Raw genomic sequence first — 115,343 nt, forward strand, 5'->3', positions numbered from 1 at the left:
ACAAACGTAGGAGCGAGCAAAGCTCGCGATGCGCCGCGCGGGCGGCGCTCGGTCTCATAGGCGCCGCAACTGCCAAGGCGAACACTCCCGGCTAACTGCCCACCCAGGCCCGACCCTGTATACTTGCCCGCTGTCCCAGTCTTCGAGGTACCACCATGCCATCTGCCATTACCACTGACGTGCTGATCGTCGGCGCCGGGGTCGCAGGCCTGTGGCTCAATGCCCGCCTGCGTCGGCTGGGCTACTCGACAGTGCTGGTGGAGCGCGCCAGCCTTGGTGGCGAGCAGACCATCAAGTCCCAGGGCATCATCCATGGCGGCACCAAGTACGCCCTGCATGGCGCCTTGACCGGCGCTTCCGAAGCCATCGCCGACATGCCCAGGCGCTGGCGCGAGGCGCTGGCCGGCAACGGTGAGCTCAACCTGGCCAACACCCGGCTGCTGTCCGAGGCCCACTACCTGTGGTCTCCCGGTACGCTGGCCGGCAACCTCACCAGCTTCTTCGCCAGCAAGGCGGTGCGCGGCCGCGTCGACCAGGTCAAGGGCGATCAACTGCCCCCGGCCCTGCAGGACCGGGCCTTCAAGGGCAAGGTCTATCGGCTGGCAGAACTGGTCATCGACGTGCCCAGCCTGCTGGCCAACCTGGCAGAACTGGCCGGTGACAGCCTGCTGGCAGGCGAACGCATCACCCCGCTGCGTGAAAGCGACGAACTGGTGGGCCTGCAGGTGGATGGGCGCAGCATCATCGCCCAGCGCATCGTCCTCAGCGCAGGTGCCGGCACCGAAGACCTGCTGCACGCCCTGGGCCTGCAGCAGCCAGCCATGCAGACGCGCCCCCTGCACATGGTGATGGCCAAGGGCGCCAACCTCAAACCCCTGTATGCGCACTGCCTGGGCGGCGGGCCCAAGCCGCGCATGACCGTCACCACCCACCCGGCTGCCGACGGCCAGTGGGTGTGGTACCTGGGTGGCGACCTGGCCGAAGCCGATGGCGTGGCCCGCGACAGCGCTGCGCAGATCGCCGCCGCACAGCAGGAAGTGGCCAACCTGCTGCCTTGGGTCGACCAGGGCCAGGTACGCTGGGCCACCTTGCGCGTCGACCGCGCAGAACCCGCGCAATCGGGCCTGGTGCGCCCCGACAACGCCTTCCTGGCCGAACAGCAGCGCCTGCTGGTGGGCTGGCCGACCAAGCTGGCCCTGGCGCCGGACTTCAGTGACCGGGTCATCAACCAGCTGCAGCGCGACGGCATTCAACCCCAGGCCCACCCTGACCTGTCCGGCCTGCCACGCCCGCCTCTGGGCACGCCAGCCTGGGAGCAACTGCTGCCATGAGCCTGCCCACCCTGCACGATTTCCATCGCCCCTTGGGCAGCACCGGGCTGCAGGTGTCGCCCCTGGGCCTTGGCACCGTAAAGCTCGGCCGCGACCAGGGCGTGAAATACCCCGCCGGTTTCACCATCCCCGGCGATGAAGATGCCCGCCTGCTGCTGGCCCAGGCCCGCCAATTGGGGATCAACCTGATCGACACCGCCCCCGCCTATGGCCGCAGCGAGGAACGCCTCGGCCCGTTGCTGCGTGGGCAACGCGATGAATGGGTGATTGTGAGCAAGGTGGGTGAAGAGTTCGAGGCCGGCCTGTCGCACTTCGACTTCAGTGCCGCCCACACCCGCCGGTCGGTGGAACGTAGCCTGCAGCGGCTGGAAACCGACCGCATCGACCTGGTGCTGGTGCACTCCGACGGCAACGACCTGGCCATCCTGGAGCAGCAAGCGGTATACCACACCCTGGCCGAGCTCAAGCGCGAGGGCAAGATCCTGGGCTTCGGCCTCTCCGGCAAGACGGTTGCTGGCGGCTTGAAGGCCCTGGAGCACGGCGACTGCGCCATGGTCACCTACAACCTGAACGAGCAGGCAGAGCGCCCCGTGCTGGACTACGCTGCGCAACACGGCAAGGCCATCCTGGTAAAAAAGGCCCTGGCCAGCGGCCACGTATGCCTGGCACCCGGTGTGGACCCGGTGCGGGCAAGCTTCGAATTGCTGTTTGCCCACCCGGGCGTCAGCAGTGCTATCGTGGGCACCATCAACCCGTTGCACCTGGGCCACAACGTGGCCACCGTCGCCCGCATCCTGGGCCAGCAGTGAGTTGCCCCTGGCCATGGCCGGGCAACTGAGCCGACGCAAGGAGAAGCCACGTGGCGCGAACGCTGATCCGCAAGAACCCGAGCAACTTCAAGACGCTGCCACTGCATGTAGAAGCCACCGCCGAGGGCCTGGTGTACCAGAGCATCGGCGTGCCCCTCAACTTTGCCCAGACCCAACAACGGCGCAAGCCCATCCAGGTGGATGACCCGCAGCGTTTCGTCGCCGAGCTGGCCAACCTGGGCGTATCGGTGCGGCTCACCCTGCACTGGCAAAACCGCGATTACTGGGTGCTGGTGCGCCAGCGCCGACAAGACCGCGGCGACGTGGTGCTGAAACTGATTTCAGGTTATGTACCGGCGCAGGAGCTGAACCTGCCCTTGCACACGGCGGTGCAGGAAGTGGCCGAAGAATGCCTGCTGGAAACCACCGAAGGGTGGCTGGGTGGGCGCTTCAACGAAACCTGGCTGCCCGTGCCCTACGCAGCCGCCCTGCATTACCGCGAAACCCCGCACTTCCAGCTGGCCCCGCAGTCCGGCGCGGCGCGCCCGGTGCACTGCGGCCAGCAGGTGTTGCTGGAGCGGCCCAGGGCCTATGTGCACCTGCCCACGGCATCGCTGCAACTGATCTACGACATGCGCCTGGACGTGCCTCGGGACGCCAAGAAGCTCAGCCTGTTCCACGTCGATGAGCGGCTGGAAGGCGACCAACTGGTGGCGCGGCTGAACCGCAAGCGGCCAGACCTGTACCTGATGCCTTTGAAGGACGGCCAGCCCTTGGCTGAGCTGTACACCCTGAAGAAGGACGAGCTGGTGCCGGCGAGCACTCGCGGCCTGTACCTGGCCGAGAGCTTTGCCCAGCAGGAAGGCTGGGTGGTGAAGGATGAGCGGGTGCGCTGGCGGGACTGGGTGAAGCAGCAAGGCCTGGTAGAAACCAAGCCCGCGCGGGCCAGCCACCTGCAGCGCTTTGGTGCCAAGGCGCGGGCCCTGCTGCGGCGGGCCAGGACGTCTCTGCGCAACCAGAGCCCATGACCGGGGCCATGATGACCCCGACGCAGCGTCAGTGCTTGCGGATTTTCTCGACGATGGCAGTGGTCGAGCTGTTCTCGACCAGCCCCAGCACTTTCACGGTGCCGCCGTAGCCGTTGACGATATCGGCACCCACCACCTGGTCGATGCCATAGTCGCCACCCTTTACCAGCACATCGGGCTTCACCTGGCTCAGCAGGTTTTCCGGCGTGCCTTCCGAGAAGCTGATCACCCAGTCCACCGCCCCCAGGCCCGCCAGCACCGCCATGCGCCGGTCGACACTGTTGATCGGCCGGCCTGGCCCTTTCAGGCGGCTGACCGAAGCATCGTCATTGACGGCAACGATCAGCCTGTCACCTTGGGCACGGGCCTGTTCGAGATAGGTCACGTGCCCGGCATGCAGAATGTCGAAGCAGCCATTGGTAAAGACGATGCGCTCGTTGTGGGCACGGGCATCATCGATGGCTACCAGCAGTTGCTCAAGCCCCAGCACCCCGCGCTCGGAACCCTCTTCGCGCTGAATGGCCCGGCGCAGCTCTGGTGCACTGATGGCGGCGGTACCCAGCTTGCCGACCACGATGCCTGCCGCCAGGTTGGCCAGGGCCACGGCATGAGGCAGCTCCTCGCCGGCCGCAATGGCGGCAGCCAGGGTAGAGATCACCGTATCACCGGCACCGGTGACGTCGAACACTTCCCGCGCCCGCGCTGGCAGGTGCAGCGGCGGCTGGCCGATGCGCAGCAGGGTCATGCCGTGCTCGCCACGGGTTACCAGCAAGGCACCCATGTCCAGGTCATGCAGTAGCTGCAGGCCCTTGGCTACCAGCTCGGCCTCGTCGGCGCAGCGGCCGACGATGGTTTCGAATTCGCTGAGGTTGGGGGTAATGAGGCTGGCACCGCGGTACACGGAAAAATCCTTGCCCTTGGGATCGGCCAGCACCGGGATACCCTTGGCGCGCGCTGCCTGGATCAGGCTCTGGTGGTTCTTCAAGGCGCCTTTGCCGTAATCCGACAGTACCAGCACCTTGACGCCTTCGAGCAGCTTGTCCACTTCCGCACCCAGTGACAGGGGGTCGGTGGCGAAGGGTTCCTCGAAATCGATACGCAGCAACTGCTGGTGGCGGCTCATGACCCGCAGCTTGACGATGGTCGGCTGATGGGCGATGCGCTGGAACACCGAGCGCACACCCGCCGCGTGCAGGCTGTTGGCCAGGCTGTCGGCGGCCTCGTCCTGCCCGGTGACACCGATCAGCGACGCAGGCGCACCCAGCGCCGCAATGTTCAACGCAACGTTGGCCGCGCCACCCGGGCGATCCTCGATCTGATCGACCTTGACCACCGGCACTGGCGCTTCAGGCGAGATACGCGAGGTACCGCCATGCCAGTAGCGGTCGAGCATGACATCGCCGACCACCAGTACCGGGGCTTGATCGAAACGCGGCATGGACAACTTCATGGGCAACCCATATGAAAATAGTGAACAGGGACGGGATATTAGCACAGGGTGAACGGTGGCTTTACGGCCAGATCACCCTGGGAATATCCGGATACAACCGGGGCCGCCAGGGCCCCGGTGTGGCGGGTTTCAGGTGATATCGGCCTTGGCCGGTTCATCCAGGCCCATGGCATGCAGGCGGGCATAATAGCCATTGGCTGCCAGCAGCTCGGCGTGGGTGCCACGCTCCACCAGGCAACCCTGGTCCATGACCAGAATCTGGTCGGCCTTCTCGATGGTCGACAGACGGTGCGCGATCACCAGGGTGGTGCGGCCTTCCATCACGCGGTCCAGGGCGGCCTGGATGTGCCGTTCCGACTCGGTATCCAGCGCCGAGGTGGCTTCATCCAGGATCAGCAAGGGTGCATTCTTCAGCAACGCACGGGCGATTGCCAGGCGCTGGCGCTGGCCGCCAGACAACAGCACGCCGTTTTCACCGATCTGGGTATCGAAGCCCTTGGGCAACTGGTCGACGAAGTCCTTGGCGAACGCCGCCTCGGCGGCCGCCTCGATATCGGCACGCGGTGCACCGGCCAGGTCACCATAGGCAATGTTGTTGGCGATGGTGTCGCTGAACAGCGTGACGTGCTGGTTGACCTGGGCGATGTGGCGGCGCAGGTTCAGCAGCTTGAAGTCTTCGATTTCCACGCCATCGAGCAGAATCTCGCCGGTGTTGTGGTGGTAGAAGCGCGGAATCAGGCCGGCCAGGGTGGATTTACCACTGCCGGAACGGCCCACCAGCGCCACCATCTGCCCGGGCTCGACGGTGAAGTTGATGTCACGCAGCACCTGGCGCTCGGTACCTGGGTACGTGAAGCTGAGGTTGCGCACTTCAAGGCGACCCTTGACCGAATCGCGCTCGACAGTGCCTTTGTCCAGCTCACGCGGCTCGTCCAGTTGCTCGAAGATGCTTTCAGCACCGGCGACGCCCTTCTGGATGGTCGAACTGACTTCCGACAGCTGGCGAATCGGCTTGGGCAGCAGACCGGCCAAGGTGATGTAGGCAACCATGTCACCCGCCGAGGCGTCGCCGCGAAGGTACAGCACCAGGAACATCAGCACCGCCATGGCCACATAGATCACCAACTGCAGCAGCGGCGTATAGATGGCGCTGGTGCGGGTCATGCGCAGCTGCTTGTCGGTATTGCTCTGGCTGGCCTTGAGGAAGCGCCGTTGCTCGTAGGTTTCGCCGCCGAAGCTGCGCACTACCCGGTAACCCTGGATGGTTTCCGATGCCACGTGGGTGACGTCACCCATGGCCACCTGGATCTTCTTGCTCTGCTTGCGGAATTTCTTGCTGGCGCGCCCCACCATGAAGGCGATCAGCGGCAGGATGGCCAGCATCACCAGGGTCAGGCGCCAGTTCATCAGCAGCAGCGAGGCAAACAGGAAGATCACGGTCATGCCTTCGCGGATCACCACCTTGATGGCGTCGGTGGCAGCGCCGGTGACCATGGTCACGTTGAACGTGATGCGGGAAATGAGGTGCCCGGAGTTGTTCTGGTCGAAGTAGCGGTTGGGCAGGGTCAGCAGGTTATTGAACAGCTGCACCCGCAGGTCGTGTACCAGGCCCAGGGACACCTTGGCCAGGAAGTAGTTGCCCAGAAACGAACCCAGCCCCTGCCAGGCGGCGATCAGAATGATCAGCCCAGGTACCGTGTGCAGCAGGTTGAGGTCGCGCAGGTAAGGGACGTTGGGGAACAGCGAGGCGTCCGGGTTGGACAGGCCGTCGACGAAATACTTGAGGATATAGCCCAGCATGGGCTGAGTCGAAGCGAAGATCAGAAAGCCCAGGATACTAAGCAGAAACACGCCGATGTAGGGGCGGACATAGCCAAGTAGACGGAGGTAGATCTTCATGCTCGATGAACTGCTGGAGCCTTTGGCGTCTGTCATATCACGGAACATGCTGAAAATGGGGTGCTGACTTTAGCACAGGTTGCCTTGCACGTCGGTTAACGACGACCAGGCGCGTACCAGCAGCAATGCGTGCAAAGCTGGGTTAACATTGCCCGTTCTTCACACCCAGGCCCGTTTCGCTCATGTCCCCAAGCAGCCTCCAGAACGTCGGCAACCGCTTCTACGATTTCGTGTGCCTGTGGCTGCTGCCCGCCGGCATGCTCTCGCTGCTGGGTGCGCTATTCTTCCTGCCCGATCGCAGCCTGCATCACAAGCTGTACTACGGCCTGTTCAGCATCCCGACGCTGTTGGCGTTGTGCGTGCGGCCAAGTGCACTCAAGCCTTTGCTGCGCGAGCCGCTGCTGTGGCTGTTCCTGCTGTTTGCCGGCTATGCCGTGCTGAGCCTGGCCTGGTCGCCTTCGCCCACCGAGGCCGACAACCTGATCAAGCGCCCGTTGCACACCCTGATGCTGTTCCTGGGTACTGGCCTGATGCTGCGCTACCGCCCCGAAGCCCTCAAGGCGCTGTTTCTGGGGGCTGCCCTGCTGGCCTTGGTGGCCACACTGCGCGACCTGTCCACCTTCGTGCTGACCTACCAGCCAGGTAGCCGGCTGATCGGCGCGGGGGCTCTGGACAACCCGTTGCTCAGCTCTCACCTGTTCGGCTTCTTCGGTGTGTACTGGCTGTGGATGGCGGTCAACAGCAAGCGTGCACTCACCGTGGCGCTGTGCACGGCGGCGTTCGCGGTGATGTTCGCCGCCGTGGTCGCGACCGGCTCCCGCACACCGCTGGTGGCCATGACCCTGGCCGTCAACTGGATTGCCCTGCTGTGCCTGGACCGCCGCTCCATTCCGTTGTTCCTGGCGGCGCCGGTGTTCATCGTGCTGGTGCTGCTGGTTGACCCGCAACTGATTACGGCGCGGGGCGACTCGTACCGCTTCCAGATCTGGCACACCACCTGGGAGCTGTTCCTGCAGCATCCGCTGATCGGCCATGGCTATGACGCGCCGCTGAGCATCGATGTGGGGGTGGGTTACCCCTTCAGTGAACCCCACAGCTTCGCCATGGGCGTCCTGTATTACGTTGGCATCCTGGGCATGTTGCCCTGGCTTGGCATGCTTGGCTACGCCCTGTATAGCGGCTGGAAATACCGCAGGCACCCGGCCCTGCAGATGGCCACGGCGCTGCTGGTATTCGGCATCGGCGCAGGCCTGACCGAAGGCGGTGGCATCCTCTCGCGGCCAAAGGAGCACTGGTTCCTGCTGTGGATCCCGCTGGCCCTGATCGCCGGGCTGAACATTGCCCGCCGAGGCGGCCGCCTGGTTGCAGCCACTCGCCACACCTTGACCCCTGCACAGGTGCAAGCACTGCACCAGGGCGCCAAGGTCATCGAAGAAGATGGCCTTGGGCCAAAGGTGCTGCTGTTGCAGGATGGCAGCTTCCTCAAGCTGTTCCGTGCCCGCCCCTGGTACACGGCCGGCAGCTTCTACCCCTATGCCCGGCGCTTCATCAGAAACAGCCAGCAACTGGCCCTGGAAGGCATTGCCACCCCACAGGTAGTCGAGCTGCTGAACTACGCCGACGGCTCACAGGGCGTGCGTTACCTGCCACTGGCAGGCCGCACCGTGCGCCAGGCCCTGCAGGCCTGCCCGGCGCTGGCTGAGCGCCAGGCCCTGGTCGGGCGCCTGGGCCAGTTCATCGGCCGCCTGCACCAGCAAGGGGTGTACTTCCGCTCCCTGCACCTGGGCAACGTACTGCTGCTGGACAACGGTGAGTTCGGCCTGATCGACCTGGCCGACATGCGCCTGCTGCCCTCGCCCCTGTCCGCCGAACTGCGCCAGCGCAACCTGCGGCACATGCAGCGCTACGACGAAGACCGCCAGTGGTTGTTCGAAGAGAACGTTCAGGCCCTGCTGGAAGGCTATGACCTGTCGGCCAACCGCAGCATGAGCCGCGCCGTGCGCCAACAAGTGCAGTTGTCCCACGGGGCGCAGCGCTGACATGGCGCTGCTGGCCCCCCTGCTGGGCGCCCTGGTCTTTGCCCTGGCGCTGCTGAGCGCCCGCCTGCTGTTGCGCAGCAACCTGGTCGCTCGCCACCTGGCGCCAGTCGCCGGCCGCTGGGCCACCCTTGATGGCCTGCGCGGCTACTTGGCCCTGGGCGTGTTCATCCACCACGCCGCGATTGCCTGGCATTACCAATACACCGGCCAGATCGGCATGCCACCCGAGCGGTTCTTCGCCCAGGTCGGCCAGGTGGGGGTGGCGCTGTTCTTCATGATTACCGGTTTCCTGTTCTGGAACCGGCTGCTGCAGCAAGGCCGGCAATTTGACTGGCGGGCCTTTGCCATCTCCCGGGTGATGCGCCTGTACCCGCTGTACCTGGGCCTGCTGGCGGTGGTACTGCTGAGCGTGTTCTACCTGCAGGGCTGGGCGTTGCTGGACACGCCGCTGGCCCTGGTCGGCCAGTTGGCCGGGTGGCTGGCGTTTCATCGCCCTGACATCAACCAGCTGGCGGGCACCGGCAACCTGATCTCGAACGTGACCTGGACCCTGAACTACGAAATCTACTTCTACCTCGCATTGCCGCTGCTGGGCATGGCCTTCGTCTACCGAGGCACGCTGCTCAGAACCTTGATCTGCCTGGTTGCCCTGTACGGGCTGGCGCAGCTGGTCGGCTGGGAGCATGCCCTGAAGAAAAAGTACCTGCTCAGCTTCGCAGGCGGTATTGCCGCCGTGTACTGGGTACGCAGGCCGGCGTTGGTGCAGTGGGCGCAGCTCCGCCAGGGCACCTGGGTGGCCGTGGGCTTGCTGGCCGTGGTCATGCTGGGGTTGAACAAGACCTTTGCAGTGTTCCCGCTGCTGCTGCTCAGCATCGTGTTCTGCATCGTGGTGTCCGGCAACGACCTGCTCGGCGCCCTACGCCTGCGCAGCGCACGCTGGCTGGGGGAAATCAGCTACAGCCTGTACCTGCTGCATGGGCTGGTGCTGTGGTGGCTTGCTTACTACCTGTACCCTCGGTACGGGTTCAGCTATGACAACACCGGGGCATTCATGGCACTGGTGGTGGTGGCCTGCATTGCGCTGGTAGCCCTGAGCAGCGCGACCTTCCTGCTGCTGGAGAAACCCGGCATAGCCTTGGGCAAGCGCCTTGCCCGCCGACAGCAGGCACCCGGTGCACAGCTGGAGCCAGGCTCAGCGAACCGCGCCTGAGCCGCGCTGCCGGGCGTAGTCCAGAAACCCCTGGATATCCTCGCTGCACAGCTTGCCCACCACCTGGGCAATTTCGGCCGGCGGCCAGTCCCACCAGGCGCTGGCCAGCAGCTGGGCGCGCACCTCTTCCGGGAAGCGCCAACGCACTATTTGCGCCGGGTTGCCGCCCACCACCGCGTAAGGTGGCACATCCCGGGTCACCAGCGCACCCGCGGCTACCACCGCGCCACTGCCAATGCTCACCCCCGAGAGGAGGGTGCAGTTGGAGCACAGCCACACATCGTTGCCGATACAGACATCACCACGGCTGAAGGCGTAGTTCTCGATCCCGGCTGCTTCCTTGAGCATGGCCGGGAACGGATAGGTGGTTACCCAGTCCGCGCGGTGATGGCCACCGAGGAAAATCTGCACGCCCTCGGCGATGGAGCAATACGCGCCAATGCGCAGGGTTGCACCTTCATTCCAGTCATGCACCTCAGGCACGCCGTAGCTCCCCACCCCAAAGGCGTACTGCGGGTAGCGCGCAGCAAACCGCGCCTGGCCACGCTCAATCGCCGGCAGCTTGCGAATGGCCCGCTTGGCCCGCTTGGCCAGGTAACGCGAAATCCACCCCATGGCCGATCAGGCCTTTTCCAGCGGCGAGAACAACAACCGCCCCAGGCCACGCCAGGTCTTGCGTGTGTAGGCCCGCAGGGGGATCTGCGCCAACAGCTCACGGGCCAGCTTGCGATCACGGTTGGCCACCTTGAGGAACATCGAGTTCAAGGCCTTGAACTTCACCTCTTCATAGGCCGGGTGGTCCTTGAACTTGGCGTAGGTGCGCAGGATGTTGTCGATCATGAAACGGTGATTCTTGTAGGTGTTGCTGGCGTGCTTGCGGTAGCGCGCCATGACCACGCTCAAGCCATCGATGAAGTAACCGGCGTGGGTCACCTTCAGCTCGATCATCAGGTCTTCCAGGCGCACATCCGGGTCAAACCCACCAACCTTCTGCAGCGCCTCACGGCGGATCAGCAGCGTGGGTGCGGGCGGGTACGGTTTGCGCTCGAGGAACATATCCTCGAAATCCAGGCGCCGGAACGGTACGTCACGGCGCTGGCGGGCCTCAGGGAACAGTTCGCCCTGGGCGTCGATCAGCTCGATGTTGCCGGCGCAGATGCCCACTTCGGGCTTGTCGGCCATGTACTGCACCTGGATGGCGATACGGTCCGGCATCATGATGTCGTCCGAGCCGAACGGGGCAATAAGCTCACCCTTGGCACGGGCAATGGCGTCATTCAAGGTTTGCGTGAGGCCTTTGTTGCGCTGCACGCGGAAGTCGAAACCATGCTGGGCCTGGAGGCGTTGTATGCGCTCGACACTGTCATCCGACGAACCGTCATCGATCACCAGCAATTCAATGTGCGGGTAGGTCTGGTTGAGCACGCTGAGGATGCTCTGCTCGATGTAGGGGCCGTGGTTGTACGATGCGATGATCACCGTCACCAGGGTTTGCTCGGCGCTCATTTTGCCTCCTGGGCGGCCAGGCCAGACTCGATCAGCGCCAGGTACTGCTGGCGGAACACCGTGATGTCATGGTTGTGGTTGAGGTAGTCGAACGCCTGCTCGCCCTTGGCCTGCAGCGCGTCGTCATCCAGCGCCAGGTAGCGGTCCAGCGCGGCGGTAAGGCTGGCCACGTCTGCCGGTTTGACCACTTCGCCACCTGCGCCGGTAATCAGCGGCAGCATGGCAGGTACATCGCTGGCGATGACCGGCAAGCGCCCGCTCATGCCCTCGAGCAACGCCAGGCCCAGGCCTTCTGCCAGCGACGGCATGGCCCAGATGTCGAACGCCCGCACATAACGCAAGGCGTTGTCCCTGAAGCCCAGCAGGTGCGCACGGCCTGCCAGCCCAAGGTGTTCGATTTCCGCCTGTAGACGCGCCTGTTCGCGACCGGCGCCAATGATGGCCAACTGCGCGTTGGGGTATTTGCCCTTCAACGCAGCGAACGCCTTGAGCAGGTAGGTGTGCCCCTTCACAGGCACCAGCCGGCCCAGTGCCCCCACCAGCCGCGCATCCTGGGCCAGGCCCAGTTGCGCACGGGCCTCGGCGCGCGTCAGTTGCAAGGCCGTGGCCTGATCGGTGTCGATGGCGTTGGTGATGGCGTGGGTGTTGCTGTCGGTGAAGCCGCAGCGGCAATCGAGCAGGTACTGCTTCACGGCAGGCGATACCCCCACGAACTGCCAGTGCTGGTCGATCAGCCGTTGTGTCTGGCGCCGACGATAAAACCGGTCGTATTCGCCAAAGCCGTGGGAAATACCGATGCACAGGGGAATCTTCAGCCAACGGTTGAGCTGCAACAGCATGTTTACCGGCTTGAAGCGGTTGCAGATCACCACGTCGAAGCGCTCGCGCCGGCAAAACCGGTACAACTGCCACAGAGCCTTGAGGCGCATGCCTTTGAGGGCGCTGTCGGCGAAATCGAAATACACAGAATGGTCAGCGCGGCTCACCGGCTGGCCCGCTTGCGGCCGGCCCTTGAGGAACGCCATGGTGGTTTCGAACCGGTCAGCCGGCAGCGCTTTGAAGATCTGTTCGGCCAGGTCGGCAAAGTCGTGTTGCTTGATGTTGTAGTCCGGTTGCAGTTGCAGGACTTTGTAGCGCTTCATACGGTTTCCCGATCAACACCCTGGTGGCGGCCCTTCAAGACCCAGAACAGCTCGTGACGGCGCACGGCCTTGCGGAAAAATTCATTTTCGCCATACGGCGACAGGCGCCGCCCGGCCAGCCAGCGCTGAATGAAACGGCGCAGCCGCCGCTTGAACGGTGGCCGAGGCTGCAAATCATGCATCATACCCAGCGCCATGGCCTTGTCGCGCTGCAGGCGTGCGTCCAGCATCAGTGTGCAAGGCCGCCCTACAGGCTGGTCGCCGGTAATGGGTGGCAGGGCCACGCCCGCGCCACTGTCGCCCATGGGCCAGCGGTCGTTGTCGTGCAGGTGGTTGGCGTAGCCCAGCAGGGTTTCAGGCTGCCAGTCCAGCCCTTGCAACGCCTCGTGCAGCGCCTGTTGGGCAGCCACATGGTCGGGGTGCGGGTCCAGGACCAGGTGGGGCATCACAATGACCTGCGGGCGTGCCTCGCGCAGCACCGCGCGCAGGTCGGCCAGCAGGTTGTGCCAGGTGGGCGCCCCATCGTCGCCGGGCAGGGCCAGTTGGTTGAGCGTGCGGAACGGCCGTGTGTCGGCCATGTCGGCTTCACGGGAGCCAAAAGGTGAAGCTGGGGCATCGCGCATGGCGGGCAGTTGCAGGCAGAAATAGCCCAGTTGCACACAATTGCGTTCTGGCACCCCGGCCCAGCGCGGCACGGTGATGCTGTCCCAGGCCCGCAGCCTGCCTTTGAGGCGCGCAGCCTCCACAGCCGAGAGGCCCATGGCCTGGTAGTGCTCCGCTTCGATCTCGCCGGCCGTGAGGGTGACCACCCAGGCTTCGTCGGCCTGGCTGTACAGGCCATAGGCGGCAAGCTCGGCGTCATCGGCATGGGGAGCGATGACCATGACGCGCTTGCGCCGCAGGTCCTCCTGGGCAAACGCCCACAGCCGGGGCTGGCCAACCAACCGGCAATGGCGGCCGCGCAGGGTCACCTGGCCGTCCGCCAGCGCCTGGCCAAGGCCGGTAAGGTTCACGAAGCGCACACCGCGTACACCCCGCTCGAACACCTGCAGGTCTTCGCCTTGCGGGCCCTGAATGCGCACGCCTGGGTCGAACAGGCGCCCGAGCACGCCACAGCGCAGCGTTACCTGCAACAGCAACGTGCCGTCGTGGTGCGGCTGCACCCCCTCAGCCATCAGGCGACCGCCCTGCAGGCTCACGCCGGGGATTTCATTGGCCGCCGGAAAACGATAGGTGTAGTCCTCGCCTGCCCCATAGAACAGGTGGTCGGCCAGCCACGCCTCGTGGGCGACCCACAGCAGCGGCAACAGCACCAGCGGCAGCCACCAGATGAAGCCCCCCAGCGCAACCAGCACCACCAGGGCCATCAACAGACCCAGGCGCTTGTTGCGCCGGTGGCGCTTGAGCAACTGCTGCTTGCGGCTCACGCCTGATACACCGGCACAGGGTTGCACCAACGGTCCTTGTACTCGCGGTCGGCCCGGCCGAACGAGAAACGCAGCGGCTTGCCGAGGGCGCGGGCATGTTCCCAGGCGGCCTGGGTATTGAGAAAGCTCAACACGCTGCCGGGGCTGAAGGCCTTGGTTTCGGGGTCGACCCCGCCGTTGATGTACTCGACGCTGATCCACTCTGGCGCCTCGACGCGGTACACCAGCTGGATGGCAATGGGTTTGTCGCCCAGCAGCAGCACCGAACCGATCAACAGGTTGTGCAAGCGCCCCAGCACCTCACCCATCTGCTGGGCGCCTGTGGCCGGGAAGCCCCAGCGACGCAGGAACAGGTCGCAGTACATGTCGGCGATTTGCTGGGCGCTGAAATCGCTGATGGGCCGTACCACACCGCCCGCCTCTTCCAGCAGCCGCAGTTCGCGGCGCTGGTTGTAGCGGAATTTCTTCGACAGGTCTTCTGGCGCCCGGGCCATGGCCAACTGCTCCTTCTGCGCCTTGAGGCCACTGAAACGGCCCTGGTTGAGCTCGGACAGGTAACGCACGGCATGGCGCAACGGGGCACCGGCATCAGGCGCCGCGGGCAGGATGATTTCAGCATTGCCCAGGTCGAACAGGGCTTTCTTGCCGGCTCGCTTGAGCACGTCCTTGGACAGCGCCAGGTGCCGCCCCCACGTAGGGATGGCCGCCTTCAGCTCGCCGGCCTGGTGCCAGCCCAGGTAGCGCACCGGGATACCGGCCAGGTCGGCCAGCTGTTGCACCACCTGTGGGTGGGTCGCGACGCTGCCACCAAAACGCGCCCAGGCCTGGGCGTAGGCTTCGCCGTCGATGGCTTGCCAGCCGCGCTCGCGCAGGGCCTTTACATGATTGAGCATCAGGCCTCCACCAACGCGCGCACCTGGGGCAGCTGCCAGAAGGCCTCGCGCACCGCCTGGTCAGAAAAGCGCTCCGCCAGGCGTTGCAACATGTGTTCGGCGCAAGCCGTGCGTTGCTGTCCATCCAGCAGCGCCATGTGCCTGAGGCCCTCGGCCAGTTGCGCCGCGTCACCCAACGGGAACAGCATGCCCACACCTTCGACCACTTCGCGGGCACCGCCACAGGCGGTTGCCAGCACCGGCACGCCGGCGACCATGGCTTCGAGCAGGACCATGCCGAACGGTTCATGATCGGAGCTGAGGGCGAACACATCGAACGCCTGGAAATACCGGCGCGCATCGGGCACCTGGCCCAGAAAATCGACCTGCCCGGCGATACCCAGCTCGCTGGCCAAGGCCTTGAGCACAGGTTCCAGCCGCCCCTTGCCCAGGATCGCCAGGCGGGCACCTGCCGGCAGCCCGGGCAGTGCCTGGGCAAAACCGCGCAGCAAGGTGGCCTGGTCCTTGTCGGGGTGCAGGCGGCCGACGTTCCCCACCACCCAGGCCTGCGGGCCCAGGCCCAGGGCCTGACGAGCCTCGGCGCGCGGCACCAGGGCGGCCTGCAAGGCCTGGATATCGATGCGGTTGTACAAGGTCTGGATCCGCTCGGCCGGCCACTTCGGCAGGCAGCGGCGCATGTCGTCACGCACCGCATCGGACACACCCAGCAGGCTCAGGCGCTTGGCAAACAGGTTGGCGAACAGCTGCCGCCCCTTGCGCTGATAGTCACCAAAAGCATGGTGAACGCCGATCACCGGCAAACCGGTCGCCAGCAAGGCCACATAGATGGGCTTGAAGCGGTGGGCGATACAGAAGGCGAACTGGCGCTCGACGGCAATGCGCCGCAGCGCGCGGATGGCGCCAAGTTTCAGGCCACGCACGGCCTTGGAGCTGAACCCCAGAAACAGCACTTCATCCGAAGCGCAACCCGCCTCAACCTGTGGGTCGGGCGCACCGGTGAGGAACACGGTAGTGACCTTGTAGCCGCTGCCCTGGAACAGGCTGGCGTACTGACGGGCACAGTCCAGGAACGGCCCGTCATAGCCATGGCAGAACTGCAGGATGCGCGGTTCAGAGCGGCTGGTCATACGCGGCGGCGCCGTCCTTCACGACCAGGATGTCTTCCATGATCAGGTACTGCAGGTCGGAACCGAAGAACATGTTCAGGGCGTCGGTTGGCGAGCAGATCATCGGCTCACCGCGGCGGTTCAGCGAGGTGTTCAGCGATACACCGTTGCCGGTCAGGTCTTCCAGGGCCTTCATCATGTCGTAGTAGCGCGGGTTGTACTCGCGCTTGAGTACCTGGGCACGCGACGTACCGTCCTCGTGAACCACTTCGGGTACACGGGTTTTCCATTCTTCGGCCACTTCGAAGGTGAAGGTCATGAACGGCGCCGGGTGATCGACCTTGATCATCTGCGGGGCCACGGTGTCGAGCATCGACGGGCAGAAGGGTCTCCAGCGCTCGCGGAACTTGATTTGCTCGTTGATGCGGTTGGCCACACCCGGCACGCTCGGGCAACCGATGATCGAACGGCCACCGAGGGCACGCGGGCCGAACTCCATGCGCCCCTGGAACCAGGCCACCGGGTTGCCTTCGACCATGATCTTGGCGATGCGCTGCGGCATGTCGTCCAGCTTGCGCCACTTGGGCGCATTCGGGTGACGGGCGCAGGCGGCGATCACGTCTTCGTTGGAATACGAAGGGCCGAGGTAGACGTGCTCCATCTTCTCTACCGGCACACCGCGGGCGTGGGACACGTAGGCCGCAGCACCCACGGCGGTACCGGCGTCACCGGAGGCCGGCTGCACGAACAGCTCCTTGACGTCGGAGCGGGCGATGATCTTCTGGTTGAGCTTGACGTTCAGCGCGCAGCCGCCGGCAAATGCCAGCTTGCCGGTTTCGCGCAGGGTGTCGCCCAGGTAGTGGTCGATCATCTGCAGGGCGATCTTTTCAAACAAGGCCTGCATGCTGGCGGCATAGTGGATGTACGGCTCGTCGGCGATATCGCCTTCGCGCTTGGGCCCCAGCCATTCGATGAGCTTGGGCGAGAAATAGAAGCCCTTGCCCTTCTCTTTATGGCGGCGCAAGCCGATAACGTTGGCGTACTCGGTGTTGATCACCAACTCGCCGTTCTCGAAACTCGCCAGGCGCGAGAAGTCATATTTGCTGGCGTCGCCGTACGGCGCCATGCCCATGACCTTGAACTCGCCGTCGAGCATCTCGAAGCCCAGGAACTCGGTGATCGCACCGTACAGGCCACCCAGGGAATCGGGGTCGAAGAACTCTTTGATCTTGTGGATCTTGCCGTTTTCGCCGTAGCCGAAGAAGGTCGTGGCGTATTCGCCCTTGCCGTCGATGCCCAGGATCGCGGTTTTTTCCTTGAAACCCGAGCAGTGGTAGGCGCTGGACGCATGGGCCAGGTGGTGTTCGACCGGTTCGATCTTGATTTTTTTCGGGTCGAAGCCCAGCTGCTCCAGGCACCAGACGATCTTCTTGCGGTAGCGCTTGTAGCGGCGGTTGCCCATCAGGATGGCGTCGAGGGCGCGGTCCGGGGCATACCAGTAACGCTTGGCGTAGTGCCAGCGAGCTTTGCCGAACAGGCTGATGGGGGCGAACGGGATGGCGACCACGTCGACGTCCGACGGTTTGATGCCGGCCTGCTCCAGGCAGAACTTCGCCGACTCGTAGGGCATGCGGTTCTTCGCATGCTTGTCACGCACGAAGCGCTCTTCTTCGGCGGCGGCAATCAGCTTGCCGTCGATGTACAGCGCCGCGGAAGGGTCATGGCTAAGGGCGCCCGACAGGCCAAGAATCGTCAATGCCAAGGGATGAGCCTCTTCATTCTGTAGAAATGCGCCAGCGGCCTCAGGGGCGGGTGGCGGCTAAAAGGCGAGATTATAACGCAAAGAATTCCAACTGGCCCTATCGCCGGCAGGCCAGGCACGTTACTCGGCGATCAACCAGTCAATGCGGTAGCTACCCGCCGTCTGCGCCAGCTCGCGGGCCAACCAGGGCAGCAGCTCCCTGAGCTCTTCCTCCAGGCCCCACGGCGGGTTGGCGATGGCAAGGCCAGAGCCATTGAGCCCCTGCGGGCTGTCCTGATGGTGCACATATAGCTCCACCCGCAGCAGCTTGGGCGCGCCAGTGCTGGTCAGGTCCTGGTAGAAACGGGTGAGGGAGCGCTGGTCCTTGATCGGGTACCAGATGGCTGCGACCGTCTGGCGCATGCGGCCAATTGCCTCCTTCATGGCGCTGGTGCAGCGCTTGAGCTCATCGGCCTGCTCGAACGGCGGGTCGATCAGCATGATCGCGCGCTTTTCCTGCACCGGCAGCAGGGCCCGGGGCACGTGCCAGCCCTCCCCCAGGTGCACGACCACGCGCGGGTCCTTCTTCATGTTTTCCTTGAGCAGCGGCCCGTCTTCGGGGTGCTTCTCGTTGAGCAGGGCACGGTCCTGCTGGCGCATCAGGCGGCGGGCCAGTTCGGGGGAACCAGGGTAATAGCGCAGCTCGCCATCCGCGTTCAGGCGCTTGATGATGCGGATGTAATCGGCAGCCATCGCCGGCAGGTCGTCACGGCCCCACAGGCGCGCGACACCTTCGAGGTATTCACCGGTACGGCTCGCCTGGTCGCCCTGAAGGTCATACAACCCCAGGCCGGCGTGGGTGTCGATGTAGGCGAACGGCTGTTCCTTGCGCGACATCAGGGCGATGAGGCGGGTCAGCACGATGTGCTTGAGGACGTCGGCATGGTTGCCGGCGTGGAAGGCGTGACGATAGTTCATGGCAACTCCTGCGCGGGCGGCAAGTTTACCTTGCCTTGCCGGCCGCGTCAGGCCTGGCTGCTGGTTGGCGCCGACGGCAAGGCCGGCACCGCTGCGCCAGCCTTACTTCTCGGCGTGATAGGCAGCATCAGCCGTTTCGAAGCGCTGCACCATCGCCTGGCTCGGACGGCCCAGCTTGCTGAACAGCACGATGGCGAGGGTACCCAGCAGGAAGCCTGGGATGATTTCGTACAGGCCCCACGGGTCAATCTGCTTCCACAGGATGACAGTCAAAGCGCCAACCACGATGCCGGCCAGCGCACCGTTGCGGGTCATGCCCTTCCACAGCACCGACATCAGCACCACCGGGCCGAACGCTGCACCGAAGCCTGCCCAGGCGTAGGCCACCAGGCCCAGTACGCGGTTTTCCGGGTTGGCAGCCAGGGCGATGGCCACCAACGCCACGGCCAGCACCATCAACCGGCCAACCCACACCAGCTCCACCTGCGAAGCATTCTTGCGCAGGAAGGCCTTGTAGAAGTCCTCGGTCAAGGCGCTGGAGCACACCAGCAGCTGGCAGCTCAGGGTACTCATGACCGCCGCCAGGATGGCCGACAGCAGCACACCGGCAATCCAGGGGTTGAACAGGATCTTGGCCAGTTCGATGAACACCCGCTCGTGGTTTTCGTTAACCGGCCCGGCAAGCTCCGGGTTGGCGGAGAAGTAGGCGATGCCGAAGAAACCGACGGCGCAGGTGCCGACCAGGCACAGGATCATCCAGGTCATGGAGATGCGGCGGGCGTTGGCGATCGATTTCACCGAATCGGCCGCCATGAAGCGCGCCAGGATGTGCGGCTGGCCGAAGTAGCCCAGCCCCCAGCCCATCAGCGAAATGATACCGATGAAGCTGGCCCCCTTGAGCATGTCGAAGTTGGCCGGGTTGACCGCCTCGATCGCCGCGAAGGTCTGGTCGAAACCACCGGTTGAGATCAGCACGATCACCGGGGTGAGGATGAGCGCGAAGATCATCAGCGTTGCCTGCACCGTATCTGTCCAGCTCACCGCCAGAAAACCACCGACGAAGGTGTAGGCAATGGTGGCTGCTGCACCGGCCCACAGCGCCGTTTCGTAGGACATCCCGAAGGTGCTCTCGAACAGGCGGGCGCCGGCCACGATGCCGGAGGCGCAATAGATGGTGAAGAACACCAGGATGACCACGGCCGAGATGATGCGCAGCAGGCCGCTTTTGTCTTCGAAGCGGCTGGTGAAATAGTCCGGCAGGGTCAGTGCATCGCCATTGTGTTCGGTTTGCACGCGCAGGCGGCCAGCCACGAACAGCCAGTTCAGGTAGGCACCCACGGTGAGGCCGATGGCGATCCAGGCTTCGGAGAGGCCCGCGAAGTAGATGGCGCCCGGCAGGCCCATCAGCAGCCAGCCGCTCATGTCGGAGGCCCCCGCAGACAGCGCGGTGACCACGCTGCCCAGGCTGCGACCGCCCAGGATGTAGTCAGAAAGATTTTTAGTGGCGCGGTAGGCCGCAAAGCCGATCAGCACCATTGCGGCGATGTAGATCACAAACGTGATCGTGATTGGGTTACCCATGCGTGTGCCCTGGTGTTTGTTGTTATTTCATGTGCAACCGGTCGAGGCGGTTGCACCCAGGCGGGGAATGCTATGCAACAACGCAAATGGGGTGCAACCATTTTTCATTTTTCATTTGCAAGTTGCACCTGCCCATGCATTTTCAGATAAAGCCTGTTTTTTGCTCCTGTTTAGTGCATGGGAAGCGCATTTTTAGAACGAAACGACCATTCATGTCGCTTTCAGAAACTTCGGAAACGACCGTCAGACGAGTTGCACCCAGCTGTCGTGAAATTCGGGTTGCACCTGGTTGCACCCGGTTCTCGCTGCGGATAATCTTGGCGCCAGCTGACGCCACATTCGTGGCAATAACGAGGATAAGAAATGGCGACGACCACCCTTGGGGTCAAACTCGATGACCCTACCCGCGAACGACTCAAAGCCGCAGCGCAGTCCATCGACCGCACGCCGCATTGGTTGATCAAGCAGGCGATCTTCAACTACCTGGAGAAGCTCGAGGGTGGCGCGACCCTGAATGAAATCAACGGCCAGGCCGGTGGCCTAGCAGAGGATGCCGGGGACGCCCCGGTCGACCATGGCCACCAGTGCTTCCTGGAGTTCGCCGAGAGCATCCTGCCCCAGTCGGTACTGCGCTCGGCCATCACTGCAGCCTACCGCCGCCCCGAGCAGGAAGTGGTGCCCATGCTGCTGGAACAGGCCCGCCTGAGCGCACCGCTCGCCGAGGCCACCAACAAGATGGCCGCCGGTATCGCAGAAAAACTGCGTAACCAGAAAAGCGCCGGCGGGCGCGCCGGTATCGTTCAGGGGCTGCTGCAGGAATTTTCGCTGTCGTCCCAGGAAGGCGTGGCACTCATGTGCCTGGCCGAAGCCCTGCTGCGCATCCCCGACAAGGGCACCCGCGATGCGCTGATCCGCGACAAGATCAGCAACGGCAACTGGCAGCCCCACCTGGGCAACAGCCCATCGCTGTTCGTCAACGCCGCCACCTGGGGCCTGCTGCTTACCGGCAGGCTGGTCAGCACCCATAACGAGGCAGGCCTCACGTCGTCGCTCACCCGCATCATCGGCAAGAGCGGCGAGCCGATGATCCGCAAGGGTGTGGACATGGCCATGCGCCTGATGGGCGAGCAGTTCGTCACTGGCGAAACCATTGCCGAGGCACTGGCCAACGCCACCCGCTTCGAGTCCAAAGGGTTCCGCTACTCGTACGACATGCTGGGTGAGGCCGCCCTTACCGAGCACGACGCGCAGAAGTACCTGGCCTCCTACGAGCAGGCCATCCACTCCATCGGCAAGGCCTCCAATGGCCGCGGCATCTATGAAGGGCCCGGCATCTCGATCAAGTTGTCGGCGCTGCACCCGCGCTACAGCCGCGCCCAGTACGAGCGGGTGATGGATGAGCTGTACCCGCGCCTGCTGGCGCTGACCCTGCTGGCCAAGCAATACGATATTGGCCTGAACATCGACGCCGAAGAGGCCGACCGCCTGGAGCTGTCGCTCGACCTGCTCGAGCGCCTGTGCTTCGAGCCTGCGCTGGCGGGCTGGAACGGCATCGGCTTTGTCATCCAGGCTTACCAGAAGCGTTGCCCGTACGTGATCGACTACGTCATCGACCTGGCCAAGCGCAGCCGCCACCGCCTGATGATCCGCCTGGTCAAGGGCGCCTACTGGGACAGCGAAATCAAGCGTGCCCAAGTCGAAGGCCTGGAAGGCTACCCGGTCTACACGCGCAAGGTGTACACCGACGTGTCCTACGTGGCCTGTGCCCGCAAGCTGCTGGCCGTGCCGGAGGCCATCTACCCGCAGTTCGCCACCCACAATGCCCACACCTTGTCGGCCATCTACCATATTGCTGGCCAGAACTATTACCCAGGCCAGTACGAATTCCAGTGCCTGCATGGCATGGGCGAGCCCCTGTACGAGCAGGTGGTGGGCAAGATTGCCGACGGCAAGCTGAACCGGCCATGCCGGGTGTATGCCCCGGTGGGTACGCACGAAACCCTGCTGGCCTACCTGGTCCGCCGGCTGCTGGAAAACGGCGCCAACACCTCGTTCGTCAACCGTATCGCCGACCACTCCATCTCCATTCAGGAACTGGTGGCCGACCCGGTGCAGAGCATCGAGCGCATGGGGGCCCAGGAAGGCAGCATCGGCCTGCCGCACCCGCGCATCCCACTACCGCGCGAACTGTACGGCAGCGAGCGTGACAACTCGGCGGGCATCGACATGGCCAACGAACACCGCCTGGCGTCGCTGTCCTGCGCCATGCTGGCGACCGCCAACAATGACTGGAAGGCCGTGCCGCTGCTGGCCTGCGCTGCCAGCGAGGGCACGGTAGCTGAAGTGCTGAACCCGGCCGACCACCGCGATGTGGTGGGCCATGTGCAGGAAGCCACCACCGCCGACGTGGACAACGCCATCCAGTGCGCCCTGAATGCAGCGCCTATCTGGCAGGCCACCCCGCCCGCCGAGCGTGCGGCCATCCTGGAACGCACTGCCGACCTGATGGAAGCCGAAATCCAGCCGCTGATGGGCCTGCTCATTCGCGAGGCGGGCAAAACCTTCGCCAACGCCATTGCCGAAGTGCGCGAAGCGGTGGACTTCCTGCGTTACTACGCTGTACAGGCGCGCAACGCGTTCAGTAACGACGCCCACCGCCCGCTGGGCCCGGTGGTATGCATCAGCCCATGGAACTTCCCGCTGGCGATCTTCACCGGGCAAGTGGCGGCAGCCCTGGCAGCAGGCAACCCGGTGCTGGCCAAGCCAGCCGAGCAAACCCCGCTGATCGCCGCCCAGGCCGTTCGCCTGCTGCTGGAGGCAGGCATCCCGGAAGGTGTGCTGCAGCTGCTGCCAGGTCGCGGCGAAACCGTGGGCGCCGGCTTGGTGGGCGACGAGCGGGTCAAAGGTGTGATGTTCACCGGTTCCACCGAGGTCGCCCGCCTGCTGCAGCGCAATGTGGCCGGGCGCCTGGACAACCAGGGCCGGCCGATTCCGCTGATTGCCGAAACCGGCGGCCAGAACGCGATGATCGTGGATTCATCAGCACTGACCGAGCAGGTGGTGATCGACGTCGTGTCCTCGGCCTTCGACAGCGCCGGCCAGCGCTGCTCTGCCCTGCGGGTGCTGTGCCTGCAGGAAGACTGCGCCGACCGCGTGATTGAAATGCTCAAGGGCGCCATGGCTGAAAGCCGCCTCGGCTGCCCGGACCGCCTGGCCGTGGATATCGGCCCGGTGATCGACGGCGAAGCCAAGGCGGGTATTGAGAAGCACATCCAGGGCATGCGCGAGAAAGGCCGCCCGGTGTACCAGGTCGCCATCGCCGATGCCACCGAGCTCAAGCGCGGCACCTTCGTGATGCCAACCCTGATCGAGCTGGACAGCTTCGACGAGCTCAAGCGCGAGATTTTCGGCCCGGTGCTGCACGTGGTGCGCTACAACCGGCGCAACCTGGACCAGTTGATCGAGCAGATCAACAACTCCGGCTACGGCCTGACACTGGGCGTGCACACCCGTATCGACGAAACCATCGCCAAGGTGGTGGAAAGCGCCAACGCCGGCAACATGTACGTCAACCGCAACATTGTCGGTGCCGTGGTCGGGGTACAGCCATTCGGTGGTGAAGGCTTGTCGGGCACCGGCCCGAAAGCGGGTGGCCCGCTGTACCTCTATCGCCTGCTGTCGACTCGCCCGGCAGATGCCATCGGCCAGCACTTCGAGCAGCAGGACGGCGACGGCAAGCCTGACCGTGCGCTGCATGAGCAACTGGTCAAGCCGTTGCATGCATTGAAGGCCTGGGCACAAGGCAACCAGCTGAGCGAGCTGGCCACGCTGTGCAGCCAGTTCGCCACCCAGTCGCAAAGCGGCATCGCGCGCCTGCTGCCTGGCCCGACCGGCGAACGCAACACCTACACCATCCTGCCCCGCGAGCATGTGCTGTGCCTGGCCGACAACGAGGCCGACCTGCTCGCGCAGCTTGCTGCGGTGCTGGCGGTGGGCAGTTCGGCGGTGTGGGCCGACAACGAACCCGGCAAGGCCCTGCGCAATCGCCTGCCGCGCGAGCTGCAGGACAAGGTCCGATTGACGGCGGACTGGAGCAAGGATGACGTGGCGTTCGACGCCGTGATCCACCATGGTGACTCGGACCAGCTGCGCGGGGTATGCCAGCAGGTCGCCAAGCGCGCCGGGGCCATCGTGGGGGTACATGGGCTGTCCAGCGGGGATCACCAGATTGCGCTGGAGCGGCTGGTGATTGAGCGGGCGGTGAGTGTGAACACTGCGGCGGCGGGCGGGAATGCCAGTTTGATGACTATTGGTTGATCGCTGTTGGTAAGAAAGGAGAGCTTCGGCTCTCCTTGTTTATGGGCGCATGGTTTGAGATGTTCAGCGCCTGTGAGATCGAGCGCCGCCCGCGCGGCGCATCGCGAGCTTCGCTCGCTCCTACGTTTGTTTCGGGCCAGTCATGCCTGCGTCAGAGGCGCGCGACCGCTTGGTTTGTACGACGCGATATCGTGTCGTGCACCAGAGCATTAGCGCGCAAATCCCGCAGGAATAATTGGCCCGAAACAAACGTAGGAGATTCTACGGCTGCAGGCAACTTTCCAGCAGGGAAGCCTTCTGCCTGCCTAACCAGCACTGCAGGCACACGGCTGCGCGCTTGAAAATCCTCCCAGTCGTTGGGGCAGCGTGATCATTCCGAGCGGGCTGCCTAGCAGCCCTGGGCTTATGAGGCCAGTTTGGCGCCTCCGGTGTATATCTCAGGCTTCCAATCGGCTTGATGCTTCATCAGGCCGAGGGCCAGGCGTACCAAGCGACGAGCAATAATCACCAAGGCCTCAGTGGTTTTCTTTCCACGTGCTTGAAGTGCGATGAATCAGTTTGCGATTCTGTACGGAGATAGGTTCATCAGGCCGACCTGGTGAAAATCAGGGCCTGCCTAACGGCAGGCTGTTACCGGCCCGAACATAAAAACTGACAGTCCCGCTTCAAAGCAAGCACATTAATGCCCTACGTCCTTTAGGTGCGCCGTCGCCAAAGCCACCAAAGACTCCAGGCTTTAGCTCCCTCAGAAGCAACGATAATGGTTAACCAAATCCACGTACTGGTATCAGGCAATAGCAAAATCAAGGAAAACGATGGAATTATAAAGAAAATGCGAAAAGGAATTTGTACACCAGCCAAGTAGAGCCCGGAGACTCTTCCCAAGCAAAGCAATAGACTACTGGCGATAAGAGAGATCTGGATCATTAGTCCCATCCAAATCAGAAATTCAAGCCCTCCCCCCCACTGCTCCATGTTTGCGAGGGCAGAATTGAGGTCGCTCACAAAGGGTGTCACACCTCTGTTCAAACTACTGAACACCACGAACGAAACGTAAAAAGCATCCATACCACCCCAAAGCAAACCGACCAACCGCGTTGGCTTTGTCAAGTCCATGTTCCAGGTCATTTTTATTTCAACTCATACTCTTCGTTTGCGATGACTGGCCGCCAATGCCATGATGACCCGGATACATCCCATGCATCATCAGCCTCAACATAAACTTGCGTGGTTTTCCGCTCCATACCATATCTATGAATTATTGAAGACAATGCAACGTTGCGTTCTTCAGCGTTAAGCGGTACCCACTCCTGTGTTACGGTCCGCGTCGTATTGGCAAAATCTTTCCCTGACGACAAAAAAACTCGACCTTCATCGCCCCTCGACACCAGGAAATTTGCAAAAAAGGCAGCACTCGAAGCAAATTTAGCAACCTGCATAGATGTTATCTTCCACTTGCCCGGGCCACTCATCCCAGAGACAGTATTAATCAAATGATCGCCGTCATTTTGCCTACTACAAATCCTTGCATACCAATTCTCTTCGATATTTATCGGCTTGAATGGTTCATCTTTTATCAGCATCCACTCGCCTGACGCAACCGGTCCGAGCGCTCTATCAATTTGATCGCCCACAAGGCTAACCGAGCTATAATACAGACCACACTCCTTCAGGAGCTCAGTTACACCATATATCTCTCGAACGCAACCTCTACTGTTCAAGTTATCTCTAATTATCGAGACCGCAAAGAATGGATCTTCGACTTTGCGCAGATCTTCTTTACTGACAGCCGTCCAGCGAGTGAGCTTTTCCATTGCCAATCCTCAATTCCAAAGACTGACATTTATATTATTTAACTCAAGAACGCCGCATGGAAACGTTCGAAAATATTGTGGGAAATTTCCCTGGTTTGCGTGGGAAATAAGATGTGAACAGATGCCAGACCGCTAGATGTCATTGAGTTTTCTAAACCCATATCACCCACACCTATTAACCTGTCCCTCCCACAACCACCCCCCCTACACTCGCCGCATTCCGCCTCAGGACCGCGACCATGCCCGAGACCCTGCTCAGCTCCCGCAACCTCACCTTCGAACTCTACGAAGTCCTCGACGCCGAAGCCCTCACCCAACGCCCGCGTTTCGCCGAGCACAGCCGCGAAACCTTCGACGCAGCGCTGACCACGGCGCGCACCATTGCCGAGAAATATTTCGCACCGCACAACCGCAAAGCCGATGAAAACGAACCGCGCTATGTGAACGGCTGCGCCGAGTTGATTCCCGAGGTCAAACCCGCCGTCGACGCCTTTCTCCAGGCAGGCTTTCTCAACGCCAACAGGGATTTCGAAGCCGGCGGCATGCAACTGCCCAGCCTGGTGTCACAGGCCTGCTTTGCCCACTTCCAGGCGGCTAACGCCGGCACCACCGCCTACCCCTTCCTGACCATGGGCGCCGCCAACCTGATCGAGAGCTTTGGCAACGAGGAACAAAAGCGGCTGTTTCTACAACCCATGATCGAGGGCCGCTACTTCGGCACCATGGCCCTGACCGAACCCCACGCCGGCTCGTCGCTGGCCGATATCCGCACCCGCGCCGAGCCGGTAGGCGATGGCAGCTACCGGCTCAAGGGCAACAAGATCTTCATCTCCGGCGGTGATCACGCGCTGTCGGAAAACATCGTGCACATGGTGCTGGCCAAGCTGCCGGACGCCCCACCCGGGGTGAAAGGTATCTCCCTGTTCATCGTGCCCAAGTTCCGCGTCAACCCAGACGGTAGCCTGGGCCCACGTAACGACGTGCTGCTGGCCGGGCTGTTCCACAAGATGGGCTGGCGCGGCACCACCTCCACTGCGCTCAACTTCGGCGACAACGGCCAGTGCATCGGCTACCTGGTCGGCCAGCCGCACCAAGGCCTGGCCTGCATGTTCCAGATGATGAACGAGGCCCGCATCGGCGTAGGCATGGGCGCCGTGATGCTAGGCTACGCGGGCTACCTGTATTCACTGGAATATGCCCGCCAGCGCCCCCAGGGCCGATCACTGGAAGACAGGAACCCGCACACCCCACCCGTGCCCATCATCGCCCACAGCGATGTGAGGCGGATGTTGCTGGCACAGAAGGCCTACGTTGAAGGCGCTTTCGACCTGGGGCTGTATGCGGCGCGCCTGTTTGACGATACCCACACAGCCCGCGACCAGGCTACACGCGAGCAGGCCCAGCAGTTGCTCGACCTGCTCACCCCTGTGGTCAAGTCGTGGCCTTCGGCCTTCTGCCTCAAGGGCAACGAGCTGGCGGTGCAGATACTGGGCGGCCACGGCTACACCCGTGAGTACCCCGTGGAGCAGTACTACCGCGACAACCGCCTGAACCCGATTCACGAAGGCACCGAAGGCATACAGGCACTCGACCTGCTCGGCCGCAAGCTGGCGCAGCACAACGGCGCCGGCCTCAAGCAACTGATGCGCCTGGTGGCAGCCACCGGCGAACGCGCCAGCCACCACCCCAACCTGGACCCGCTGCGCGAGCCGCTCGAACACCTGGTCAGCCGCCTGCAGGCGGTCACCCTGGCCCTGCTTGGCGACCTCGCGCAGGGCCACGCTGCACAGGCCCTGGCCAACTCGGCCCTGTACCAGAGAGTGTTCGGCCATTGCGTGATCGGCTGGCGCTGGCTGGAGCAAGCCATCCACGCCGAACTCGGGTTATTGAAGGGTAATGACGGTGACCGCGACTTCTACCGGGGCAAGTTGCAGGCGGCGCGTTATTTCCTGACCTGGGAGGTGCCTGGCTGCCATAATGTCCTGGCACTGCTCGAGGCCCGCGATGCGACCTGCCTCGGCATGCAGGATGAGTGGTTCTAAGGGGGAGCCACCGCGCAAACGGAGGCCTGCCCATGTTCGATTCCAGCGCCTTGCTGCGCCAGCGCTTCGCCGCGCTGCGCAGTTCGGCCGAGGTGTTTTCCCTGCGTCATGTCAAACAGTCGCACCAGGCGCTGTCGGTGCGGCGCAACGTAGCCGAACCACCGTTTTTCAGCCAGGACGAAGGCGCCATGCTGACCGCACGGGTGGCTGGGGTAGAGGCTTACGCCGCCACTGCCGACCTCAGCCAGGCAGGCCTGCAGCGTGCACTGGAACAGGCCGAGGCGCTGGCGCGGCAAATCGCCCGGCACAGCCTGCTCGACCTGCGTGGGCAGGCCGTTCCCACTGGGCAGTATGACGTTGTCTCGCCCCATTTCGATGAGGCCATACCCTCCCTTGCCAACTGCCTGGCCCTGCTCGCGGCGGAGTCAGCCAGCGTGCCCGCCGACGAGCGCCTGGTGGACTGGCAAGCCAGCCTGGGCGTGAGTGTGGTGGAGCAAACCTACCTGAACTCTGCTGGCGCCGAGCTGCGCCATGCTCAACGCTTTCTGTTTCCCGGCCTGAGCGTCACCGCCAGCGATGGCCAGGACAGCCAGAGCCGCAGCCTGGGCCGGGAAAACTTCGGCCAGCAGGGTGGCTTCGAGGTCGTCGAGCGTTGCGGCCTGGTAGGCGCAGCCCAGCGGGTAGCCGACCAGGCCCTGCAACTGCTGCTGGCGCCCAATACCCCTGAAGGCCAGCGTGACCTGTTGCTGATGCCCGACCAGATGATGCTGCAGATCCACGAATCCATCGGCCACCCCCTGGAAATGGACCGCATCTTGGGCGATGAGCGCAACTACGCGGGCACCAGCTTCATAAAAGCCAGTGATTTTGGCCACCTGCAATACGGGTCGGCATTGCTGAACGTGACCTTCGATCCGACCATAAGCGAAGAACTGGCCAGCTATGGTTTCGATGACGACGGCACCCCGGCAACCAAGCAGTTCTTGATCCGTGACGGCGTGTTGCTGCGCCCGCTGGGAGGCGCGCTGTCGCAGTACCGCTCTGGCCTGGAGGGCGTTGCCAACAGCCGTGCCTGTAGCTGGAACAGGGCGCCCATCGACCGCATGGCCAACCTGAACATCGAGCCGGGTGATCGGTCACTGGAACAACTGGTGCAGGGTATCGAGCACGGCATCCTGATGCGCACCAACCGCTCCTGGTCAATCGATGACGCCCGCAACAAATTCCAGTTCGGCTGCGAATGGGGGCAACTGATCGAGAACGGCGAGCTCAAGGGCATCGTCAAGAACCCCAATTACCGCGGTATCTCGGCGCAATTCTGGCGCAACCTGGCCGCCGTCGGCGACCGCAGCACGTTCCAGGTGCTGGGCACGCCCAATTGCGGCAAGGGCGAGCCTAACCAGGTGGTAAGGGTGGGCCATGCGGCGCCAGCCTGCGTATTCCGCCAAATCGACGTGTTCGGAGGGCAGGCCTGATGCAACATGCTTTCGAAGCCCTGGTGGGGGTGGCGCACAACGCCCTGCACGCCGGCGAGCAATTCACCCTCGGCTACAGCGCCGAGCAGTCTCGGTTTGTGCGTTTCAACCACGCCAAGGTGCGCCAGGCGGGGGATGTAAGCCAGGCCAGCGCGCACCTGCGGCTGATCCGCGACGGCCGCCAGGCCGAGCAGTTGGTCACCTTGAGCGGTGAGGCACAGGTAGACGGCCAACGGCTGGAGGCTGCCATGCAGTTGCTACGCCAGACGCTACCCCTGCTGCCAATAGACCCGTATCTGCAACTGAACACCGCCCCCTGGAATAGCCTGAGCTGCCAGGCAGCACCGCTGCCGGCGCTCGATGAAGTACTAGCGCTGATCGAACGCGAGGCAGGTGACCTGGACCTGGTCGGTATCTATGCCGCCGGCCCTGTGTGCCGTGGCTTTGCCAGCTCGTTCGGCGCCTTCGGCTGGCACCAGGCCAACAGCTTCAACATGGACTGGAGCCTGTTCCACGAGAATGGCCAGGCCGTCAAAGCCAACTATGCCGGGCAAACCTGGAACGCGGGTGATTTCACCCAGCGCCTGCGCCAGGCCCGTGACCAGCTGGGTTTTTTGGGCCAACCGGCCATTACCCTCAAGCCTGGCAGCTATCGTGCGTACCTCGCGCCTGCAGCCATGGACGAAATTGCCGGGATGCTGTGCTGGGGAGGCTTCTCGGCCCAGGCCCTGGCCACCGGTAACAGTGCCCTACAGCGCCTGTACAACGGCGATGGGCAATTGAGCCCGCTGGTGAGTTTCAGCGAGCAGGTCAGCGGCTCGCTGAGCCCGGCGTTTTCCGATGAAGGCTCGCCGCGCATGGACGTGCCGCTGATTCAGCACGGCAAGGCCCGCCAGCAGTTGACCAGTGCACGCAGCGCCGCAGAGTTCCAGCGGGTGGCCAATGGCGCCGACAGCTACGAATCGCCCTGTGCACTGAGCATGGCCGGCGGGAACCTGCCCAGCGAAGCGGTACTGCAGCGCCTCGGCACCGGCCTGTATATCAGCAACCTGTGGTACCTGAACTACTCCGACCTGCCCGCAGCGCGCATGACCGGGCTGACCCGCTTTGCCACGTTCTGGGTCGAGAACGGGGCGATACAGGGGCCGGTGAATACCATGCGCTTCGACGACAGCCTGTACAGTTTGCTGGGCAGCCAGCTGGAGGACCTGACCCAGGAGCGGGAGATGATCCTGTCGACCAGTACCTATGGGCAGCGCAGTACCGGATCGAGTCATTTGCCGGGGGCACTGGTCAAAGGGCTTAACCTGACATTGTGACTGGCATTACCGGCCTCATCGCGGGCAAGCCCACCGCCACACGGGCGTGCGCCACAGCCCCGCGACGAGGCCGGTAACGACAAACGAGGACGTCATGCCCGAACGCACCCCGCTGGACCCTGTCACCGCCCGCTGGATCCCGTGGGTGGTGGCCATTGCCTTCTTCATGCAGTCGCTGGACGGCACCATCCTCAACACCGCGCTGCCAGCCATGGCCCGGTCCCTGGCCGAAGACCCCCTGCGCATGCAGGGGGTGATCATCTCGTACATGCTCACCGTCGCCCTGCTGATCCCGGCTTCGGGCTGGATCGCCGACCGCTTCGGCACCAAGCGCATCTTCTTCAGTGCCATCTTGCTGTTCAGCTTCGGTTCGCTGCTGTGCGCAGTCGCCAACAGCCTGGGCTTCCTGATTTTCGCGCGCATCGTGCAGGGGCTGGGCGGGGCGCTGATGCTGCCGGTTGGCCGGCTGGTGGTGCTGCGCGCATACCCGCGCACCGAGCTGGTGCGGATCATGAGCTTCATCACCATCCCCGGCCTGCTCGGCCCGTTGCTTGGCCCCACGGTGGGCGGCTGGCTGGTGGAAATCCTGAGCTGGCACTGGATCTTCTTGCTCAACCTGCCGGTGGGCCTGATTGGCTGCTATGCGGTATGGAAATTCATCCCCGACCTGCGCGGCGCTGAGCGCACCACCTTCGACGGCCCGGGCTTTGTGCTGTTTGGCGCAGCGATGGTGCTGATCACCATCGCCATGGAAGGCCTGGGCGAGCTGCACCTGCCCCACCTGCGGGTGATGCTGCTGCTGTTCGCCGGCATGGCCTGCCTGGCGGCGTACTGGCTGCGCGCCGGGCGCGACCCGGAGCCGTTGTTCTCACCCAGCCTGTTCCGCGTACGCACCTTCGCCATCGGCATCCTCGGCAACCTGTTCGCCCGCCTGGGCAGCGGTGCCCTGCCGTTTCTGGTGCCGTTGCTGCTGCAGGTGGCGCTTGGCTACTCGCCGGCCCAGGCCGGCATGAGCATGATCCCGCTGGCCGCCGCCGCCATGCTCGCCAAGTCCATCGCGCGGCCGCTGATCGAGCGCCTGGGCTACCGCATCATCCTCACCGGCAACACGTTGCTGCTGGGGCTGCTGCTGGCCGGCCTGGGCCTGGTAGACGAGCAGACGCCGTACTGGCTGCTGCTGGTGCAATTGGGCCTGCTGGGGGCGGTGAACTCCCTGCAGTTCACCGCCATGAACACGGTAACGCTGATCGACCTCGACGACGCCAGCGCCAGCAGCGGCAACAGCCTGCTGTCGGTGGTGGCACAGTTGTCGCTGAGCCTGGGCGTTGCCTGTGCTGGCGCGTTGCTGGGCGGGTTCACGGCGGCGGGCAGCGCCGAAGGCGTTGAAACCACCCTTGGCGCCTTCCAGCTGACGTTCTTCACCATCGGCGTCATGGCCATGCTGGCTGCGGCGATTTTCCTGCAGCTGGCACCCACGGACGGAAGGCGTGCCCGTCGTCCGGAACAGCACATGGAGTCTTAGGGGGAATGGCATCGAGGCTGGTAGACTGTGCGGCATTTTTCGCTTCGCACCGCAGGCCCGCCTCGTGACCACCGACTCCACCGCCTTTGCCACATTGCCGCTGTCTTCCGCCATGCTGGCCAACCTGGACGCCCTTGGCTATGCCTCGATGACGCCCATCCAGGCCCAGAGCCTGCCGGTCATTCTCAAAGGCAAGGACCTGATCGCCCAGGCCAAGACTGGCAGCGGCAAGACCGCCGCCTTCGGCATCGGCCTGCTCAACCCCATCAACCCGCGCTATTTTGGCTGCCAGGCCTTGGTGCTGTGCCCCACCCGCGAGCTGGCTGACCAAGTGGCCAAAGAGCTGCGCCGCCTGGCGCGGGCCGAGGACAACATCAAGATCCTCACCCTGTGCGGCGGGGTGTCCCTGGGCCCGCAGATCGCTTCGCTGGAGCATGGCGCGCACATCATCGTCGGCACGCCGGGGCGTATCCAGCAACACCTCGACAAAGGCACCCTGGTGCTCAGCGGGCTCAACACACTGGTGCTGGACGAAGCCGACCGCATGCTGGACATGGGCTTCTTCGATGCCATCGCCAGCATCATCGGCAAGACCCCGGCACGTCGCCAGACCCTGCTGTTCTCGGCCACCTACCCGGCCGGCATCAAGCAACTGGCGGCAGAGTTCATGCGTGACCCGCAGCAGGTGAAGGTCGAGAGCCTGCACACCGACAACCAGATCGAACAGCGCTTCATCGAGATCGACCCCCAGCAGCGCCTGGAGGCGGTGACCCGCGTGCTGGGCCACTATCGCCCGCAGTCCTGCGTGGCCTTCTGCTTCACCAAGCAGCAATGCGAGGATGTGGTCGCCCACCTCACCGCCAAGGGCATCGTCGCCCAGGCGCTGCACGGCGACCTGGAGCAACGTGACCGCGACCAGGTGCTGACCATGTTCGCCAACCGCAGCAGCTCGGTCCTGGTGGCCACCGACGTGGCAGCCCGCGGCCTGGACATCGACGGCCTGGACATGGTCATCAACGTGGAACTGGCCCGCGACGCCGAGATCCACGTGCACCGGGTGGGCCGCACCGGCCGTGCCGGCGAGAAGGGCATTGCCGTCAGCCTGGTAGCGCCGGCCGAGGGCCACCGGGCCCAGGCCATCGAAGCCTTGCAGAACAGCCCGTTGCGCTGGGACCCGTTGGACAGCCTGAAGAACAAGGGCGGCGAGCCGCTGCTGCCAGTCATGAGCACCCTGTGCATCGCCGCGGGACGCAAGGACAAGCTGCGCCCGGGCGACATTCTGGGCGCCCTGACGGGGGATGCGGGCATCCCGGGCAAGCAGGTGGGCAAAATCGCCATTTTCGACTTCCAGGCATTCGTTGCCGTGGAACGGGCACTGGCCAAGCAGGCCATGCAGCGGCTCAACAGCGGCAAGATCAAGGGGCGGTCCCTGAAAGTCCGTATTTTGTAAGGCCCCACAGGGCTCAGCATTTCAAATCTGAAGGTTCAGAACGTGCACTCCACCGATGTAATCATTCTCGGCGCCGGCGCCGCCGGCTTGATGTGTGCCCAGCTCAGCGCCCGCCGTGGCCGCAAGGTGCTGGTCCTCGACCACGCCAACAAGCCCGGCAAAAAGATCCTCATGTCCGGCGGCGGGCGCTGCAACTTCACCAACCTGTACACCGAGCCGGGCAACTTCCTTTCGCACAACGCGCACTTCTGCAAATCAGCCTTGGCCCGCTACACCCAGTGGGACTTCATCGAGCTGGTCTGCAAGCATGGCGTGGCGTACCACGAGAAAAAGCTCGGCCAGCTGTTCTGCGACAACAAGGCCAGCGACATCCTCGACATGCTGCTGGCCGAGTGCGATGAAGCCGGTGCTGAAATCCGCATGCACACCAGCATCGAGCAGGTCGAGAAAACCGACAGCGGCTACCGGCTGCAAACCAGCGGCGGCACTTTCGCCTGCCAGTCGCTGGTGATCGCCACGGGTGGCCTGTCCATCCCCACGCTGGGTGCCACCGGGTTTGGCTACCAGGTGGCGCGCCAGTTCGGCCACACGCTGCTGCCCACCCGCGCCGGCCTGGTGCCGTTCACCATCACCGAGCCGCAACTTAAGGCCATGTGCACGGAACTGTCCGGCACCTCGCTGGATTGCACAGCCAGCTGCAACGGCAGCAGCTTCCGCGAGAACCTGCTGTTCACCCACCGTGGCCTGAGTGGCCCCGCCATCCTGCAGGTTTCATCGTTCTGGGAAGCCGGCGACACCGTCGAGATCAACCTGCTGCCCGACCGCGATGCACTGGGCTGGCTGCAACAGATGCAGGCCGAACGCGCCAACGCCGAACTCAAGACGGTGCTGGGCGAGGTGTTCACCCGCAAGCTGGCCACCCTGCTGGCCGAGCAGTGGTTCAGCTCAAGGCCCATGAAGCAGTACACCCCGGCCGAGCTGCAGCACATCGCCGACACGCTGGCCCACTGGCAGGTGGTGCCGGCCGGTACCGAGGGTTACCGCACCGCCGAAGTAACCCTGGGCGGGGTGGACACCCGCGAGGTGTCGTCCAAGACCATGGAATCGCTCAAGAGCCCGGGGCTGTACTTCATTGGCGAAGTGCTGGATGTGACCGGCCACTTGGGCGGTTTCAATTTCCAGTGGGCCTGGGCCTCGGCCAATGCCGCAGCGCAGTTCGTGTAGAGTAGAATTCATTGCGCAGCACGGAACGCTTCTTGCTGGTCCGTGCTCAATGCATTCATTCGATCACTGCCTAGCAGGCCATCATGTCATCGAGCTCGTTGCGTCAGTCACTGCGTCGCCTGTGGGGCCAGGATAAGTTCAGCTACAGCATCCGGGTAACCATCGCCCTCACCGGCAGCCTGGCCTTGTGCTGGCACCAGAACGAAATGGGCCTGCTGATCCCGCTGTTCCTCGGCATCATCGCCAGCGCCCTGGCCGAGACCGACGACAGCTGGCAGGGCCGCCTGAGCGCCCTGGCCGTCACCCTGGTGTGCTTTGCCATTGCCGCCCTGGCCGTAGAACTGTTGTTCCCCTACCCCTTGCTGTTCGTTACCGCACTCGCCCTGGCCGCGTTCGCGCTGACCATGCTGGGCGCGCTGGGCGAGCGTTATGGCGCTATTGCCTCTGCCACCTTGATTACCGCCGTCTACACCATGATCGGGGTGGACCAGCGCGGTGGCATGGTGACGGACTTCTGGCACGAGCCCATGCTGCTGGTGGCCGGCGCCGCCTGGTATGGGCTGCTGTCCGTGCTGTGGCAGGCGTTGTTTTCCAACCAGCCGGTGCAGCAAAGCCTGGCCAAGCTGTATTTCGAGCTAGGCACCTACCTCAAGCTCAAGGCCAGCCTGTTCGAGCCCATCCGCACCCTGGATGTAGAGGCCCGCCGCCTGGAACTGGCCCAGCAGAACGGCAAGGTAGTGGCGGCGCTGAACGCCGCCAAGGAAATCATCCTGCACCGGGTGGGCAACAGCCAGCCCAACTCCAAGGTCAGCCGCTACCTCAAGCTGTATTTCCTGGCGCAGGACATCCACGAAAGGGTCAGCGCCTCGCACTACCCTTACAACGCCCTGACCGAGGCGTTTTTCCACAGCGACGTGATGTTCCGCTGCCAGCGGCTGCTGCGCAAACAAGGCTCGTCCTGCCAGGAGCTGGCCCGCTCGATACGCCTGCGCCAGCCGTTCGTGCTGGCCAGCGGCTTTGCCGAGGCACTCGAAGACCTCAATGCGTCGCTGGAGTACCTGCGCAACCAGAACAACCCGGCCTGGCGCGGGCTGCTGCGCTCACTGCGGGCGCTGGCGGCTAACCTGGCCACGCTGGACCGCCTGCTCAGTGCGGCCAGCAACCCGGACAGCCTGGCGGACGCCAGCGACAGCAGCCTGCTGGACCGCTCGCCGCGCACCCTCAAGGACGTGTGGAAGCGGCTGCGCACGCAACTGACGCCCACGTCCCTGGTGTTCCGCCATGCGCTGCGCCTGCCGCTGGCGCTGTCGATCGGCTACGGCATGGTGCACCTCATTCACCCTACCCAGGGCTACTGGATCATCCTCACCACCCTGTTCGTGTGCCAGCCCAGCTACGGTGCAACACGGCGCAAGCTGGTGCAGCGGATCATCGGGACTGCCGTTGGCCTGACCGTCGGCTGGGCGCTGTTCGACCTGTTCCCCAACCCGGTCATCCAGTCGTTGTTCGCCGTGGTGGCCGGGGTGGTGTTCTTCGTCAACCGTACCACCCGCTATACCCTGGCCACTGCCGCGATCACCCTGATGGTGCTGTTCTGCTTCAACCAGATCGGCGACGGTTATGGTTTGTTCCTGCCGCGCCTGTTCGACACCCTGGTGGGCAGCCTGATCGCCATCATGGCGGTATTCCTGTTCCTGCCCGACTGGCAGGGGCGGCGGCTGAACAAAGCGCTGGCCAACACCCTGGCCTGCGCCAGCGTGTACCTGCGCCAGATCATGCAGCAGTACGCCTACGGTAAGCGCGATGACCTGGCGTATCGCCTGGCACGGCGCAACGCCCACAACGCCGATGCAGCGCTGTCCACCACCCTGGCCAACATGCTGATGGAGCCTGGGCACTTCCGCAAGGAAGCGGACGTGGGCTTCCGCTTCCTGGTGCTGTCCCACACGTTGCTCAGCTACCTCTCCGGGCTGGGCGCCCACCGCGACACAGCCCTGCCGGCCGAAGTGCAGGAGCAACTGATCGAAGGCGCAGGTGGCAGCCTGGCCAACAGCCTCGACGAAATCGCCAATGGCCTGTCGGCGGGGTTGCCGGTAGACATTCACAGCGATGCCGAAGAGGCCCTGGCCAATGCCCTGGAGCAGATGCCCGATGACGTGGATGAGCACCAAAGGCTGGTGCAAACCCAACTGGCGTTGATCTGCCGCCAGTTGGGGCCGTTGCGCACCCTGGCTGCACACTTGATGAAGAAAGATGCACCGGCCCTTTGACGGGGGTCATAACCCGTATCGGTGAAGCAGTTGCTCGTAACTGCCGTCCGCTTTCATCGCCGCGATCGCCCGCTCGAACCGGGCGACAATGCGCGTGTGCTCGGGGTGCTTGAGGCTGACCAGGATGTGCAAGGTGTTTTCGGCAAGCGGCGGCTCCACCAGGGTAACGGTGTCGCGCACCTGTTCGGGTTCGCGCTGCAGGTGATACCGGGCCACGTACTCGTCCTCTATCGCCAGGCTCACCCGCCCTGCCGCTAGCATGCGCACAGCTGACGAAAAGGTGCTTACAGGGACCTTGTGCAGGCGTGGATCGCTGTCGAACTCGGCCGAATAGGCGTAGTCGCGAACCACGGCGATGCTATAGGGGTACAGGTCGGCCATGCGCTGATAGCGAAAACTGCTGCCCTTGCGTTCCAGCAGTCGAATGCGGTTGGTGAGGTAGGCTTTTGAAAACAGCCCGCTTTGGGTGCGCGCGTCGTTGTACCAGGCATTGATCAGCACGTCGTAACGCCCCTCGCTCACGCCCAGCAGCGCCCGCGACCAGGGCACTTCTTCGAAGCCGCTGCTATAGCCGGCCCGGGCCAGCGCAGTGGTGACGATACTGGTTGCCAGCCCCCCACCGGGCAAGCTGGCATCGGTGAACGGCGGCCAGCGGTCCGCCACCAGACGCAGTTTGCCGTGTGCGGTGGCGGGCAGCGCCACTGTCATTGCCAACAACCCGAGCACACAAAGCAATGGCCGCATGTTCAAGTCCTTTCGCCGTGGAGGGGCACACTGCGGCTGAGCTTACACAAAGCGCCTGGCGAGGGCAGCGGCCAATAGTGTCATTTAGCCTCTATTCTGGCCGACGCCTGGATTTTTCATGTGCCAAGTGCTGTGCGGCGCATGCCGTTCAGGGGTAACCCAGCACCTCGCGCAACTGCTGTAAATGGCGGCCAATCCACTGCCGGTCAATCGCTCCCCAGTCCTGTATACGGTAGTGCCCGGCATGGTTACGCGCCCCTGCCTGCTGTTCAAAAACGCAGGCGATGTCCAGGTCGGCCAGTGCGGCAATGGTGTCCTGGGCGGTGCGCCGCGGCATGCCGGTCGCCTCCATCAGGGCGGGCACGCTGGTCGCGGTCTGGCTGTCGATCAGCCAGGCCACGTACAGGCGGCGGTAGAAGCTGCTCTTGGTCTTGCTCACTTCCATGCTGCGTGGTCCTTAACAGTTGCCTGGCAGTTCCCGGTACGTCAGGTAGATGCGCAGGTCGAGTTCCAGTTGGTGGTAGTCCGGCTCCATGTGCTGGCACAGCTGGTAGAAGGCCTTGTTATGGTCGCGCTCGCGCAGGTGCGCCAGCTCGTGCACCACGATCATGCGCAGAAACTGCGGCGCGGCTTCCTTGAACAGCGACGCGATGCGGATTTCCTTCTTGGCCTTGAGCTTGCCCCCCTGCACCCGCGACACCGCAGTGTTAAGGCCCAGCGCCCGGTGGGTGAGGTCCAGGCGGTTGTCGAACAGCACCTTGTCCAGGGGTGGGGCGGTGCGCAGGTAGCGTTGGCGCAACTCCTGGGCATAGCCGTACAACGCCTTGTCATTTTGCACATCGTGGCGGTCGGGGTAGCGCCGCTGCAGGTACTCGCCCAGGCGGTCAGTATCGATCATCTGCCGCACCTGCTGCTGCAGGTGCGGGGGGTAAGCTTGCAAGTAACGTAAGGCGTTCATGGCAACACAGTTGGCGAAACGAATGGCGATTCTAGCCAATCACATCGCTGGCCAGGGGAAAATCGCCGGGAAGCTGCCGGCGTCGGTGGCGGTCATCGGGTGCGCCACCAGAAAACCCTGCACATAGGCGCAGCCACTGGCCTTCAACCAATCAGCCTGGGCCTGGGTTTCCACGCCTTCGGCGATCACCGTTATGCCGTAGTCGGCGCACAGGCCCAGCACACTGCGCGCCAGCGACGCATCCACCGCCGAATCCGGCAGGCGCGCCACCAGGTGCCGATCGAGCTTGAGGGTATCGATGGGCAAGTCACGCAGCATGCGCAGCGAGCAGTCGCCTGCGCCAAAGTCATCCAGGGCCACCCGCACACCCAGCGTGCGCAGCCGGTCGATCTGTTTAACAGCAGCGTCAATGTTGTACATCAGGGACGTTTCTGCCACTTCCACTTCCAAGTGTGCCGGTTGCAGCTGGTAACGCTGGATCACCCGCTCCAGCTCGTCCACCAACCCAGGCGCGGCAAACTGAGCGCGGCTCAGGCTGATGCCAAGTACCAGCTCCTCGGGAAAATGCGCGTACCAGGCCTTGCGCTGGGCCGCGCTCTGCCCGTAGATCCAGCTGGCCAGCCGATTGATCAGACGGGCTTCTTCCAGCAGGGGTATGAACAGGCCCGGGGGTACGTCACCGACACTGGGGTGCTGCCAGCGCAACAAGGCTTCGAAGCCACGCAGGCGGCCGTCGGCGAACGCCACTTGCGGCTGGTAGACCAGGGTGAAGTCCTGCTGCTCGATGGCCGAGCGCACGCCGTCCTCCAGCATCAGCCGCGACCGCGCCCGCCCATTGAGTTCCTCATCGTAGAAGCGGTATTGCTGGCGCCCCTGCTGCTTGGCCGCGTACATGGCCGCATCGCCTGCACGCAGCAGGCCTTCTACATTCGCTCCGCAGTCCGGGTACGTGGCGATGCCGATACTGACCCCAAGGCAAACATCCAGCCCATCCACCTGATGGCTGATGGAAATGCGTTCGAGCAAACGTTCAGCATAGCGCCCAGCCTGCTCCGGGTAGGGCAGGCCGTCGAACAAGGCAGTGAACTCGTCTCCACCCATGCGCGCCAGCAGCGCCTCATTGCCCAGGCAGTCCTTGAGCTGGTCGGCCACCCAGCGCAGCACGCGGTCACCGGCATCGTGGCCGAGCGAGTCGTTGATGCGCTTGAAGCCGTCCAGGTCCATGTACATCAGTGCCTTGGCCCGGTCCGAACGTTCGTTGCGCAGCAGCGCGCTTTCGGCAGCCTGGTAGAACCCGCGCCGGTTCAGCAGCCCGGTGAGCGGGTCGGTGATGGCCTGGTACTCAAGTTGCTGGTGCAGGTTGTGCACCGCCGACATGTCCAGCACGGTCACCACCATGGCCTGCTGGTCAGCTGGCAGTGGCGCGCACGACAAGGCGACCGGCAGCAGCTCACCGCCCAACCGGCGCAGCTGGGCATCGTGCACGCGGAAGATGCGCCGGGCCAGGTAGGCCTGGTAGAACTCCGACTCCTGCCACAACGTGGCGCTGGCCAGTTGCACCAGCCCCAACAGGTAGGCCCCCTGCAGTTGCTGCACCGGCGCCGAGAGCAGGCGGCAGATGGCGGGGTTGGCAAAGCGGATGATGCCTTGCTCGTCCACCACCAGAATGCCTTCGGCAGCGTTATCCAGAATGGACGCATTGAATGCCCGCGCCGCCTCCAGCTCACGGGTCAGCCCCTGCAACATACGCCGGTTGCGTTGCTGGTCGAGCAGGGCCTGCACCTTGGGTTTGAGGATCTTGGGGTCGAACGGCTTGAACATGTAGTCCACAGCGCCGCTGGCGTACCCCTTCAGCACCGCCTCCTCGGACTGCTCATTGGCGGTGAGGAATATGATCGGGGTGAAGCGCGTGCGATGGTTGCTGCGCATGAGGCGTGCGACTTCAAAGCCGTCCATCTCCGGCATGTGTACATCCAGCAAAACCAGGTCTACGTCGTTTGCCAACAGTGCATTCAAGGCCTCCAGCCCGGAAGCGGCGGTCAGCACTTGCCAATCGTGACGGGCCAGCAGGGCCCGCATACTGATGAGGTTCTCGGGGTAATCATCGACGACCAGAAGAACCGAGCTGCCATCCTGTGACAGGTGTTGGAGTTGAGCGCCATCCATGCTGCTTCTCTATTTTGTGACCGACTTCAAAAATACTGCCTGATCCAGTTGTACTCCAGACGCACGCCGATAGCACGCACTGCAATCAGAAAGCTATCACCCGTTGAGATCAAGGTAGACGAACGGCAGTCATCTCGCCGACATAATCGGCGCCCTAAAGCGCGGCATGCCTTTTCTGAGGGCAAAAAAAACCCGCATCGCTGCGGGTTTTTCAATCGTCAATGGCTTAGTTGACCTTGGCCACCAGTTCACCTTTGGCGTAGCGCTGGAACATGCCTTCCAGGGAGATCGGCTTGATCTTGGAGGCATGGCCGGCAGTGCCGAAGGCTTCGTAACGGGCGATGCACACGTCGCGCATGGCCTTCACGGTTTCGGCAAAGAACTTGCGAGGGTCGAATTCGCTTGGGTTGACCGCCATGTGGCGACGAATCGCACCGGTGGATGCCAAACGCAGGTCGGTGTCGATGTTCACCTTGCGCACACCGTACTTGATGCCTTCGACGATCTCTTCGACCGGCACGCCGTAGGTTTCCTTGATGTCGCCGCCGTACTGGTTGATGATCGCCAGCCACTCCTGCGGTACCGAGGAAGAACCGTGCATCACCAGGTGGGTATTGGGGATGCGCTTGTGGATTTCCTTGATGCGGTCGATGGCCAGCACGTCACCGGTGGGCGGCTTGGTGAACTTGTAGGCGCCGTGGCTGGTGCCGATGGCGATGGCCAGGGCGTCTACCTGGGTTTTCTTGACGAAGTCGGCCGCTTCTTCCGGGTCGGTCAGCATCTGGCTGTGATCCAGCACGCCTTCGGCACCGATGCCGTCTTCTTCACCGGCCATGCCGGTTTCCAGCGAGCCCAGGCAGCCCAGTTCGCCTTCAACCGATACGCCGCAGGCGTGGGCCATGGCAACGGTCTGCTGGGTGACGCGAACGTTGTACTCGTAGTCAGTCGGGGTTTTACCGTCTTCGCCCAGCGAGCCGTCCATCATCACCGAGCTGAAGCCCAGCTGGATGGAGCGTTGGCATACGTCGGGGCTGGTGCCGTGGTCTTGGTGCATGCACACCGGGATGTGCGGGAATTCTTCGATGGCCGCCAGGATCAGGTGGCGCAGGAAAGGCGCACCGGCGTACTTGCGAGCACCGGCGGAGGCCTGCACGATCACCGGGGAGTCGGTTTTATCGGCCGCTTCCATGATGGCGCGCATCTGCTCGAGGTTGTTGACGTTGAAAGCCGGTACGCCGTAACCGAACTCGGCGGCGTGGTCCAGCATCTGGCGCATGCTAATGAGTGCCATTGTGTATCTCTCTCCCGACAAGCGTCGTTGTTTCGTGCAAGCCTGCCGCAGGGGCGGTTGCTGTTCAAGTTGTGTGGGCCACCTTGCGGCCCGGCCAGTCACGGTGCCTTGCAGCCCCGCCCAATCAGATCGTTGGTCGCCACCCAGTACACCAGGCCCTCATCACCCTTGGTGTGGAAGGCCAGCATGCCGTCACTGTACAGCGCACCCGAGGCACCCGGCTCGGCCTTCAGGCGGTAGACCTGGTCACCGCCGCCCAGACGGACATCAACCTGGTCCTGCTGCGGGTCGGCGAAGCGCCACAGCACTTCGGTTTGTGTATCGCAGACCCAGCGGGTCCAGTTGTCTGCCGGGGCAGGTTGCGCTGGCTTGAGCAGCGAGCAACCTGCCAGGGTTGCCAGGGCCGTTACGGCCAGAAACGCTTTCATTCTGTTTCCTCGGTTTGGGCTACCTTGCACCCCGTCAGCGCGCTTCGTTGCGTTGACAAGCCGGCTGCCACATAAAGCGCGTAAGCGGGCGGGCCCACTCACAAGACCACAAAGCTGCCTTCAGGTTGCCAGGCACCCGATCAAGGGCAGCCTGGCGCCTTGCGCTGGTGTTCCTCGTCGTACTTTTCCAAACCGTCGGGGCCCACGCGCTTGCTGATCACCGGCACCGTCTCGGCTTGCCACTCGGACTGGTAGCAGCCGCCTTTGGGCGGCTGCGCCGGGTCGTCCTGCGACGCCGGGCTGCCAGAGCAGGCGCTCAGCAGGCCGGCCAACAGCATGACAGGCAATTGCTTGACCATGAGGCCACTCCCTTTGCCAGACGACGAGATCATCAGGCCTTGGCCCGCTCTTCCAGAATCGCCACGGCTGGTAGCACCTTGCCCTCGACAAACTCGAGGAACGCGCCGCCACCGGTAGAAATGTAGGAGATATCCTGGCTGACACCATACTTGCCGATGGCTGCCAGGGTATCACCGCCACCGGCAATGGAGAACGCAGCGCTGTCGGCGATGGCCTTGGCCAGCACCTGGGTGCCGTTGCCGAACTGGTCGAATTCGAACACACCAACCGGGCCGTTCCACAACACGGTTTTCGACGACTTCAGCAGTTCGGCGAACTGGGCAGCCGTCTGCGGGCCGATGTCCAGGATCATGTCGTCGGCGGCAACGTCGGCAATGGCCTTGACGGTGGCTTCGGCGCTTTCAGCGAATTCCTTGGCGACCACCACGTCAACTGGCAGCGGCACGCTTACCTTCGCTGCGATGGCCTTGGCGGTTTCGACCAGGTCCGGCTCGTACAGCGACTTGCCCACCGGGTGCCCGGCAGCGGCCAGGAAGGTGTTGGCAATGCCGCCACCCACGATCAGCTGGTCGCATACGGTGCTCAGGCTGTTCAGCACGTCCAGCTTGGTGGACACCTTGGAGCCGGCGACAATGGCCGCCATCGGCTTGGCCGGGGCCTTCAGTGCCTTGCCCAGGGCATCCAGCTCTGCCGCCAGCAGCGGGCCGGCGGCGGCAACCTGGGCAAACTTGGCAACGCCATGGGTCGACCCTTCGGCACGGTGAGCGGTGCCAAACGCGTCCATGACGAAGACATCGCACAGGGCCGCGTACTGCTGCGCCAGCTCGTCGGCGTTCTTTTTCTCGCCTTTGTTGAAGCGCACGTTCTCGAACAGCACCAGGTCACCGGCATCGACCTGCACACCGTTCAGGTACTCGGCAACCAGCGGCACATCGCGGCCAAGGGCCTTGCTCAGGTAGTCGGCAACCGGCTTGAGGCTGTTCTCGGCAGAGAACTCGCCCTCGGTGGGGCGCCCCAGGTGGGAGCAGACCATGACCGCTGCGCCCTTCTCCAGGGCCAGCTTGATGGTCGGCAGTGCGGCCTGGATACGCGCGTCGCTGGTTACCACACCGTCCTTCACAGGCACGTTGAGGTCTTCGCGAATCAGTACGCGCTTACCTTTCAGGTCGAGGTCGGTCATCTTCAACACGGTCATGAATGCAGTCCTTCAGGGCTGTTTGTTGCGGGTTGGGTGAACGACGTGCAGGAAGTGGTCGGCAACGTCGAGCATACGGTTTGCAAACCCCCATTCGTTGTCGAACCAGGCCAGCAGGTTGACCAGCCGGGGGCCGGAAACGCGGGTCTGGCTGGCATCGACAATGGCCGAATGCGGGTCATGGTTGAAATCACAACTGGCGTGCGGCAGCTCGGTATAGGCCAGCAGGCCCTTGAGCGGGCCTTCCAGCGCGGCCTCGCGCAGCACCCTGTTGACCTCGGCCGCCGTGGTGTCGCGGGCGGTGTGCAGGGTGATGTCCAGGCACGACACGTTGACCGTGGGCACGCGTACCGCTTTGGCCTGGATTCGCCCGGCAAGTTCCGGTAGCAGGCGTTCGATACCGCGCGCCAAACCGGTGGACACCGGGATCACCGACTGGAAGGCCGAGCGCGTGCGGCGCAAGTCTTCGTGGTGGTAGGCGTCGATCACAGGCTGGTCGTTCATGGCCGAGTGAATGGTGGTGATCTGCACGTACTCGATGCCAAACGCCTGGTCCAGTACCCGCAACAGCGGCACGCCACAGTTGGTGGTGCAGGAGGCATTGGACACCAGGCGTTCGCTGCCTGTCAGGCACGCCTGGTTGATGCCGTACACCACCGTGGCATCCACATCGGCCTCGCTGGCCATGGGCTGCGAGAACAACACCCGCGGCGCGCCGGCATCCAGAAAGCGCTGGCCGTCGGCCCGGGTGTGATAGGCGCCGGAGCATTCCAGCACCAGGTCGATGCCAAGGGCCGCCCAGTCGATGCCCTCCGGCGTGGCGCTGCGCATCACCTTCACGCAGTCGCCATTGATGTGCAGGCAATCGCCATCGACCCTGACCTCGCCGGGGAACCGGCCATGGGTGGAGTCGAAGCGAGTGAGGTATTCGAGGCTGGCCTGATCGGCCAGGTCGTTGAGCGCAACGATGTCGAAACCGGCCCGCGCCCCACGCTCGAACAGCGCGCGCAGAACACAACGGCCGATACGGCCGTAACCGTTGAGTGCAACTTTGTAGGGACGCAGGTGGGGCATTCGGGGCTCACGAGACAATGTTGTTTTCGTCAGCCTGCGGGCATTGCGGTGTGGCATTCGCAGGCAAGCCCGCCCCCACTGGATGCACATGCAACCCAGTGAGGGCGGGCTTGCCCGCCAATGCAGGCGACACCGCCCGCAGACCGTTACATCAGTCTTCCAGCAGTTCTTCGGCAGTACCCAGGATGTTTTCCACGGTGAAGCCGAATTCTTCGAACAGTGCCGACGCCGGGGCCGACTCACCATAGGTGGTCATGCCGATGACGCGGCCTTCCAGGCCCACGTACTTGTACCAGAAGTCCGCGTGGGCAGCCTCGATGGCAATGCGCGCACCCACTTCAAGCGGCAGCACGGACTGTTTGTAGGCGGCATCCTGGGCGTCGAATACGCTGGTGCATGGCATGGATACCACGCGCGCCTTGCGGCCCTGCTCGGTCAGCTTGGCATGCGCCTGAACAGCCAGGCCCACTTCGGAACCGGTGGCGATCAGGATCACTTCCGGCTCGCCGGCGCAGTCCTTGAGCACGTAGCCACCACGGCTGATGTTAGCGATCTGCTGGGCGTCGCGCTCCTGGTGCTGCAGGTTCTGGCGCGAGAAGATCAGCGCCGATGGGCCGTCCTTGCGTTCCAGGGCGTTTTTCCAGCTGACTGCCGATTCCACGGCATCGGCGGGGCGCCAGGTGTCCAGGTTCGGGGTAGTGCGCAGGCTGGTGAGCTGCTCGATCGGCTGGTGGGTCGGGCCATCTTCGCCCAGGCCGATGGAGTCGTGGGTGTACACGTGGATAACACGCTGCTTCATCAGTGCGGACATGCGCACGGCGTTGCGGGCGTATTCCATGAACATCAGGAAGGTGGCGCCGTAAGGCACCAGGCCGCCGTGCAGGGCCACGCCGTTCATGATGGCAGTCATGCCGAACTCGCGTACGCCGTAGAACACGTAGTTGCCGCTGGCATCGGCCGCTTCCACACCTTTGCAACCCTTCCACAGGGTCAGGTTGGAGCCGGCCAGGTCAGCCGAGCCACCGAGGAATTCCGGCAGCAGCGGGCCGAAGGCATTCAGTGCATTCTGGCTGGCCTTGCGGCTGGCGATGGTTTCACCCTTGGCCGCCACTTCGTTGACGTAGGCCTGGGCCTTCTCGCTGAAGTCGGCTGGCAGTTCGCCGGCGCTACGGCGCTTGAATTCGGCTGCCAGCTCCGGGTAGGCCTTGGCGTAGGCGTCGAAGCGCTGGTCCCACTCGGCTTCCACCTTGGCACCATTGGCCTTGGCGTCCCATTCGGCATAAATGTCGGCCGGGATTTCGAACGGGCCGTGGTTCCAGTTCAGGGCCTGGCGGGTCAGGGCGATTTCGTCGTTGCCCAGCGGCGCACCGTGGGATTCTTCCTTGCCCTGCTTGTTCGGCGAACCGAAGCCGATGGTGGTCTTGCAGCAGATGAGGGTCGGGCGGTCGCTTTTGCGCGCCGTCTCGATGGCCATCTTGATTTCTTCGGCATCGTGGCCGTTGACGTTGCGGATCACCTGCCAGTTGTAGGCTTCGAAACGGGCCGGGGTGTTGTCGGTGAACCAGCCGTGCACTTCGCCGTCGATGGAAATGCCGTTGTCATCATAGAAGGCGATGAGCTTGTTCAGGCCCAGGGTGCCGGCAAGCGACGCCACTTCGTGGGAGATGCCTTCCATCATGCAGCCGTCGCCCATGAACACATAGGTGTTGTGGTCAACGATGGTGTGGCCGTCACGGTTGAACTGCGCGGCCATGACTTTTTCAGCCAGGGCGAAGCCTACGGCGTTGGCAATACCCTGGCCCAGTGGGCCGGTGGTGGTTTCAACGCCTGGGGTGTAGCCGTATTCCGGGTGACCCGGGGTGCGGCTGTGCAGTTGACGGAAACCCTTGAGGTCGTCGATCGACAGGTCGTAGCCGGTCAGGTGCAGCAGCGAATAGACAAGCATCGAGCCATGGCCGTTGGACAGCACGAAGCGGTCACGGTCGGCGAACTTGGGGTTGCTCGGGTTGTGCTTGAGGTAGTCGCGCCAAAGTACTTCGGCGATATCCGCCATGCCCATGGGGGCACCTGGGTGGCCGCTGTTGGCCTTTTGCACGGCATCCATGCTGAGGGCACGAATGGCGTTGGCACGTTCACGACGGCTGGGCATCGCTGATCTCCTGGGGGCTTGAATAGGGAGTGACACAAGAAAGGCAGCCATTTTCGCCCACTGTGGGGGCTTGGGGCAAACTTTAAAGCTGCAAGCGGCACGCTTTGAGCTTCAAGCGGCAAGCTTTAAGCTGCAAGCGATGAAGCAGAGCCCGATTCAGCCCGCTCTCAAGCTTGCAGCTTGCAGCTTGCAGCTTGAAGCTTGCCGCTTGCAGCTCACCCCCAATATCAAAACTTTTTGATATTGGCCTTGCTAGGGCAGCGCTGCCTGTCTAGACTGCCGCACCATGAATGTCCCCGCGCACGCCATCCCGGAACAACGCGAAACACTGGCCGCCCTGTGCAAGGCCAGTGGCGATGAGCTGCGCCTGAATGTGCTGCGGGCACTGGCCAACGACTCCTTCGGCGTGCTGGAACTTGCGCAGATCTTCGGCATAGGCCAGTCGGGCATGAGCCACCACCTCAAGGTGCTGGCCCAGGCCGACCTGGTGGCCACCCGTCGCGAAGGCAATGCCATCTTTTATCGCCGCGCCCTGCCCGACAGCCTGCGCCTGGGCGGGCGCCTGCATGCGGCGTTGCTCGACGAGGTCGATGACCTGGCCCTGCCCGCCGATGTTCAGGCGCGTATTGCCCAGGTGCAGCAGCGCCGCGCCGCCACCAGCCAGGACTTTTTCCTGCGCGTGGAAGAAAAATTCCGTGCCCAGCAAGACCTGATCGCAGGGCTGCCGCAATACCGCGAGAGCCTCCTGGCGCTGCTCGACAAGCTGCACTTCCAACCCGGTGCCAGCGCCCTGGAAGTCGGCCCCGGCGATGGCGGGTTTCTCCCCGACCTGGCACGGCGCTTCGCCCAGGTCACGGCACTGGACAACAGCCCGACCATGCTCGAACTGGCGCGCCAGGTGTGCCAGCGCGAAGGGCTGGGTAACGTAAACCTGCAGTTGGCCGATGCACTGTGTGCAACGGATGTGGCCGCCGACTGCGTTGTGCTGAACATGGTGCTGCACCACTTCAGCGACCCGGCCCTGGCGTTGCGCCAGCTGGCCAAGCGGGTGAAGGCAGGCGGCAGCCTGCTGGTCACCGAGCTGTGCAGCCATGACCAGGGGTGGGCGCGCGAAGCCTGCGGCGACCTGTGGCTTGGCTTCGAACAGGACGACCTGGCCCGCTGGGCCCATGCGGCCGGGCTGGCCCACGCAGACAGCCTGTACGTAGGCCTGCGCAATGGTTTCCAGATCCAGGTTCGTCATTTCCAGCGGACGGCTGGCGACATACACCATCGGTAAATTTCAGGAACCCTCGAGATGAGCGAATACTCCCTTTTCACCTCCGAGTCCGTGTCCGAAGGGCATCCGGACAAGATCGCCGACCAGATTTCGGACGCCGTTCTGGACGCGATCATCGCCCAGGACAAATACGCCCGCGTAGCCTGTGAAACGCTGGTAAAAACCGGCGTGGCGATCATCGCCGGCGAAGTGACCACCTCGGCCTGGGTCGACCTCGAGGACCTGGTGCGCAAGGTCATCATCGACATCGGCTACAACAGCTCCGACGTGGGCTTCGACGGTGCCACCTGCGCGGTGATGAACATCATCGGCAAGCAGTCGGTGGACATCGCCCAGGGCGTGGACCGCTCCAAGCCTGAAGACCAGGGTGCTGGCGACCAGGGCCTGATGTTCGGCTATGCCAGCAATGAAACCGAGGTGCTGATGCCGGCGCCTATCTGCTTCTCGCACCGTCTGGTAGAGCGCCAGGCCGAAGCGCGCAAGTCTGGCCTGCTGCCGTGGCTGCGCCCGGACGCCAAGTCCCAGGTCACCTGCCGCTACGAAAACGGAAAGGTGGTGGGCATCGACGCCGTGGTGCTGTCGACCCAGCACAACCCTGAGGTGTCGCAGAAAGACCTGCAGGAAGCGGTGATGGAGCTGATCGTCAAGCACACCCTGCCGGCCGAACTGCTGCACAAGGGTACCCAATACCACATCAACCCCACCGGCAACTTCATCATCGGTGGCCCGGTGGGTGACTGCGGCCTGACCGGGCGCAAGATCATCGTCGACTCCTATGGCGGCATGGCCCGCCACGGTGGTGGCGCGTTCTCCGGCAAGGACCCATCCAAGGTCGACCGTTCCGCCGCCTACGCCGGCCGCTACGTGGCCAAGAACATCGTGGCGGCCGGGCTGGCCGAGCGCTGCGAGATTCAGGTGTCCTACGCCATCGGCGTGGCGCAACCGACGTCGATCTCGATCAATACCTTCGGTACCGGCAAGGTATCGGACGACAAGATCATCCAGCTGGTGCGCGAGTGCTTCGACCTGCGCCCGTACGCCATCACCACCATGCTCGACCTGCTGCACCCCATGTACCAGGAAACCGCTGCCTACGGCCACTTCGGCCGCACCCCACAGCAGAAGACTGTCGGCGACGACACCTTCACCACCTTCACCTGGGAACGCACCGACCGCGCCCAGTCGCTGCGTGACGCTGCCGGCCTGTAACCGATCGTTGGCGAACATCAGGGCCCCTGTCGAGCGATCGGCAGGGGCTTTTTCGCGCTGGGCCTGGCTGTAGGTATTCGGCGCCTGGGGGACCGAGCGCCGCCCGCACGGCGCATCGCGAGCTGCGCTCGCTCCTACATTTGTTTCCGGCCAGTAACACATACGGCAGGCGCGCGCGACCGCCTGGTGGGTGCGCACGGTACCGCGACATGCGCCAAGGCGTCCGCGCGCCAATGACACAGGCCTAATTGGCCCGAAACAAACGTAGGAGCGAGCGCAGCTCGCGATGCGCCGCGCGGGCGGCGCTCGATTTCACAAGCGCTGCATCCCTCAAGGCGAACACGCTGCGCCCCCAACCGAATTCTTCGTCAAAGCCCCGCGCTCCACCACCAAGCAATGAATTCTTACCAATTTCCCCGTCGGAAAAACCCGATAGTTGCAGTGAAATTTCCGGTTAGGGTTTCTTAATCCGCAAAACCAAGGCAGGATTTCCGTCTTACTTTTTCGCTACTACGCCCCGTCCTGGAGGCTTTTCATGAAACGCGCTTCAACTTTCATCCTGCTCGCCACCCTTGGCCTGGCCGCCAGCAACCTGCAGGCAGCCCAGCCCGATGCAGGCCTGACCGGTTGCGCCGCCAAGCGCAGCGCCATCGAGAACCAGTTGAAGATCGCCCGCGACCAAGGCAACAGCGGCCAGGTTGCCGGGCTGGAAGAAGCCCTGCGCGGCGTTGCCAACTGCACCGACGCCAGCCTGCGAAAAGAGCGTGAGCAAAAGGTGCTCGATGCGCGCCACGAAGTGGCCCAGCGGGAAAAAGACCTGAAAAAGGCCGAGAAAAAGGGCGACGCAGAAAAGATCAACAAGCGTAAAGACAAGTTGGCCGAGTCGCGCAAAGAACTGCAGGAAGCGGTAGACGACCTGGACCGCTGACAGCGGGCGACGCCAGCATGCGCCGCCCGCCCAGGCCCCTGAGCAGGCGCGGGCAATCAGTGGTTACGAAACTCGGTATGACAGGCCTTGCACGCCGCCTCCACCTTGTCCATCGGCGCTTTGAGCGGCGCTGCTTCCAGGGGCTGGGCGCGGGTAACGGCCACCAGTTCGCCAGTGGCGTGTTCCAACTGCCTGGCCAGGTCATGGAAACGTGCCTGGCGCTCCCATACCTCGGCCCGGGCGCTGCTGTCGGCGGCATCGTCGCGCACCTGCGGAAAGTGCTGCCACGGCTTGTGGGCCAGTTCATCCAGCTGCACCGCGCCGGCAGCGAACTTTTCGCTGTTGAACGGCAAGCGCCCCCGCAGCATGCCGCCCAGGTCTTCGCTGGTTTTCATCATGTCCTTGAAAATCACCTTGCGCTGGCCCAAAGGCGAGTTCGGGTCAACCCGATCGCAACCGCCCATGGCCAGGGTTACCAGCACTACTACCGTCAATCGCTTGTACATCACGCTCACTTCGGCCTCGGCAAATGGGCGTGCAGTATCGCGTTGCCAGGCACAAACACCAATAGCCACATGAAAAACAGGGCGAATATTCATGTTCGCCCTCTCTAGGAATGCAACCCATGACACATGCCCTGCGCCACCTGGCCTGGACGCTCCCGGTACTGGCCCTGCTGGCCGGTTGCAATGGCGGCGACAACGCAAAACCCGAACCCCACGCCATCGCCACCTACGCCCCAGCCACTTGGCAAGACCTGCCTGCCGTCAGCGATGAAGACTTGCTGGCGGGCTTTTATGCCTGGCGCAGCGGCTGTGAAAAACTCAGGCGTGACCCGGTGTGGGCAGCCACCTGCGAAGCCGCCGGCAGCGACAGCGCAAGCGCTGCCCAGGTGCGTACATTCCTTGAACAGAACCTGCAGGTGTATGGCCTGCGCTCTGCCGAAAACAGCGCCAACGGCCTGATCACCGGCTACTACGAGCCAGTCTACCCCGGTAGCCTGAGCCCGTCGGCCACCAACCATGTGGCTGTGTATGGGCCGCCGGACGACATGATCGTGGTGGACCTGGCCAGCATCTACCCCGAGCTCAAGGGCAAGCGCCTGCGCGGGCGCCTGGACGGCCGGGTACTCAAGCCCTACGACACCGCCGAGGTGATCAACCGGGACGGCGTGAAAGCACCGGTACTGGCCTGGCTCACCGACCCGATGGACCTGCAGTTCCTGCAGATACAGGGTTCCGGCAGGGTGCAACTGGAGGATGGCCGCCAGCTGCGCCTGGGCTATGCCGACCAGAACGGCCACCCCTACCGCCCCATTGGCCGCTGGCTGGTGGAACAGGGCCAGTTGAAAAAGGAAGACGTGAGCATGGGCGCCATCCATGCCTGGGCCCAGGCCAACCCGCAGCGTGTGCCTGAACTGCTGGCCAGCAACCCCAGCTACGTGTTTTTCAGCACCCGCCCGGACAGCAATGAAGGCCCGCGCGGCTCGCTGAACGTGCCGTTGACTGCAGGGTACAGCGTGGCCATCGACCGCAAGGTGATCCCCCTGGGCAGCCTGCTGTGGCTATCCACCACACGCCCTGACGGCAGCCCCGTGGTACGGCCGGTGGGCGCCCAGGATACCGGCGGGGCCATCACCGGCGAAGTACGCGCAGACCTGTTCTGGGGGACCGGGCCAGCGGCAGGCGAGCTGGCTGGCAACATGAAGCAGCAAGGGCAGATCTGGATGCTGTGGCCCAAAGGCATGCCGTTGCCAGAAGTACCCAAGGTGCCGTGACACCCAGCGCGCCTGGCGTCAGGCAGAGACCACGAAAAACGCCACGATGATCGCCAGGCCCGCGAACCACACCAGCGAACGTAATATTGCCCAGTCGGCCAGGTAGCAGATGATGTAGAGCAAGCGGCTGGTGATGTACATCACCCCCAGCACGTCCTGGGTGACCTGCTCGGCATTGCCGACGATGTCAGCCACCAGCACCGCGGCGGCGAACGCCGGAAACGCCTCGTAGCCGTTCTGCTGCGCGGCGTGCGCGCGGCGCGGCAGGCCGGACAGGGTGTCAAGGAAGGCACGCGGGTCATGGTTGTGCTTCGCGCCGAAACGGCCACTGGCAAGTTTGGCGATCAGCGCGCAGAGCGGCGGCAGGATCATCGCGATCAGGATGCACCACAGGGCAACGGTCATGGACAGGGTTCCTCGTTCAGTTGTCGGTTCAGAGCTTCATCACCAGCTTGCGGGCCAGCACCCGCCCGCAAGCTAGGAGTGCCGGCCCGCTAAAAGGTTCTTCGAGGCAGCCCGTGTCCTCACGCTTGCACAGCCGATGACCATAGAGCAATGGGGCCACGGCCTGGAACGTTTTCCAGCAATCCGGTCAAACCCTGTGTCCCGAACCCCTCGCCAGGTCATCAAAGAACTGCCCGAGCCATTCGGGTAAAGACTTGGAAGCCACTTTTACAGGAATTGGGATGCTCGAATTAGTTGCCGCGTTTATCTGCCTGACCACCCTGCTTACGTACGTCAATTATCGTTTCATCGGCCTGCCCCCCGCCATCGGCGTGATGGTGACGGCGCTGCTGTTCTCACTGCTGCTGCAGGGCCTGAGCCTCATCGGCTTCCCTGGCCTGGAAGCCCGCGTCGAAGGGCTGATGAACCAGATCGACTTCAATGACCTGCTGATGCACTGGATGCTGGCGTTTCTGCTGTTTGCCGGCGCCCTGCACGTCAACCTCTCCGACCTGCGCAACTACCGCTGGCCCATCGGCCTGCTGGCCACCGTCGGCGTGCTGATCGCCACCGTGGTGATCGGCTACCTGTCACACTGGGTGTTCGCCCTGTTCGGCTGGCAGGTACCGCTGATCTACTGCCTGCTGTTCGGTGCACTGATCTCCCCCACAGACCCTATCGCCGTGCTGGGTGCGCTGCGTACCGCCAATGCACCCAAGCCGCTCAAGACCACCATCGTGGGCGAGTCGCTGTTCAACGACGGCACGGCCGTGGTGGTGTTCACCGTGCTGCTGGGCATCATTCAGCTGGGCGAAACGCCGAGCATGGGCGACACGGCGATCCTGTTCGCCCGCGAGGCCATCGGCGGCGTGCTGTTCGGCGGCCTGATCGGCTACGCCACCTACCGCATGATCAAGAGCGTCGAGCAGTACCAGGTGGAGGTGATGCTGACCCTGGCGCTGGTGATTGGCGGCTCGGCCATGTGCTACGAACTGCACGTGTCGGCACCGATCGCCATGGTCGTCGCGGGCCTGATCATCGGCAACCTGGGGCGCAACCTGGCGATGAACGACATGACCCGCCGCTACATGGACGGCTTCTGGGAACTGATCGACGACATGCTCAATGCGCTGCTGTTCGCCCTGATCGGCCTGGAGCTGCTGCTGTTGCCGTTCAACTGGATGCACCTGGCGGCTGGCAGCGTGCTGGCACTGGCGGTGCTGCTGTCGCGGTTGCTCACCGTGGCACCGGCGATCGTCCTGCTGCGCCGCTGGCGCCCGGTACCCAAGGGCACGGTGCGGGTGCTGACCTGGGGCGGCCTGCGCGGCGGGGTATCCGTGGCCCTGGCGCTGTCGCTGCCGCTGGGCGAGGAACGTGACCTGCTGCTGTCGATTACCTACATCGTGGTGTTGTCGTCGATTCTGGTGCAGGGGTTGAGCATCGGGCGCGTGGTACGCAAAGTCAGCGCGCAGCCCTGACCTGAACTGACCTGAAGAACATCGCCGGCTTGCCGGCGATGGCCAGCTATTCCACCGCAGAGTCGGGGAACTGGTCCTGCACGTACTTGATCTCGGTACGCCCGTGCGCCGCCGGCAGGCCATCTTCGCCCAGGTTCACGAACACCATGCGCTCGACCGTGAGGATGCTCTTGCGGGTGATCTTGTTGCGCACTTCGCAGCGCAGGGTGATGGAGGTACGGCCAAACTCGGTGGCGGTGATGCCCAGCTCGATGATGTCACCCTTGCGCGAGGCGCTGACGAAGTTGATCTCCGACATGTACTTGGTCACCACCCGCTGGTTACCCAGCTGGACGATGGCGTAGATCGCGGCCTCTTCGTCGATCCAGCGCAGCAGGCTGCCGCCGAACAGGGTGCCATTGGGGTTGAGGTCTTCGGGTTTAACCCACTTGCGGGTGTGAAAGTTCATCTGTACTCCTGAACACACTGGCTTACGTGCAGCCATCATGGCAGAGCGGCCGGCGCCGCTCCATTGAACATCGACTATCGTCTCGATTAATCGACAGAAAACCTTGGGGATGGTGCCGCTCGCGGCTATAATCGTCGCCGTTTCACATGGCTGCCCACAGCGGGGCCATGCCCGCCACCTGTCCGAGGGGCGCTGCAGCAGGCTAGGCCTGTCAGGCTCGGATGGGGCGTTGTCCGCTCCTGCGGACGCTCAACGCACAACGGCGCCCATTCGCACACTACGAATGGAGGCTCTTGATGAGCGCTGCAAACATGCCTGCTGGTTTCACCGACTACAAAGTCGCCGACATCTCCCTGGCCGCCTGGGGCCGTCGCGAAACCATCATCGCCGAATCGGAAATGCCTGCACTGATGGGCCTGCGCCGCAAATACCAGGCCGAACAGCCGCTCAAGGGCGCGAAGATCCTGGGCTGCATCCACATGACCATCCAGACCGCCGTGCTGATCGAAACCCTGGTCGCCCTGGGTGCCGAAGTGCGCTGGTCGTCCTGCAACATCTTCTCCACCCAGGACCAGGCCGCCGCGTCCATCGCCGCCGCCGGTATCCCTGTATTCGCCTGGAAAGGCGAAACCGAGCAGGAATACGAGTGGTGCCTGGAGCAGACCATCCTCAAGGATGGCCAGCCATGGGACGCCAACATGGTGCTCGATGACGGTGGCGACCTCACCGAACTGCTGCACAAGAAGTACCCGCAAGTGCTCGAGCACGTCCACGGCGTGACCGAAGAGACCACCACCGGCGTGCACCGCCTGCTGGACATGCTGGCCAAAGGCGAGCTGAAAGTGCCGGCCATCAACGTCAACGACTCGGTCACCAAGAGCAAGAACGACAACAAGTACGGCTGCCGTCACAGCCTGAACGATGCCATCAAGCGCGGCACCGACCACCTGCTGTCGGGCAAGCAGGCGCTGGTCATCGGCTATGGTGACGTGGGCAAGGGTTCGGCGCAGTCGCTGCGCCAGGAAGGCATGATCGTCAAGGTCACCGAAGTGGACCCGATCTGCGCCATGCAGGCCTGCATGGATGGCTTCGAGCTGGTTTCGCCGTTCATCGACGGTATCAACAACGGCACCGAAGCCAGCATCGACAAGGCCCTGCTGGGCAAGATCGACCTGATCGTCACCACCACCGGTAACGTCAACGTCTGTGATGCCAACATGCTCAAGGCCCTGAAAAAGCGTGCTGTGGTGTGCAACATCGGCCACTTCGACAACGAAATCGACACCGCTTTCATGCGCAAGAACTGGGCCTGGGAAGAGGTCAAGCCGCAGGTGCACAAGATCCACCGCACCGGCGCTGGCAACTTCGACCCGCAGAACGATGACTACCTGATCCTGCTGGCCGAAGGCCGCCTGGTGAACCTGGGCAACGCTACCGGTCACCCAAGCCGCATCATGGATGGCTCGTTCGCCAACCAGGTACTGGCACAGATCTTCCTGTTCGAGCAGAAGTACGCCGACCTCTCGGCCGAGAAAAAGGCCGAGCGCCTGACCGTTGAAGTACTGCCGAAAAAGCTGGACGAAGAAGTGGCCCTGGAAATGGTCCGTGGCTTCGGCGGCGTGGTTACCCAGCTGACCAAGCAACAGGCCGACTACATCGGCGTCACCGTCGAAGGCCCATTCAAGCCTGATGCTTACCGGTATTAAGCGGCAAGCTTGAAGCTTCAAGCGGCAAGTAAAGGCAGACCGTGCCGTTGCAGCTTGCAGCTTAAAGATTGACGAACGATGCCCAAGCCAGATCGGCCATAACCGATCTGGCTTTTACTTGCAGCTTGCCGCTTGCCGCTTTCGGCTTGGCGCTTGCTGCCTGAGGAACGAGTGATGTCACAGGAACGCCGTTACAGTTTCGAGTTCTTCCCGACCAAGACCGACGCCGGTCATGAAAAGCTGATGGGCGTTGCCCGCCAGCTGGCTACCTACAACCCGGACTTCTTCTCGTGCACTTACGGTGCCGGGGGCTCCACGCGCGACCGCACGCTCAATACCGTGCTGCAACTGGAAAACGAAGTGAAGGTGCCTGCCGCGCCGCACCTGTCGTGCGTGGGCGACACCAAGGCCGAGCTACGCGCACTGCTGGCCGAATACAAGGCGGCGGGTATCAAGCGCATCGTTGCCCTGCGCGGTGACCTGCCCTCGGGCATGGGCATGGCCAGCGGCGAACTGCGCTACGCCAGCGACCTGGTCGAGTTCATCCGCCAGGAAACCGGCGACCACTTCCACCTGGAGGTAGCCGCCTACCCCGAGATGCACCCCCAGGCGCGCAACTTCGAGGCCGATGTGGCCAACTTCGTGCACAAGGTCAAGGCCGGTGCCGACAGCGCCATCACCCAGTACTTCTTCAACGCCGACAGCTACTTCTATTTCGTCGAGCGGGCGCAGCAGCTGGGTGTGGATATCCCGGTGGTGCCCGGCATCATGCCGATCACCAACTACAGCAAGCTGGCGCGCTTCTCCGACGCCTGCGGTGCCGAGATCCCGCGCTGGATCCGCAAGCAGCTCGAAGCCTATGCCGATGACACTGCCAGCATCCAGGCGTTTGGCGAAGAGGTGATCACCCGCATGTGCGAAGAGCTGCTGCAAGGCGGCGCACCGGGCCTGCACTTCTATACCCTGAACCAGGCCGAGCCGAGCATGGCGATCTGGAACAACCTGAAGCTGCCTCGCTGACACGTTTTGTCATAGCGGCTTAAGAAAAAATTAAGGCTTTGGCCATAGGCTGAAGCCTTCTTCTTTTCCGGGTTAAACAGGTCCTGCCTGCCATGCCGTATGCCCAGCCGCCACGCTCCCAACTCGTCTACCTGGCCTTCGGCCCCGCCACCTACCATCAGGAAGCCTGCTTCAGCATCGTCAGTGCCCTTGCCTGCCTGAACGCTGCCGCTGGCGAGTGCCTGGATATCCAGGTGTACACCGACAACCTGCAGCCCTACAGCGGGCTACCCATCACCACCCACTTCATCGACGACGCCACCCGCCAAGCCTGGAATGCACCGCATGGGTACCACTTTCGCAGCAAGCATGTGGTCTTGCGCCAGGTCTTGCAGCAGCACCCACTGGCAGTACTGATCGACACTGATACGTTTTTCCGCCAGTCGCCCATGCAGTTGTTCAACCGCGTGGCTTCGGGCCGCCTGCTGTGCAATGCCATCGGCCCGCGCTACGGCGCCGACAGGCACAGCGTGCTGTACCGCAAGCTGCACGCTACCCTGGCCGAACGCGGGCTGGCTGACGACAGCATGCCCATGGTCAATTCGGGTGTCATCGGCCTGGCCCGGGGCGATGCCGGCACCCTCGACCATGCGCTCGCGTTGATGGACGAACTGCACCCCGTGGCACCAGAAGCCTACGCACTGGAAGAATTCTGCCTGGCGGTGGCCGCCTACCGCAGGCTGGCAGTGCATGAATGCACCGACGTGATCCACCACTACTGGAGCCACAAGGCGCAGTTTCGCGCCAAGATCCAGGCCTGGCTGCGCAAGCATGGCCAGGACCTGCTGAGCGATGCTGCGCTGGCGGATGTGGCGAAGGTGAATGACCAATTGCCCCGCCCGCCAGTACTGCACCGCCTAGGCTACAAGGCCCTCACCCTCACCCTGCCCAGCCATGAGCGCCAGTTCGCACGCGAGCTGCTGTACGGCTGTTACCCCTACCCCAACGAATTCGACCGGGCGTGCGCACAGGCGTGGTGGGACAAGGCACTGGAAAACCTCACTGGCCGGTGCGGCCACGTGGCGCCCGAGCATGTGCGCCAATGCCTGCGCCACCCGGGGCTGCGCCTGTCGCTGGGCGAGCGGCGCAAGGATGTCGAGGCCCACCTGATGAGGGCGCGCTAGAGCGCGCCGGGGGCTTGCCATCGGGTACTGGCCTTGGCCTGGCCGAGCGCGTAATCTCCGGCCATGCGCCATTACGCCTGCCTGTTCTGGACCCTGCTGCTTACCTGCCTCAGCCCTCTGGCGCTGGGCGAGCGGCTGCGTCTGGTAAGTGATGACTGGGCACCCTACGTGTATGAACAAGATGGCCAACCACGCGGCATCGACGTCGAAGTTACCACCCAGGTGTTCGCGCGTCTGGGGGTACAGGTTGAATGGCAGTTCATGCCCTGGAAACGCTGCCTGGCGATGGTCGAACAGGGCCAGGCCGATGGTGTCATGGATATTTTCCAGTCAGACGCGCGTCACCCCTACCTGCTGTTCCCGGCAGAACCCATGTCGGTGGTGGAATTCGTGCTGTTCCAGGCGACCAAACGCCCGCACTCGGTCGACAACCTCAATGACCTCGGCAACCTGCGTATCGGTACCTCACCTGGCTATGACTACGGTGCCGCGTTCAACCAGGCGTCGGCCTTTCAACGCGAGGCCGCACCCACCCATGAGGCCAACTTCGGCAAGCTGGTGCTGGGGCGCATCGACCTGGCGATCACCGACCGCAAGGTGGGCCAGTACCTGATCCAGCACATGGACCTGCAACAGCAGGTCGAACCGCTGCCCCTGGTGATCAGCCGCAAGGCGCAGTACCTGGGCCTCGTGCGCAAGCCCGGCCGCGAGGCCCTGGCCCAGGCTTTTACCGAGGAGTTGCGGCGTTTCAAGCAGGAGCCCGCCTATGCGGCCATCATCGAGCGTTACATAAACGACCCCAAAAACATTCTTGACGCCGTTGAGCAGCAGGAAAGCAGCACAGCGCGCTAGCTCTGTTATACTCGGGCCTTCCCGCCCGGCTCACGCCCGGACGCTCGGCCTCGCAACAGGCATCCCGATCGGCATAGACGCACCCTGGCGTCAGCCTTCCGTTTCCCGGATGTGCAGTGAAAGCCCAGCTGGACCGGACGCGATCGCATCCTACAGATGCCCGTCGCGCCAGGCAGAACATCCCTACGGGCCCAGCCCACACGAGAACAGGATTGCCCATGTCCTTTGCTTCCCTCGGTCTCTCCGAGGCTCTTGTCCGCGCTATCGAAGCTGCGGGCTATACCCAGCCGACCCCCGTGCAACAGCGGGCCATTCCCGCCGTGTTGCAAGGCCGCGACCTGATGGTTGCCGCACAGACAGGTACGGGTAAAACCGGCGGTTTCGCCCTGCCGATCCTCGAGCGCCTGTTCCCTGCCGGCCACCCCGACAAGTCGCAGCGCCACGGCCCGCGTCAGCCCCGCGTACTGGTACTTACCCCAACCCGCGAGCTGGCAGCCCAGGTGCACGACAGCTTCAAGGTGTATGCCCGTGACCTGCCACTGGTCAGCGCCTGCATCTTCGGCGGTGTCGGCATGAACCCGCAGGTGCAGGCCATCGCCAAGGGTGTCGACGTACTGGTCGCCTGCCCAGGCCGCCTGCTCGACCTGGCAGGCCAAGGCAAGGTCGACCTGGCCCACGTTGAAATCCTGGTTCTCGATGAAGCCGACCGCATGCTCGACATGGGCTTCATCCATGACGTGAAGAAAGTGCTGGCACGCCTGCCGTCCAAGCGCCAGAACCTGCTGTTCTCGGCTACGTTCTCCAAAGACATCACCGACCTGGCCGACAAGCTCCTGCACAACCCGGAGCGTATCGAGGTCACCCCGCCCAACACCACCGTCGAGCGTATCGAGCAGCGCGTCTACCGCCTGCCCGCCAGCCACAAGCGGGCCCTGCTGGCGCACCTGATCACCCTCGGCGCGTGGGAGCAGGTTCTGGTGTTCACCCGCACCAAGCACGGCGCCAACCGCCTGGCCGAGTACCTGGAAAAGCACGGCCTCACCGCCGCGGCCATCCACGGCAACAAGAGCCAGAACGCCCGCACCAAGGCATTGGCTGACTTCAAGGCCAACACCGTGCGCGTTCTGGTTGCCACCGACATTGCAGCGCGTGGCCTGGACATCGACCAACTGCCCCACGTGGTCAACTTCGAACTGCCCAACGTAGAAGAAGACTACGTACACCGTATTGGCCGTACTGGCCGTGCCGGCCGTTCGGGTGAAGCGATTTCCCTGGTTGCACCCGATGAAGAGAAGCTGCTCAAGAGCATCGAGCGGGTAACCCGGCAGAAAATCGCCGACGGCGACCTGATGGGCTTCGACGCCAGCCAGGTAGAAGCCGAAAAACCGGAAGTGCGCGAGCGCCAGCAGCCCAACGGCCGCGGCGGGCGTAACCAGCAGGCCCGTGGTGAAGGCAGCAAGGACGCCAACGGCGGCCGCAAGGACAAGGGCAAGGACAAAGGCCGGACACGCCAGCAGGCTGCAGACAAGCCCGCCGAAAAGCAGGCCAGTGGTGAGCGCCAGCAGCAGCCACGCAAACCGCGGGACAACAAGCCGCGCCAGCAGGCCAGCAACAGCAGTGTCCCGAAGGCGCCTGCCGACCGTGACCCAGAAGTGTTCCTGGATGACGATGTGGACAACTTCGGTAACCGTGCCGACTACGTCAGCCCTTACCAGAACGGCAAGGGCCAGGGCCGCAATCGTCGCCCTGGCGGTCAGGGCCAGGGGCAAGGCAATGGCCAACAGCGCAGCAACGGCGGCGGCGGCGGTCAGGCCCGCAATGGCGGCCAGCCACGTTCCGGTGCCGGTGAAAAGCGCCCGCCCCGTGCCAACAATGGTGGCGGTGCCCGCCGTGATGGTGGCGCAGGCCGTGGCCGCCCAGCCCGCGAAGACGCCGAGCCGGCCGTGCGCAGCCCTCGCCAGCCGCAGAGCCAGCCGGTGATCATCCGCAAGGAATCCAAGCTCGACCGTTTCCCGACGCCTGAGCAACTGGAAGACCTGCCCGCCCGCCCACGCGGTGAGCGCCCTGCGTTGTTGACGCGCAAGGGCTGATAACAAAAAAGGGGCCGCTTAGCGGCCCCTTTCTCATTCAACGCACAGCTATTACTTCTGCTTCACGCCTTCAACACTGATATCCAGATCCAGGGTCTGCGAAGTCGGGCCTGGGCCTTTGATACCGAAGTCGTTCAGGTTAAGGGTAGTGGTGGCATTGAAGCCTGCGCGCTCGCCGCCCCATGGGTCCTTGCCCTCACCATTGAAGGTGGCCTTGAAGGTGACCGGCTTGGTCACGCCATGCAGGGTCAGGTCGCCGGTCACGTCAGCGGTTTTTTCACCCGTGGACTTGACGCTGGTGGAGACGAACTTGGCATCCGGGTATTTCTTCACATCCAGGAAATCGGCGCTGGCGATGTGCTTGTCACGCTCGGCATGGTTCGACCACAGGCTGGCGGTTTTCAGGTCGACGCTGATCTTGCTGGCTTCAGGCTTGGCGCTGTCCCAGCTGAAGTTGCCGTCGAAGTCCTTGAACGTGCCGTGAATGAAGCTGTAGCCCAGGTGGCTGATCTTCCAGTCAACGAATGCGTGCTGGCCTTCCTTGTCGATCTTGTACTCGGCAGCCATGACCTGGCCGGCGGAGAGCAGAGCGGTACCGAGCGCCAGAGCGGCAAAAGTCTTTTTCAACATCGTCACTTCCTTCCTTTGCAATTGAGTTGAGGATCAAGCTTTGCGGCCCAGCATGCGGGTGAGGGTCGCGTCACGGTCAATGAAATGGTGCTTGAGTGCAGCAAGGCCATGCAACCCCGCGAAGATCACCACGCCCCACGCCAGCCACAGGTGTACCACCCCAGCCACGTCGGCCTGGTCCGGCAGGTTGCTGACCAGTGCAGGCACTTCGAACAAGCCGAACACCGGAATACCAACGCCATCGGCGGTGGAGATCAGGTACCCGGCAGTCATCAGCGCAAACAACCCCAGGTACAGGCCCAGGTGCCCAAGCTTTGCAGCCACCCGGGTAAGCGGGCCGTGGCTGGCAGGTGCCGGTGGCGGTGGGCTGACGAAGCGCCACAGTACCCGCAGCAGCATGACGGCTAACAACACCAGGCCGATGCTCTTGTGCAGGTCAGGGCCTGCCTTGCGCCACGGGCTGTAGTAGTCGAGGCCGACCATCCAGAGGCCCAGACCGAACAACCCGAAAACGGTGAGCGCCACGCCCCAATGCATGACCATACTGACAACGCCGTAGCGTGAAGGTGAATTGCGCAGTTGCATGATGACTTACTTCCCCGTGAAAGCTGTGCACAGACTAGCGCGAAACGTATCGAATAAAAGCGGAAAAAATTGCTATGGATTATCGAGAAATCCGATAGCAATTGTTACGAGCCGTTATTAAGGAAACGTTAACGGAAGGCGTTGAATGACGGCTGCCAGCGCCGGCCCATCGCCGCTCACGGGCGATGGCACCGGCGCTGTCTGCAGGTCAGCCCGCTTTGGCCTGGGTATCAGTCACTGCTTTCTTCGCAGGTGCTGCCTTGGCGGGGGCCTTTTTGGCGTCAGCAGGCTTGTGGGCCGGCTTGTGTGCAGGGGTGTGCTTGGCGGGCGCCGGCTTGCTTGCGGCAGGCTTGGCCGCAGCTGGCTTGGCAGGCGCGGGCTTGGCCACCGGTGCGGGCGCCGGCTGCGCGGGCGCAGGGGCAGGTGCTGGCGCAGCCTCAGGGGCTGGAGCCGGCGCTGGCGCTACTTCATCCGCCTTGGCAGCTGGCTCGGGTGCTTTGTCGCCACCGCCGAACAGCCGCGAGAAGAAGCCTGGCTTGCCCTGCTCGGCCTTGTCAGCAGGTTTTGCGTCTGCCTTGGCCGGCGCCTTGTCCGCTGCATCGGCCTTGTCGGAGGAGCCACCGAACAGGTTGGAGAAGAACCCACCCTTGCCCTGCTTGGCTGCAGCAGCACCGGCAGCCGCCGTGGCGGCCACTGGCGCTGCCTTGATCGGGTCGAACGACTTGCCGGCCAACAGGTCCTGCACCTGGCTGGCGGCCCGCTGGCCGCTGCGCAGGGCACCTTCCAGGGTGCCAGGGTACAACGCATCGGTATGCTCACCGGCAAACGCTACGCGCTGCACCGGGCGCTCCCACAGCCGCCAGTACTTGCTGATCTGGCCCGGGCCATAGGCCAGGTACGCGCCGCCGGTACCCACATCTGCGCTGTAGCGCTTCACTTCGTATCCGGTAAAGGCGCCACGGGCCTGCGGGTAGAAGGCATGCAGGCGGATCAGCACTTGGTCGGCCATCTGCTTGTCGCCGAAGGCCTGCAACAGGCGGGCATTATCACCCGACAGGTTGATCACCACGTTGGCACCGCCTTTCAGGGCCGGCTCGATCCACAGCATGCCCAGGCCAGTGTTGCTATAGATTTCGCCCGACATGCGCGCGCGGCTTTCCCACACCGGCTTCTTGAATTTGAGCATCAGCTGGTCGCGCCAGCCGTAGTTGGTGCCCTTGATCGCCGCCAGGTGCTGGTTGTCCAGGCCGGGGGTCATCTGGATCTTGGCCAAGGCACGCAGCGGCACGGCCATCACCAGGTAGTCGGCACGGTAGCCCACGCTGCCCACCTTCACGGTCACGCCGTCCTTGTCCTGCACGATGGCGGTGACTGGCGAGCTGGTCTTGATGGTTTTCAGTTGCTTGACGAAAGCCTGGGCCAGTACCGGGCTGCCGCCTGGCAGGCGTGCCGCGCGCAGGTCGCGGTCGCTCACATCACGGTACACGCGGTTCTGCTGGGCGAAGTACAGCAGCGACAGGCGCGACGGCTCGTCGTAACGGGTACGGATCTGCTGGTTGACCAGCTGGCGGGCGGTGGCGGGCAACTGCAGCTTGTCCAGCCAGGAAGACACGGTGATCTGGTCCAGGGCGAACAGCGTGCTGGTCGCCTGTGGCTTCAGCGGGTCGTCGATGGAGCGCGCCAGGTCATCGACGGTTTTTTCGTAGCGCTTGAGCGCCTCGGCGGTGGCCGGCTGCTTCACGGCAAGGTCGGCGGCACTGAAATATTCGCCATCGATCAGGTAGCCAGGAGTACGGACAAACTCGGGCGCGGGCAACGTGTCGAGCTTGAAGCGGTCCAGGTACTGGTTCAGTACCGGCTGCGCCTTGGTATTGCCGATCCATTCGCTGGTGGCCAGGCCCGAACGCCCGCCCATGCCAGGCTTGGCTTCCAGCACAGTCACCTGCCAGCCTTTGTTCTGCAACTCGTAAGCGGCCGTGAGGCCCGCCATACCGCCGCCCACCACAATCGCCGTGGGCGTCTTGTCACTCGCCAGCGCGGCGCCGCTGGACACACCAATCAATACCAGCGCGCACAGGCGCACCCAAGCAGCAGCCATATCGGCAAACTCCGAGTCAGGGGTTACAAAAACGGGGAGAGGCGGAATGCCCCGAGAGAGGCGCTAGAATACGTCAGCGCCGCAAGGCCTGCCAGCGTGGTGATATCAAGTGCTTCAGGTAAATCACTTTTTCTGTCGGGTTGTCCTGCACCGCGCCTTTGCTTAGGCTTACCCGCCGAACCACGCCGCAAACCAGGAGAAGTGCCCATGGGCCTCAACGATCAGTGGATGCAACGCGACCTCAAGGTGTTGTGGCACCCCTGCACGCAGATGAAAGACCACGAGCACCTGCCCCTGATACCGATCAAGCGCGGCGAAGGCGTATGGCTGGAAGACTTCGAGGGCAAGCGCTACCTGGATGCGGTGAGCAGCTGGTGGGTGAACGTGTTCGGCCACGCCAACCCGCGCATCAACCAGCGCATCAAGGACCAGGTGGACCAGCTGGAGCATGTGATTCTGGCGGGCTTCAGCCACCAGCCGGTGATCGAGCTGTCCGAGCGCCTGGTGGCCATGACCCCGGCCGGGCTCGACCGGGTGTTCTACGGTGACAACGGTTCGTCGTGCATCGAAGTGGCGCTGAAGATGAGCTTCCATTACTGGCAGAACGTCGGCAAACCGGACAAAAAGCGCTTCGTCACCCTCACCAACAGCTACCACGGCGAAACCATTGCCGCCATGTCGGTAGGTGATGTGCCGCTGTTCACCGAAACCTACAAGGCCTTGTTGCTCGATACCCTCAAGGTGCCGAGCCCCGATTGCTACCTGCGCCCCGAGGGCGTCAGCTGGGAAGAACACTCCCGCACCCTGTTCGCCGTCATGGAACAGACCTTGGCCGAGCACCACGCCACGATCAGCGCGGTGATCATCGAGCCGCTGATCCAGGGCGCGGGCGGCATGCGCATGTACCACCCGGTGTACCTGAAACTGCTGCGCGAAGCCTGCGACCGCTACGACGTGCACTTGATCCATGACGAGATCGCCGTCGGCTTTGGCCGCACCGGCAGTATGTTCGCGTGTGAACAGGCCGGCATCCGCCCCGACTTCCTGTGCCTGTCCAAGGCCCTGACCGGCGGTTACCTGCCGCTGGCTGCCTGCCTGACCACCGACAAGGTGTACCAGGCGTTCTACGACGACTACTCGACCCTGCGCGCGTTCCTGCACTCGCACAGCTACACCGGCAACCCGCTGGCCTGTGCAGCGGCCCTGGCCACCCTGGATATCTTCGAACAGGACAACGTGATCGAAGCCAACAAGCCCCTGGCCAAGCGCATGGCCACGGCCACGGCGCACCTCGCCGACCACCAGCATGTGGCGGAGATACGCCAGACCGGCATGGCACTGGCCATCGAGATGGTCCAGGACAAGGCCGGCAAGGTCGCCTACCCGTGGCAGCAGCGCCGTGGCCTGAAGGTATTCGAGCATGCACTGACCCGCGGCGCCCTGCTGCGCCCGTTGGGCAGCGTGGTGTACTTCCTGCCACCGTACGTGATCACGCCAGAGCAGATCGACTTCCTGGCGGAAGTGGCCAGCGAAGGCATCGACATTGCCACCCGCGACAGCGTCAGCGTTGCCGTACCGAGCAACTTCCATCCCGACTTCCGCGACCCCGGCTGACAGCGCTCGGGGGCAATGCCCTCCTCCGCCACCCGCCCTGTGCCCCTTTCATCAGAGCCTGACCCATGAGATTGTCCCGCTTCTTCATCGACGCCCCCCTGAGCATCGGCGAGCACGACCTGCCCGAAGCCCAGGCCCACTACATTGGCCGCGTACTGCGCATGGCCCCCGGCGATGCCGTGCAATTGTTCGATGGCAGCGGCCAGGAGTACCGCGGGCAGCTGCTGGAAGTGGGCAAGAAGACCGTGCGCGTCACCCTGGACCAGGCCGTTTCAGGCCAGGCCGACTCCCCCTTGCAGGTTCACCTGGGCCAGGGCCTGTCACGGGGCGAACGCATGGACTGGGCGATCCAGAAGGCCACCGAACTGGGTGTCAGCCAGATCACACCGATTGTCAGCGAACGCTGCGAAGTGCGGCTGAAGGACGAGCGCGCCGACAAGCGCCTGGCCCACTGGCGCCAGGTGGCGATCAGCGCCTGCGAGCAATGCGGGCGCTCCACGCTACCTGTCATTCACCCCCCTCAGACGCTTGCGGACTGGCTGGCCAACACCGCAGCCGACCTCAAGCTGGTATTGCACCCGGTGGCCGAACCACTCGCAAGCCATGCCAGGCCCGCTACCCTGGCCTTCCTGATCGGCCCAGAGGGCGGCCTGAACGACCACGAAGTCGAGCAGGCAAAGGCGGCCGGTTTCCAGGCCGCACGCCTTGGGCCGCGTGTGCTGCGCACCGAAACCGCTCCGGTGGTGGCACTGGCCGTGGCGCAGCAACTGTGGGGCGACTTCTAACGCACGTAGAACGAAACCGCCACGAAGTGCATGAGGCTGCCGGCGATCACGAACAGGTGCCAGATGCCGTGCCAGTGACGGAAGCGCCGGTCGAAGGCGAAGAAGATGATACCCACGGTATAGAACACCCCGCCTGCGGCCAGCCAGGCAAACCCGGCGCTGCCCAGCGTATGCAGCAGCGGGTTGACCGCCACTAGCACGATCCAGCCCATCACCGCGTAAATGATGATGGACAGCACCCGCGCTTCGGAGCGTGGCTTGATCTCCTGCAACATGCCCAGCACGGCCAGCCCCCACACCACGCCAAACAGGCTCCAGCCCCAGGGGCCACGCAGGCTCACCAGGCAGAACGGTGTGTAACTGCCGGCAATCAGCAGGTAGATGGACAGGTGATCGAGCTTGCGCATGATCACCTTCGCCCGCCCACGGGTGCTGTGGTAAAGGGTGGAGATGCTGTACAGCAGCAGCAGCGTGCCGCCGTAGATCGAGAAGCTGACGATCTTCCACGGGTCGCCTTGCAGCCCCGCGCTGACGATCAACCAGATGGCACCGATACAGGCCAGAACCGCACCCACCAGGTGGGTCCAGGCATTGAAACGTTCACCGTAATACATGTGCTAGAAGACCTTTCATCAAGCGGCAAGTTTCATGCGCCAAGCGGGTCGCTCAGTCATCCAGGCTACTGGACCGGCCTAGCTTGCCGCTGCGCTGGGCATCACGTACCAGGCGCTCCAGCCCTACCAGGTCGGGTACCCGGGCAACCTGGTCGCCCACCTGCACGGCTGCCAGTTCCAGCGGGCTCAACGGTACATCCACGTAGTTGAGCTGGCTGTCGAGCTTGCACGAGCGCGGGATGCCCTGCAGCAGCAATGCCAGGTAGCGCAGGCCCGTGTCGCCCAGAGCATTGAGCACCACCACGCGTGCACGGTCGCCACATGGGGTCTCGGTGCCGCATGCGGCCTCGAAGCCAATCAGCGGCAGCCGCTGCTGACGCCAGTCCACCCAGCCCAAGTGCCAGGGCGGGTCCCCACGCTGGCACACCAGGTTGCGCTGCCCGCTCAGTTCCGCCACGGCCACGTTGGGCAGCACCAGGGTGCGGTCACCCAGGGTCAGCAGCAGGCCGGTCAGGCTGCTGCGCTGCCCGGCGATCAATTCAAGCATGGGGCTGGCTCCAGTGGGCAATGCTTTGCAGCAGCAGCGACTCCTGATACGGCTTGCCCAGGTACTCGTTGACGCCGATGGCCATGGCACGGTCGCGGTGCTTTTGGCCGGTGCGCGAGGTGATCATGATGATGGGCAATTGTTGCATGCGTTCGTCACGGCGAATGCGGGTGGCCACTTCGAACCCGTCCATGCGCGGCATTTCGATGTCCAGCAGCAGCACGTCGGGGCGATGCTCTTCAAGCAGGGCCATGGCGTCCACGCCGTCCTTGGCGGTGATCACACTCATGCCATGGCGTTCGAGCAGGCGGCTGGTGACCTTGCGCACGGTCACCGAGTCGTCCACCACCATCACCAGCAAGGCCTTGCGCGGTGCCGGGCCCAGCAACTGCAACTGCGGTACGCCACCCGGCAGCCGCGCCAGGCGCCGCTGCTGGCCGCGCAACTGGCCAAGCAGGTCCAGAATCAGCACCACCCTGCCATCGCCCAGCAATGTCGCCCCGGAAAGGCCGGCGACCGCAGCAAACTGCGGCCCCAGGCTCTTGACCACGATCTCGCGGCTGGGCGACAGGCTGTCGACCTGGATCGCGAACGACTGCTCCTGGGAATGCACCAGCAGCACCGGCAACGGCACGCTCTGCCCCAGCAGGGCCGGGCGTGCACCGCCCTGCAGCAGTTCACCCAGGTAACGCAGCTGGTACTCGTGGCCGGCGTACACATACTGTGGCGGTTCTTGCTCGTAGCACGCTGCCAGCTCGGCGGGCGGTACGCGCACGATGCCCTCGATGGTGTTGAGCGGGATGGCGTACTGCTCATCGCCCAAATGCACCATCAGCGCACGGTTGATCGACACGGTGAACGGCAGGCGGATCAGAAACCGCGCGCCTTTGCCCGGCGCCGATTCGATGCTCATCGAGCCACCCAGTTGCTTGACCTCCTCGTGCACCACATCCATGCCCAGCCCGCGCCCGGAAATCTGCGTGATTTTCTCGGCGGTGGAAAAACCGGGCCGCAGGATGAACTGCAGGATCTCGTGGTCGCTCAACTGTGCCTGCGGGTCGAGCAGGCCACGTTTGATCGCCTTCAGCCGTACGGCTTCCAAGGGCACGCCGGCGCCGTCATCGGTCATCTCGATGACAATGTCGGCGCCTTCGTGCAGCAGGTTCAGGTGGATGGTGCCCTGCTCAGGCTTGCCGGCTGCCAGGCGGGCTGCCCGGCTTTCCAGGCCGTGGTCCACGGCATTGCGCAGCATATGCTCCAGCGGCGCCACCATGCGCTCGAGCACACTGCGGTCCAGTTCGCCCTCGGCATTGCCCACCACCAGTTCCACATGCTTGCCCAGCTCGCTCGCCACCTGCCGCACCACCCGCTGCAAGCGCGGCACCAGGCGCTCGAACGGCACCATCAGAGTGGCGGTGAGGCCCTCCTGCAACTGGCTGTTCACCCGCGCCTGCTGCTGCAACAGCCCGTAGGCTTCCTGGGCGCGCTGGGCCATGGTCTCCTTGAGGTCGAGCAAGTCGGAGGCGGATTCGAACAAGGCCCGGGACAGCTGCTGCAACTGCGAATGGCGGTCCATTTCCAGCGGGTCGAAGTCGTCATAGATGTCGCTTTCAAGCTGCTGACGGCTGGAAATACGCCCCTGGGTTTCGATATCCAGCCGCAACAGCTGGTCGCGCATACGCTCCAGGGTGGTTTCCATTTCGTTGAGGGTGAACTGGGCATCGTTCACTTGCTGCTCGATACGCCCACGAATGACGGAGTGCTCACCGGCCAGGTTGCCCAGGTCGTCCAGCAGCTCGGCATCGACCTTGACCATGTCGCCCGGCGCGCGCTCCGGGGCAAGCGCGGGCCCCTCGCTGCTCAACGCTTCGACCGGCCCCTGGCGCGCTGCGTTATCGGCCAGGGCGGCACTGCTGAAATTGCGGATATAGTCGATCAGTGCCGTGGCGGCATGCAGCGGCTGGCCAAGGCGCACGGCGTCAAGCATCTGCGCCAGGCGATCATGGCAATTTTGCAACAGGGCGAACAATGCCCCGCCAGGTGGCAGGCGGCCTGCGGCCAGCAGCTCGTACAGAAACTCCAGTTCATGGGCCAGGTCACCGATGGGGCCGATCTCGACCATGCGCGCAACACCCTTGAGGGTGTGCAGGTCGCGCATCAGGTTGTCCACCTCGGCACTGTTGCGCGGGTCCGCCTGCCAGCGGGCCAGTGCGGCGGCGGCACTCTCGACGATATCCGAGCTTTCTTCGAGAAAGACCTCGAGCAACTCTTCGCCGGGCTTATCCGGGCCCTGAGGCGGCAACTGCGATGGCTCAGCCAGTACCGGCGCAGGCACCTGCCCAAGGCCGAGGGCATCGCTCAGGTCCATGTCCGGGTGCAACGGGGTGACCGTGTCCAGGCCGACCAGGCCGGTGGCATCCGGCGCCAGGCCTTCGCCCAGCAGGTCACGCAGGCTTTGCACCAGCTCCAGGCGGGCGACCACGTCCTGGCCGGCCGCCAGTTCGTCCAGCATGTCGAGCAACGCTTCGTGGGCCTGATGCGCCTGGGCGAAAAAGCGCGGGTCGGCCGGCAGGCTGCCCTCTTCCACGGCGCCGTACAGGTCGAGCAGCGCCTCGCACACCTCGTCCACCTGCCACAGGTCGGCCTGGTGCGCGGCATGGCCAAGCTGGGTCATTTCGTCCAGCAGGGTTTCGAGCCCGTCTCGCTGGCCGGGCTGTTGCTGCCAGCCAGACAACAGCGCTTCGGCATCCATCAGGCTGTCCATGGCCTGGCTCAGAAACGCGGCCACCGCCTGCGGGTCACGGGAACGTCGCCGCGTGGTCGGCAAGCTGGCGTGGGCGCCAGCCAGGCGTTCGTCCACCGCTACGCCCACCTGCTCGATCAGCGCGGTAGCGCCCGGCAAGGGTGCCAGGGGGCTGCTGCCCAGTTGCGCCAGGGCCTGCAGAAACAGGCCGTGGGCCGCGTGCAGCCATTCAACCTCGGCGGCCTGCAGGGGCAATTGGTGGCCTTTGTATTCACGTACAAGCCGGTCGAAAGCCGTGGCCAGCTCGGCCACGGGCATCACCCCGGCCATGGCAGCGCTGCCCTTGAGCGTATGCAAGGCTCGCTGCAAGGCATCGCTGACCGGCACGTCGGGGCCCACTGCGCTGTGAAGAAAACCTTCAATGCTGGCCAGGTGACCCTGGGCTTCGCTGCGGAAGATCTCCAGCAACTGCGGGTCCAGCCCATCGACCTTGGCCGCCCCGGCAGCCTTGCCTTCAGCCAGGGCGTGCAAGCGCCCGGCCAACTGCTCGATCTCGGTCAGTTGCGGCAACTGGCCCGCAGCAAAGTCGGCCAGCAGGTCCGGCAGGTGAACGAACGCCTGCTGCATCGCCAGCTGGCTTTCCGGCCCCAGCACGCCACGGCCTTCCAGTACGCGGTTGAGCAGGTGCTCGGCCCCCCAGGCCAGCTCGGCAATTGCCTCGGCATGCACCATGCGGCCGCTGCCCTTGAGCGTGTGCAACGCCCGGCGCATGTCCAGCAAGGCTTGCCGCTGCTGGTTGTCGGCACGCCAGCGCAGCCAGTGCCGCTCGATTTCCGGCAGCAGTTCACCGGCCTCCTCAAGAAACACCTCGCGCAGCTCATCGTCCACGCCATCGCCGTCAACACGGCCAACAGGGGCATCCTGGGCTTGCTTGCAGTGCACGCCCAAGGCGGCCAGGCTGGCGCGCGCCATGTCGATGAAGGGCTGGCCGTCGGCCAGGGGGTCGGCCACGCGCCATTGCAGGTAGCCCTCGGCAGCGCTCAGGGCATCGGCCAGCTGCGCCAGCTCGTCGGCAGGGGGCTCGGCTTCCAGGTGCTGCAACCAGCCTTGCACGTAGCTGGCGCTGCCTTCGAACAGTTCGGCGGCGGCCGGCAACATCAGCATCGCCAAGGCGCCACGCACCTGCTGCAGCAACCCCGGCAGGGCCTGCAGGCGCTGCCGCGGCCAACCCGATTCCAGGCAATCACCGATCAGGTCCTTGGCCTGCTGCAGCACGTTCAGCGACTCTTCAAACACCACCTGACGGATCTCGGCCAGGTCTGAACCTGGCAGGCCGCCGTGGCCGCTTTCTTCCAGGGGCCCGACCATGCCGTTCAGGCTGGCCTCGACATACAGCAACGCGCCGGCCACATCCATCAGCACACTGTCGTCCGCCGCTTGCCCGCCCTGGGCCAGGCCCTGCAACGCCAGCACCTGGTCGATGATCACCCGCCGAGGCTGCTGAAAACCCAGCACAGCCAGGGTATCGGCAACGTGGCGCAGCGGCGCCAGCAACCCGTCGAGCTGTTCGCTGTGCTCACGGTCGCTGCGCACGAACTGGTCCAGGCGCTCCTTGATGCGCATCAGGTCGTCACACAGCGCGCTTACCACCGAACGCAGCGCATCGCGCCCCGGCCCGGCCTGTACCTGGTCGCGCCAGTTAGCCAACGACAGGTCGAGGTTGGCGAGGTCGTCGGGCCCGGCGAACCGCTGCGCGGCGCCGCCGATCAGGCTGCCTTGGGCCACAGGCTCGGCGCCCCGGCAGGCGCGCAGCTGGTTGAGCAGCGGGATCATCACCAACGGCAGGTCGTGGCGCGCACCCCGTAGCCGCTCCAGGTACGACGGCAGTTGCTCCAGGCCGCGGAACAACACACCCAGGCAGTCCCCGCGTGGGCTGACCTGGCCGTCGGCAAGCGCCCTGGCGAGCAGCTCCAGCTCTTCGGCCAGGCGGGTTGCACCGGGCAGTTCAAGCATGTGCAGGCAGCCATGCACCTGGTGCAGGTTGTCCACCACGAAGGCCATCATGGACAGGTCGCCGGGTTCGCCGGCAAAGCGTTCCAGCGCCTGGCGTGCCTGCCCTAGGCAGTCAAGCAGGGCAGGCTTGGCCCAGGCCAGCGCCACCGTATCGTGACGGGCCGGGCTTGCAGCAGCACCAGACATGGGCATGGGCATCCTCACTGGGGCTCGGCAGGCGGCGGCAGCGTGAAGCCCGACACCGACCGGCGCATTTCGCTGGCCATGCGCGCCAGGTGGCGGATGCTGTCGGCGGTCGCACCGGAGCCTGCGGAGGTTTGCGCGGTAATCTGCTGGATCACCGCCATGGTATGGGATATCTGCCCGGCCGAAGACGTCTGCAACTGGGCTGCGTCGGAGATGCTGTGGATAAGGTCGGCGAGGTTCTGCGACACGCCTTCGATCTCGGCCAGCGCCACCCCGGCGTCCTGTGCCAGGCGGGCACCGCGCACCACCTCGGCAGTGGTCTGCTCCATGGAGATGACAGCTTCGTTGGTGTCGGCCTGAATGGTGCGCACCAGGGCCTCGATCTGCCGGGTGGCCGAAGAGGAGCGTTCGGCCAGGCGCTGCACCTCGTCGGCGACCACGGCAAACCCGCGCCCGGCCTCGCCGGCGAGGGAGGCCTGAATGGCAGCGTTGAGGGCCAGGATGTTGGTCTGGTCGGCAATGTCGTCGATCAGGCTGACGATGTCGCCAATTTCCTGGGAGGACTCACCCAGGCGCTTGATGCGCTTGGCCGTGTCCTGGATCTGCTCACGGATGTTGTTCATGCCGTCGATGGTGTTGTGCACCACCTCGTTGCCCTTGTTGGCGATGGCCACCGAGCGCTCGGCGACCTTGGCCGACTCGTAGGCATGGGCCGACACCCGGTCGATGGATTCGACCATGTCGCCTACCGCCTCGGACGCTTCGCTGATCTGCTCGGCCTGCTGCTCGGAGGCCTTGGCCAGCTGCCGTGCGGTGTTCTGGGTATCCTGCACCGCCGCTGCCACCTGTACCGCGCTGTGGTTGATGGTAGCGACCAGGTCGCGCAGCTGGTCCACGGAGTAGTTGATCGAGTCGGCAATGGCGCCGGTGAAGTCCTCGGTTACCGAGACGTTGACGGTGAGGTCGCCGTCGGCCAGTTCCTCGATTTCGTCCAGCAGGCGCATGATCGCCTGCTGGTTGCGTTCGTTCTTTTCAGCCGTCTCGCGCAGCTGCCGGTTGGTGGTGCGCACCATCACCAGGCCGATGAGGATGATCGACGCCAGCGCCAGCAGGCCCAGGGCATAACCGCCAACGGTATCCAGGGTGCGGCCGCTGGCCAGGTTCTCGAACCCGTTGGCCAGGTGCGAAGCTTCGTCCAGCAGGGTTTGCGACAGGCTGAAGATATTCCCGGCAGCCTCACGCACCTTGAACAGCTCAGGCGAGGTTTCGAGAATTTCATCCACTGAGCCTGCCACGAACTGGAACAGTTCGGCGATATCGGCCAGGCGGGCACGGGCATCGGCATCCTCGACCCGGGTCACATCGATGCTGGCATCGCCTTTGAGCATGCCTTCGAGCACCTGGCCGAAGCGGCCGGCATCGCGGCCGAATGCATCAGCCGCCTGGGCCGCAGCATCGTCACCGGCAAGCACTGTGTTCACCGAACCCAATATGCGCTCGGCCAGCAGCAACTGACGCTGGGCAACGGCAACCTGGCTGGCAGGCGCACCGCTTTTCAGCAGGATTTCGACCACCTTCTCGTACTCCACCTGCAACTGCGGCACCGTTTCGGCAAGCGTTGCCGCCACCTGGTGCAAAGACAGCACGGTCTGCTCGCTGGCCAGGATGGTGTCGGTGCTCTTGCGCAGGTTTTCCCAGTCGTCACGCACCGCCTCCATTTCGTCGCGCACCTTGGGTGGCGCCGGCGGAAGCCCGGTAGCCTTGTCGCCGTGGCGCAGGTAGCCCCAGCGCCGCTCGAAGTCGTTGCGCGCGTCGGACAGCAAGCGGAATGCCAGCGCCTTGCCGGTCGCCGCTTCGGTCGCATTCTTGGCAATGCGCTGGGACAGCACCCGCAGCTCGCCTGCATGGCCGATGTACTGTTTGTCGTAGTTGGACTGGGTGTTGAGGTAGGCGAAATTGGCGAACAGCAGGATGATCGACAGGATCAGGATCAGGAACAGCACGGTGATCTGCGCGATGCTGCGCGTGCGGGGCGTCACGGTGGTGGCGGTGACCGGGGTAGCTGGGTTGTTCACGTTCGCACGTCCTATAACGCCACATCGAGAAAGCCCGGCGCCTGGGCCAGGGCGAAGGGGCTGAAGATTGCCCAGTCACGTGCGCGGTGAAAATGCCCTTGCACGAAGGGGGCGGCCGTTTCGGCGAGGGGGAACGGCGGCGCCAGTTGCAGGCTGTCCAGGGCAAAGTGCTGCAGGCCGAGTACCTCGTCCACCAGCAGGCCGACGAACAGGTCTTCATGGTCCAGCACCAGCACACGCCGCTGCTTGCCCGCCGTAGCGTGGCCCAACCCCAGAAAGCGGCCCAGGTCCATCACCGGCAACAGCCGGCCGCGCAGGTTGGCCACGCCGCACACCCACGGCTGCACCCCCGGCACGCGGCTGCTGCGGGGCTCGCGCAGCACTTCGGCCACTTCACCCATGGGCGCCACGAACCACTGCCCGGCAATGCGAAAACCGATGCCGCTCCATTGCTGCAGGCGGGTGCCTTGGGCGGGCTGGTCGGCGACCAGCAGGCGGCAACGCCGGTCGATGTCCAGCAACAGCTCGAAGGCGGTCAGCGACGCGCCCTGCGGGCGGGTGGTCAAGCGCCCAGCACTTCTTGAAGCTTGGCGATCAGCGCATCCTCTTCCACCGGTTTTATCAGGAAGTCGCGGGCGCCCTGCCGGGTTGCCCAGATGCGGTCGGTTTCCTGGTCCTTGGTGGTCACCACGATCACCGGAATGCCGCAGGTTACCGGGTCCTTGCTGAGCTGGCGGGTCGCCTGGAAGCCGTTCATGCCGGGCATGACGATGTCCATCAGCACTGCGTCGGGCTTGTCTTGCCTGGCCAAGGCCACGCCGTCGGCACCATTGTTGGCCTTGAGCACCTGGTGGCCGTGTTTTTCAAGCCACTCGGTCAAGCGGTACATCTCTGTCGGCGAGTCGTCGACAATCAGAACTCGGGCCATGCTGGCTCCCCATCAGAAAAATAAGACCGTGCCATGGCTGGGCGCGGTCAGGGTGCGTGTTGTGGGTCTGTGGCAGGTTGCTCCACGGCGAACCCGGGCACGTGGGCACGGATCGCCTCGAGCAGTTCGTCCTTGCTGAACGGCTTGGTCAGGAACTGATCGGACCCGACCACCCGGCCGCGGGCCTTGTCGAACAGGCCGTCACGGGACGACAGCAAGATGACCGGGACGTCCTTGAAGGTGCTGTTGTGCTTGATCACGGCGCAGGTCTGGTAGCCGTCAAGCCGTGGCATCAGCACGTCGACGAAGATGATGTCCGGCCGGTGATCGACGATCTTGGCCATGGCGTCGAAACCATCGCTGGCGGTAATCACCTCGCAGCCCACCTCGCCGAGCAACATCTGCGCGGTGCGGCGGATCGTGCGCGAATCGTCGATCACCATCACCTTCAGGGGTTGTTCCATAAACGCCTACCCGTGGGAATTAGCTGCAAGTTGCACGCGTGCGCCACGACAATGGCGGCCCGGAGCAGGGATGCTCGTCGCTTGAGGCTTGTAGCTCAAGGTTTGCAGCTGCATTTTTAGCACAGTACGCAGCCCCGTTCCATCTGCCATGCCCCTTGACCGGCGGCGTCGGCAGCGCCACCCTGAGCCACTTTTCTTTCGATCCATCGCGGCAGCGCGCCGCCAAGAGGAACCACCCCATGAGCGTTCGCCTCGGCATTGTCATGGACCCCATCGCGTCCATCTCCTACAAAAAGGACAGTTCGCTGGCCATGCTGCTGGCTGCCCAGGCGCGCGGCTGGAGCTTGTTCTACATGGAACAGCCCGACCTTTACCTGGGTGCCGGCCAGGCCCGCGCGCAGATGCGCCCGCTGAAGGTATTCGCCGACCCGTCCCGCTGGTTCGAGCTGGGCGAAGAGCAGGACAGCGCCCTGGCCGACCTGGACGTGATCCTGATGCGCAAGGACCCGCCCTTCGACATGGAGTTCGTCTACAGCACCTACCTGCTGGAGCAGGCCGAGCGTGAAGGCGTGCTGGTGGTCAACCGCCCGCAGAGCCTGCGCGACTGCAACGAGAAGCTGTTCGCCACCCAGTTCCCGCAGTGCATGGCGCCAACCCTGGTAAGCCGGCGCGCCGACATTCTGCGTCAGTTCGCCGCCACCCATGGCGACGTGATCCTAAAACCGCTCGATGGCATGGGCGGCGCTTCGGTGTTCCGCCACCGCAAGGGCGACCCGAACCTGTCGGTGATCCTCGAAACCCTGACCCAGCACGGTGCCCAGCAGATCATGGCGCAGGCCTACCTGCCGCAGATCGTCGATGGCGACAAGCGCATCCTGATGATCGATGGCGAGCCGGTGCCTTATTGCCTGGCACGCATCCCGGCCAGTGGCGAAACCCGGGGGAACCTGGCTGCGGGTGGGCGTGGCGAGGCGCGCCCGCTGACCGAGCGCGACCGCTGGATCGCGGCCCAGGTGGGCCCGGTACTGCGTGAAAAGGGCCTGCTGTTCGTGGGCCTGGACGTGATTGGCGAGTCGCTTACCGAAATCAACGTCACCAGCCCGACCTGCATTCGCGAAATCGACGCGGCCTACAACACCGACATCGGCGGCCAGCTGATGGACGCCATTGATCGCCAGCTCAAGGCCCGCTGACCGCGGGCACGAAGTACACGCGCCGAGTGCGGTATGATGCGCAGCCGCTCGCCGGGAGCCACTCACCTGCACAGGCGTGGCTCAAGCTTGACGCTGACCGTGGATAACCGATGACGCTGCCCGCTGACATCCCTGCCGACCTGCTGCCGCCGCGCGTACGCCCGGTGGACCGCCTGGGCTTTACCCTGTTCCTGGCTGCGCTCGTGCACCTGGCGTTGATCCTTGGCGTGGGTTTCAGCGTGGTCAAGCCCGCCCAGGTCAGCCACACCATGGATATCACCCTGGCCACCTTCAAAAGCGAAAAGCCGCCGCAAAAGGCGGATTTCCAGGCCCAGGACAACCAGCAGGGCAGCGGTACGCTGGACAAGAAAGCGGTGCCCAAGACCACCGAACTTGCACCTTTCCAGGACAGCAAGATCAACAAGATCACCCCGCCCCCGGCCGCCAGGCCGGACGTGGCGCCACCGCCCAAGCCGCAAAAATCTGCGGTGGCCACCAAGGCCGCCAAGCCGCAGAAGGTCGAGCCCAAGCCCAAGGAAAGCAAACCCCAGCCCAAGGCAGCGCCGGCTCAAGCGTTCGACAGTTCGCAGTTGTCCAGCCAGATCGCCAGCCTGGAGGCGGAGCTCGCCAACGAACAACAGCTCTATGCCAAACGCCCGCGCATTCACCGGCTCAATGCTGCCTCCACCATGCGCGACAAGGGCGCCTGGTACAAGGAGGAGTGGCGCAAGAAGGTGGAACGGGTGGGCAACCTCAACTACCCCGACGAAGCGCGTCGGCAGCAGATCTACGGCAACCTGCGCATGATGGTTTCGATCAACCGCGACGGCTCGCTGTACGAGGTGCTGGTGCTTGAATCGTCCGGGCAGCCCGTGCTCGACCAGGCAGCACAGCGCATCGTGCGCCTGGCGGCACCGTTTGCGCCGTTTACCGGGGACCTGGCTGAATACGACCGGCTGGAGATCATCCGCACCTGGCGCTTTGCCCGTGGGGACCGATTGTCCAGTAACTGAGCCACGGTCGCTTTGCGTCAGCATCCCCAATCAGCCATGCCCAGCACCTTGTCAGCCTCGCTGCCTGGCGCCACACTATCCCCCATGAAGACCCTCACGCCGAGCTACCTCAAGCACCAGTTCCTGATCGCCATGCCGCACATGGCCGACCCGAACTTCGCCCAGACCCTCACGTACATCGTCGAGCACAACGCCCATGGCGCCATGGGGCTTGTGGTGAACCGGCCGCAGGAGCTGAACCTGGCCGACATCCTCGAGCAGTTGCGCCCGGATGAAGTGCCCGCAGCCAGCACCCTGCAGGTACCCATTTACCAAGGCGGGCCGGTGCAGACCGACCGTGGGTTCGTGCTGCACACCAGCGAGTGCACCTACCAGGCCACTGTCGAGCTGGAGGGCGTGTCGTTGTCCACCTCCCAGGACGTGCTGTTTGCCATCGCCGAGGGCGTGGGCCCGCAAAAAAGCCTGATCACCCTGGGGTACGCCGGCTGGGAAGCAGGCCAACTGGAGGCCGAGCTGGCCGACAACGCCTGGCTCAACTGCCCGTTCGACCCGGAAATCATCTTTGGCCTGGCCAGCGACCTGCGCCTCGAAGCGGCCGCTGCCAGCCTGGGCATCAACCTGCACCTGCTCACCAGCCAGGCGGGGCACGCCTGATGGCCGAACAGCCTGCCGAACCCCGCCTGCTGCTGGGTTTCGACTATGGCAGCAAGCAGATTGGCGTTGCAGTGGGCCAGGTCGTTACCGGCCAGGCCCGCGAACTGTGCACCCTGAAAGCGCAGAACGGTGTGCCGGACTGGGCGCAGGTAGAACGCCTGATCGCCGAGTGGAAACCTGATGCCATCGTCGTCGGCCTGCCCCTGAACATGGACGGCACCCCCAGCGAAATGAGCGCACGCGCCGAGAAATTCGCCCGCCGCCTCAATGGCCGTTTCAACCTGCCCGTGCATACCCACGACGAGCGCCTGACCACCTTCGAGGCCAAAGGTGAACGCATGGCCCGGGGCGGCCAGCGCGGCAGCTACCGCGACAACCCGGTCGATGCCATTGCCGCTGCGCTGCTGCTGCAGGGCTGGCTGGAGGCCAATACCTGATCACTTCTGCTGCCGGCCACCCACCGGCGCACCCTTGCGAGGAGCCTGTTATGAGCCTACCCGATCCCGCCGCGCTGATTCGGCAGATGGCGGTCGACCTGCGTGCCCACCTGGCACGCCGCGGCATCACCGAGCCGCGCTATATCGGTATCCGTACGGGCGGCGTCTGGGTTGCCCAAGCCCTGCAGGAAGCCATGGGCGACGCTAGCCCCATGGGTGCCCTGGACGTTTCGTTCTACCGCGACGACTTCAGCCAGAACGGCCTGCACCCGCAGGTACGCCCTTCCGAGCTGCCGTTCGAGGTCGAGGGCCAGCACCTGGTGCTGGTAGATGACGTGTTGATGAGCGGCCGTACCATCCGCGCCGCCCTGAACGAACTGTTCGACTACGGCCGCCCGGCCAGTGTTACCCTGGTCTGCCTGCTGGACCTGGATGCCGGCGAATTGCCCATTCGCCCGAATGTGCTGGGTGCCACCCTGTCACTGGCGGCCCATGAACGGGTAAAATTGTCCGGACCCGCACCGCTCGCCCTCGAGCGCCAGGACCTCGCCCCCGCTTCCGCCCTTTAAGAGTCCCCCGCGATGACGCCAATCGACGCCAAGCGCCCGCTGCAGCTCAATGATCAGGGCCAGCTGCGCCACTTTCTCTCGCTCGACGGTTTGCCCCGCGAACTGCTCACCGAAATCCTCGACACCGCCGACTCCTTCCTCGAAGTGGGCGCCCGGGCGGTGAAAAAAGTCCCGCTGCTGCGCGGCAAGACCGTGTGCAACGTGTTCTTCGAAAACTCCACCCGTACCCGTACCACTTTCGAACTGGCGGCCCAACGCCTGTCGGCCGACGTGATCAGCCTGAACGTGTCGACCTCCTCGACCAGCAAGGGCGAAACCCTGTTCGACACCTTGCGCAACCTGGAGGCCATGGCCGCCGACATGTTCGTGGTGCGCCATTCCGACTCTGGCGCTGCGCACTTCATCGCCGAACACGTCTGCCCGGAAGTTGCCGTGATCAACGGTGGCGACGGCCGCCACGCGCACCCGACCCAGGGCATGCTCGACATGCTCACCATCCGTCGGCACAAGGGCAGCTTCGAGAACCTGTCGGTGGCCATCGTCGGCGACATCCTGCACTCGCGCGTGGCCCGCTCCGACATGCTGGCGCTCAAGGCGCTGGGTTGCCCGGACATCCGCGTGATCGGCCCGAAAACCCTGATCCCCATCGGCATCGAGCAATACGGCGTGAAGGTCTACACCGACCTCGCCGAAGGCCTGAAGGATGTGGACGTAGTGATCATGCTGCGCCTGCAGCGTGAGCGCATGGCCGGCGGCCTGCTGCCCAGCGAAGGCGAGTTCTACCGCCTGTTCGGCCTGACCACCGCACGCCTGGCCGGCGCCAAACCCGACGCCATCGTCATGCACCCCGGGCCGATCAACCGTGGCGTGGAGATCGAGTCGGCAGTGGCCGACGGCAAGCATTCGGTGATTCTCAACCAGGTTACCTACGGCATCGCCGTGCGCATGGCCGTGCTGTCCATGGCAATGAGCGGGCAAAACGCCCAACGTCAATACGACCAGGAGAACGCCCAGTGACCCTCAGCATTCTCGGCGCACGGGTTATCGACCCTGTCAGTGGCCTGGACCAGGTCACCGACCTGCACCTGGACGGTGGCCGCATCGCCGCCATTGGCCCAGCACCGGCCGGCTTCAGCGCCAGCCGCACGATCCAGGCCGATGGCCTGGTCGCCGCACCGGGCCTCGTCGACCTGGGCGTGTCTCTGCGCGAGCCGGGCTACAGCCGCAAGGGCACCATCGCCAGTGAAACCCGGGCCGCCGTAGCCGGCGGCGTCACCAGCCTGTGCTGCCCGCCACAAACCAAGCCGGTACTGGATACCTCGGCCGTGACCGAGCTGATCCTGGACCGTGCCCGGGAAGCGGCCAACAGCAAGGTGTACCCTATCGGTGCCCTGACCAAGGGCCTGGAAGGCGAGCAACTGGCCGAACTGGTCGCGCTGCGCGACACCGGCTGCGTGGCGTTCGGCAACGGCCTGAAGGAAATCCCCAACAACCGCACCCTGGCGCGGGCGCTGGAGTATGCCGCCACGTTCGACCTGACCGTGGTGTTCCACTCCCAGGACCGCGACCTGGCCCAGGGCGGGCTGGCCCACGAAGGCGCCATGGCCAGTTTCCTTGGCTTGCCGGGCATCCCGGAAACCGCCGAAACCGTGGCCCTGGCGCGCAACCTGTTGCTGGTGGAGCAGACCGGTGTGCGCGCCCATTTCACCCAGATCACCAGCGCCCGTGGCGCACGCCTGATCGCCCAGGCCCAAGGCCTGGGGTTGCCGGTGACCGCCGATGTGGCGCTTTACCAGCTGATTCTTACCGACGAATCGCTGCGCGAGTTTTCCAGCCTCTACCACGTGCAGCCACCGCTGCGCACCGCTGCCGACCGCGATGGCCTGCGCGAGGCGGTAAAGGCCGGGGTGATCCAGGCGATTTCCAGCCATCACCAGCCCCATGAGCGCGATGCCAAGCTGGCGCCGTTCGGTGCCACAGAGCCCGGCATCAGCAGCGTAGAGCTGTTGCTGCCGCTGGCCATGACACTGGTGCAGGACGGCCTGCTCGACCTGCCGACCCTGCTGGCGCGCCTGAGCAGCGGCCCGGCGGCGGCCATGCGCCTGCCGGCCGGGCAGTTGCAGGTTGGGGCTGCAGCCGACCTGGTGCTGTTCGACCCGCAAGCCTCCACCTTGGCAGGTGAGCAGTGGTACTCCCGTGGCCAGAACTGCCCGTTCATCGGCCACTGCCTGCCAGGCGCGGTGCGTTACACGTTGGTCGACGGCCATATCTGCCACGAAGCCTGACCAGCAGCGGCAAGCCATAAGCTGCAAGCGGCAAGCGGCAAGCGGCAAGCGGCAAGCTGCAAGCTGCAAGAAAAAGTCGGCACGGCGCCGAACCGCTTTTTCTTGCCGCTTGCCGCTTAAAGCTTGAAGCTCAGCCAACCCACCCCCATATGAGTCTGCATCAGGCACTTTCGCCCCGCTGCGTGGAGACTCTCCCTTGACCACCATCGTTTCTGTTCGCCGTAATGGCAAAGTCGTCATGGGCGGCGACGGCCAGGTATCGCTCGGCAATACCGTGATGAAAGGCAACGCCAAGAAGGTGCGCCGCCTGTACCACGGCCAGGTCATCGCAGGTTTCGCCGGTGCCACCGCCGATGCCTTCACCCTGTTCGAGCGTTTCGAAGGCCAGCTGGAAAAACACCAGGGCCACCTGATACGCGCCGCCGTCGAGCTGGCCAAGGAATGGCGTACCGACCGCTCGTTGAGCCGCCTGGAAGCCATGCTGGCTGTGGCCAACAAGGACGCCTCGCTGATCATCACCGGCAATGGTGATGTGGTCGAGCCCGAGGATGGCCTGATCGCCATGGGTTCCGGCGGTGCCTACGCCCAGGCTGCAGCCCGCGCCCTGCTGAACAAGACCGACCTCTCGGCCCGTGAAATCGCCGAAACCGCCTTGAATATCGCCGGTGACATCTGCGTGTTCACCAACCACAACCTGACCATCGAGGAGCAGGACCTGGCCGAGTGATCAGCTGTTCTGGCGCCCTGCCCCGGTGGCAGGGCTTTTCCACGCTGATCCCACTCGCCCGAGGACCGTACCCATCATGTCCATGACCCCCCGCGAAATCGTCCACGAACTCAACCGCCACATCATCGGCCAGGACGACGCCAAGCGCGCCGTGGCCATTGCCCTGCGCAACCGCTGGCGGCGCATGCAACTGCCTGCCGAGCTGCGCGCCGAGGTAACGCCCAAGAACATCCTGATGATTGGCCCAACCGGTGTCGGCAAAACCGAAATCGCCCGTCGCCTGGCCAAGCTGGCCAATGCGCCATTCATCAAGGTCGAAGCCACCAAGTTCACCGAAGTGGGCTACGTTGGCCGCGACGTGGAGTCCATCATCCGTGACCTGGCCGATGCCGCGCTGAAAATGCTGCGCGAGCAGGAGATCATTCGCGTACGCCACCGTGCCGAAGACGCCGCCGAAGACCGCATTCTCGATGTCTTGCTGCCGCAGGCACGCCCCGGCAGCTTCAGCGAGGAAGCCGCACAGACCAGCAACGATTCCAACACCCGCCAGCTGTTCCGCAAGCGCCTGCGCGAAGGCCAGCTGGACGACAAGGAAATCGAGATCGAAGTGGCTGACGCCGTCGGTGTCGAAATTGCTGCACCACCCGGCATGGAAGAAATGACCAATCAGCTGCAGAGCCTGTTTGCCAATATGGGCAAAGGCAAGCGCAAGACCCGCAAGCTGAAGGTGAAAGAGGCGCTGAAAATGGTCCGCGATGAAGAAGCGGGCCGCCTGGTCAACGAAGAAGAGCTCAAGGCCAAGGCCCTGGAAGCTGTCGAACAGCACGGCATCGTGTTCATCGACGAAATCGACAAAGTGGCCAAGCGTGGCAACGTTGGCGGTGCTGATGTATCCCGCGAGGGCGTGCAGCGCGACCTGCTGCCGCTGATCGAAGGCTGCACGGTCAATACCAAGCTGGGCATGGTCAAGACTGACCACATCCTGTTCATCGCCTCGGGCGCGTTCCACCTGAGCAAGCCGAGCGACCTGGTGCCGGAGCTGCAAGGCCGCCTGCCGATCCGTGTGGAACTCAAGGCGCTGACCCCGGAAGACTTCGAACGCATCCTGCGCGAACCACACGCCTCGCTGACCGAGCAATACCAGGCGCTGCTCAAGACCGAGGGGCTGAACATCGAGTTCGTCGCAGACGGCATCAAGCGCCTGGCCGAGATCGCCTACCAGGTCAATGAAAAGACCGAAAACATCGGTGCCCGCCGGCTGCATACCCTGCTCGAGCGCCTGCTGGAGGAAGTTTCGTTCAGCGCCGGCGACCTGGCCAGCACCCATGACGAAGCGCCGATCCTGATCGATGCCGCCTACGTGAACGGCCACCTGGGCGAACTGGCCCAAAACGAAGACCTCTCCCGCTACATCCTCTAAAGCTGCAAGTGGTTAGCTGCAAGCGACAAGCTGAGATGCGTCGCTTGCAGCGGCTGTTTTCTTCAGGTCGATTACGGATGGCTTGAATATCACCGCTCGAAGCTTGTAGCTTGAAGCTTGCCACTTGAAGCTCAAAAAGAGAGATGTTATGGCTCGCATGCCTACCGCCATCAACCTGCATAAAGCGTCGAAAACCCTCAGCCTTACCTACGGGGCTGACGAGGTGTACCACCTGCCTGCCGAGTTTTTGCGCGTGCACTCGCCTTCGGCCGAGGTGCAGGGGCATGGCAATCCTATCCTGCAATTCGGCAAGATCAATGTCGGCCTCAGTGGCCTGGAGCCTGCCGGGCAGTATGCCCTGAAGCTCACCTTCGACGACGGCCACGACAGCGGCCTGTTCACCTGGGAATACCTGGAGCAACTGTGCCTGCGCCAGCAAGCGCTGTGGGCCGAGTACCTCGACGAACTGCACAGGGCCGGCAAGTCCCGCGACCCCGCCGAGTCCGTGGTCAAGATCATGCTCTAGGCTGCGCCTCCCAGCCTTTTCTGCGCACCCTCCCTCCTCGTCTGCTTGACTGTAGTGCAGGCCGCCCTGTGCAGGGCTGTCTTGCGCATTACATGAAACTGGGGTAACCAATGTAGGTGGCCATTTACCTGCACACCCCCTGCCGGCAAGCAGAATGCTTGCAGCACCGCTGATCCTTATCACTGGTTACCCGAGCAGGCGTACCGGGCTCAGGGCTGTGCTTGCCCTACAGCAGCGGTACTCGTCTCAGGACAACGGAGCGTCGTAGATGAGTAGCAAGAACAATGATGATCTGCAGCGGCAGGCCTCGGAAAACACCCTTGGCCTGAACCCGGTGATCGGCATCCGGCGCAAGGACCTGCTGAGCTCGGCGCGCACTGTGCTGCGCCAGGCCATACGCCAACCGCTGCACAGTGCCAAGCACGTTGCCCATTTCGGCCTGGAACTGAAAAACGTGCTGCTGGGCAAGTCGAGCCTGGCCCCGGAACAGGACGATCGCCGCTTCAACGACCCGGCATGGAGCCAGAACCCGCTGTACCGCCGCTACCTGCAAACCTACCTGGCCTGGCGCAGCGAGCTGCAAGACTGGATCGCCAGCAGCGACCTGTCGCCCCAAGACATCAGCCGAGGGCAGTTCGTCATCAACCTGATGACCGAAGCCATGGCCCCTACCAACACCCTGTCCAACCCAGCTGCGCTCAAGCGCTTCTTCGAAACCGGCGGCAAGAGCCTGCTCGATGGGCTGTCGAACCTTGCCCGCGACGTGGTGCATAACGGCGGCATGCCCAGCCAGGTGAACATGAAGGCCTTCGAGGTGGGCAAGAACCTGGGCACCAGCGAAGGCGCCGTGGTGTACCGCAACGATGTGCTCGAGCTGATCCAGTACAGCCCCATCACCGAACAGGTGCATGCGCGGCCCTTGCTGGTGGTGCCCCCGCAAATCAACAAGTTCTATGTGTTCGACCTGAGCCCGGAAAAGAGCCTGGCGCGGTTCTGCCTGCGCTCGCAACAGCAGACCTTCATCATCAGCTGGCGCAACCCGACCAAAGCCCAGCGCGAATGGGGCTTGTCCACCTACATCGATGCGCTCAAGGAAGCCGTCGATGCGGTGCTGGCCATCACCGGCAGCAAAGACCTGAACATGCTCGGTGCCTGCTCTGGTGGCATTACCTGTACAGCCCTGCTGGGCCACTACGCCGCCCTGGGCGAGCACAAGGTCAACGCCCTGACGCTGCTGGTGAGCGTGCTCGACACCACCGTCGATACCCAGGTGGCGTTGTTCGTCGACGAGCAGACCCTGGAGGCCGCCAAGCGCCACTCCTACCAGGCCGGCGTGCTGGAAGGCAGCGACATGGCCAAGGTGTTCGCCTGGATGCGCCCCAACGACCTGATCTGGAATTACTGGGTCAACAACTACCTGCTGGGCAACGAGCCTCCGGTCTTCGACATCCTGTTCTGGAACAACGACACCACGCGCCTGCCGGCAGGCTTTCATGGTGACCTGATCGAGATGTTCAAGAACAACCCGCTGACCCGCCCCGGTGGCCTGGAAGTCTGCGGCACGGCCATCGACCTCAAGCAGGTGCAGTGCGACATCTTCAGCGTGGCTGGCACCGCCGACCACATCACCCCCTGGCAGTCGTGCTATCGCTCGGCGCACCTGTTCGGCGGCAAGGTAGCGTTCGTGCTGTCCAACAGCGGGCATATCCAGAGCATTCTCAACCCGCCGGGCAACCCCAAGGCGCGCTTCATGACCGGGGACGACCGCCCCGGCGACCCGGTGGCCTGGCAAGAGAACGCCATCAAGCATGCCGACTCCTGGTGGCTGTACTGGCAGGGCTGGCTGGCCGAACGGGCCGGCGAGCTGAAAAAGGCCCCCACCCGCCTGGGCAACCGCACCTACCCAGCCGGCGAGGCCGCACCCGGCACCTACGTGCACGAACGCTGAGCCATTGCCCGTGGCGCGCTGCATGGCGCCACGGTGTCTCCTTCACCCAAGAGCCACGCGCATGCCGCAACCCTATATTTTCAGAACCGTCGAGCTGGACAACCAGTCCATCCGTACCGCCGTTCGCCCGGGCAAACCCCACCTCACACCCCTGCTGATCTTCAACGGGATTGGCGCCAACCTGGAACTGGTCTTTCCATTCATCGAAGCGCTGGAACCGGACCTGGAAGTGATCGCCTTCGACGTCCCGGGTGTCGGCGGCTCATCGACACCGCGCCATCCCTACCGCTTCCCGGGGTTGGCCAAGCTCACCGCACGCATGCTCGACTACCTCGATTACGGCCAGGTCAACGTCATCGGCGTGTCCTGGGGCGGCGCGCTGGCCCAGCAGTTCGCCCACGACTACCCCGAGCGCTGCAAGAAGCTGGTGCTTGCCGCCACCGCAGCCGGCGCGTTCATGGTGCCGGGCAAGCCCAAGGTGCTGTGGATGATGGCCAGCCCCCGCCGCTACATCCAGCCGTCTCACGTGCTGCGTATCGCCCCGCTGATCTACGGCGGCGGGTTCCGCCGTGACCCGGATCTGGCCCTGCATCACGCCGCCAAGGTGCGTTCCGGCGGCAAGACCGGCTATTACTGGCAACTGTTCGCCGGGCTTGGCTGGACCAGCATCCACTGGCTGCACAAGATCCGCCAGCCCACCCTGGTGCTGGCCGGCGACGACGACCCGCTGATCCCCCTGATCAATATGCGCCTGCTGGCCTGGCGTATTCCCAATGCCCAGCTACACATTATCGACGACGGCCACCTGTTCCTGATTACCCGGGCCGAGGCAGTGGCCCCGCTCATCATGAAGTTCCTGGAGCAGGAGCGTCAGCGCGCCGTGATGCACCCGCGCCCCGCCTCGGGCGGTTGATCGCCACACGCTAGCCGTAAATGGACTGCACAAGGAGTGTTGCCATGACAGACAAACCGGCCGCAGGCACCCGGGCGCCCCACACCGTCGAACTGCAGATGGAAAATGCCATGGTCGGCCTGCGCGGCCGGGACCTGGTATCGACCCTGCGCAGCGTCGGGCGCCATGGGCTGCGCCACCCATTGCACACCGCCGGCCACCTGCTGGCGCTGGGTGGCCAGTTGGGTCGGGTGCTGCTGGGGGACACACCCCACCAGCCCAACCCCCGCGATGGCCGCTTCAGCGACCCCACCTGGCGCGAAAACCCGCTTTACCGCCGCGGCCTGCAAGCGTGGCTGGCGTGGCAGGGGCAAACCCGGGCGTGGATCGACGAAAGCCACCTGGACGAGGACGACCGGGCCCGGGTGCACTTTCTGTTCAACCTGCTCAACGACGCCCTGGCACCGAGCAATTCGCTGCTCAACCCCCAGGCCGTGAAAACCCTGTTCGATACCGGCGGCCAGAGCCTGGTGCGCGGCGCCGCTCAACTGCTCGAGGACCTGCGCCACAATGGCGGGCTGCCGCGCCAGGTGGACGAGCGCGCCTTCGAAGTGGGCGGCAACTTGGCGACCACCCCTGGCAGCGTGGTGTTTCGCAACGACATGCTGGAGCTGATCCAGTACCAGCCCATGAGCGAAAAGCAGCACGCGCGCCCGCTGCTGGTGGTGCCGCCCCAGATCAACAAGTACTACATCTTCGACCTCAGCCCGGCCAACAGCTTCGTCCAGTACATGCTCAAACACGGTTTGCAGGTATACATGGTCAGCTGGCGCAACCCCGACGCCCGTCACCGCGAATGGGGGCTGTCCAGTTACGTGGCGGCGCTTGAAGCAGCGCTCAACGCCTGCCGCAGCATCAGTGGCAGCCGTGACCCCAACCTGGTTGGCGCCTGTGCAGGCGGCCTGACCATGGCCGCGCTTCAGGGCCACCTGCAAGCCAGGCAACAATTGCGCCGGGTGCGCAGCGCCACCTACCTGGTCAGCCTGCTCGACAGCGCGTTCGACAGCCCCGCCAGCCTGTTCGCCGACGAGCAAACCATCGAGGCTGCCAAACGCCGCTCCTACCAGCGTGGGGTGCTCGACGGTGCTGAAGTCGCGAGGATATTCGCCTGGATGCGGCCCAACGACCTGATCTGGAACTACTGGGTCAACAACTACCTGCTGGGCAAGACGCCCCCGGCCTTCGACATCCTCTACTGGAACGCCGACAACACCCGCCTGCCGGCTGCGCTGCATGGCGACCTGCTGGACTTCTTCAAGCTGAACCCGCTGACCCGGCCCGGGGGGCTTGAGGTGTGCGGTTCGCCCATCGACCTGCAGCAGATCAACATCGACAGTTTCACAGTGGCCGGCAGCAACGATCACATCACCCCGTGGGACGCGGTGTACCGCTCGGCAACCCTGCTGGGCGGCAAGCGCCGCTTCATACTCGCCAACAGTGGGCATATCCAGAGCATCATCAACCCCCCAGGCAACCCCAAGGCGTATTACCTGGACAACCCGCAGCTGCCGGGCGACCCACGTGCCTGGTTCCATGATGCCCAGCGCAGCGAGGGCAGCTGGTGGCCGCTATGGATGACGTGGATAAAGGCGCGCTCAGGCCCGCTCAGGCCGCCCAAAGGCCTACCGGGCAACGCCACCTACCCGGCGCTGGGCCCTGCACCCGGTACTTACGTGTTGACCCGATGAGCGTGCCGACCGCATGAAAACCCGCGACCGTATCCTTGCCTGCGCCCTGGCGCTGTTCAACGGCAAAGGCGAGCCTAACGTTTCCACGCTGGAAATCGCCAACGAGCTGGGTATCAGCCCGGGTAACCTCTATTACCACTTTCACGGCAAGGAGCCTTTGGTACTGGGGCTGTTCGAACGCTTCGAGGAAGCGTTGATGCCCTTGCTGGACCCGCCTGTGAACCTGCGCCTGGAGGCCGAGGACTACTGGTTGTTCCTGCACCTGATCGTGGAGCGCATGGCCGAGTACCGGTTCCTGTTCCAGGACATGTCCAACCTGGTGGGGCGCCTGCCCAGGCTGGCCCGTGGCATGCGCCGCCTGATCAACGCGCTGAAGCATACATTGGCGGCGCTGCTGGCGAGCCTCAAAGACCAGGGGCTGGTAGAGAGCGATACCCAGGCGTTGGGGCAGTTGGTGGAACAGATCACCCTGGCCCTGCTGTTCTCGCTGGATTACCAGCGGGTGCTGGGCCGCGAGGGGGATGTGGGGGTTGTTGTGTATCAGGTGATGCTGCTGGTGGCCCCGCACCTGCAGCCTGCTGCCCGTGCTGCGGCTGAACAACTGGCGCAGGGTTATCTCAGGGGTTACAGGTGCCCACCTTGAGGGTGGTTTCGCCTGTGAGACAGAGCGCCGCCAGCGCGGCGCTCGATCTACGCCCCCATACAACCCAAGGCATACGCCTGGTAGCCATCACGCGGCCCCGGCCACCCCATGCAAACTGACTTGCGTCAGGCCTGTGGACCATCGCCAGCGGCAGCGGACGCCGTGGTGGTAGATGCCGCCGGGGCAGCCGCTGGCTTGGCCGGGGCTTTTCGGGTTGCGGGTTTTTTCGCAGCGGTGGTTTTTGCAGCAGCCGGCTTGGCGGCTGCAGGTTTGACCGCCGCCGTCCTGGTCGCAGGCTTGGCCGCTGTGGCCTTGGCCAGTGGCTTGGCGGCAGTGCCGGAAGCCGGTTTGGCGGCAGCGGCACGGGTAGAAGCTGGCTTGGCCGAAGCGCCGGTGAGCTTCTCGATCTGCTTGGTAAGGGCCTCTACCTGGCCTTGCAGGGCCTTGATCTCATTGCGGCTTGGCACACCCAGGCGCGAGATTGCACTGTTCAGGCGCTTGTCGAAGGCCTCTTCCAGTTCGCTCCATTTGCCCAGGGCCCGGTCCTTCACCCCTGCCACACGCGAAGAAGCAGACGACTTGGCGGTGTCGGCCACGTCATCGGCAGCTTTCTTGGCCTTCTTTTCGGCCTTCTCACCGTCCTTGACCAGCGAGTCGAACAGCTTGGGGCCGTCCTGATCGATTTTGGAATAGATGCCCAGCCCCGCCAGCCAGATTTTGCGGGAGTACTTCTCAACCCCCCCGACCCAGGAGCTACCGTCTTTTTCAGCGTTCTTCTTGCCAGCCATCCTGCTCTCCTTGTGGTTTACGCGCGCCTCAACGGAAGGTGTAGACGCAATACCCAGGCGCTTCAAGGCGCCACGTACCCGTGCGTCGTAACCGTGGGCCAAACCATCAAGGTAGGAGGTGAATTTAGAAACGTCACCCTAAGGTGAACAGCGCATGCGCACGGTGACTCACACCAGTGCCTTGTCCAGGGCGCGTTCGATTTCGCCCTTGATGGTGCCGCTCATCATCGACAGCATCATGCCCAGCTTCAGGTCGACACGAATGCTGTCTTCACCGATGTGCACGCTACCGTTGGCGCCACCGCGGGCCACATCGACCCGGTCGCCATTCCAGGTGGCCTTCAAGTCGTACTCGCGGCTGAGCTTGTCGACCAGCGCCTGCGCCTTGGCACGGGCGGCCTCACGGCCGAGGGTGTGTTTGCGTTCGACGCTGATCTGGGTCATGCAGGTGTTCCTGAAGATGTAGACATAATTGGCATTATGCCCGCCCCTGCCCAACGGCACACCCCGCCAAGACAAATCCGCGCGTTCGCCCTAGAATGGCGGTAATTTTTTTCGGTGAAGCGATATGAACGACCAGCGCAAAGGCGACCACGCCGAACCCACCACCCATTTTGGCTATCAGGACGTGCCTGAAAGCCAGAAGGCGAAAAAAGTCGCCGAAGTGTTCCATTCGGTAGCCGCCAAGTACGACCTGATGAACGACGTGCTGTCCGGCGGCATGCACCGCCTCTGGAAGCGCTTCACCATCGAACTGTCGGGTGTACGCACCGGCAACCGTGTGCTGGACATCGCCGGCGGCACGGGCGACCTGGCCGCCAAGTTCTCGCGCCTGGTCGGCCCGACTGGCCAGGTTGTATTGGCTGACATCAACGAATCGATGCTCAAGGTGGGTCGCGACCGCCTGCTCGACCGTGGCGTGGCAGGCAATATCGAGTTCGTCCAGGCTGATGCCGAAAAGCTGCCCTTCCCCGACAACCACTTCGACTGCGTGACCATCGCCTTCGGCCTGCGCAACGTCACCCACAAGGAAGACGCCATCCGCTCGATGCTGCGGGTGCTCAAGCCTGGCGGGCGGCTGCTGGTGCTGGAATTCTCCAAACCGACCAACAAATTCATGTCCAAGGCCTACGATGCCTACTCGTTCGCCTTCATGCCGCTGGCCGGCAAGCTGATCACCAACGATTCGGAAAGCTACCGCTACCTGGCCGAGTCCATCCGCATGCACCCGGACCAGGAAACCCTCAAGGCAATGATGGTTGCAGCCGGCTTTGACCGCGTTACCTACCACAACATGACCAGCGGCATCGTTGCCGTGCACCGGGGGATCAAACCCTGATGCTGCTGGCCGGGCTGCTCGCCAGCGTGGAGCACGGGCTCAACCGCATCCTGCGCATGGACAGCACGGCCATGCCGCGCCTGGCTGCACTGGAGGGCAAGGTCATCGAGATCGACTGCCAGCAACCGGCCTTGCAGGTGTTCATCCTGCCGGACGAGCAGGGGCTGATGCTCGCCAGCAGTTGGGAAGGCAGCGTTGACTGCACCCTGCGCGCCCCCGCCGGCAGCCTCGCCCAACTGGCCCTGGCCCGGGACAAAACCGCCGTGCTGCATAGCCCTCAGGTGGAGCTGCACGGTGATACCGCTGCACTGCTCGACCTGTTCGGCATCCTCCAGGATCTGGAACTGGACTGGGAACACGAGCTGCAGAACTGGCTGGGCCCCGTGCCCACTGCGCTGCTTGCAGGCCATGTTCGCCTGCGTGCCCGCTGGACACGCCAGAGCCTGGCCCGCTTGAGCCAGAGCCTGTCCGAATACCTGGCAGAAGAGTCACGTACACTGGTGGGCAAGCGCGAGGCCGAAGCGGCCTTCAGCGAAATAGACACCCTGAAGCTCGACACCGAACGCCTCGAGGCGCGCCTCAAACGCCTCTCCCGATCCCTTGATACCAGCGATAACGCATGAAGTTGCTCGCCGTCCGCCGTCTTTTCCGTATTCAGCGTGTCGTCATCCGGTACCGGCTGGACGACCTGCTGTTCGACTACCCGCTGCCTTGGTGGCTGATGAGCCTGCGCCTGCTGATGCCCTGGCGCTGGCTGCCACGCCGCGCCAGTGAGCTCAGCCGCGGTGCACGCCTGCGCCTGGCATTGCAGGACCTGGGGCCTATTTTCATCAAGTTCGGCCAGCTGCTGTCCACCCGCCGCGACCTGCTGCCCACCGACATTGCCGACGAGCTGATGCTGTTGCAGGACCGGGTACCGCCCTTCGACCCGCAGAAGGCCGTGGCACTGATCGAGGCGCAACTGGGCGCCACGGTTGCCGAGGTGTTCAGCCGTTTCGACGTGGAACCCCTGGCGTCTGCTTCGGTGGCGCAGGTGCATGCCGCGCGCCTGAAAAGCGGTGAGGAAGTGGTGGTAAAGGTGGTGCGCCCCGGCCTCAAACCGGTGATCGCCGCCGACATCGCCTGGCTGTTCCTGATCGCCAAGGGCGCCGAGCGCATCTCTGCCGATGCCCGCCGCCTGCACCCGGTGGACGTGGTGTGCGACTACGAAAAAACCATCTACGACGAGCTCGACCTGCTGCGTGAGGCCGCCAACTCCAGCCAGCTGCGGCGCAACTTCGAAGGCTCCGACCTGATGTACGTGCCCCAGGTGTACTGGGACTGGTGCCGCCCCAAGGTGCTGGTGATGGAGCGCATCTACGGCGTGCCGGTCACCGACATGGCCACCCTGGCCGACCAGGGCACCGACATGAAGATGCTGGCCGAGCGCGGTGTGGAGGTGTTCTTCACCCAGGTGTTCCGGGACAGTTTCTTCCACGCCGACATGCACCCGGGCAACATCTTCGTCAGCACCGTCAAGCCGTGGAGCCCGAAGTACATCGCCATCGACTGCGGCATCGTCGGCAGCCTGACCGACGAGGACCAGGACTACCTGGCGCGTAACCTGATCGCCTTCTTCAAGCGCGACTACCGCCGTGTCGCCCAGTTGCACATCGACTCCGGCTGGGTGCCTGCCAACACCAAGGTCAACGAATTCGAAGCAGCAATCCGTACGGTGTGCGAGCCCATCTTCGAAAAGCCGTTGAAGGACATTTCGTTCGGCCAGGTACTGATGCGCCTGTTCCAGACCGCGCGCCGCTTCAACATGGAAGTGCAGCCGCAGCTGGTGCTGTTGCAAAAGACCTTGCTCAACATCGAGGGCCTGGGCCGCCAGCTGTACCCCGAGCTGGACCTGTGGAGCACTGCCAAGCCCTACCTGGAACGCTGGATGCGCGACCGCATGAGCCCCAAGGCCGTGCTCGGCAACCTGCATAGCCAGGTCGAACAGCTGCCGCACCTGGCCAACATGACCCGCGACCTGCTGGAACGGCTGTCGCAGCCGCACCTGCACGACCCACAATTGCCTGAGCGTCGCCGCCAGGGTGACCACTGGGCACTGCGCCTGTTGGGTGCAGGCCTGTTGGGCGGCGGGGCGGTGCTGGCTGCCACTGCGGCCCAGGCCGGCAGCCTGGCGGCCCCTGCGGCGTGGCCGGCCTGGCTGATGCTGGCCGCAGGCCTTTACCTGGTCGTGCGCCAATAGCCAGCCGCGCCTGCGGCTGGCACACTAGCGCAAGGGCCCGGGACAGAAACGGGCCGGCTTTGGAGTCGACGATGAAAGACTGGCTGGACGAGATCAAGTGGAACAGCGATGGCCTGGTACCGGCCATCGCCCAGGACCACAAGACCGGACGCGTACTGATGATGGCCTGGATGAACCGCGAAGCGCTGGCCCTGACGGCCGCCGAGGAACGGGCTATCTACTGGTCGCGTTCGCGTGGCAAGCTGTGGCGCAAGGGTGAAGCGTCCGGTCACGTGCAGAAGCTGCATGAAATGCGCCTGGACTGCGACGCCGACGTGATCATCCTGATGGTCGAGCAACTGGGCCATATTGCCTGCCATACCGGTCGCGAAAGCTGCTTCTACCGCGTGTATGAAGGCGGCCAGTGGAAAACCGTCGACCCGGTCCTGAAAGACCCCGATGCCATCTACAGCGCAGGACACTGACATGAGCGACACCCTCAACCGCCTGGCCGAAGTGCTGGAAGAACGCAAGCAAGCGGCTCCAGACAGCTCCTACGTGGCCAGCCTGTACCACAAGGGTTTGAACAAGATCCTCGAAAAGCTCGGTGAAGAGTCGGTGGAAACCATCATCGCCGCCAAGGACGCCGCCATCAGCAAAGACTGCAGCGATGTCATCTACGAAACAGCCGACCTGTGGTTCCACAGCATGGTGATGCTCAGTGCCCTGGGCCAGCACCCCCAGGCTGTGCTGGATGAACTGGAGCGGCGCTTCGGCTTGTCCGGGCACGACGAGAAGGCTGCACGCCAGCCGTCTGCCTGACAGAAACACGGTCCGCACAGGGCCAATACACATTGTTCAGGAGTACGAAATGGGTATCTTTGACTGGAAACACTGGATCGTCCTGCTGGTCGTCGTGGTGCTGGTCTTCGGCACCAAGAAGCTGAAGAACTTCGGCAGCGACCTGGGCGAGTCGATCAAGGGCTTCCGCAAGGCCATGAGCGAAGAAGAGAACAAGCCGGCCGAGCCTACGCCACCGCCAGCCCAGCCCGTTCCCCCGGTGCAGCCGGTGCAGAACACCGCCCAGGCCAACCAGGGCCATACCATCGATGGTCAGGCACAGCCGGTCCACGAGCCGCAGCGGAAAGACTGACCTATGTTCGGCATCAGTTTCAGCGAGCTGCTGCTCGTCGGCCTGGTCGCGCTGCTGGTGCTCGGCCCCGAGCGCCTGCCAGGGGCGGCGCGCACGGCCGGCCTGTGGATAGGCCGCCTAAAGCGCAGCTTCAACAGCATCAAGATGGAAGTCGAGCGCGAGATCGGCGCCGACGATATCCGTCGCCAGCTGCATAACGAGCACATTCTGCAGATGGAAGAGGAAGCCAAGCGCATCCTCAACCCGAACGCGACACCCACGCAGCCCACGGTCACCACCGCCACGGTGCAGCCACCTGCGGGCCTGGAACCCAAGCCCAGCGAGCCGCCGGCCGCCCCGGCCACACCCTCCGAACCGCCACAACCGCCGCGAGTACCATGAGCGAGAACCCGGAACACGATCAGCCCATGCCGCTGGTTTCGCACCTTACCGAACTGCGCACCCGCCTGCTGCGTTGCGTAGCGGTCATTTTCCTGATTTTTGCCGGGTTGTTCTCCTTCGCCCAGCAGATCTACACCCTGGTGTCGGCACCGCTGCGTGACCACCTACCGGCCAACGCCACGATGATCGCCACCGACGTGGCTTCGCCGTTCCTGACCCCGTTCAAGCTGACCATGATCGTGTCGCTGTTCCTGGCGATCCCGTTCATCCTGCAGCAGATCTGGGGCTTTATCGCGCCGGGCCTGTACCGTCACGAAAAGCGCATCGCCATCCCGCTGCTGGTTTCCAGCATCCTGCTGTTCTATGCCGGCATGGCGTTTGCGTATTTTCTGGTGTTTCCGCTGATATTCGGCTTCTTTGCCAGTGCGACCCCAGAAGGCGTGTCGATGATGACTGACATCGCCAGCTACCTGGACTTCGTGATGACGCTGTTCTTCGCCTTCGGCGTGGCCTTCGAAATCCCCGTGGCCGTGGTGCTGCTGGTGTGGATTGGCGTCGTGGATGTGAAGTACCTGAAAAAGATCCGCCCCTACGTGATCATCGGCTGCTTCGTGGTGGGCATGGTGCTGACACCGCCCGACATCTTCTCCCAAACGCTGCTGGCAGTGCCCATGTGGCTGTTGTTCGAAATCGGCGTGCTGTGCGGCAGCCTGATTCGCAAGCGAAGCGCAGGTGAGCCAGACGCAGGCGACCACCAAGACCAGCCGCCTGCGAGCCAACCGTGAACCTGTTGCTGCTTGAGGAGGCCGACTTCGTGTCGGCCGACCGTGTGGTACTCGCCGACCGGCGCTTTACCCACATGCAGCACATCCACCGCGTGGTGGAGGGTGATTCGCTGCGCGTGGGCCGCATCAACGGCATGATGGGCAAGGCCACGGTGGTGCGGCTGGCGCCGCACGAGGCTGAGCTTGAGGTCAGCTTCGACCAGCCGCCGCCAGCCAAACTGCCGCTGACCCTGGTGCTGGCCGTGCCGCGCCCGAAAATGCTGCGCAGGCTGTTCCAGACGGTCGCCACCCTGGGCGTGCCCAGGCTCATTCTGGTGAACAGCTACAAGGTCGAGAAGAGCTTCTGGCAAACGCCGTTCCTGCACCCTGACGCCATTCGTGAGAACCTGGTACTAGGGCTGGAGCAGGCACGTGACACCGTGCTGCCCGAGGTCATCATCGAAAAGCGCTTCAAGCCGTTCGTGGAAGACCGCCTGCCCGCCATCGCAGCCGGCACCCTCGGGCTGGTTGGCCACCCCGGCCCCTACCCCGCCTGCCCACGGGCAGTGGAACAAGCAGTGACCCTGGCCATCGGCCCGGAGGGCGGCTGGATACCCTACGAGGTCGACCTGCTTGCCAATGCCGGCTTGGCGCCGGTGCAACTGGGGGATCGCATACTGCGGGTGGAAACGGCGGTCACCGCGCTCTTGTCGCGAATTTTCTGACAAGTTAGTCAGCATTTTCCACCATCAAGTTTCCCTCTCCCGGGCCGATGGCCTTGGCAACAACAATGAATCGTGCTGCCAAGCCGCCAGGGAGTTACCTATGAATCGATGGTTAACCCAGCTACTGGGAAACGTGAGCGTCATCCGCAAACTGGGGCTGGGTTTCGGCCTGGTCCTGCTGTTGACGCTGAGCACTACCCTGACTGGCTGGCACGGCATGGACAGCATCATTGGCCGCGGTGACAAGCTGGGCAACATCTCGCTGATCCAGCAATACACACAAGAACTGCGCATCGCCCGGCAGCAGTACGAGCGCCAGCGCGACGAGGCCTCCATAGGCGAACTGGACAAGGCCTTGGCCAACCTCGACCGGCAGGTGCAGTTGATGCTGGGGCAGATCGAGCAGCCTGCCGACCACCAGCGCCTCGAGCAGCAGCGCGATGCGGTTGCCGGTTATCAGCAGGCCTTCGTCGCGTTGAAACAGGCCGGCCAGCGCCGCGAAGCCAGCCGCCAAGTACTGGGCGACAGTGCCGACAAGGCTGTGGAGCTGATCGGCCGGGTGCAACAGCGGTTGCTCGAAGCCGGTGACATTACCCCATACAACCAGGTGGTCACGGTCAGCAGCCTGCTGCAGCAGGCGCGCTTCCAGGTGCGCGGTTACACCTACAGCGGTAATGCCGAGTACCAGCAAACCGCGCTCAAGGCCATCGACCAGGCGGTGACAGAGCTGCGCGCACTGCCGGCCAGGCTGCCGGCCGAATACGCCGCAGGCCTGGACGACGCTGCGACCGCCATGGGCGGCTATCGCGATGCGGTGCTGCAGTTCGGCCAGGCCCAGGCGGCCAGTGCCCAGGCGTTGCAGGGCATGGTCGAACAAGGTGCCGTGCTGATGCAGACCAGCCAGGCCATGACCACCTCGCAGACATCCGTGCGTGACGCAGCCGCCGCCCAGGCCAAAGTGCTGCTGGCCGTGGCCACCGTGCTGGCGCTGGCCCTGGGTTTGCTGGCTGCCTGGGCTATCACCAGGCAGATCATCGTGCCCCTGCGCGAGGTGCTGCGCAGTACCGAACGCGTAGCCAGCGGTGACCTCACCCTGAACGAGCAGCGCCCTCGCGGTGACGAACTGGGCCAGTTGCAAGCCAGCGTTCAGCGCATGACCCGCGGCCTGCGCGAGCTGATTGGCGGCATTGGCGACGGGGTTACCCAGATCGCCAGTGCGGCAGAGGAGCTGTCTGCAGTGACCGAGCAGACGAGTGCCGGCGTCAGCAACCAGAAGGTCGAGACCGACCAGGTCGCCACCGCCATGAACCAGATGACCGCCACCGTTCACGAGGTGGCGCGCAATGCCGAACAGGCCTCGGAGGCCGCGCTGATGGCCGACCAGCAGGCCCGTGAAGGAGACCGGGTGGTGAACGAGGCGGTGGCGCAGATCGAGCGCCTGGCCCGTGAAGTGGTCAACTCCAGCGAGGCCATGAGCCAGCTCAAGGGCGAGAGCGACAAGATCGGCAGCGTGCTGGATGTGATCAAGTCGGTGGCCCAGCAGACCAACCTGTTGGCACTCAATGCGGCCATCGAAGCTGCCCGGGCTGGTGAAGCCGGGCGCGGGTTCGCCGTGGTGGCCGACGAGGTACGCAGCCTGGCGCAACGCACCCAGCAGTCGACCGAAGAGATCGAAGAGTTGATCGCCGGCCTGCAAAGCGGCACCCAGCGTGTGGCCAGCGTGATGGACAACAGCCGCCAGTTGACTGACAACAGTGTGGAGCTGACCCGCCGCGCCGGCACTTCGCTGGATACCATCACCCGCACCGTGTCGTCGATCCAGGCCATGAACCAGCAGATCGCCACAGCCGCCGAGGAACAGACCGCCGTTGCCGAGGAAATCAACCGCAGCGTGATCAATGTGCGCGATATCTCCGACCAGACTTCGTCGGCCAGTGAGCAGACGGCAAGCTCCAGCGTGGAGCTGGCGCGGTTGGGCACGCACCTGCAGGGTTTGGTAGGCCGGTTCAGGCTATGATCCGGCAACGAGCATAGGTAATTCTTCGTACAGCACAGGGTGAAGATTCCTACCTGATTATCAGGTCAAGTCCTACACCTGCTCCGCCGATTGGCAAGGGTGTGATGCGCGCAAAGCGCTTGCATCCCCTTTCCAACCGAACGGAGACTCACCATGCTCGGCTACCTGAACCGCAAGCTCGGCAATATCAGCGTCGCAGCCAAGCTGGCCCTCGGCTTTGCCGTGGTCCTGCTGCTGACGCTGATCACCACCATCAGCGGATGGCGCGCCCTCGATGGCGCGATTGTCCGCTCACAGCAGCTCAGCGAAATAGGCCGCATCAACGACCTGACCAAGGACCTGCGCGCTGAACGCATCACTTACCGTGTGCTGAACGACGACACCAGCAAGGCACGCATCGCCAGCATTCTGGAGCAGCTGGACACCATGCTGACCACCCTGCAACAACGCAGCAGCGTGGAAGAATCGCGGCAGATCCTCACGGACAAACTCGCCCTGCTGCAGCAACTGCGCGGCGATTTTGCCGAGCTGCAACGCACAACGGCCGGCCGCAGCACACTGCGTGAAGCCATGCAGGCGCAACAGGAACGGCTCAACGCTGCCATCGACGAGCTGGAAACCCAGGCACTGCTGAAGATGCCAGCGGACGGCCAGCAAGGCGGCGTACTGGGCATGATGGACACCCTCAGCCGCCATGTGGAAAGCGCCAACCAGCAGAGCCTGATGCCCGCCTACACCTTCTCGCCCATGGAGGATTTCGCCAAGGTGGGCGACAAGGCGCTGGACGCCGCCGACACCAGCCTTGGCCAGTTGATCAAGGCCGTGGCACCACTGGGCCTGCCCCGCACCGTGACAGAGCTGCCAGGCAGCGAGCTGGCCAGGTACCGAGCGGCTGTCGAGCAGTACCGCCGCGCTGCACTGCGTGCCGAACAGTTGCAGAACGGCATGGAGAAAAAGGGTGATGAACTGCGCGCGGTCAGCCTGGAGCTGGGCAAGCGCAAGGTGGAGCAGCGCGACCGTGAGGCGCTGGCGGCGCGTTCACTGCTTACCAGCGTCGCCCTGCTGGCGCTGGTAGTGGGGGTGATTGCCGGGTGGCTGATTACCCTGCAGATCACCCAGCCGCTGCGCCAGACCCTGGTGGTGGCGGCGCGCATCGCCAAGGGCGACCTGAGCCAGGTAGAAACCGTGCAGCGGCGTGACGAGATGGGCCAGTTGCAGACCAGCATGCGCGAAATGACCCTGAGCCTGCGCGAGCTGATTGGCGGCATCGACAAGGGTGTGGGGCAACTTTCCCAGGCTGCCACGCAACTGGCAGCCAGCAGCGAGGACACCAAGCTGCGGATCAGCCAGCAACGCGAAGAAACCGACCAGGTGGCCACCGCCATGAACCAGATGAGCGCCACGGTACAAGAGGTCGCGCAGAACGCTGAACAGGCCTCGATGGCCGCGACCAACGCGGACCAGCAGGCCCAGGAGGGCGACCAGGTGGTGGCTGAAGCCATCGGCCGTATCGAACAGCTGGCCGGGCAGATGGACCATTGCCTGGCAGCCATGCAGCACCTGGCCGGCGAAAGCCAGCGTATCGGCAGCATTCTGGACGTGATCAAGTCGGTGTCCGAACAGACCAACCTGCTGGCCCTCAATGCCGCCATCGAAGCGGCAAGGGCCGGTGAAGCAGGGCGCGGCTTCGCCGTGGTGGCCGATGAAGTACGCGGCCTGGCCCAGCGTACGTCCACCGCGACCGAAGAGATCGGCCAACTGATAGACAGCCTGCACAACGGCACCGATGAAGTGACCCGGTTGCTCGACAACAGCAAGAACCTCACCGAACAGAGCGTGGAACTGAGCCGCAGGGCCGGGCATGCGTTAAGCCAGATCACCGATACGGTGTCGAGCATCCAGGGCATGAACCAGCAGATCGCCACGGCCAGCGAGCAGCAGAGCGTGGTGGCCGAGCAGATCAACCGGAGCGTGCTGAATGTGCGCGACGCGTCCGATCAGACCAGTGTCGCCAGCGAGCAGACGGCCGAATCCAGCGGCGAGCTGGAACAACTCGGCCAGCAACTACGCGGGATGGTGGGGCGTTTCAACATCTGAGGGGGTGAGGCAGCCCAGGTATGGGAGCAACTGTCTTACACAAAAACTCGCGGTTGGCGCAATTCTTGTGGGAGCGGGTTTACCCGCGAATGCTCTGCCTCTGCGTTCGCGGATAAACACGCCCCCACCGGCCTCACAGTACCTGGCGCAGAAACGCCTGGGCGCGCGGGTCTTTCGGAGCCGCAAAGAACGCTGCCGGCGCCGAGTCTTCCAGCAGCTTGCCATGGTCGAAGAAAAGCACCCGGTCCGCCACTTCGCGGGCAAAGCCCATTTCGTGGGTGACGCAGACCATGGTCATGCCTTCCAGGGCCAGGGTTTTCATCACATCCAGCACCTCGCCGACCATTTCCGGGTCCAGCGCCGAGGTCGGCTCGTCGAACAGCATCACCTTGGGGTCCATGGCCAGAGCCCTGGCAATGGCCACCCGCTGCTGCTGCCCACCCGACAGCCGCGAGGGATACTCGTTGGCCTTCTCCGCAATACCCACCTTGTGCAGCAGCGCACGGGCCTTGGCTTCGCGTTCGGCCTTGCTGCGCTTGCGCACCACCTTCTGCGCCAGGCAGAGGTTTTCCAGCACGGTCATGTGCGGGAACAGGTTGAAGTGCTGAAACACCATGCCGACTTCACGGCGGTAGGCGTTGATATCGGTTTTCGGGTCAGCCAACGGCAGCCCATCAATGGCTACATGGCCCTGGTCGAAATGCTCCAGGCCATTGAGGCAGCGCAGGAAGGTCGACTTGCCAGACCCCGACGGGCCCAGCACCACCACTACCTCGCCCTTGGCCACTTGCGTGGAAACGTTATCCACAGCCCGCACCACATGGCCACGGGTGTCGAATACCTTCAGCAGGTCACGAACTTCAATCACTTTGCGCAAGCCTCCGCTCAAGCCGGCTGGCGATATGCGACAGCGGCAGGTTGATCAGCAGGTACAGGCCTGCCACGCAGAACCAGATCTCGAAGGTGGAGAACGACGTAGTGATGGCTTCGCGACCACTCTTGGTCAGCTCGGTGATGGCGATCACCGATACCAGCGAGGTGTCCTTGACCAAGCTGATGAACTGCCCGGCCAACGGGGGCAGTACACGCTTGAACGCCTGCGGCAGGATGACGTGGCGCATCGACTGCGCGCCGTTCAGGCCCAGCGAGCGGGCTGCTTCGTTCTGGCCCCTGGCGATCGACTGCACACCCGCGCGGACAATTTCTGCCACGTAGGCGCCGGTGAACAGCGCCAGCGCGGCGACACCGGCGAACTCGCGGGACAGGTTGAGCACCGTGCCGATGAAGAAGTAGAAGATGAAGATCTGCACCAGCAGCGGCGTGCCGCGTACCAGTTCTACGTAGACAGTCGACAGGTCATGCAGGGTGGGGTTAGTGGACAACCGGCACAACCCGGCGAACAGGCCGATTACCAGGCCTAGCGCCCCGGACACCACCGAAATCCACAAGGTGGTCCACAAGCCCCAGGCCAGCGGGCCGGCAGCCCAATGGCGGGTGACACCAATCTGGTCGCCTTCGGCGACATCGTCGCCCCGGCTCAATTGCAGGCTGTCCCTGGCCACGTCCAGCACCTGCTGGTCGCCGTTTTCATCCTTGAGGGTAACGCGGGCGTTGTCGCCGGCCACGACGATATCCTGCACGGTGCCATAACCGGCCGCGCGCTGTACGTCTTCGGCCTGGTAGGCGAAGTACTGCGGCACGCGGTTCCAGCGCCACTCGTAGGAAATCATCGAGGTGGCCATGTACAGGCTGAACGCCAGGCCCACCAGCACCAGCGCGGTCAGGCCATGCCAGGGCCACCGGGCTTTGTTGTGTTTGATCACGGGGTTACTCCAGAAAACGGCAAGCCGCAAGCCACAGGCTGCAGGCAGAAACGGTCGGCGTCTGCCTGCAACCTGCAGCTTGCGGCCTGGGGATGCCTCTTATTCCATGTCCTTCAGCCAGTCCTTGTTCTTGAACCACTTGTCGTGGATACGATCGTAGGTCCCGTCATGCTTGATCTGGTGCAGGAAGTTGTTGATGAAGTTGATGCTGTCGTAGTCGCCCTTCTTCAGGCCGAAGGCCAGCGGCTCGTAGGTGAAGGGTTCTTCGAGGAACAGCAGCTTGCCAGCACCGGCCTTCTCCACAGCCACCACGTTGTACGGTGCGTCGTAGACGAAAGCATCTGCCTTGCCGTTGACCACGTCCATGACCGCTTCCTGCTCGTTGTCATAGCCATGGTACTTGGCTTTGCCGATCAGCTTCTTGGCGACCATTTCGCCGGTGGTGCCCAGCTTGGAGGTGAGGCGATACTTCTCATTGTTCAGGTCTTTGTACGACTTGATCTCGCCGGCCAGCTCCTTGCGAATCAGCAGGGTCTGGCCCACGACGATGAAGGGTTCGCTGAAGTTCAGGCGCAGGTTGCGCTCCTGGGTCAGGGTCATGCCGCTGCCGATCATGTCGAACTTGTCGGTCAGAAGGGCTGGGATGATGCCGTCGTAGGCCGTGGAAACCGCCTCGAACTTCACGCCCATCGACTTGGCCATGGCCTTGAGGATGTCCACCTCGAAGCCGATGATCTCGCCGCGCTTGTTGGTCATCTGGAACGGCATGTAGGTTGGGTCCATGCCCACCCGCAAGGTACCGCGCTTGACCGCTTCGTCGATGGCGCCTGCCTGTACGGCCGTCACGGCGACCAGTGCGGTAACACCCACCAGCAGTCGCGAAAGGTATTTCTTGAACATCACCAAGTCCCCTGGAAATAAAAGTAGCGAATCTTTTTTATTGGCACGGCCGTACTGGCCGCTGCGTACTGTCGGAGAGGGATGCTAACGCATGGTGGGCTGGGGACCTAGAGCTGGCGGGGACTTTGTTGGCCAAAATCAGCCTGGGCCCTGAAAAGCTTCGCGGGTAAACCCGCGCCTACAGGGATTGCGCCCGCATTTGGATTTTGTGGAAGACAGTTGCCCCCACAGGGTGTATGCACAACCCTGTGGGAGCGGGTTTACCCGCGAAGAGGCCTGTCAGGCGAGTGCCGGTTGGCCTTCGTTCTCCGGGTGCAGCGGCAGCAGCGGCGAATGCGGGTCGTTCTTGATCGACGCACGCCATGCATCGATCCAGGCCGCATTGTGCTCGGCCCATACCTGCTCGTGCAGGCGGGTCAACGCCACCGGGTCGCTGAGCAACGCCAGGCGGGTGTTGAGGTCCAGCCCCTTCGGGCCAACCTCCATCGCCTTGGCCACCCGTTCAACGCGCAACGCTTCGATGGGCGCTGCCTGACCGTGGCGCGCGGTGGCCATGGCGCAGGCCAGGGCATTCTGGCGTGGGTCGACCACTGCCCGCACGAAGCCGTCATGCAGGGCATGCCAGCGGTTCTCGTGGGTGTACTGGTCGGTGGCCAGCAGCTCCTGCGGCGTGGCGTATTCTTCCGGGATGAGGAACAGCTTCTCATCCTTGGCCGCCAGGCCCAGGCGCGTGCGGCTGGAAATCACCGACACAGGGATCGACAGCACCAGCGAACCGACGATTGGCGCCAGCCACCACAGGAAGCTCGGGTTCAGCCACGCCACCAGCCCAGCCCAGGCAAAGCCCAGCAGGGTTTGCGGGCCATGACGGCGCAGCGCTTCGCTCCACGGGGTGGAGTCGTCATCGCGCTGCGGCGAGTTCCAGGTCGCCGCCCAGCCCAGGAACGCGGCCAGCACGAACCGGGTGTGGAAGATCATGCGCACCGGTGCCAGCAGCATGGAGAACAGCATCTCCATCAGCATCGACAGGGTGACCTTGATGCGCCCCCCGAACTCGGTGGCGCCCTTGGCCCAGATCAGGATCACGCTGAGCAGCTTGGGCAAGAACAGCAACACGATGGTGGTGGAGAACAGCGCAACGGCTTTTTCCGGGTGCCACTGTGGCCACAACGGGTACAACTGGTAGGGCTCGATGAAGTACTGCGGCTCCATCAGCGTGTTGGTGGCCAGCAACGCGGTGGACAGCACCAGGAACAGGAACCACAACGGTGCCGACAGGTACGACATCACCCCTGTGAGGAACACCGCACGGTGCACCGGGTGCATGCCCTTCACCAGGAACAGGCGGAAGTTCATCAGGTTGCCGTGGCACCAGCGGCGGTCGCGCTTGAGCTCGTCCAGCAGGTTGGGCGGCAGCTCTTCATAACTGCCTGGCAGGTCGTAGGCGATCCACACCCCCCAGCCGGCACGGCGCATCAGCGCTGCCTCGACGAAGTCGTGGGACAGGATCGCACCGGCGAACGCACCCTTGCCGGGCAACGGCGCCAGGGCGCAGTGCTCGATGAAGGGCTTCATGCGAATGATCGCGTTATGCCCCCAGTAGTGCGACTCACCCAGCTGCCAGAAGTGCAGGCCGGCGGTGAACAGCGGGCCGTATACACGGGTAGCGAACTGCTGCATGCGCGCATACAGGGTGTCCATGCCAGAGGCCTTGGGCCCGGTCTGGATGATACCGGCATCCGGGTTGGCCTCCATCAGGCGCACCAGGCTGCTCAGGCATTCGCCGCTCATCACGCTGTCGGCGTCGAGCACGACCATGTACTTGTAGTCGGCGCCCCACCGACGGCAGAAGTCGTCGAGGTTGCCGCTCTTGCGCTTCACCCGGCGCCGACGGCGGCGGTAGAAGATACGGCCGAAGCCTTTGGTTTCACGGCACACATCCAGCCAGGCCTGTTGCTCGGCCACGGCGATGTCGGTGTCGTTGGTATCGCTGAGCACGAAGAAGTCGAAACGGTCGAGGTTGCCGCTGGCCGCCACCGACTCGAAGGTGGCGCGCAAGCCGGCGAACACCCGGGGTACGTCTTCGTTGCAAATCGGCATCACCAGCGCGGTACGCGCATCGGCAGCGATCGGCTCGTTACCGGCACTGCTGCCGGAAATCTTGTACTTGTCGCGCCCGGTCAGCAGCTCGAGGAAGCCCATGAGCGCCGTCCAGAAACCTGCGGACACCCAGCAGAACAGGATGCCGAACAGGATCAGGATGGACGTCTGCAACGCATACGGCCACACCTGCACCACGGTGTCCCACAGGGGCTGGCGGGTGACTTCGTCCAGGTCGACGAACGACCAGCCCTGGTACGGCAGGATGCTCTTCATGTACCAGCCGGCAACAAGGGTCTGGCCGATCATGAGGGTGAGCAGGATGTAACGGCGGATGGAGCCCACCGTGCGCCAACGGGCGGCCGGCAGCTCGCGCTTAGGTGGCTGCGGCGCATTGGGGCGCCCGGTCATGCGCCGCCACAGGCGCACCAGCACGTTGGTGCGCCAGGGCTCTGGCACCACCTTGGTGCGGTTGATCGGCGGGGCGATCTTCAGGCGCAGGCGGCCACTGCCATCGACACTGAGCATCTCGGCGTCTTCAAGCTCGGCCGCATTGCCCACGGTCAGGCGCGAGCCCACCGAGGCCTGCACGGCCTCGGCAGGGCTGGCGTGGGGGGTGGCAGCCAGGCGTTGGTGCAGCTCGCTGAACGACGTGCAGCTGGCAAGCTCTGCTCGCTGCTCGTCACTCAGGGGGAGGTGGGCCAGGTACTCGCCAAGCGATACCGGCCTTGCGTTTGAGTTACTCATCGGCAGGCAACTGGTAGCTCCAGGTCTCGGTCAGCACCTTCTCGGTGGTGGCCGGGGCCCCGGTGGTGGGCGCCGCCTCGGCGGCAGGTTGTTCGGCCTTGATCGCCTTGCCGGCCTTGGCATGCTTGGCAGCAGCCTTGTCCTGCTTGGTTTCCTGGGCAGGTGCGGCAGCTTCTACCGGCACATCACGCACCAGTGCGGCACGCATCTCGGTCGCTTTATTGGCATCCTTCACCTTGAGCCGCAACGTCAGGCGCCAGCCCTTGGTTTCAGGGTTGTAGCGCAGGTTGTTTTCCACAACTTCGGCGTTGTCGCCCACGCTGATCTGGCTGCGCACCGGGGTGTCTTCCGGCAGAGCAGCCAGCGCAGGGCCGGCAAAGTCGACCAGGAAGGCAACGCTGCCATCCGGCTGACGGATCAGGTTGGACTGTTTCACATCACCGGTGGAGCGCAGGGTCTGCTTGACCCAGCCCAACTCAGGGGCCTGGAATTTGGGCTCGTCGATGGTCCAGTGCAGGCGGTAGGCATAGTCCATGGCTTCGCCCGGCTCAGGGAGTTTTTCCGGGCTCCAGAACGCAACGATGTTGTCGTTGGTTTCGTCGGCGGTCGGGATCTCCACCAGGTCGACGGAGCCCTTGCCCCAGTCACCCTTGGGCTCGATCCACGCACTTGGGCGCTTCTGGTAGTTGTCGTCCAGGTCTTCGAAGTCGCTGAAGGCACGCTGGCGCTGCATCAGGCCGAAACCGCGCGGGTTTTCCACGCTGAAGTTGCTGACCGACAAGTGCTTGGGATTGTTCAGCGGGCGCCACAGCCATTCACCGTTGCCGGCGTGAATCGACAGGCCTTCGGAGTCATGCAGTGCTGGGCGGTAGTTCAGCACCTTGGAGGGCTGGTTAGGGCCAAACAGGTACATGCTGGTCAGCGGTGCGATGCCCAGGCGGCTGACGTGGTCACGCAGGTAAACACGCGATTGCACGTCTACCACCGTGTCGTTGCCAGGGCGCAGGGTGAGCTTGTAGGCGCCGGTGGAACGCGGCGAGTCCAGCAGGGCATAGATGACCAGGTGCTTGTCGGCCGGCTGGGGCTTCTCGACCCAGAACTCGGTGAAGCGCGGGAATTCCTCCCCCGACGGCAGCGCCGTGTCGATGGCCAGGCCACGGGCCGACAGGCCGTACACATGGCCCTTGCCGACCACGCGGAAGTAGCTGGCGCCAAGCAGGGTCATGATTTCATCCTGCTTGTCGGCCTTGTTGATCGGGTACAGCACGCGGAAACCGGCGTAACCGAGGTTCTTGGTGGCGTCGGCGTCATGCGGGACGTCGCCGAACTCGAACCGGCTCGGGTCGTACTTGATTTCCTCGACCTTGGTGGCGGTGACCTCGTTGATCTTCACCGGGGTGTCGAAGTGCATGCCCTGGTGGTAGAAGGACAGCTTGAACGGCGTCTTGTCGTTGGCCCACTCGGCCTTTTCCTGCAAGAAATGAATCTTCTGGTAGTCCGCGAACTTCATATCGCGGAACACGGCCGGCAGGTTGCTTTTGGGGGCTTCGTACTTCTGGCCGGCCAGATCCTTTGCCTTGGCTGCAACATCGTCAAGATTGAATGCCCATAGCTGGCCCGCGCTCATCAGGCCGACCAACGCCACGCTGGCCATCAGCGCCTTGCGTAGCCGGACGCCAGGGATTCTTGATGCTTTTTGGGGACTAACAATCACGAGCAACCCTCGCCGAAAACAGATCATGAAACCAACGGCCAGCGACAAATGCCGGGTTGGCGAGCACTGTTCGGACCCCGTAAGGGCGTAATGATTCCCCAAACGGATCCAGACATTGCTCGAGTCAGAGTGAAACGAACCTGCGAACGCAGGCCCATGCAGCGCGCGATTATCCAGCAGGTCGCGTGACAACGCATCAGGCTGCAACAACTATTTATCGTACAAAACCCCTTGTTTTCCCAATGGGCAGGGGTTTTTTAACCTCAAATTTGTAACATTAATGTTACAGGGCCATCATTCACCAGGTGCACCTGCATATCTGCACCAAATTGGCCCGTCGCAACCTCGGGGTGGCTGGCCTTGGCCCGCTCCACCAGGTAGTCGAACAGCTCGGCGCCAAGTGCAGGTGGCGCCGCAGTGGAAAAGCTCGGGCGCATGCCATTACGGGTATCCGCTGCCAGGGTGAACTGCGACACCAGCAGCAAGCCACCGCCCACGTCTTTGAGCGAGCGGTTCATCTTGCCCTGCTCATCGCTGAACACACGGTAATTCAACAGCTTGTGCAACAGCTTGTCGGCCTGTTCGCGGGAATCTTCAGGCTCGACGGCCACCAACACCAGCAGCCCCTGGTCGATGGCACCTACCACCTGCCCCGCCACTTCCACGCGCGCACCGCGCACCCGCTGCAGCAGGCCTTTCATGCTTCTTCCAGGGGCAGGTCCAGCAAGCGCCGGGCCATCTGGTCGGCAGCCCGCACCAGGGCGTCGGTGATACCGGGCTCGGAGGCGGCATGGCCAGCATCGCGGATGACCTTGAGCTCACTGTTGGGCCAGGCCTGGTGCAATGCCCAGGCGTTGTCCAGCGGGCAGATGACGTCGTAGCGACCATGTACGATCACTGCCGGCAGATGGGCGATTTTAGGCACATCGCGAATCAGCTGGTCGGGCTCGAGGAACGCATTGTTCATGAAGTAATGGCATTCGATGCGGGCAATCGACAGCGCCCGCTGCGGCTCCGAGAAGCGGTCCACCACCAGCGGGTTGGGGCGCAGGGTGGCAGTACGGCCCTCCCAGGTAGACCAGGCCTTGGCCGCGTGCATCTGGGCGATCTGGTCGCTGCCGGTCAGGCGCTTGTGGAACGCCGCCACCAGGTCGCCGCGTTCGTCGGGCGGGATCGGGGCCACGTAGTCTTGCCAGTAATCCGGGAACAGGCGGCTGGCGCCCTCTTGGTAGAACCACTGAATTTCCTGCGGCCGGCACAGGAAGATGCCCCGCAGGATCAAGCCGTGAACCCGCTCGGGGTGAGTCTGGGCGTAGGCCAGCGCCAGGGTGGAGCCCCAGGAGCCGCCGAACAGCACCCATTTATCGATGCCCAGGTGCTCGCGGATACGCTCCATGTCCTCGACCAGGTGCCAGGTGGTGTTGTTTTCCAGGCTGGCGTGTGGCGTGGAGCGGCCACAACCGCGCTGGTCGAAGGTGATGATGCGGTACAGGTTGGGGTCGAAGTAGCAACGGCTCTGAGCGTCGCAACCGGCGCCTGGCCCGCCGTGGATGAACACCACCGGCAACCCCTCCGGCGAGCCGCTTTCATCAACGTACAACACGTGCGGCGCTTCCACGGCCAGATCGTGCCGGGCGTAGGGTTTGATCTGCGGGTAGAGGGTCTGCATTGCGCACTCCGTGTGAGGATGGTTCGGCCGTGGGCCATCATAAACCTGAATTGCAGTTTCGGCACCGTCCCCGCTTACCTGAGCCACTACCAGGCCACAGATATCTACCTCCTACCGGCGCAACCGGCCAGCGACAGTGCCCTGTCATCTCCGAAGGGCTCCCCCCATGCCAACAGCAGACACCGAACAACCCACCTTTCACGCTGCCACCCTTGAACGCCAGGTGCCTGCCTGGCTCAAGGCCGCACCGCCGGCCATCCACCAGGCCATGCGCAACTGGCACCTCGCCCCCGCCTGGCTGACGCCAGCGCTTGCCCAGCAACCCGATGTAGCAAGGGCGTGGCAGGCAGAGCACGCCCGCCACCGTGACAATCAGGCGCAGGTGCAACAGCTGTTCACGCAACTGCCCGACCTGGAACGCTTCGCCTGTGACCTGCTGAGCGACGCCATCAAGCAGCGATTCGGGCTGGAGCTGGACGTACGCACCACCTACCTCATCGATGCGCGGCACATCGACAGCGCCACGGCTGGCGACAGCCGCCAGGCCGTCGACCGCGCCACCCGCTCGCTGCTGCAGTGTGCGCTGCACAACTTCGACCGGGCCGCTGCCGAGCCTGGCGGGATGGACGCACCAGCGGGCATGCTGAAAAAATCGGTCATCGTCGACCACCGCCGCTACATGGGCAGCGTGCCCATCACCAACGCGCTGGCGATCTCTGCCGAAGACTTCGCCGGGCTATGCCGCACGCTCGACATCGGTGACAAGTACCACGAGCTGGTGCATGCCATTTACTACCCGGGCTCCGATGAAGCGGCGCTGACCGTTTACCGCTGCCTGGGCAATGCGCAGGTGTCGGCGTTTCGCCAGGCACTGCATTTTGCCAGGCTCAAGGGCGATATCAGCGAGGCGCTGTATACCGCTGCGCTGGGAGTACCCCTGGACCAGCCGCCCTCGGCCAACGCCAGCGTGCACTTCAGCCTCGTGCAGCTTTGGGAAACCGAATTGACCGGCGTGCTGCTGGTGACACTGCGCACCGACGGCCATCAGGCTGTCGCCTTGTACATCCCTGAGGATGAGGTAACGCCGTTGAAGGAGTTCCCGACGCTCCAGGCGTTGCACTCGGCGCTGCGTGACCGCCTGCTGGCCGACATCACCTACCTTGACCGGCACATACCCGACCGTGACCAGGCTTCTACCATCAGCCGCCTGCGGGACCGGCTGACACCCCTGCAGTGGAGCGTGCGCGGCATACGTGAGCGGGTGCCGGCACCCCATGCCGAGTTGTATCCGGTTGCCCACCCCCTGCGCCATACGTTCCAGGGCGCCATGGCCTTCCAGCGCGCCCAGCGCCATGAGATGGACGTGCTGTACCACGCCATACCCACACAAATCGTCGACCGCCGCTCGGCACAGGCGCACCGGCAGTTGATTGCCGGGCGAGTACTGGGGGCACTGAACATCGCCGGCTTTTTCGTCCCGGGCCTGGGCGAGCCGATGCTTGCTGTATGCGTGGTCCAGCTGGCAAATGAGGTGTACGAGGGGATCGACGCCTGGCGCAACGACGAGCGCGAGACTGCCTACGGTTACCTGGTAGACGTTGTCGAGAACGTCGCCGCCATGGCCGCCTTTGCCGTCGCCGCCAAGGTGATCAAGGGCCAGGGAGGCACGCCTGGTGCCCCACCCGCTCAGGTAGCCACGCCGTCCTTCATCGAGGAACTGCACGAAGTCGAAACAACCGACGGCCAGCTGTGCCTGTGGAAGCCGGACCTCACCCCCTACCGCAGCCAGCAACCGCTGCCGCCTGATCTTGAGCCAGACTCGCTCGGCCTGCGTCACTACCAGGGCCGAAGCTGGCTGGCTCTGGAAGGCAACCACTATGCCGTCGGCCGCTCGCCAGATACCGGTGACTATCATGTGGAGCACCCGCACACGCCCCGCCGCTATCGGCCGCCCCTGCGGCACAACGGGGCTGGCGCATGGCTGCACGTCATTGACCAGCCGCGCAACTGGTCGGGCACCGCCTTGCTGCGCCGTGCCGGGCATCTGAGCGCTCACTTCGACGCGCCAACCCTGCGCCGCATTCTTGCTGTCAGCGGCGTTTCCGAAGACGCGCTGCGCCGGGCGCTGGCAGAAAGCCTGCCGCTGCCGGCCTTGCTGCAAGACACCCTGGAACGCTTCAAGCTGGACCAGACCGTACGCCTGCAAGCCGATGCCACCACTTGGGCCACCCGTTTCAGCGAAGCCTACGCGGCCCTTGGTAACCCGACAGGCGCCGACGCCCAGGCCATCCAGCGAGCGTATCCGGCGCTGCCGAAGGCGGTGAGCGAAGAAGTGGCCGCCGCGCTCAGCAGCGCCGAGCGCAACATGCTGGCCCACAGCAAAGTACCGCTGCGTGTAGCAGAAGAAATCCGCGTGTATCAGCAGCAGGTACGCCTGGCCCGCGCGTACGAGGGCCTCCACCTGGCGTGCGTGCGCACCTGGGACAGCGACCGTCTGATCCTCAACACCCTGGCGCAGCTGCCAGGCTCGCCTGGCGGCACACGGCTACGCCTGCTGCAGCGCAGCACCTGGCCTGCGGCGGAACATGCGGTAGGCGGTGAAGGCGATGGGGCGTACGTCACCATCACCCATGCACGGGCCGGCTACATCGTTCACGAACACAGCCAGCCGGGTGCTGCAATCGTACTGCACCCCAATCTGTACACCGCCTTGCACCAGGCATTGCCGCAGGCCATGGCGCAGATGGGGGTGTCCCATCCGCAAGCACTGCAACGGTTGCTGCAGGAGCGCCCCCCACTGCCCCGCGCCGCTCTACGAGCGGTGCTGGGGATGCAGCCCGTGCGGCCCGGGTATCGCTCGCCGATGCGCCTGGCCGACGGCAGGCTGGGTTACCGCCTTGGTGGAGGTGGCCCGGCCACACAGAGCGTGGGGCGCCAGGCATTGCTCACGGCAGCGCAGGCGGCAGGCCTTGCCGCGGATGACAGGTCGGCTGAACAGGCCCTGCAAGCGCTGGCCAGCAGGGGGCTATCTCAGCGGCAGATGCTCGACCACCTGCAGACCTTACTCGAACAACGCCACGAACTGATCAGCCGCCTGGACGACTGGGGCGAAGCCATCACACCGGCCTCCGATCAGGCTGCGCGCAGTTACGACAACCTGCGCGAGGCCATCCTGCAGCATTGGCAGGCCACCGCGTTGCAGGCCAGCAGCACGCCCACGATCAACCTACGGGTAACCC

Annotated in this window: 96 protein-coding genes, 2 pseudogenes and 1 riboswitch (1 of these 99 running past the window's edge); of the genes and pseudogenes, 52 read left to right on the top strand and 46 right to left on the bottom strand. The window is 64.0% G+C overall.

All coding sequences use genetic code 11. The features are described 5' to 3' along the window. Positions 1 to 155: 155 nt before the first annotated feature. The 3 genes from IAE36_RS09105 to IAE36_RS09115 are packed head-to-tail and all read left to right on the top strand — an operon-like array spanning position 156 to position 3,168. Positions 156 to 1,331 carry an NAD(P)/FAD-dependent oxidoreductase gene (locus tag IAE36_RS09105; RefSeq protein WP_060480705.1) on the top strand — a complete coding sequence of 392 codons (1,176 nt, stop codon included), beginning with the start codon at positions 156 to 158 and terminating at the stop codon, positions 1,329 to 1,331. Continuing rightward, the gene (locus IAE36_RS09110; protein WP_201211949.1) at positions 1,328 to 2,140 is read left to right on the top strand and encodes an aldo/keto reductase; all 813 of its coding nucleotides are present in this window, start codon (positions 1,328 to 1,330) and stop codon (positions 2,138 to 2,140) included. The genes IAE36_RS09105 and IAE36_RS09110 overlap by 4 nt, the downstream gene beginning before the upstream one ends. A gap of 50 nt (positions 2,141 to 2,190) precedes the next feature. Then, a complete protein-coding gene (locus tag IAE36_RS09115; RefSeq protein ID WP_028631870.1) occupies positions 2,191 to 3,168 on the top strand; it encodes a hypothetical protein in 978 nt (325 codons plus the stop codon). 28 nt (positions 3,169 to 3,196) lie between these two features. Here the strand turns inward: IAE36_RS09115 and hldE are convergent, their stop codons facing one another. Continuing rightward, entirely contained in the window at positions 3,197 to 4,618 is a 1,422-nt protein-coding gene (gene hldE / locus IAE36_RS09120) for a bifunctional D-glycero-beta-D-manno-heptose-7-phosphate kinase/D-glycero-beta-D-manno-heptose 1-phosphate adenylyltransferase HldE (RefSeq protein WP_028631871.1), read from the bottom strand. A 129-nt stretch (positions 4,619 to 4,747) separates the two neighbouring features. Continuing rightward, positions 4,748 to 6,553 carry a lipid A export permease/ATP-binding protein MsbA gene (gene msbA, locus IAE36_RS09125; protein ID WP_201211950.1) on the bottom strand — a complete coding sequence of 602 codons (1,806 nt, stop codon included), beginning with the start codon at positions 6,551 to 6,553 and terminating at the stop codon, positions 4,748 to 4,750. Between the two features lie 146 nt (positions 6,554 to 6,699). Between msbA and IAE36_RS09130 the strand changes: the two genes are divergently transcribed. Both IAE36_RS09130 and IAE36_RS09135 read left to right on the top strand, forming a co-directional pair. Beyond that, positions 6,700 to 8,556, top strand: a complete 1,857-nt coding sequence (locus IAE36_RS09130; RefSeq protein ID WP_201211951.1) for a bifunctional O-antigen ligase/aminoglycoside phosphotransferase family protein — start codon at positions 6,700 to 6,702, stop codon at positions 8,554 to 8,556. Position 8,557: 1 nt separating this feature from the next. Beyond that, positions 8,558 to 9,766, top strand: coding sequence for an acyltransferase family protein (locus IAE36_RS09135; protein WP_201211952.1), 1,209 nt, complete (start codon positions 8,558 to 8,560; stop codon positions 9,764 to 9,766). On the opposite strand, the gene IAE36_RS09140 is transcribed toward IAE36_RS09135, so the two are convergent. From IAE36_RS09140 to putP, 9 genes are all read right to left on the bottom strand, one after another. Then, positions 9,749 to 10,381, bottom strand: coding sequence for a CatB-related O-acetyltransferase (locus tag IAE36_RS09140; protein ID WP_060480709.1), 633 nt, complete (start codon positions 10,379 to 10,381; stop codon positions 9,749 to 9,751). The two genes, IAE36_RS09135 and IAE36_RS09140, sit on opposite strands and share 18 nt — an antisense overlap. Before the next feature lie 6 nt (positions 10,382 to 10,387). Further along, the gene (locus IAE36_RS09145; RefSeq protein WP_201211953.1) at positions 10,388 to 11,272 is read right to left on the bottom strand and encodes a glycosyltransferase; all 885 of its coding nucleotides are present in this window, start codon (positions 11,270 to 11,272) and stop codon (positions 10,388 to 10,390) included. Further along, entirely contained in the window at positions 11,269 to 12,414 is a 1,146-nt protein-coding gene (locus IAE36_RS09150; protein WP_201211954.1) for a glycosyltransferase, read from the bottom strand. Before IAE36_RS09150 ends, IAE36_RS09145 begins: the two co-directional genes overlap by 4 nt. Beyond that, positions 12,411 to 13,841 carry a PIG-L deacetylase family protein gene (locus IAE36_RS09155; RefSeq protein ID WP_201211955.1) on the bottom strand — a complete coding sequence of 477 codons (1,431 nt, stop codon included), beginning with the start codon at positions 13,839 to 13,841 and terminating at the stop codon, positions 12,411 to 12,413. The genes IAE36_RS09150 and IAE36_RS09155 overlap by 4 nt, the downstream gene beginning before the upstream one ends. After that, positions 13,838 to 14,734: an antimicrobial resistance protein Mig-14 gene (locus IAE36_RS09160; protein ID WP_201211956.1), complete on the bottom strand. Its 897-nt coding sequence runs from the start codon at positions 14,732 to 14,734 to the stop codon at positions 13,838 to 13,840. Before IAE36_RS09160 ends, IAE36_RS09155 begins: the two co-directional genes overlap by 4 nt. After that, positions 14,734 to 15,861: a glycosyltransferase gene (locus IAE36_RS09165; RefSeq protein WP_201211957.1), complete on the bottom strand. Its 1,128-nt coding sequence runs from the start codon at positions 15,859 to 15,861 to the stop codon at positions 14,734 to 14,736. The genes IAE36_RS09160 and IAE36_RS09165 overlap by 1 nt, the downstream gene beginning before the upstream one ends. Continuing rightward, positions 15,845 to 17,602 carry a carbamoyltransferase family protein gene (locus IAE36_RS09170; protein ID WP_028631880.1) on the bottom strand — a complete coding sequence of 586 codons (1,758 nt, stop codon included), beginning with the start codon at positions 17,600 to 17,602 and terminating at the stop codon, positions 15,845 to 15,847. Before IAE36_RS09170 ends, IAE36_RS09165 begins: the two co-directional genes overlap by 17 nt. 120 nt (positions 17,603 to 17,722) lie before the next feature. Further along, complete coding sequence (locus IAE36_RS09175) at positions 17,723 to 18,559, bottom strand: 23S rRNA (adenine(2030)-N(6))-methyltransferase RlmJ (RefSeq protein ID WP_201211958.1); 837 nt, start codon at positions 18,557 to 18,559, stop codon at positions 17,723 to 17,725. A 102-nt stretch (positions 18,560 to 18,661) separates the two neighbouring features. Continuing rightward, on the bottom strand, positions 18,662 to 20,140 hold the full coding sequence (gene putP, locus IAE36_RS09180) for a sodium/proline symporter PutP (protein ID WP_201211959.1): 1,479 nt from the start codon (positions 20,138 to 20,140) through the stop codon (positions 18,662 to 18,664). A gap of 363 nt (positions 20,141 to 20,503) precedes the next feature. Between putP and putA the strand changes: the two genes are divergently transcribed. Continuing rightward, complete coding sequence (gene putA, locus IAE36_RS09185) at positions 20,504 to 24,457, top strand: trifunctional transcriptional regulator/proline dehydrogenase/L-glutamate gamma-semialdehyde dehydrogenase (RefSeq protein WP_201211960.1); 3,954 nt, start codon at positions 20,504 to 20,506, stop codon at positions 24,455 to 24,457. 403 nt (positions 24,458 to 24,860) lie between these two features. On the opposite strand, the pseudogene IAE36_RS09190 reads toward putA, so the two are convergent. The 3 genes and pseudogenes from IAE36_RS09190 to IAE36_RS09200 all read right to left on the bottom strand — a co-directional run. Then, a pseudogene (locus tag IAE36_RS09190) lies at positions 24,861 to 24,998 on the bottom strand (IS110 family transposase); the annotation flags it as partial. A 155-nt stretch (positions 24,999 to 25,153) separates the two neighbouring features. After that, positions 25,154 to 25,573, bottom strand: coding sequence for a hypothetical protein (locus tag IAE36_RS09195; protein WP_201211962.1), 420 nt, complete (start codon positions 25,571 to 25,573; stop codon positions 25,154 to 25,156). A gap of 14 nt (positions 25,574 to 25,587) precedes the next feature. Then, complete coding sequence (locus IAE36_RS09200; protein WP_201211964.1) at positions 25,588 to 26,271, bottom strand: hypothetical protein; 684 nt, start codon at positions 26,269 to 26,271, stop codon at positions 25,588 to 25,590. A gap of 239 nt (positions 26,272 to 26,510) precedes the next feature. Here IAE36_RS09200 and IAE36_RS09205 point away from each other — a divergent pair, with 239 nt between their 5' ends. The 7 genes from IAE36_RS09205 to yccS all read left to right on the top strand — a co-directional run bounded on the left by IAE36_RS09205 (position 26,511) and on the right by yccS (position 37,573). Next, entirely contained in the window at positions 26,511 to 28,313 is a 1,803-nt protein-coding gene (locus IAE36_RS09205; protein ID WP_201211966.1) for an acyl-CoA dehydrogenase, read from the top strand. A 32-nt stretch (positions 28,314 to 28,345) separates the two neighbouring features. Beyond that, positions 28,346 to 29,788, top strand: coding sequence for a TldD/PmbA family protein (locus IAE36_RS09210; protein ID WP_201211968.1), 1,443 nt, complete (start codon positions 28,346 to 28,348; stop codon positions 29,786 to 29,788). Then, positions 29,788 to 31,107 carry a TldD/PmbA family protein gene (locus tag IAE36_RS09215; protein ID WP_201164527.1) on the top strand — a complete coding sequence of 440 codons (1,320 nt, stop codon included), beginning with the start codon at positions 29,788 to 29,790 and terminating at the stop codon, positions 31,105 to 31,107. The genes IAE36_RS09210 and IAE36_RS09215 overlap by 1 nt, the downstream gene beginning before the upstream one ends. Positions 31,108 to 31,201: 94 nt before the next feature. Beyond that, on the top strand, positions 31,202 to 32,629 hold the full coding sequence (gene mdtD / locus IAE36_RS09220) for a multidrug transporter subunit MdtD (protein WP_028631887.1): 1,428 nt from the start codon (positions 31,202 to 31,204) through the stop codon (positions 32,627 to 32,629). Positions 32,630 to 32,741: 112 nt separating this feature from the next. Continuing rightward, a complete protein-coding gene (gene dbpA / locus IAE36_RS09225) occupies positions 32,742 to 34,079 on the top strand; it encodes an ATP-dependent RNA helicase DbpA (protein ID WP_236408764.1) in 1,338 nt (445 codons plus the stop codon). Between the two features lie 42 nt (positions 34,080 to 34,121). Then, positions 34,122 to 35,303 carry an NAD(P)/FAD-dependent oxidoreductase gene (locus tag IAE36_RS09230; RefSeq protein WP_201211971.1) on the top strand — a complete coding sequence of 394 codons (1,182 nt, stop codon included), beginning with the start codon at positions 34,122 to 34,124 and terminating at the stop codon, positions 35,301 to 35,303. 83 nt (positions 35,304 to 35,386) lie between these two features. After that, positions 35,387 to 37,573: a YccS family putative transporter gene (yccS, locus tag IAE36_RS09235; RefSeq protein ID WP_028631890.1), complete on the top strand. Its 2,187-nt coding sequence runs from the start codon at positions 35,387 to 35,389 to the stop codon at positions 37,571 to 37,573. Positions 37,574 to 37,579: 6 nt separating this feature from the next. Here yccS and IAE36_RS09240 read toward each other — a convergent pair whose 3' ends face one another. From IAE36_RS09240 to tkt, 10 genes are all read right to left on the bottom strand, one after another. Beyond that, a complete protein-coding gene (locus IAE36_RS09240; RefSeq protein ID WP_028631891.1) occupies positions 37,580 to 38,317 on the bottom strand; it encodes a substrate-binding periplasmic protein in 738 nt (245 codons plus the stop codon). A 148-nt stretch (positions 38,318 to 38,465) separates the two neighbouring features. After that, positions 38,466 to 38,762, bottom strand: coding sequence for a winged helix-turn-helix domain-containing protein (locus IAE36_RS09245; RefSeq protein ID WP_201211973.1), 297 nt, complete (start codon positions 38,760 to 38,762; stop codon positions 38,466 to 38,468). A 12-nt stretch (positions 38,763 to 38,774) separates the two neighbouring features. Next, positions 38,775 to 39,275 (bottom strand): M48 metallopeptidase family protein, encoded by a 501-nt coding sequence (locus IAE36_RS09250; RefSeq protein WP_201211975.1) that lies wholly within the window; start codon positions 39,273 to 39,275, stop codon positions 38,775 to 38,777. Between the two features lie 39 nt (positions 39,276 to 39,314). After that, the gene (locus IAE36_RS09255) at positions 39,315 to 41,441 is read right to left on the bottom strand and encodes a putative bifunctional diguanylate cyclase/phosphodiesterase (protein ID WP_201211977.1); all 2,127 of its coding nucleotides are present in this window, start codon (positions 41,439 to 41,441) and stop codon (positions 39,315 to 39,317) included. 226 nt (positions 41,442 to 41,667) lie between these two features. Further along, a complete protein-coding gene (fba, locus tag IAE36_RS09260; RefSeq protein ID WP_028631895.1) occupies positions 41,668 to 42,732 on the bottom strand; it encodes a class II fructose-bisphosphate aldolase in 1,065 nt (354 codons plus the stop codon). Positions 42,733 to 42,830: 98 nt separating this feature from the next. Next, positions 42,831 to 43,160, bottom strand: a complete 330-nt coding sequence (locus IAE36_RS09265) for an MliC family protein (protein WP_028631896.1) — start codon at positions 43,158 to 43,160, stop codon at positions 42,831 to 42,833. A gap of 140 nt (positions 43,161 to 43,300) precedes the next feature. Next, positions 43,301 to 43,552 carry a hypothetical protein gene (locus IAE36_RS09270; protein ID WP_201211980.1) on the bottom strand — a complete coding sequence of 84 codons (252 nt, stop codon included), beginning with the start codon at positions 43,550 to 43,552 and terminating at the stop codon, positions 43,301 to 43,303. Further along, positions 43,552 to 44,715, bottom strand: a complete 1,164-nt coding sequence (locus tag IAE36_RS09275; protein WP_201211982.1) for a phosphoglycerate kinase — start codon at positions 44,713 to 44,715, stop codon at positions 43,552 to 43,554. Before IAE36_RS09275 ends, IAE36_RS09270 begins: the two co-directional genes overlap by 1 nt. Before the next feature lie 12 nt (positions 44,716 to 44,727). Beyond that, positions 44,728 to 45,789, bottom strand: a complete 1,062-nt coding sequence (gene epd, locus IAE36_RS09280; RefSeq protein WP_028631899.1) for an erythrose-4-phosphate dehydrogenase — start codon at positions 45,787 to 45,789, stop codon at positions 44,728 to 44,730. Between the two features lie 151 nt (positions 45,790 to 45,940). Then, positions 45,941 to 47,938 (bottom strand): transketolase, encoded by a 1,998-nt coding sequence (gene tkt, locus IAE36_RS09285; RefSeq protein ID WP_201211984.1) that lies wholly within the window; start codon positions 47,936 to 47,938, stop codon positions 45,941 to 45,943. Between the two features lie 286 nt (positions 47,939 to 48,224). Here tkt and IAE36_RS09290 point away from each other — a divergent pair, with 286 nt between their 5' ends. The 3 genes from IAE36_RS09290 (at position 48,225) to IAE36_RS09300 (ending at position 51,354) form a co-directional block, all read left to right on the top strand. Further along, positions 48,225 to 49,217, top strand: a complete 993-nt coding sequence (locus IAE36_RS09290) for an ArsR/SmtB family transcription factor (RefSeq protein WP_028631901.1) — start codon at positions 48,225 to 48,227, stop codon at positions 49,215 to 49,217. 18 nt (positions 49,218 to 49,235) lie between these two features. Then, entirely contained in the window at positions 49,236 to 50,426 is a 1,191-nt protein-coding gene (gene metK, locus IAE36_RS09295) for a methionine adenosyltransferase (protein ID WP_003249375.1), read from the top strand. Positions 50,427 to 50,961: 535 nt separating this feature from the next. Next, on the top strand, positions 50,962 to 51,354 hold the full coding sequence (locus IAE36_RS09300; RefSeq protein ID WP_028631902.1) for a DUF1090 domain-containing protein: 393 nt from the start codon (positions 50,962 to 50,964) through the stop codon (positions 51,352 to 51,354). Positions 51,355 to 51,410: 56 nt separating this feature from the next. Here IAE36_RS09300 and IAE36_RS09305 read toward each other — a convergent pair whose 3' ends face one another. Beyond that, the gene (locus IAE36_RS09305) at positions 51,411 to 51,860 is read right to left on the bottom strand and encodes a c-type cytochrome (protein ID WP_201212048.1); all 450 of its coding nucleotides are present in this window, start codon (positions 51,858 to 51,860) and stop codon (positions 51,411 to 51,413) included. A gap of 119 nt (positions 51,861 to 51,979) precedes the next feature. On the opposite strand from IAE36_RS09305, the gene mltA reads away from it, so the two are divergent. Then, positions 51,980 to 53,131 (top strand): murein transglycosylase A, encoded by a 1,152-nt coding sequence (gene mltA / locus IAE36_RS09310; RefSeq protein ID WP_201211986.1) that lies wholly within the window; start codon positions 51,980 to 51,982, stop codon positions 53,129 to 53,131. An 18-nt stretch (positions 53,132 to 53,149) separates the two neighbouring features. On the opposite strand, the gene IAE36_RS09315 is transcribed toward mltA, so the two are convergent. Further along, entirely contained in the window at positions 53,150 to 53,536 is a 387-nt protein-coding gene (locus IAE36_RS09315) for an MAPEG family protein (protein WP_028631905.1), read from the bottom strand. A 281-nt stretch (positions 53,537 to 53,817) separates the two neighbouring features. Between IAE36_RS09315 and IAE36_RS09320 the strand changes: the two genes are divergently transcribed. Next, entirely contained in the window at positions 53,818 to 55,053 is a 1,236-nt protein-coding gene (locus IAE36_RS09320) for a cation:proton antiporter (RefSeq protein ID WP_028631906.1), read from the top strand. Positions 55,054 to 55,099: 46 nt separating this feature from the next. Here the strand turns inward: IAE36_RS09320 and IAE36_RS09325 are convergent, their stop codons facing one another. Beyond that, on the bottom strand, positions 55,100 to 55,501 hold the full coding sequence (locus tag IAE36_RS09325; protein WP_028631907.1) for an acyl-CoA thioesterase: 402 nt from the start codon (positions 55,499 to 55,501) through the stop codon (positions 55,100 to 55,102). 178 nt (positions 55,502 to 55,679) lie between these two features. Then, a riboswitch (S-adenosyl-L-homocysteine riboswitch) is annotated at positions 55,680 to 55,776 on the top strand. Between the two features lie 21 nt (positions 55,777 to 55,797). Between IAE36_RS09325 and ahcY the strand changes: the two genes are divergently transcribed. From ahcY to IAE36_RS09350, 5 genes are all read left to right on the top strand, one after another. After that, entirely contained in the window at positions 55,798 to 57,207 is a 1,410-nt protein-coding gene (gene ahcY, locus IAE36_RS09330; RefSeq protein ID WP_201211988.1) for an adenosylhomocysteinase, read from the top strand. A gap of 174 nt (positions 57,208 to 57,381) precedes the next feature. Then, positions 57,382 to 58,227, top strand: a complete 846-nt coding sequence (gene metF / locus IAE36_RS09335; RefSeq protein ID WP_201211990.1) for a methylenetetrahydrofolate reductase [NAD(P)H] — start codon at positions 57,382 to 57,384, stop codon at positions 58,225 to 58,227. A 92-nt stretch (positions 58,228 to 58,319) separates the two neighbouring features. Further along, positions 58,320 to 59,390 (top strand): hypothetical protein, encoded by a 1,071-nt coding sequence (locus tag IAE36_RS09340; protein WP_201211991.1) that lies wholly within the window; start codon positions 58,320 to 58,322, stop codon positions 59,388 to 59,390. A gap of 63 nt (positions 59,391 to 59,453) precedes the next feature. Further along, positions 59,454 to 60,242 (top strand): substrate-binding periplasmic protein, encoded by a 789-nt coding sequence (locus IAE36_RS09345; protein ID WP_201211993.1) that lies wholly within the window; start codon positions 59,454 to 59,456, stop codon positions 60,240 to 60,242. A 218-nt stretch (positions 60,243 to 60,460) separates the two neighbouring features. After that, a complete protein-coding gene (locus IAE36_RS09350; RefSeq protein WP_201211994.1) occupies positions 60,461 to 62,332 on the top strand; it encodes a DEAD/DEAH box helicase in 1,872 nt (623 codons plus the stop codon). Positions 62,333 to 62,383: 51 nt separating this feature from the next. On the opposite strand, the gene IAE36_RS09355 is transcribed toward IAE36_RS09350, so the two are convergent. The 3 genes from IAE36_RS09355 to IAE36_RS09365 form a co-directional block, all read right to left on the bottom strand. After that, complete coding sequence (locus IAE36_RS09355) at positions 62,384 to 62,962, bottom strand: YceI family protein (RefSeq protein ID WP_201211996.1); 579 nt, start codon at positions 62,960 to 62,962, stop codon at positions 62,384 to 62,386. Positions 62,963 to 62,995: 33 nt separating this feature from the next. After that, complete coding sequence (locus tag IAE36_RS09360) at positions 62,996 to 63,547, bottom strand: cytochrome b (RefSeq protein ID WP_028631914.1); 552 nt, start codon at positions 63,545 to 63,547, stop codon at positions 62,996 to 62,998. A 208-nt stretch (positions 63,548 to 63,755) separates the two neighbouring features. Continuing rightward, the gene (locus IAE36_RS09365) at positions 63,756 to 65,645 is read right to left on the bottom strand and encodes a flavin monoamine oxidase family protein (RefSeq protein ID WP_201211998.1); all 1,890 of its coding nucleotides are present in this window, start codon (positions 65,643 to 65,645) and stop codon (positions 63,756 to 63,758) included. A 207-nt stretch (positions 65,646 to 65,852) separates the two neighbouring features. Between IAE36_RS09365 and IAE36_RS09370 the strand changes: the two genes are divergently transcribed. Both IAE36_RS09370 and IAE36_RS09375 read left to right on the top strand, forming a co-directional pair. Continuing rightward, a complete protein-coding gene (locus IAE36_RS09370) occupies positions 65,853 to 67,259 on the top strand; it encodes an adenosylmethionine--8-amino-7-oxononanoate transaminase (RefSeq protein WP_201212000.1) in 1,407 nt (468 codons plus the stop codon). A 65-nt stretch (positions 67,260 to 67,324) separates the two neighbouring features. After that, complete coding sequence (locus tag IAE36_RS09375; protein ID WP_028631917.1) at positions 67,325 to 68,044, top strand: 16S rRNA (uracil(1498)-N(3))-methyltransferase; 720 nt, start codon at positions 67,325 to 67,327, stop codon at positions 68,042 to 68,044. On the opposite strand, the gene trhA is transcribed toward IAE36_RS09375, so the two are convergent. The 7 genes from trhA to IAE36_RS09410 are packed head-to-tail and all read right to left on the bottom strand — an operon-like array spanning position 68,041 to position 77,614. Then, a complete protein-coding gene (gene trhA, locus IAE36_RS09380) occupies positions 68,041 to 68,658 on the bottom strand; it encodes a PAQR family membrane homeostasis protein TrhA (RefSeq protein WP_028631918.1) in 618 nt (205 codons plus the stop codon). The genes IAE36_RS09375 and trhA overlap by 4 nt on opposite strands. Positions 68,659 to 68,710: 52 nt before the next feature. Next, complete coding sequence (locus tag IAE36_RS09385; RefSeq protein WP_201212002.1) at positions 68,711 to 69,205, bottom strand: chemotaxis protein CheW; 495 nt, start codon at positions 69,203 to 69,205, stop codon at positions 68,711 to 68,713. Beyond that, positions 69,198 to 74,147, bottom strand: a complete 4,950-nt coding sequence (locus IAE36_RS09390; RefSeq protein WP_201212050.1) for a hybrid sensor histidine kinase/response regulator — start codon at positions 74,145 to 74,147, stop codon at positions 69,198 to 69,200. Before IAE36_RS09390 ends, IAE36_RS09385 begins: the two co-directional genes overlap by 8 nt. 14 nt (positions 74,148 to 74,161) lie before the next feature. After that, positions 74,162 to 76,186: a methyl-accepting chemotaxis protein gene (locus IAE36_RS09395; protein ID WP_328822859.1), complete on the bottom strand. Its 2,025-nt coding sequence runs from the start codon at positions 76,184 to 76,186 to the stop codon at positions 74,162 to 74,164. 47 nt (positions 76,187 to 76,233) lie between these two features. Next, complete coding sequence (locus IAE36_RS09400; RefSeq protein WP_028631922.1) at positions 76,234 to 76,788, bottom strand: chemotaxis protein CheW; 555 nt, start codon at positions 76,786 to 76,788, stop codon at positions 76,234 to 76,236. After that, the gene (gene pilH, locus IAE36_RS09405) at positions 76,785 to 77,150 is read right to left on the bottom strand and encodes a twitching motility response regulator PilH (protein WP_060480741.1); all 366 of its coding nucleotides are present in this window, start codon (positions 77,148 to 77,150) and stop codon (positions 76,785 to 76,787) included. The genes IAE36_RS09400 and pilH overlap by 4 nt, the downstream gene beginning before the upstream one ends. 47 nt (positions 77,151 to 77,197) lie before the next feature. After that, a complete protein-coding gene (locus IAE36_RS09410) occupies positions 77,198 to 77,614 on the bottom strand; it encodes a response regulator (RefSeq protein ID WP_028631924.1) in 417 nt (138 codons plus the stop codon). A gap of 239 nt (positions 77,615 to 77,853) precedes the next feature. On the opposite strand from IAE36_RS09410, the gene gshB reads away from it, so the two are divergent. The 14 genes from gshB to IAE36_RS09480 all read left to right on the top strand — a co-directional run bounded on the left by gshB (position 77,854) and on the right by IAE36_RS09480 (position 91,669). Next, positions 77,854 to 78,807 carry a glutathione synthase gene (gene gshB / locus IAE36_RS09415; protein WP_201212006.1) on the top strand — a complete coding sequence of 318 codons (954 nt, stop codon included), beginning with the start codon at positions 77,854 to 77,856 and terminating at the stop codon, positions 78,805 to 78,807. Positions 78,808 to 78,917: 110 nt separating this feature from the next. After that, positions 78,918 to 79,820, top strand: coding sequence for an energy transducer TonB (locus IAE36_RS09420; protein WP_201212008.1), 903 nt, complete (start codon positions 78,918 to 78,920; stop codon positions 79,818 to 79,820). Positions 79,821 to 79,904: 84 nt separating this feature from the next. Further along, a complete protein-coding gene (locus IAE36_RS09425) occupies positions 79,905 to 80,474 on the top strand; it encodes a YqgE/AlgH family protein (RefSeq protein WP_028631928.1) in 570 nt (189 codons plus the stop codon). Further along, a complete protein-coding gene (ruvX, locus tag IAE36_RS09430) occupies positions 80,474 to 80,911 on the top strand; it encodes a Holliday junction resolvase RuvX (protein ID WP_028631929.1) in 438 nt (145 codons plus the stop codon). Before IAE36_RS09425 ends, ruvX begins: the two co-directional genes overlap by 1 nt. Before the next feature lie 50 nt (positions 80,912 to 80,961). Further along, positions 80,962 to 81,480, top strand: a complete 519-nt coding sequence (gene pyrR, locus IAE36_RS09435; RefSeq protein WP_028631930.1) for a bifunctional pyr operon transcriptional regulator/uracil phosphoribosyltransferase PyrR — start codon at positions 80,962 to 80,964, stop codon at positions 81,478 to 81,480. A 12-nt stretch (positions 81,481 to 81,492) separates the two neighbouring features. Further along, on the top strand, positions 81,493 to 82,497 hold the full coding sequence (locus IAE36_RS09440; protein WP_060480747.1) for an aspartate carbamoyltransferase catalytic subunit: 1,005 nt from the start codon (positions 81,493 to 81,495) through the stop codon (positions 82,495 to 82,497). Further along, the gene (locus IAE36_RS09445; protein WP_201212010.1) at positions 82,494 to 83,765 is read left to right on the top strand and encodes a dihydroorotase; all 1,272 of its coding nucleotides are present in this window, start codon (positions 82,494 to 82,496) and stop codon (positions 83,763 to 83,765) included. Before IAE36_RS09440 ends, IAE36_RS09445 begins: the two co-directional genes overlap by 4 nt. A 196-nt stretch (positions 83,766 to 83,961) precedes the next feature. Then, complete coding sequence (gene hslV / locus IAE36_RS09450; RefSeq protein ID WP_023533032.1) at positions 83,962 to 84,492, top strand: ATP-dependent protease subunit HslV; 531 nt, start codon at positions 83,962 to 83,964, stop codon at positions 84,490 to 84,492. 76 nt (positions 84,493 to 84,568) lie between these two features. Beyond that, positions 84,569 to 85,912 (top strand): ATP-dependent protease ATPase subunit HslU, encoded by a 1,344-nt coding sequence (hslU, locus tag IAE36_RS09455; RefSeq protein WP_028631933.1) that lies wholly within the window; start codon positions 84,569 to 84,571, stop codon positions 85,910 to 85,912. 148 nt (positions 85,913 to 86,060) lie between these two features. Beyond that, positions 86,061 to 86,438: a gamma-butyrobetaine hydroxylase-like domain-containing protein gene (locus IAE36_RS09460; protein WP_060480749.1), complete on the top strand. Its 378-nt coding sequence runs from the start codon at positions 86,061 to 86,063 to the stop codon at positions 86,436 to 86,438. A gap of 268 nt (positions 86,439 to 86,706) precedes the next feature. Further along, positions 86,707 to 88,386, top strand: coding sequence for a class II poly(R)-hydroxyalkanoic acid synthase (phaC, locus tag IAE36_RS09465; protein WP_060480750.1), 1,680 nt, complete (start codon positions 86,707 to 86,709; stop codon positions 88,384 to 88,386). A gap of 61 nt (positions 88,387 to 88,447) precedes the next feature. Continuing rightward, the gene (phaZ, locus tag IAE36_RS09470) at positions 88,448 to 89,299 is read left to right on the top strand and encodes a poly(3-hydroxyalkanoate) depolymerase (protein ID WP_201212012.1); all 852 of its coding nucleotides are present in this window, start codon (positions 88,448 to 88,450) and stop codon (positions 89,297 to 89,299) included. 44 nt (positions 89,300 to 89,343) lie between these two features. Further along, entirely contained in the window at positions 89,344 to 91,026 is a 1,683-nt protein-coding gene (gene phaC / locus IAE36_RS09475) for a class II poly(R)-hydroxyalkanoic acid synthase (RefSeq protein ID WP_201212014.1), read from the top strand. 13 nt (positions 91,027 to 91,039) lie between these two features. Beyond that, positions 91,040 to 91,669 carry a TetR/AcrR family transcriptional regulator gene (locus IAE36_RS09480; RefSeq protein ID WP_201164243.1) on the top strand — a complete coding sequence of 210 codons (630 nt, stop codon included), beginning with the start codon at positions 91,040 to 91,042 and terminating at the stop codon, positions 91,667 to 91,669. 125 nt (positions 91,670 to 91,794) lie between these two features. On the opposite strand, the gene IAE36_RS09485 is transcribed toward IAE36_RS09480, so the two are convergent. Together IAE36_RS09485 and IAE36_RS09490 are read right to left on the bottom strand one after the other, a co-directional pair. Then, the gene (locus IAE36_RS09485) at positions 91,795 to 92,457 is read right to left on the bottom strand and encodes a phasin family protein (protein WP_201212016.1); all 663 of its coding nucleotides are present in this window, start codon (positions 92,455 to 92,457) and stop codon (positions 91,795 to 91,797) included. Positions 92,458 to 92,625: 168 nt separating this feature from the next. Then, positions 92,626 to 92,901: a polyhydroxyalkanoic acid system family protein gene (locus IAE36_RS09490; RefSeq protein ID WP_201212018.1), complete on the bottom strand. Its 276-nt coding sequence runs from the start codon at positions 92,899 to 92,901 to the stop codon at positions 92,626 to 92,628. Between the two features lie 124 nt (positions 92,902 to 93,025). On the opposite strand from IAE36_RS09490, the gene ubiE reads away from it, so the two are divergent. The 12 genes and pseudogenes from ubiE (at position 93,026) to IAE36_RS09545 (ending at position 103,151) form a co-directional block, all read left to right on the top strand. Continuing rightward, positions 93,026 to 93,796 (top strand): bifunctional demethylmenaquinone methyltransferase/2-methoxy-6-polyprenyl-1,4-benzoquinol methylase UbiE, encoded by a 771-nt coding sequence (gene ubiE, locus IAE36_RS09495; protein WP_028631941.1) that lies wholly within the window; start codon positions 93,026 to 93,028, stop codon positions 93,794 to 93,796. Beyond that, positions 93,796 to 94,419, top strand: coding sequence for a ubiquinone biosynthesis accessory factor UbiJ (locus IAE36_RS09500; protein ID WP_201212020.1), 624 nt, complete (start codon positions 93,796 to 93,798; stop codon positions 94,417 to 94,419). The genes ubiE and IAE36_RS09500 overlap by 1 nt, the downstream gene beginning before the upstream one ends. Continuing rightward, entirely contained in the window at positions 94,416 to 96,035 is a 1,620-nt protein-coding gene (ubiB, locus tag IAE36_RS09505; protein ID WP_060480755.1) for a ubiquinone biosynthesis regulatory protein kinase UbiB, read from the top strand. Before IAE36_RS09500 ends, ubiB begins: the two co-directional genes overlap by 4 nt. 71 nt (positions 96,036 to 96,106) lie before the next feature. Continuing rightward, positions 96,107 to 96,499: a phosphoribosyl-AMP cyclohydrolase gene (gene hisI / locus IAE36_RS09510; protein ID WP_201164247.1), complete on the top strand. Its 393-nt coding sequence runs from the start codon at positions 96,107 to 96,109 to the stop codon at positions 96,497 to 96,499. Position 96,500: 1 nt separating this feature from the next. Then, positions 96,501 to 96,836: a phosphoribosyl-ATP diphosphatase gene (locus IAE36_RS09515; protein ID WP_201212022.1), complete on the top strand. Its 336-nt coding sequence runs from the start codon at positions 96,501 to 96,503 to the stop codon at positions 96,834 to 96,836. 49 nt (positions 96,837 to 96,885) lie between these two features. After that, positions 96,886 to 97,167, top strand: coding sequence for a twin-arginine translocase TatA/TatE family subunit (locus tag IAE36_RS09520; RefSeq protein WP_028631946.1), 282 nt, complete (start codon positions 96,886 to 96,888; stop codon positions 97,165 to 97,167). Between the two features lie 3 nt (positions 97,168 to 97,170). Continuing rightward, positions 97,171 to 97,548 carry a Sec-independent protein translocase protein TatB gene (tatB, locus tag IAE36_RS09525; RefSeq protein ID WP_028631947.1) on the top strand — a complete coding sequence of 126 codons (378 nt, stop codon included), beginning with the start codon at positions 97,171 to 97,173 and terminating at the stop codon, positions 97,546 to 97,548. Beyond that, positions 97,545 to 98,333: a twin-arginine translocase subunit TatC gene (gene tatC / locus IAE36_RS09530; RefSeq protein WP_201212024.1), complete on the top strand. Its 789-nt coding sequence runs from the start codon at positions 97,545 to 97,547 to the stop codon at positions 98,331 to 98,333. Before tatB ends, tatC begins: the two co-directional genes overlap by 4 nt. Next, positions 98,330 to 99,037 carry a 16S rRNA (uracil(1498)-N(3))-methyltransferase gene (locus IAE36_RS09535; protein ID WP_201212026.1) on the top strand — a complete coding sequence of 236 codons (708 nt, stop codon included), beginning with the start codon at positions 98,330 to 98,332 and terminating at the stop codon, positions 99,035 to 99,037. The genes tatC and IAE36_RS09535 overlap by 4 nt, the downstream gene beginning before the upstream one ends. A gap of 217 nt (positions 99,038 to 99,254) precedes the next feature. Continuing rightward, a pseudogene (locus tag IAE36_RS24035) lies at positions 99,255 to 100,199 on the top strand (methyl-accepting chemotaxis protein); the annotation flags it as partial. Between the two features lie 141 nt (positions 100,200 to 100,340). Then, positions 100,341 to 101,054 (top strand): methyl-accepting chemotaxis protein, encoded by a 714-nt coding sequence (locus IAE36_RS24040; RefSeq protein ID WP_442967446.1) that lies wholly within the window; start codon positions 100,341 to 100,343, stop codon positions 101,052 to 101,054. Between the two features lie 153 nt (positions 101,055 to 101,207). Continuing rightward, positions 101,208 to 103,151, top strand: a complete 1,944-nt coding sequence (locus IAE36_RS09545; protein WP_201212030.1) for a methyl-accepting chemotaxis protein — start codon at positions 101,208 to 101,210, stop codon at positions 103,149 to 103,151. Between the two features lie 133 nt (positions 103,152 to 103,284). On the opposite strand, the gene IAE36_RS09550 is transcribed toward IAE36_RS09545, so the two are convergent. The 7 genes from IAE36_RS09550 to pip form a co-directional block, all read right to left on the bottom strand. Continuing rightward, complete coding sequence (locus IAE36_RS09550; RefSeq protein ID WP_201212032.1) at positions 103,285 to 104,019, bottom strand: amino acid ABC transporter ATP-binding protein; 735 nt, start codon at positions 104,017 to 104,019, stop codon at positions 103,285 to 103,287. After that, positions 104,012 to 104,974, bottom strand: a complete 963-nt coding sequence (locus tag IAE36_RS09555) for an amino acid ABC transporter permease (RefSeq protein WP_201212034.1) — start codon at positions 104,972 to 104,974, stop codon at positions 104,012 to 104,014. The genes IAE36_RS09550 and IAE36_RS09555 overlap by 8 nt, the downstream gene beginning before the upstream one ends. A gap of 99 nt (positions 104,975 to 105,073) precedes the next feature. Continuing rightward, complete coding sequence (locus tag IAE36_RS09560) at positions 105,074 to 105,874, bottom strand: transporter substrate-binding domain-containing protein (protein WP_028631954.1); 801 nt, start codon at positions 105,872 to 105,874, stop codon at positions 105,074 to 105,076. 279 nt (positions 105,875 to 106,153) lie between these two features. Beyond that, positions 106,154 to 108,721, bottom strand: coding sequence for a glucans biosynthesis glucosyltransferase MdoH (mdoH, locus tag IAE36_RS09565; RefSeq protein ID WP_028631955.1), 2,568 nt, complete (start codon positions 108,719 to 108,721; stop codon positions 106,154 to 106,156). Further along, on the bottom strand, positions 108,714 to 110,435 hold the full coding sequence (locus tag IAE36_RS09570; RefSeq protein ID WP_328822858.1) for a glucan biosynthesis protein G: 1,722 nt from the start codon (positions 110,433 to 110,435) through the stop codon (positions 108,714 to 108,716). Before IAE36_RS09570 ends, mdoH begins: the two co-directional genes overlap by 8 nt. A gap of 263 nt (positions 110,436 to 110,698) precedes the next feature. Further along, a complete protein-coding gene (gene dtd, locus IAE36_RS09575; RefSeq protein ID WP_028631957.1) occupies positions 110,699 to 111,136 on the bottom strand; it encodes a D-aminoacyl-tRNA deacylase in 438 nt (145 codons plus the stop codon). Next, complete coding sequence (gene pip / locus IAE36_RS09580) at positions 111,133 to 112,104, bottom strand: prolyl aminopeptidase (RefSeq protein WP_201212038.1); 972 nt, start codon at positions 112,102 to 112,104, stop codon at positions 111,133 to 111,135. The genes dtd and pip overlap by 4 nt, the downstream gene beginning before the upstream one ends. Positions 112,105 to 112,270: 166 nt before the next feature. Here pip and IAE36_RS09585 point away from each other — a divergent pair, with 166 nt between their 5' ends. Continuing rightward, positions 112,271 to 115,343, top strand: the 5' portion of a protein-coding gene (locus IAE36_RS09585) for a dermonecrotic toxin domain-containing protein (RefSeq protein ID WP_236408760.1). 2,378 nt of this gene lie beyond the right edge of the window; only the first 3,073 of its 5,451 coding nucleotides appear in the window; its start codon is at positions 112,271 to 112,273; its stop codon lies off the right edge, out of view.

The sequence above is a fragment of the Pseudomonas sp. S36 genome, from assembly GCF_016647875.1.
GTDB classification, from domain to species: Bacteria; Pseudomonadota; Gammaproteobacteria; order Pseudomonadales; family Pseudomonadaceae; genus Aquipseudomonas; species Aquipseudomonas parafulva.

Excerpts from the sequence above, each read along its gene's own strand:
- IAE36_RS09105 (WP_060480705.1), top strand. The coding sequence starts at position 156 with ATGCCATCTGCCATTACCACTGACGTGCTGATCGTCGGCGCCGGGGTC.
- IAE36_RS09110 (WP_201211949.1), top strand. The coding sequence starts at position 1,328 with ATGAGCCTGCCCACCCTGCACGATTTCCATCGCCCCTTGGGCAGCACC.
- hldE (WP_028631871.1), bottom strand. The coding sequence starts at position 4,618 with ATGAAGTTGTCCATGCCGCGTTTCGATCAAGCCCCGGTACTGGTGGTC.
- msbA (WP_201211950.1), bottom strand. The coding sequence starts at position 6,553 with ATGACAGACGCCAAAGGCTCCAGCAGTTCATCGAGCATGAAGATCTAC.
- IAE36_RS09130 (WP_201211951.1), top strand. The coding sequence starts at position 6,700 with ATGTCCCCAAGCAGCCTCCAGAACGTCGGCAACCGCTTCTACGATTTC.
- IAE36_RS09135 (WP_201211952.1), top strand. The coding sequence starts at position 8,558 with ATGGCGCTGCTGGCCCCCCTGCTGGGCGCCCTGGTCTTTGCCCTGGCG.
- IAE36_RS09140 (WP_060480709.1), bottom strand. The coding sequence starts at position 10,381 with ATGGGGTGGATTTCGCGTTACCTGGCCAAGCGGGCCAAGCGGGCCATT.
- IAE36_RS09145 (WP_201211953.1), bottom strand. The coding sequence starts at position 11,272 with ATGAGCGCCGAGCAAACCCTGGTGACGGTGATCATCGCATCGTACAAC.
- IAE36_RS09150 (WP_201211954.1), bottom strand. The coding sequence starts at position 12,414 with ATGAAGCGCTACAAAGTCCTGCAACTGCAACCGGACTACAACATCAAG.
- IAE36_RS09160 (WP_201211956.1), bottom strand. The coding sequence starts at position 14,734 with ATGCTCAATCATGTAAAGGCCCTGCGCGAGCGCGGCTGGCAAGCCATC.
- IAE36_RS09165 (WP_201211957.1), bottom strand. The coding sequence starts at position 15,861 with ATGACCAGCCGCTCTGAACCGCGCATCCTGCAGTTCTGCCATGGCTAT.
- IAE36_RS09175 (WP_201211958.1), bottom strand. The coding sequence starts at position 18,559 with ATGAACTATCGTCACGCCTTCCACGCCGGCAACCATGCCGACGTCCTC.
- putP (WP_201211959.1), bottom strand. The coding sequence starts at position 20,140 with ATGGGTAACCCAATCACGATCACGTTTGTGATCTACATCGCCGCAATG.
- putA (WP_201211960.1), top strand. The coding sequence starts at position 20,504 with ATGGCGACGACCACCCTTGGGGTCAAACTCGATGACCCTACCCGCGAA.
- IAE36_RS09195 (WP_201211962.1), bottom strand. The coding sequence starts at position 25,573 with ATGGACTTGACAAAGCCAACGCGGTTGGTCGGTTTGCTTTGGGGTGGT.
- IAE36_RS09200 (WP_201211964.1), bottom strand. The coding sequence starts at position 26,271 with ATGGAAAAGCTCACTCGCTGGACGGCTGTCAGTAAAGAAGATCTGCGC.
- IAE36_RS09205 (WP_201211966.1), top strand. The coding sequence starts at position 26,511 with ATGCCCGAGACCCTGCTCAGCTCCCGCAACCTCACCTTCGAACTCTAC.
- IAE36_RS09210 (WP_201211968.1), top strand. The coding sequence starts at position 28,346 with ATGTTCGATTCCAGCGCCTTGCTGCGCCAGCGCTTCGCCGCGCTGCGC.
- IAE36_RS09215 (WP_201164527.1), top strand. The coding sequence starts at position 29,788 with ATGCAACATGCTTTCGAAGCCCTGGTGGGGGTGGCGCACAACGCCCTG.
- mdtD (WP_028631887.1), top strand. The coding sequence starts at position 31,202 with ATGCCCGAACGCACCCCGCTGGACCCTGTCACCGCCCGCTGGATCCCG.
- dbpA (WP_236408764.1), top strand. The coding sequence starts at position 32,742 with ATGCTGGCCAACCTGGACGCCCTTGGCTATGCCTCGATGACGCCCATC.
- yccS (WP_028631890.1), top strand. The coding sequence starts at position 35,387 with ATGTCATCGAGCTCGTTGCGTCAGTCACTGCGTCGCCTGTGGGGCCAG.
- IAE36_RS09240 (WP_028631891.1), bottom strand. The coding sequence starts at position 38,317 with ATGCGGCCATTGCTTTGTGTGCTCGGGTTGTTGGCAATGACAGTGGCG.
- IAE36_RS09245 (WP_201211973.1), bottom strand. The coding sequence starts at position 38,762 with ATGGAAGTGAGCAAGACCAAGAGCAGCTTCTACCGCCGCCTGTACGTG.
- IAE36_RS09250 (WP_201211975.1), bottom strand. The coding sequence starts at position 39,275 with ATGAACGCCTTACGTTACTTGCAAGCTTACCCCCCGCACCTGCAGCAG.
- IAE36_RS09255 (WP_201211977.1), bottom strand. The coding sequence starts at position 41,441 with ATGGATGGCGCTCAACTCCAACACCTGTCACAGGATGGCAGCTCGGTT.
- fba (WP_028631895.1), bottom strand. The coding sequence starts at position 42,732 with ATGGCACTCATTAGCATGCGCCAGATGCTGGACCACGCCGCCGAGTTC.
- IAE36_RS09265 (WP_028631896.1), bottom strand. The coding sequence starts at position 43,160 with ATGAAAGCGTTTCTGGCCGTAACGGCCCTGGCAACCCTGGCAGGTTGC.
- IAE36_RS09270 (WP_201211980.1), bottom strand. The coding sequence starts at position 43,552 with ATGATCTCGTCGTCTGGCAAAGGGAGTGGCCTCATGGTCAAGCAATTG.
- IAE36_RS09275 (WP_201211982.1), bottom strand. The coding sequence starts at position 44,715 with ATGACCGTGTTGAAGATGACCGACCTCGACCTGAAAGGTAAGCGCGTA.
- epd (WP_028631899.1), bottom strand. The coding sequence starts at position 45,789 with ATGCCCCACCTGCGTCCCTACAAAGTTGCACTCAACGGTTACGGCCGT.
- tkt (WP_201211984.1), bottom strand. The coding sequence starts at position 47,938 with ATGCCCAGCCGTCGTGAACGTGCCAACGCCATTCGTGCCCTCAGCATG.
- IAE36_RS09290 (WP_028631901.1), top strand. The coding sequence starts at position 48,225 with ATGAATGTCCCCGCGCACGCCATCCCGGAACAACGCGAAACACTGGCC.
- metK (WP_003249375.1), top strand. The coding sequence starts at position 49,236 with ATGAGCGAATACTCCCTTTTCACCTCCGAGTCCGTGTCCGAAGGGCAT.
- IAE36_RS09300 (WP_028631902.1), top strand. The coding sequence starts at position 50,962 with ATGAAACGCGCTTCAACTTTCATCCTGCTCGCCACCCTTGGCCTGGCC.
- IAE36_RS09305 (WP_201212048.1), bottom strand. The coding sequence starts at position 51,860 with ATGTACAAGCGATTGACGGTAGTAGTGCTGGTAACCCTGGCCATGGGC.
- mltA (WP_201211986.1), top strand. The coding sequence starts at position 51,980 with ATGACACATGCCCTGCGCCACCTGGCCTGGACGCTCCCGGTACTGGCC.
- IAE36_RS09315 (WP_028631905.1), bottom strand. The coding sequence starts at position 53,536 with ATGACCGTTGCCCTGTGGTGCATCCTGATCGCGATGATCCTGCCGCCG.
- IAE36_RS09320 (WP_028631906.1), top strand. The coding sequence starts at position 53,818 with ATGCTCGAATTAGTTGCCGCGTTTATCTGCCTGACCACCCTGCTTACG.
- IAE36_RS09325 (WP_028631907.1), bottom strand. The coding sequence starts at position 55,501 with ATGAACTTTCACACCCGCAAGTGGGTTAAACCCGAAGACCTCAACCCC.
- ahcY (WP_201211988.1), top strand. The coding sequence starts at position 55,798 with ATGAGCGCTGCAAACATGCCTGCTGGTTTCACCGACTACAAAGTCGCC.
- metF (WP_201211990.1), top strand. The coding sequence starts at position 57,382 with ATGTCACAGGAACGCCGTTACAGTTTCGAGTTCTTCCCGACCAAGACC.
- IAE36_RS09340 (WP_201211991.1), top strand. The coding sequence starts at position 58,320 with ATGCCGTATGCCCAGCCGCCACGCTCCCAACTCGTCTACCTGGCCTTC.
- IAE36_RS09345 (WP_201211993.1), top strand. The coding sequence starts at position 59,454 with ATGCGCCATTACGCCTGCCTGTTCTGGACCCTGCTGCTTACCTGCCTC.
- IAE36_RS09350 (WP_201211994.1), top strand. The coding sequence starts at position 60,461 with ATGTCCTTTGCTTCCCTCGGTCTCTCCGAGGCTCTTGTCCGCGCTATC.
- IAE36_RS09355 (WP_201211996.1), bottom strand. The coding sequence starts at position 62,962 with ATGTTGAAAAAGACTTTTGCCGCTCTGGCGCTCGGTACCGCTCTGCTC.
- IAE36_RS09360 (WP_028631914.1), bottom strand. The coding sequence starts at position 63,547 with ATGCAACTGCGCAATTCACCTTCACGCTACGGCGTTGTCAGTATGGTC.
- IAE36_RS09365 (WP_201211998.1), bottom strand. The coding sequence starts at position 65,645 with ATGGCTGCTGCTTGGGTGCGCCTGTGCGCGCTGGTATTGATTGGTGTG.
- IAE36_RS09370 (WP_201212000.1), top strand. The coding sequence starts at position 65,853 with ATGGGCCTCAACGATCAGTGGATGCAACGCGACCTCAAGGTGTTGTGG.
- IAE36_RS09375 (WP_028631917.1), top strand. The coding sequence starts at position 67,325 with ATGAGATTGTCCCGCTTCTTCATCGACGCCCCCCTGAGCATCGGCGAG.
- trhA (WP_028631918.1), bottom strand. The coding sequence starts at position 68,658 with ATGTATTACGGTGAACGTTTCAATGCCTGGACCCACCTGGTGGGTGCG.
- IAE36_RS09385 (WP_201212002.1), bottom strand. The coding sequence starts at position 69,205 with ATGCTTGAATTGATCGCCGGGCAGCGCAGCAGCCTGACCGGCCTGCTG.
- IAE36_RS09390 (WP_201212050.1), bottom strand. The coding sequence starts at position 74,147 with ATGTCTGGTGCTGCTGCAAGCCCGGCCCGTCACGATACGGTGGCGCTG.
- pilH (WP_060480741.1), bottom strand. The coding sequence starts at position 77,150 with ATGGCCCGAGTTCTGATTGTCGACGACTCGCCGACAGAGATGTACCGC.
- IAE36_RS09410 (WP_028631924.1), bottom strand. The coding sequence starts at position 77,614 with ATGGAACAACCCCTGAAGGTGATGGTGATCGACGATTCGCGCACGATC.
- gshB (WP_201212006.1), top strand. The coding sequence starts at position 77,854 with ATGAGCGTTCGCCTCGGCATTGTCATGGACCCCATCGCGTCCATCTCC.
- IAE36_RS09420 (WP_201212008.1), top strand. The coding sequence starts at position 78,918 with ATGACGCTGCCCGCTGACATCCCTGCCGACCTGCTGCCGCCGCGCGTA.
- IAE36_RS09425 (WP_028631928.1), top strand. The coding sequence starts at position 79,905 with ATGAAGACCCTCACGCCGAGCTACCTCAAGCACCAGTTCCTGATCGCC.
- ruvX (WP_028631929.1), top strand. The coding sequence starts at position 80,474 with ATGGCCGAACAGCCTGCCGAACCCCGCCTGCTGCTGGGTTTCGACTAT.
- pyrR (WP_028631930.1), top strand. The coding sequence starts at position 80,962 with ATGAGCCTACCCGATCCCGCCGCGCTGATTCGGCAGATGGCGGTCGAC.
- IAE36_RS09440 (WP_060480747.1), top strand. The coding sequence starts at position 81,493 with ATGACGCCAATCGACGCCAAGCGCCCGCTGCAGCTCAATGATCAGGGC.
- hslU (WP_028631933.1), top strand. The coding sequence starts at position 84,569 with ATGTCCATGACCCCCCGCGAAATCGTCCACGAACTCAACCGCCACATC.
- IAE36_RS09460 (WP_060480749.1), top strand. The coding sequence starts at position 86,061 with ATGGCTCGCATGCCTACCGCCATCAACCTGCATAAAGCGTCGAAAACC.
- phaC (WP_060480750.1), top strand. The coding sequence starts at position 86,707 with ATGAGTAGCAAGAACAATGATGATCTGCAGCGGCAGGCCTCGGAAAAC.
- phaZ (WP_201212012.1), top strand. The coding sequence starts at position 88,448 with ATGCCGCAACCCTATATTTTCAGAACCGTCGAGCTGGACAACCAGTCC.
- phaC (WP_201212014.1), top strand. The coding sequence starts at position 89,344 with ATGACAGACAAACCGGCCGCAGGCACCCGGGCGCCCCACACCGTCGAA.
- IAE36_RS09480 (WP_201164243.1), top strand. The coding sequence starts at position 91,040 with ATGAAAACCCGCGACCGTATCCTTGCCTGCGCCCTGGCGCTGTTCAAC.
- IAE36_RS09485 (WP_201212016.1), bottom strand. The coding sequence starts at position 92,457 with ATGGCTGGCAAGAAGAACGCTGAAAAAGACGGTAGCTCCTGGGTCGGG.
- IAE36_RS09490 (WP_201212018.1), bottom strand. The coding sequence starts at position 92,901 with ATGACCCAGATCAGCGTCGAACGCAAACACACCCTCGGCCGTGAGGCC.
- ubiE (WP_028631941.1), top strand. The coding sequence starts at position 93,026 with ATGAACGACCAGCGCAAAGGCGACCACGCCGAACCCACCACCCATTTT.
- IAE36_RS09500 (WP_201212020.1), top strand. The coding sequence starts at position 93,796 with ATGCTGCTGGCCGGGCTGCTCGCCAGCGTGGAGCACGGGCTCAACCGC.
- ubiB (WP_060480755.1), top strand. The coding sequence starts at position 94,416 with ATGAAGTTGCTCGCCGTCCGCCGTCTTTTCCGTATTCAGCGTGTCGTC.
- hisI (WP_201164247.1), top strand. The coding sequence starts at position 96,107 with ATGAAAGACTGGCTGGACGAGATCAAGTGGAACAGCGATGGCCTGGTA.
- IAE36_RS09515 (WP_201212022.1), top strand. The coding sequence starts at position 96,501 with ATGAGCGACACCCTCAACCGCCTGGCCGAAGTGCTGGAAGAACGCAAG.
- IAE36_RS09520 (WP_028631946.1), top strand. The coding sequence starts at position 96,886 with ATGGGTATCTTTGACTGGAAACACTGGATCGTCCTGCTGGTCGTCGTG.
- tatB (WP_028631947.1), top strand. The coding sequence starts at position 97,171 with ATGTTCGGCATCAGTTTCAGCGAGCTGCTGCTCGTCGGCCTGGTCGCG.
- tatC (WP_201212024.1), top strand. The coding sequence starts at position 97,545 with ATGAGCGAGAACCCGGAACACGATCAGCCCATGCCGCTGGTTTCGCAC.
- IAE36_RS24040 (WP_442967446.1), top strand. The coding sequence starts at position 100,341 with ATGAACCAGATGACCGCCACCGTTCACGAGGTGGCGCGCAATGCCGAA.
- IAE36_RS09545 (WP_201212030.1), top strand. The coding sequence starts at position 101,208 with ATGCTCGGCTACCTGAACCGCAAGCTCGGCAATATCAGCGTCGCAGCC.
- IAE36_RS09560 (WP_028631954.1), bottom strand. The coding sequence starts at position 105,874 with ATGTTCAAGAAATACCTTTCGCGACTGCTGGTGGGTGTTACCGCACTG.
- mdoH (WP_028631955.1), bottom strand. The coding sequence starts at position 108,721 with ATGAGTAACTCAAACGCAAGGCCGGTATCGCTTGGCGAGTACCTGGCC.
- dtd (WP_028631957.1), bottom strand. The coding sequence starts at position 111,136 with ATGAAAGGCCTGCTGCAGCGGGTGCGCGGTGCGCGCGTGGAAGTGGCG.
- pip (WP_201212038.1), bottom strand. The coding sequence starts at position 112,104 with ATGCAGACCCTCTACCCGCAGATCAAACCCTACGCCCGGCACGATCTG.